An 85,000-nucleotide genomic window follows, 5' to 3' on the forward strand; every position below is an offset into this window, starting at 1 on the left:
TTTGTTAGACTAGCGCGTTAGGAAGACCCTGCAGTAGGGCAGTGCAGACGAGCAGGGGATGGTTCAGGGCCGCTCTAACCATGGGCTCTCTAACCATGGGCCGAGGCGCGTTGCGCGTCACCGCCTCTCCGGGAGCACCTCGTCTCACCCCGCACAAAGGACGCCATGTTGAGGCACGAAAACGCAATCTGGGATGATATCCTCGAGTACGTCCGCGACAAGATCCCCGAGGTCGAGTTTCGCACCTGGTTTAAGCAGGTCCGTCCGCTAGGCATCGAGAACGGCGTCTTTATGATCGGTGTGCCGCACTCGTTCGCGCGCGACTGGCTCAAAAACCACTACAGCCCGGTGCTCGAGCACGCGCTTAAAGACCTCGGTGCCGCCTCCCCGCGCGTCGGCTTTCAGGTCGTCAGCTTCCCGACCACCGAGCAGCCCGACATCTTTCAACCCCAGACGACCGGTGACGACAGCTCTCAGGTCAAGCGGCCGCGACTCAACCCCAAGTACGTTTTTTCCAACTTCGTCGTCGGCCCCAACAACAACCTCGCCTCCGCCGCAGCGCTCGCCGTCGCTGAGGCGCCGGGGCGGGCGTACAACCCGCTTTTCATCTACGGCGACGCTGGACTCGGCAAAACGCATCTGATGCACGCCGTCGGTCACGCCGTCGCCGAGCGCCTCCCGCAGCTCTACATCGAGTACGTCACCACCGAAGCGTTTACCAACGACCTCATCAACGCTATCCGCGAGGATAGGATGACCGCCTTTCGCGACCGCTACCGGAGCGTCGACGTCCTGCTCGTCGACGACGTGCAATTTATCGCCGGCAAAGAGCGGACCCAAGAGGAATTCTTCCACACCTTTAACGCGCTCTACGAGTCGGGCAAACAGATCATCCTCTCCTCCGACCGCCCCCCTAAAGACATCCCGACGCTTGAAAACCGCCTGCGGAGCCGTTTCGAGTGGGGGCTCATCACCGACATCCAGGCGCCGGAGCTAGAGACGCGCATCGCGATCCTTAAGATGAACGCCGAATACCGCGGCGTCAAAATTCCGCCGGACGTCATCGACTACATCGCTCGGCAGGTGACCTCCAACATCCGCGAGCTCGAGGGGGCGCTCGTCAGGGTCATTCTCTACGCCAGCATGAACCAAGTCGAGCTCAACCGCCAGACGGTTGCCGCCGCCCTCTCCGACGTCTATGCTCCTAGCGAGCTCAACTTGAGCATGGAGGAGATTTTGCGGGCGACCGCCTTTCACTTCGAGGCCGACGCCGAGGACCTCCGTTCAAAAGGCCGCCGCCACGAACTCGTCGTACCGCGGCAGGTCGCCATGTACCTCATGCGCGAGCTGACCTCGCACTCGTATCCCGAGATCGGTCAGTTTTTTAGCGGTCGCGACCACTCGACCGTGGTCTACGCGGTGCAGAAGGTCGGGGAGCAGCTCGCCAAGGACCGCGAGCTCGAGATGCGGATCCAAGCGATCAAAAGCGACCTCCTGTAAACTCATCTAAAAGGTCAGTTTTTCATGATTTTAATTTTTTGCTCATTTCGAGTTGTGGATAAGTCTGTGGATAAGCTGTGGATAAGCTGTGGACAACGCTGTGGATAACGCCCCTATCCGCAGGGCTGTGGATAGCTGTGGATAACTTGCGGGGTTATCCACAGCTCAGGGCGAGTTATCCACAGTTTTATCCACAGCGGCTTTACCGTCTGGAGCGGATTAAACCCCAGTTATCCACACTATCCACAGCCCCTACTATAGAGAAAGGGTTCTGTCTTGATGCCTGATGTTCTCCGTCCCCCCTTTTTAAGCTTAGAGGTTGTGCTCTCATGAATGTCGAGGTACCGAGAAAGGCGTTGGGGGAGGTGCTCGCGCACCTCGAGCGCATCGTGCCGAGCCGTAGCAGCAACCCGAGCCTCAGCTTGCTCCGCCTCGAACTTAGCGACGGCCACCTTACCCTGAGCGGGAGCAACCTCGACCTCGACTTGCAGGCTACCCTCGCCGTGAGTAGTAGCGGTGAGCGCGGTGGCCCGTGGGCCCTGCCAGCTCACGTCTTCGGCCAAGTCGCGCGGGCGCTGCCCGGTGAACTCGTCGAGCTGACGTTTGAGAGCGCCGAGCTCGAGGTGCGTTCGGGAAGCTACGCGACGAAGCTCCAACTCATGACCACCGACTTGCCCGACTTGGTGTTCCCCAACGACCTGCCGGGCCGTTTTTCCGCCGAGCGTTTGGGCGCAGCTCTCAGCCACGTCCGTTACGCCGCCGCCGTCGCCGAGTACCAAGCCATCTTCCGCGGCGTCAAGCTCGAGCTCCACGACGGTCGCACCCGCGCCGTAGCGACCGACGGCTTTCGTCTCGCGTACTATCACCTAGGCGCGTCGACCGGGTTGGCGCAAGACATCGTGATCCCCGCCCGCAGCGCCGACGAGCTCGTAAAGCTGCTCGGCGATGGTGAGACCAAGCTCGGCCTCAGTGAGGGACAGCTGTCACTCGAGACCGGCCCGTATCGGCTCAACGTCAAACTCATGGAGGGGACGTTCCCCGACTACGAACGGGTGATCCCATCGCACTTCCCGGTGAGCATCACCCTCGCCGCGCGTACCCTGCTCGAAGGGGTGCAGCGGGTGGCGGTGATGGCCGACCGCACGGCGAACAACCGCGTCGACCTCTTTGTCCGCGACGGCACCCTGCAGATCACCGCCGAAGGGGCCTATGGGCGCGCTCAGGAGGCGCTCGCCGTCGCGCAGGAGGGGAGCGAGTCGGAGATCGCGCTGGCCTACAACGCCGACTACCTCTTAAGCGCGCTGCGGCCCGTGGGCGGTGACGTGCGCTTCTCCTTCTCCGGCCCGACGAGCCCGAGCGTGCTCGTTAGCCTCGCCGACCCGAGCTATCTGGCGATGGTCGTGCCGCTGAGAACGGGGTAGCCCTAGGGCGCGCCAAGGGGGCGACCTGAGGGTGCGCGGCGGTATAAGCTGGTTGGGGCAGCGGTGTAGCGGCGTCGGTGTAGCTGCTCGCCTTAGCGGTGCGAGGGGTGTCGAGGGCTACCGTTTGACGCCGCCGACCCCGACGTGGGACAGACGGCGCTGGTGAGCACCCCAAAGGTGTTGCCTGCAAAGGAGTGTTATGACACAGATTGAGACGGTCTACGCAGCCGAGCTGCTCGACTCGAGGGGGAACCCCACGGTCGGAGCCACGGTGCGCCTGACGAGCGGCGTTGCGGCCTCTGCAGCAGTCCCCTCGGGCGCCTCGACGGGGATGCACGAGGCGGTCGAGCTGCGTGACGGCGGCGAGCGCTACGGCGGCAAAGGGGTGTTAAAGGCGGTCGCGAACGTTAACGAAACGCTCGCGCCGGCGCTCGTAGGGGTCGACGCGGCCGACCAGAGCGGGCTCGACGCGCTGTTGCTCGAGCTCGACGGCACCCCCAACAAGGCCAACCTGGGCGCCAACGCGCTTCTAGCGGTGTCGCTCGCGGCGGCGCGGGCGGTCGCGCAGACCCTGGAGCTGCCCCTCTACCGCTACCTAGGGGGCGTCGCCGCGCGGACGTTGCCGGTGCCCATGATGAACGTGATCAACGGCGGCAAACACGCCGACAACCGCGTGGACATGCAGGAATTCATGCTGGCGCCGATCGGTTTCGAGCGCTTCTCCGAAGCTTTGCGCGCTGGCGTCGAGACCTTTCACGCGCTTAAAAAGGTGCTCACCAAACGCGGTTACAACACCAACGTCGGCGACGAGGGCGGGTTTGCCCCCGATCTCAAGTCGAACCAAGAGGCCATCGAGGTGATCCTCGAGGCGATCGAAGCGGCGGGGTACACCCCCGGCGACGAGATCGCCATCGCGCTCGACCCCGCCTCGACCGAGTTCTATCGCGACGGCCGCTACCACCTCGAGGCCGAAGGGAAGGTGCTGACGAGCGGCGAGATGATCGCCTACTGGAGCGACTGGGTCTCCCGCTACCCCATCGTATCGGTCGAGGACGGGCTCGCCGAAGACGATTGGGAGGGGTGGGCGGAGCTCACACGGGCGCTCGGCGACCGGTGTCAGCTCGTCGGCGACGACCTCTTCGTCACCAACGTAACGCGGCTGCAGCGCGGCATCGACGAGGGGGTCGGTAACGCGATCCTGGTCAAGGTCAACCAGATCGGCACCCTGACGGAGGCACTAGAGGCGATCGAACTCGCCAAACGCGCGGGTTACCGCAACATGATCTCACACCGCAGCGGCGAGACCGAAGACGCCTTTATCGCCGACCTCGCGGTCGCGGTCAACGCCGGGCAGATCAAAACGGGTTCGGCGAGCCGCAGCGATCGGCTCGCCAAGTACAACCGGCTGCTCCTCATCGAGGCGGAGCTCGGCGAAGCGGCGCGCTTTCTCGGGCGACGCGCGTTCTGATGCGCCAGGTTCGCCGAACCAAGATCGTCGCCACCTTGGGGCCGGCGAGCAGCGACCCCGAGGTCATCAAAAACCTCATCCAGGCGGGGGTCAACGTCTTTCGGCTTAACTTCTCGCACGGCAGCCGCGAGACGCACCAAAACAACATCGCACTGATCCGGCAGGAGGCGGCGCGACTCGGCACCCCCATCGGCGTGCTGCAAGACCTTCAAGGCCCGAAGATCCGCACCACCACCTTTGCCGAGGGCAAGGTCATGCTGACCGCCGGGCAGCGTTTTAACCTGACCTGTGACGACACCTCCCCCGGGGACGCTGCGCGCGTGGGCGTCACCTACCCCAACCTGTTTGCCGACGTCAAGGTCGGCGACACGCTGCTTTTAGACGACGGGCGGCTCGCGCTGCGCGTCACGGCGGTGCGCGGCGAGACCATCGAGACCGAGGTCACCCTCGGGGGGGTGCTCTCGAACAACAAGGGGATCAACATCCCTGACGCTGACCTGTCGATCCCCGCGCTGACCGACAAGGACGTCGAGGACCTGCTCTTTGGAGCGGAGCTCGACGTCGACTGGGTGGCGATGAGCTTCGTGCGGAGCCGCGACGACCTGCTGCTCGCTCGGCACTACCTCGCGAGGGCAGGGTCGCGGGCGAAGCTGATGGCCAAGATTGAAAAGCCGTCGGCGGTCGCCCGCTTCGACGAGATCCTCGCCGAGGTCGACGGCATCATGGTCGCGCGCGGCGATCTGGGGGTCGAGCTCCCCCCCGAGCGGGTACCGATCATTCAAAAGCGCCTGATCCGCGCCTGCGTCGAGGCGGGCAAACCGGTCGTGACCGCGACGCAGATGCTCGAGAGCATGATCTCGAGCCCGACGCCGACGCGCGCGGAGGCCTCCGACGTGGCCAACGCCATCTACGACGGCACCGACGCCATTATGCTCTCGGCCGAGACGGCGGTCGGGAGCTATCCGGTCGAAGCGGTGCGGATGATGGCCCGCATCGCCCTATCGGTCGAGGGGGACGCGAGCTACCAGGCCAACTTGCGCGAGCACTACCCGCAACCCGACAGCACCACGGCCGATGCGGTGTCGCTCGCCGCCTGCCAGATGGCGCACTTTCTCTCCGCCAGGATGATCGTGACCTTTACCTCGTCGGGGACGACGGCGCTGCGCGTGGCGCACAACCGCCCCTCGGCGCCCATCTTGGCGCTGACCCCGAGCGAGCGGGCCTACCGGCAGCTCAGCCTCTCGTGGGGGATCCTGCCGGTATTCTCCGAAGAGATCCATTCGACCGACGAGATGGTCGAGGTCGCCAACGCCAAGATCATCGAGCTGATGAAGCGCACGGCGGGTCTTACCGTCGGCGACCGCTACGTGATCACCGCAGGCGTCCCTTTCGGTATGCGCGGCACCACCAACCTCATCCGTGTCGAGGTGATCCGCGAAACCCCCGGATAGCGTTGAGCGCTCGCTACCGGTCCGCGCACGGCAGCGAGGCGCTTGGGGGCGCTGGCAGCGCGACACCCACCCAAACCAAAAGCGGGCGCAGCTGCGCCCGCTTTTGCTGCCCTGTAAACAGTTACGCGTTCTCCGCGACGACCGCGACCTTGAGGTCGATGGGCACTTCGGGGTGGGGTTTGTAGACCACGGTGTACTCGCCGAGGGTTTTGATCGGCTCGTGCAGGTCGAGCTTGCGGCGGTCGATGGTGACCTCGAAGCGCTTTTCAAGCGCCTCGGCGATGTCGCGCGCCGTGACCGAGCCGTAGATGCGGTCTTCACCGGCGCGCACCGGGATCTCGAGCTGCGCCTCGGCGAGCATCTCTTTAAGGCGCTCGGCGTCGGCTTTGCGTTCGGCGAGCTGCTTCGCCCGCTGCGCCAAGCGCGCCTCTAGCTCGCGCTGATTGGCCTGCGTCGCGGGCAGGGCGAGGCCGCGCGGTACCAGAAAGTTGCGCGCAAACCCCGGTTTGACCGAGACCAAGTCCCCCGCTTCGCCGAGTTTTTCAACCGGTTCGAGCAGGATGACGTTCATTTGCGCACCAGCTTCTCGGTGATCGGGACGATGGCGAGAACGCGCGCCTGTTTAATCGTGGTGGCGAGCCTACGCTGGTGCTTCGCGCACACACCGGTCCGCCGCCGTGGCAGGATCTTGGCGGTGTCGGAGATAAAGCGGCGCAGCATCCTACCGTCGCGGTAGTCGGTGACCTCTTGCTCCCCCGTGCAGAAGGGGCAGACCTTCGGGCGGCGCCCGCGGCGTCCGCCGCGGCGGTCATCGCGGTCGCGGCGGCTTTTCGTGTTACGTGCTTGAGCCATCTAAAACGGTAGATCCTCTTCTGGTGGAAATTCCTCGTCAATGTCCAGCGCGGGGCTGGGACGACTCTGCTGACCCCTTTGGGCGCCCACCGCCTGCTGAGCGGGTTGGGGGCGGGTGCTGGCGCCACCACCGCCAGGACCACGGGTCAGGTACTCGACGCGGCTACCTTCGAGTTTGTCCTTGTACTGACGGTTGCCGTCTTTGTCCGTCCAGTTGTCTTTGACGAGCCGTCCGATCACCAGCACCGGATCGCCTTTGGCGAGCTCCGCGCAGCTCTCGGCCAGCTCACGCCAGACGTTGACCTCGACAAAGTGAACGCTCTCCTGGTCCTGCCCGCTGCGGTCGCGGTACTGCTCGTTGACGGCGACGACAAAACGGGTGACCGCGTCGCCCGAGGGGGTGTAGCGCAGCTCGGCGTCCCGGATCAGGTTGCCGATGATGGTGACGTGGTTGAGCGCATTTTTCAGGCGCTCCTGACCGCGCGCGTCGAGCACCGTCGGTTCGCCCTTGCGCGGGCCGTGGGTCAGCACGTCGACGCGCACGGCGTTGATCCCGAGCGCGCTCCGCTTCTGGCCGCTCGCGTCCTCCCAGGCGCGGTAGTTTAGGCGCCCTTCGACGAAGACGGGCGTTCCGGCCGCCAGTTGATCGACCAGGTATTCGGCCTGTTTGCCGAACACCGACACGCGGTGGTACCACGCCAACTCACGCAGCTGGCCGTCGCTCCCGACGACGTGGTCGTTACCGGCTAAGTTGAGCTCCAAAATGGCCAAACCGCCGGCGGTGTACTTCATGTCGGGTGCTTGGGTCAGGGTACCGATGAGCTGGACGCTGTTAAGCCCTCGAGCCATGTTCTCCTCCGGATAAAGTCAACGGTGCGTTACCTCTGCGTGCGAGTCTTAAGCTGAAGCGGCTGGGGCCTCCTGGCCGGCGTCGCGCTCGCTGCTCCTTTGGGTGCGCTGTTCGGGACGGTCGCGCGTGATGAGTACGCGCATGACGTTGTCGCGCAGCCGCAAGTTGGTAGCGAGCTGGCGCGGCGCGGTCTCGGGGAGGCGAAGTCGGTAGATGATGTAGTAGCCCTCGTTCAGCTTGCGGATGGGGTAGGCGAGGCGCTTGTTGCCCCACTCGTCGGTGCTGAGAACCTCCCCCTCGAAGCGCTCGATCTGCGCCGCGATAGCGTCTTTCTCGAGGCCGAGCTGCGCTTCGCTCAGGTTGGGGTCGAGAATGACGTTAAGGTCGTAGTTGTGCATGTCACCTCCTTTACGCGTAGGCTCGCTGCTAAAAAGCAACCACGTACTCTACCACGGCGGGAGCGAAACGTGCTAGGCGCTGGCGACAGCGAAGCGCGCGGGGCATAAAGCGGAGGTCGCGCGGCAGCGGGGGTGCACCGAGGGGCTGTGACATGCTAGCGAGGGAGGTGACCCTATGCCGGAGCCGAAGCGCACCGAGAGAACTCGTCGGCGGCGCAGCGCGGGGGAGGGGGGGCAACGCCGAACCCTGCACACCCTCGTCGTGGTGGCGCTGTGGCTCGGAGGGCTCCTCGCGCTGTGGCTGTTCGCTAGAGCCCAGGGGCAGACCCCGGGGGGGCTCTTGCAGGAGCTTCTCGAGGCGCTCCGCGTGCACCCGCTGGCGCCCTTTTTGCTCTTCGGGCTCTACCTCGTCCGGCCGCTTTTTCTCCTCCCCGTGACCCTACTGACCCTGACCGCCGGGCTGCTCTTCGGCGCGTTCTGGGGGTTTTGGTACGCCGCTGCCGCCACGCTCGCCTCGGCGACGGTGGCCTACATCGTCGGTCGCTTTTTCGCCCAGGACCTCCCCGGGCGCTTCGGGCAGGGTGTCTCGACCCGGCTTCAGCGGTTTCCCTTCGAGACGGTGTTGCTGTGCCGCTTTCTGCTCCTCCCGGGCGACTTGGTCAACTACCTCGCCGGCTTTTTGCGGGTGCGTCTGGGCGCTTTTTTGCTGGCGACCCTTATCGGTGGGGCGCCGGGGCTCCTCGTCGGCGTCCTCGCCGGCGCTTCGCTCGAGGGGTTGCCGGGTGAGGTGCGCCTGAACGCGTGGTACCTCGTCGCCTCGGGGGTGCTCCTCGGCCTCAGCCTAGGGGTCTCTAGGTGGTTGCGGCGCCGCAACCCGCTCGGGCGCAACCCGCTCTAGGGCTCCAAGCCGTAACGCGCCGTTAGGCGACGAGCACGCGGCGTTCGCAACCACTTTCGCGGCGCGGCCAAGGCGTGGTGGACACAAACGGTGGGGATGGGTGTCAAAGTGCGGAGAGGACAAAAAAAGAGCGCTCTTGCGAGCGCTGATAAAAACAGTGTACACCCGTATGCGGCATTCGTCAAGAGGATGCACCCGCCGCACCGGGAACCCGCGTGTAAGGGTCTTGAAATCGCCCGTAACGGTTCCTGAGGGCGCCCTCACGCCTGCTGGGAGGCGCTTAGAGCTCGAGCCCGACCGCGCGTCTAAAGGGGTAGATCTCCAGCTGCTGCCAGACCCCCTCTTTAAAGTAGACGTCGTTTTCGAGCAGCTCCCGCGCCGCCTCGAGCGAGGGCGCCTCGAGCAGCAGCGCGCTGCCGATCATCGTCCCCGCACCGTCTAAAAGCGCGCCGCCGAGCCGCACGCGGCCCGCGTCGACGGCGGGTCGGATCTCGTCGAGGTGCCTTTGGCGCGCCCGCTGCCGCCGCGCGGGGGCGTCGGGATCGGTGCCGTCTTTGGCGATGACAAGAAAGGTCATGACCGTTCTCCTCGGGCTCGCTGTGAGCGCGTTTTCCAGGTCAGCTTACCGCGTTTTGCCCCCGCGCGCGGCGACGGCAGGGAGGATGAAAGCGATGAACTTGATATAAGTAGACTCACATCTGTTGACATAGGTTTTTAGGATTGTTATACTCTGCTTTAGCTTGAGCGCCTTGCGCACAGAAATCTGCACAGCACCGCATCGAAGCAAGGCTTTGCAAACCATCCTGAAGGAGAGAACATGGCACGAGCCGTCGGTATCGACTTAGGCACGACAAACAGCGTGATCGCCATTATGGAGGGGGGGGAGCCGACCGTTTTGGTCAACAGCGAGGGCAACCGCACGACGCCCTCGGTCGTCGCTTTCAAGGGCGACCAGCGCCTCGTCGGTCAGGTCGCTAAACGCCAAGCGGTCCTCAACCCCAAAGGCACCCTTTTCGAGGTCAAACGCTACATGGGCCGCACCTGGGACGAGGTCAAAGAGGAGGCCGAGCGTTCGCCCTACGACGTGGTGCGCGGCAGCGACGGCGGCGTCCGCTTCGTCGTCGAGGGCAAGCAGTACACCCCCGAGGAGATCTCGGCGATGGTGTTGCAAAAGCTCGTGCAAGACGCCTCCGCGACGCTCGGTGAAAAGATCACCAAGGCGGTGATCACGGTGCCGGCGTACTTTAACAACTCGCAGCGTGAGGCGACCCAGAACGCGGGGCGTATCGCTGGGCTCGAGGTCTTGCGCATCGTCAACGAACCGACCGCGGCGGCGCTCGCCTACGGCCTCGACAAAAAGGGCAACGAGACCGTCTTGGTCTTCGACCTAGGGGGTGGGACGTTTGACGTCTCGGTGCTCGAGGTCGGCGACGGCGTCTTCGAGGTGCGCTCGACGAGCGGCGACACCCACCTGGGTGGGTCGGACTTCGACTACGCGGTCGTCAACTGGCTCGCCGACGAGTTCCAGCGCGAGTACAACGTCGACCTGCGCAAAGACAAGCAGGCGTTGCAGCGCCTGTTGGAGGCGGCGGAAAAGGCCAAGATCGAGCTTTCGGGGATCCCCGAGACCACCATCAGCCTGCCCTTTATCGCCATGGATCCCGCGTCGAACGCGCCCTTGTACCTTGAAAAGCGCCTCTCGCGCGCCAAGTTCGAGGAGCTCATCGCGCCGCTCCTAAACCGCGTGCGCGGCCCCGTCGAGACGGCGCTGCGCGACGCCAAGCTCTCGAAAGACGAGATCGACGAGGTCATCTTGGTGGGCGGTTCGACCCGCGTACCGGCTGTTAAAAAGCTCGTCCAGGAGATGCTCGGCAAAGCGCCCAACCAGTCGGTCAACCCCGACGAGGTGGTCGCTTTGGGGGCGGCGGTGCAGGCGGGGGTGCTCACCGGCGACGTCGAAGACATCGTCTTGCTCGACGTGACGCCGCTGTCGTTGGGGGTCGAGACCAAAGGGGGCGTGTTCACCAAGCTCGTCGAACGCAACACCGCCATTCCGGTGCGCAAGACCGAGGTGTTTACGACCGCCGAGAACAACCAGACCGGCGTCGAGGTGCACGTCCTGCAAGGGGAGCGCGCCATGGCCGCCGACAACAAGTCGCTCGGGCGCTTTAAGCTCGACGGTATCCCGCCGATGCCGGCTGGCATGCCGCAGATCGAGATCTCGTACGACATCGACGCCAACGGCGTTTTGAAGGTCACGGCGCGCGAGAAGTCGACGGGCAAAGAGGCGAACATCACCATTCAAAACACCACCACGCTCTCCGAAGCGGAGGTCGAGCGCATGGTGCAAGACGCGGCGGCCAACGCCGAGCGCGACCGCGAGGCGCGCGAGCACGCCGAGGCGAAGAACACGCTCGACTCGCTGCGCGTCCAGGCGCAGCGGGCTGTTGACGAGTCCACCGCTGACGACGACACCAAGCAGCCCGTAAGGCGCCTTATCGCCGAGGCGCAGAGCGCCATCGACTCGGACGCGCCCAAGAGCCGCCTCGAGGAGCTGGGCCGCGAGCTCGCCGAAAAGGTCGCCCAGCTGCAGCAGGCCGCGCCCTCTCAAGGTGGCGATGGCGGCGGCGATCAGACGCCCCCCAAAGCCGACGAGGACGTTGTAGACGCGGACTTCAAACCGGCGGGTTAGGATGCGCGACGACGTTCAGGAACGTCCAACCTTAGACGGGGTCGCTGAGGAGGTAGGGGAGAACCCTACCCCCTCGGAGGGCCCCGAGGCGGCGCAGGGCGCAGCTCCCGAGGCGCCGGTGGCGGACGCGGGTGACGCGGACACCGCGGGCGCCACGGACGCCGCGCCCGAAGGCGCCCCTGCGAGCGACGAGGCCTCCAGCAGCGTGGGGGCGCCGCCCGAAGCGGCCGTGTCGCCCGAAGAGGTCGCGCTGTTGCGCAGCGAGCTCGAGCGGGCGCGCACCGAGGTGAGCGACTTTAAAAACCGCTTTTTGCGGGCGCGCGCCGACCTCGAGAACTACCGCCGCCGCGCCGCTCAGGACGCCGCGCGGGCGCGCGAAGCGGGGCTAGACAGTGCGATTTTAACCGTGCTGGCGGTCTATGACGACCTCGGGCGGGCGCTCAGCGTCGCGAGTGACGACCCCACCAAGCTCCTGCCCAACCTCGAGGCGGTGCGCGAGGGGCTCAAACGCAACCTCGAGAGCTTGGGCTTTAGCGAGGTCGGCAGCGTCGGGGAGGCATTCAACCCCGATCTGCACGAGGCGCTGACGGCGGTGCCGACCGACGACGAGGCGGCGGCGAACACGATCGCCGAGGTGATCCAAACGGGTTTCGTCAAGGGCGAACGCCTCGTCCGGCCTGCGCGCGTGGTCGTCTTTCAGGGCTAGCAGGTTACGGTACGTCAGGTCAAGCTCAGGTCAAGGAGCGTAGATGGCTGCCTACAAAGACTACTACAAGATCCTCGGTGTGCCGAGAAACGCGACGCAAAAGGAGGTGCGTGCGGCCTACCGCAAGCTGGCAGCCAAGCATCACCCCGACCGCAACCCCGGCGACAAATCGGCCGAGGAGCGGTTTAAAGAGATCGGCGAGGCCTACGCGGTGTTGGGCGACAAGGAGAAGCGCGCTTTTTACGACCGCTACGGCGCGGCGGCGGCCCAGCCGGGATTTTCGCCGGGTGGTGGGTTCTCCGGCGGCGGCTTTAGCGGTGGGCGCCCGGGGGGCGTCGAGGGCGACTTCAGCGACTTTTTCCAGACGCTTTTCGGGGGCGGGTTCGGGGGGTTTAGCGCCGGCACACCTCAGGGGGGGCGCTTTACCACGACCTTCTCGACCGGTACCTCGGGGACCTTTCCGTTCGGCTTTCAGGAGCAGCGCCCGCGCCCTACCGACGTCGCGGTCGAGATGCCCGTCTCGCTCGAGGACGCCTATGCGGGCGCGAAAAAGACCATCAACATCGAGGGGCGCCGCCTCGAGGTCACGCTCCCCAAGGGTAGCCGCGACGGGAGCCGGTTGCGCCTGCGCGGTCAGGCGCCCGAGGGTGGTGACCTCTACCTCACGCTGCGGCTCGAGCCGCACCCCCGCTTCCGCCTCGACGGCGACGACGTGCGCGTTACCGTAGACGTCCCCGACTACGTCGCCGCGTTGGGCGGCAAGGTGCGGGTGCCGACCCTAGACGGCGACGTGGAGATGAAGCTCCCCGGCCCGACCCCATCGGGCCGGTCGTTCCGGCTGCGCGGGCGCGGGTGGCCGCGCAAAGACGGCACGCGGGGCGACCAGTACGCCGAGGTGCGCGCGACGGTGCCGGCGACGCTGAGTGACGAGCAGCGCGCCGCCTACGTGCGGCTGCAAGCGCTCGCCGAGATGCGCGCCAAGGGGGCCTCCGACGCGCGTCCAAACGATCCCGTAACGTCCTCCTGACCGTCGCCCCCCGACCGCTCAACCCCGGCACGCCGCGGGCGCCCGTTAATCGGAGCGCCCGCTTTACTTATGGGCAGGCTTTCTCATGGGCCAGGTGCTAAGGTGGAGCGCGTAACGCTACGTCTTGATCACGTTTTGAGACGAGCCGTCTAACTTGCCCTAGGGTGCACCCGCGGGCGCCTCTAGAAAGGAAGCACTGTGGTTTACAAACGATTTGCCCTCCTGGCCGCGCTCGTTCTCCTCGCTGGCGTTCTTTTCGTCGTCGCCCAACCCATGGGGGGGGCGGCCGCTACCGGCGGCGCCGACGGCGCAGCGACGGGAGGTGCGGTGTCGGGGGGCGCGATGACCGGCGGAGCGATGACGAGCGGGGCGGCCGCTGAGGACCCCGACGCGGTCGTGCTCGAGCTCGGCGGCGAACGCGTCTCGGCGGGCGACTTCGAGGGGCGCTTTAACATCGCGCTGCGCAACCTCGCCGCGCAGCAGGGGATCCCCCTCGACCCCGTGACGCTGGCGCAGTTCGGTACGCTTAAACCCGCCTTTTTAGAGCAGTTTGCCACCGAGCGCGCCCTGTTGCAGGAGGCCGAGGCGCGCGGGCTCGCCCCCGCCGACGAGGCGGTCGAGGCGGAGCTCGAGCAGGCGCGCGCGGCCGCGGGGGAGAACTACGAAGCGCTCCTAGCGCAAGGGGGCTTCGAGGACGAGGCGGCGCTCCGCGAACTGATCTACGAGAGTCTCGCGCTCCAGGGGCTCGTGGACGCCCTTGAAGCCGAGGTCGAGGTGGGTGACGAGGCCGTGAGCGCCTACTACGAGGCCAACCAGGCGCAGTTCGAGCGCTCGGAAGAGGTCTGCGCGCGTCACATCCTGGTCGAGGACGAAGCGACCGCCGAGGCGCTGCTGACGCGCCTCGAGGCGGGCGAGGACTTCGGCGAGCTCGCCCGCGACAACTCCACCGACCCCGGCAGCGCCCCCGAGGGCGGCGACCTCGGCTGCTTGCCGCGCGGCGTCACCGTCCCCGAGTTTGAAGAGGCGGCGTTCGCCACCGAGGTCGGCGAGACCACCGGGCCCGTGAGGAGCGACTTCGGCTATCACCTTATCCGCGTCTACGAGCGCAACCCAGCCGAGACGGCGCCGCTCGAGGAGGTGCGTTCGCAGATCGAGGGGCAGCTCCGGAACGAAGGCCTTAACGAGCGCATCGCGTCGCTCGTCGAGGCGTCCGGGGTGCAGACCTACCCCGAAAACCTGCTCTCGGCCGCGCCCGAAGCGCCCACGCCGCTGCCGGGTGAGGCCATGACCGGTGGCGCGATGACGGGTGGTGCGATGACGGGTGGTGCGATGACGGGTGGTGCGATGACCGGTGGGGCGTTGCCCGAGGGGGCCCAGACGGGCGGTGGGCAGTAGCCGCCAGCACCTTATCCGGAGAGGGGAGACGCCGCGTCTCCCCTCCTCTTTGGGCATCTTTGGCTTACGCGGGTGGCAGCGGCGCAAGGTGAGGTCGGTGTGCACCGCCCCCCTCACGCTTTGGGGACCCTTAGGGGGCGAGGCGCTCGAGCCGCCACGTCCCCCCTTCGCGGGTGTAGCGGAAGCGGTCGTGGAGGCGGTCGGGGCGACCCTGCCAGAACTCGAGCGCGTTCGGCGCGACCGCGTAACCCCCCCAAAAGTCCGGGAGCGGCACCTCGCCTGGAAACCGCGCCCGCAGCGCCTCGCGGCGCGCTTCGAGCTCCGCGCGGCTCCCGATCACGCGGCTTTGCGGCGAGACCCACGCGCTCAGTTGGCTGCCGTACGGGCGGCTCTTGTGGTACGCCTCGGCGTCCTCGCGGGGGAGCCTCGCCGCGCGCCCCTCGACGCGCACCTGACGCTCGAGCTCGAGCCAGTTAAAGACGAGCGCGACGAGGGGGTTGTGGGCGATCTCGCGCGCCTTGCGGCTCTCGAAGTTCGTAAAGAAGTGAAACCCGCGTTCGTCGAGCCCCTTGAGGAGCACCGCCCGCGCCGAGGGTTGCCCGCTGGGCCCCACCGTCGCGAGCACCATCGCGTTGGGCTCGGGGAGCTTAGCGGCGCAGGCCTCGTCTAACCAGGCGCGAAACTGCGCCACGGGGTCGGGGTCGAGGTCGGCGCGCCGGAGCGCGCCGCGGGTATAGTCTCTGCGCAGGTCGGCGAGCATAGGGGCATTAAGCCCCGCTAGGGGCGTTCGCGTCTGCCCTATACGTCACAAATCGGGCTCGCCGCGCCTTTTACACTGGGGCAACGTGACCTTAAGGAGGCGGCCGTGGCGGACTACGAGAGGGAGCTAGATGGCGATCTGGGCGGCGACGCAACCCCTTACATGAGCGACGACGACGAGTTCGAGCGCGACGGGACGCACACCATCTTGGGCGACGAAAATGAGAACTTAGCGCGCCGCAACGACCTCGCGCGGCAGCTCGAGGACCTCGTCGCGGCGGCGCTCGACTGGTCTGAGATCAGCGATGACGAGGACGCGCGCGAGATCTACGAGGACCTCGTCGACCTCTACGAGCGCGTGAGCGCGCCCCTCGAAGATACCGACGACGAGGTCGTGTAGCCCCGAGCGCTACAAGCCCCTTCACGGGGCCTTGAGGCCGAAGCGCCGTACCCTACACACCCAGCCCGCACGACCCACGGGGAGCTCCCCGTGGGTCGCTTGTCCTCTGGGGCACGCTTTTTGAGGCCGGGCTACGGGCGCGGCGCGTCGGGCGCGCTAGCCTTGGGCATGAACCGCCTGAGCCGCGAGACGAGCCCCTACCTGCTGCAGCACGCCGAGAACCCCGTCGACTGGTTTCCCTGGGGGGAGGAGGCGTTCGCCAAGGCGCGGGCCGAAGACAAACCGATCCTGCTGTCGGTGGGCTACGCCGCCTGTCACTGGTGCCACGTGATGGCGCACGAGTCGTTTGAAAACCCCGAGATCGCCGACCTGATGAACGCCCACTTCGTCAACGTCAAGGTCGACCGCGAGGAGCGTCCCGACGTCGACGCGGTCTATATGAGCGCGGTGCAGGCGATGACCGGCTCCGGCGGTTGGCCGATGACGGTCGCGCTGACCCCGGACGGCAAACCGTTTTTCGGCGGCACCTACTACCCCCCCGAGGACCGCTTGGGGCACCCCGGGTTTAAACGGGTGCTCCTGAGCCTCGCCGAGGCGTGGCGAAGCCGCCGGGACGAGGTGCTGAGAGCGGCGGAGACGCTCACAAACCACCTCGCCGACCTCAACAAACTCCCCGCCGCGGGCGAGCCGTCGCCGGGCGCGCTAGGGGAGGAGGTGCTGGCGGAGGCGGTGCGCGCCCTGCAGCGCACCTTCGACCCCCAACACGGCGGTTTCGGGGGGGCGCCCAAGTTTCCACCGCACGGCGCGCTCGCCTTTTTGCTGCGGCGTCCCGAACCCGAGGCGCGGGAGATGGCCTACGTGACCCTCGACAAGATGGCCGCCGGCGGCATCTTCGACCAGCTCGGCGGCGGCTTCGCGCGCTACAGCGTCGACGCGCGGTGGCTCGTGCCGCACTTTGAAAAGATGCTCTACGACAACGCGCAACTCGTCGGCGTCTACGCTGAAGCGTACGCGCAGACGCGCCGCGCCCGTTACCGCGAGGTCGTCGAGGCGACGCTGGCGTTCGTGCAGCGCGAGCTCACGAGCCCCGAGGGGTGCTTCTACAGCGCCCTCGACGCCGACTCCGAGGGGGAGGAGGGCAAGTTCTACGTCTGGCGCGCCGATGAGTTCGACGTTCTGGGCGAGGACGCCGCGCTCGCCAAAGTCTACTTCGGGGTGAGCGCAGCGGGCAACTTCGAGGGCCGCAACGTCCTCTTCGTGCCGCACCCGCCCGCTGCGGTCGCCGAGCGCTTCGGCCTGAGCGAGGCGGCGCTAGCGGCGAGGCTGGCGCGCGTGAAGCGCGCCCTTTTCGAGATCCGCTCGAGGCGCACGCGACCCGGGCTCGACGACAAGGTGCTCGCCTCGTGGAACGGGTTGATGATCGGCGCCTTTGCGCGGGCGGGGAGGGTGCTCGCAGAGGACGCTTACCTCGAAGCCGCCCGCCGCGCCGCTAGGGGCGTGCGCTCGGCGCTCCTCCGGGAGGGGAGGCTGTGGCACACCTTTCGGGGGGGGGAAGCCAAGGTCGAGGGGCTCTTGGAGGACTACGCCCTTTTGGGCCTCGGCCTGTTGGAGCTCTACCGCGCGACGTTGGAGGGGCCGTGGTTGCTCTGGGCGCTCGAGCTCGCCGAGGTCATCGCGGCGCGCTTTACCGACCCCGAGGGTGGGTTTTTCAGCACCGCAGCCGACGCCGAAGCGCTCGTCGTGCGCCCCAAAGAGCTCTTCGACGCGGCGTTGCCGGCCAGCAGCGCCGCCGCCGCCCTGCTGCTGGCCTCGCTCGCGCGCTACACCGACCGCCGCGCCTGGGAGACGCTCGCGGCGCGCGCCCTGACGCCGCTACGCGAGGCGCTCGTAAGGCACCCGAACGGTTTCGGCACCTCGCTGCAGGTCTTGGCGCAGCTCCTGGCGCCGCCCCAGGAGGTCGCGCTCGTGGGGCCGCTTGAACACCCCGAGATGCGGGCCATGGAGGCGCTGCTCAGCACCCTCCCCCCTGAGGTGGCCGTCGCGCGCGTCGCGGCGGAGGGCGACCCGCTCGCAGCGCACCTCCCCTTCGTGCGGGGCCGACGGGCGCTGCAGGGGGAGCCGACCGCGTACGTGTGCCAGCGGGGCGCCTGCCAGCTGCCCGTCACGAGCGCCGCGGCGCTGGCGGCGCAGCTCGGTGTCGCGTGACCCACCCGTAACCTGGCGGGCGTTTTCAAGGCACCGTTCCGGCGGCTTTTGAAAAGCAGCGCGGCGCTTACGGGTACAATCACGCCATGACGGCCTCCTTTAGGCTCCTGCTCGGGCCCCCCGGGTCGGGGAGGACGACGCGCCTTTTGGCGCGCGCGCGCGCGGCCACGGCGGCGGGGCAGCGCGTGTGGTGGGTCGGACTGCCGGGGCAACGCACCGACCTCTACCGGCGGGCGGCGGCGACGGGGGGCGTGATGGGCCTTGAATTTTTGAGCGCGCAGCAGGTCTTCTACCGCCTGCTGGCGCGCGCGCTCACGCTCAAGCCGCTCGTCGTCGGCACGGCGCGCGTCGCGCTCGTCGGCGAGGCCTTAAAGCAGGTCGCGGGCGAACTGCCCGCCCCCGGCGAAGCGCGCCTGTTTACCCGCGCGGTCGCCGAGGCCAAACGCTTCGGCGTCGCCTGGTCCGACCTGCCTGCTGCTGACCGCGAGGCGGAGCGCTTTCGGGCGGTCTACCGCGCGTATGAGGCGATCAAGGGGGAGCGCTGGGACTACGACGACTTCCGCCGCGAGGCCCTTGGGCTCGCCCGCGCGGGGCGGGCGCAACCCGAGGCGCAGCTCATCGTGGTCGACGGTTTTCGGGAGCTGGGGCCCTTGGAGCTGGAGCTCTACCGGGCGCTCGCGCAGCGCTGCGCCGACCCGCCTGAGGTCTGGCTGAGCTTGCCGGAGGCGGTTCCTGGCCTCACGCCCGAGGAGTTGGGGGGCGCCGAGCGCCTGCCGCGGCGGCCCAACGCCGTAGCGGTCTACGCCGCCCCCAACCCGGTCGCCGAGGCGCGTTGGGTGCTGCGCGCGCTGAAGCGCGATCTGGCTGCGGGCGCCGAACCGCGTTCGCTCGCCGTGGTGCTCCCTGAGCGCGAGGTGCGCGCCTTTCGGGCGCTCGCCGACGAGTACGGGGTGCCGCTCGCCGACGAGACGCCCAAGTCGCTCGCCGAGCTGCCGGGGGGGCAGCTGCTCGTCAATCTCCTCGAGCTCCCCGACTACCCGACCCCCGCGCGGCTCCTCGCCCTCCCCGAGCTCGAGGCGCTCGCCAAAGCCGCCTTGGCAGCGCGCGTAGCGGGGCGCGAGGCCCTGGAAGCGCTCGCCCACGAGCAGGGGCTCGCCGGCCCCCTGAGGGCTTGGCTAACGCGCCTGGAGGCGCCCACGAGCGAGCTCGAGTGGGCGCGCGACCTTCTGTACAGCCTCCCCGAACTGGGCGGGGGGGTGGCGCCGCGCTTCGTGGACGCCGCCATGGAGCGCGCCAAGGAGGCCGCGAGCCTCGCCAAGGGGGCGCAGTTTCGCGCCTGGTGGGCCGCGCTGCTACGCGAGACGCGCCTCAAACCCCCCGCGGGTGGGGGGGTACCGCTCCTCAGCGCCACGCTCGCTTCGGGGCGGCGTTTTCGGCGCGTCTACCTCATGCGGGCGCTCGAGGGCGCCTACGGCACCGGCGAAGCCGAAGACTACTTCTTCCCCGAGGAGCTGCGGCGCCCGCTCGGCGAGCGGGCGCCGCAGCTCCCCAAACGCTTCGGGGGGCGCGACGCGGCGCTGTTTGCCGAGCTGCTCACGCGCGGCGACGAGGTCGTCGTGACGTTCCCCGAGGCCGATCAGGGGGGGCCGCGCGTCGCCGAACCGGCGCTCACGCCGTGCGCCGCCCAACCGCTCCCCCAACTGCCCGCAGGGAGCGCGGTCGAGCTCGGGGTGCGCCACACCTTCACCCCGTGCGAGGCGCGCGCGGAGCGGCCGCTGCGCGTAGGGCGGACCGACGTGCAGGCGCTCGTGCGCTTCGAGCGCTGCGCCTTTCGCTTCTGGGCGGAGCGCTTCGTGGTCCGCGAGGACCCGCCCTGGTGGCGCGCGCTCGTCGCCGAGCTGCGCGCCTTGGGGCGGCTTAGCGAGGTGCGGCTGAAGCTGCTCCAGACCCGCTTCCCAGCCGCTGCGCCGTGGCTGGCGGCGCACGGTGAGCGGCTCTACGAGCTCACCTTCGGGGTCGTGCTCCCCACGGGGGGCGTCGGTCCCGTCGCGCGCCTCGACGCGGCCGGCCGCACGGGCCGCGAGGTGCAGCTCTACACCTTTACCGAACCGGGGCGCCCGTGGGGGGCGGCCGAAGCGCGCGCCTGGGTCGAGGCGCGCGACCGCCTGCGCGAGCTGTGGGCGGCGGCGCACCTCTTTGAAGCGCACGGGGTGACGCGCGTGCACCTCTTTCTCTGGCCGGTGCTCGGTCAGCCGGTCGCCGTCTACGAGGGGGGGATCGCGGCGCCGACCCGCGCCATGCGCGCGCGGCAGGCGCGGGTGGCGCAGCTCTACGCCCGCCTGAGTAGCGGCGACCGCTCGGCGAAGCCGGGTTACGGCTGCCGCGACTGCGAGGTCTTCGACCTCTGCCGCGAGGGGACGCGGTGAAGCTGCGGGTCGCTTCGGCCGGGACCGGCAAAACCACCTCGCTCGTGCGGCGCTACCTCGAGCTCATCGGCGCCGGCACCCCGTTGCGGCGCCTCGCGGGGGTGACCTTTACGGGGGTCGGGGCCGCCGAACTGCGCACGCGGGTGCGCGCCGGCGTGGCGGAGGTGGGGGCCACGGGGCGCTTTCTCGACCTCGCCTTCCCCCCCGAGCACCGGCCCCGCTTCGAGGAGGCGGCGCTCGAGCTGAGCGGGGCGACGCTCACCACCATCCACGGCTTTATGGCCGCCGCGCTGCGCCTGAACGCCCCGCTCCTGGGGCTCGACCCGGACTTCGGTGCGCTCGGCGAGTGGGAGGCGCGGGCGCTCTTCGAGGAGGAGCTCGCCACGCTGCGCTTTCTCGCCCGCGCCCCGGAGCACGCCCTGCACGCCCCGCTGCAGCGCCTCGCGGGGGGGGCGGAGGCGCTCTGCACGCAGCTCTTCGCGGCGCGGGCGCTCGCCGAGCGCTTTCGCCTCGCCGCGGCTGCCAGCGAGCGCGAGCGCGACCTCCTCGCGCTCTTCGAAGCGGCCTACGCGCGCTACCGGACGCGGCTCGGGGCGCTGCTGTTGCCCCCCCCCGAGATCGAGCGGCGCGCCCTCGAGCTGACCCGGCACCCGGAGGCGATGGCGCGTCTGCGGGCGCGCTACCAGCTGCTGCTCGTCGACGAGTTTCAGGACGTCAACCCCGTGCAGGGGCGCTTTTTCGAGGCGCTCGAGGCGTCCGGGCTCACCCTGGAGGTGGTCGGTGACCCCAAGCAGGCGATCTACGGCTTTCGCCACGCCGACGTCGAGGTGTTTCGGGGGGCGCTGCGGCGCGCGCGCGCGCGCGGCGAGCTGGCGCCCCCGCTCACCGAGACCCGTCGCCACGCGCAGGTCGTAACGCGTTTTCTCAACCACCTCACGCGCGCCTTTGCCGAGCGGGGTTGGGGCTTTTCCGCCGCCGAGGCGCCCGAGGTGACCTGCGCGGGTCCGCAAGCGGCCGAGCGGGGGCGCGTCGAGATCCACTGGGTGACGGGGGAGGCCGCCATGGGCGAGCTGCGGGCTTACGAAGCGCGCGTCTTAGCGGGGCGCGTCGCGGCCCTTTTGGAGCGCTACGCCCCCCGTGAGGTGGCCGTGTTGGCGCGCTCTTACGCGGGGCTCGCGCAGATGGAGGGGGCGCTGCGCGCGCTCGGGGTGCCCGCGACCATGCTGCAGGGGCGCGGCTACTTCGAGCGGCTCGAGATCCGCGACCTCTACCACGCGCTCAAAGTCGGCCTCGACCCGCAGGGGTTGTCGCTGGCGGCGTGGCTGCGGGGACCGTTCGCGGGGCTCTCGCTCGGCGACGTCGAGCGCGTCGTCCTCGCCGAAGCGCCCCTGGCGACCCTCGAGCGCCTCGCCCCCGAGGTCTCTCGGCGCCTCGAGCGGCTGCGCGAGGTGGTGCGGCGCGGCCCCGTCGAGGCGCTTAAGCTGCTCGTACGCGCGCCGCTCATCGGCGAGAGGCGCTACGTCGACTTTTTGGAGCCGCGCGCGCGCGAAAACGTCGACGCGCTGCTTTTCGCCGTGGCGGCCCACCCGCCCCCGGACGTCGGGGCGCTGCTCGAGAACCTGAGGCGCCTCAGCCGCCAAGAGGACGCGGGCGACGTGCCGCAGAGCGGCGACGGGGTCTCGCTCCTGACGGTGCACCGCGCCAAGGGGCTCGAGTGGCCCGTGGTCGCGCTTTTCGACCTCGGCCGCTTCGACACGCCGCGCGCCGCAGCCCTCTACGTCGCGCCGGGAAGCGGCGAGGTCGCGCTTGAGGGGAGCGGGGCGTTCGCCGAGCTCGAGGCGGCCGCGCGCGCCCGTGACGCCGAGGAGAGCTACCGGCTGCTCTACGTCGCGGCGTCGCGGGCGCGCGACGTGCTCCTCGTAAGCGGTAGCGTCAAAGGGGGGCGCCCCAGGGGGTGGGCGGCGGCGCTCGCGGCGCTCGGCTTCGGGCCCGAAGCGCGCCCCTGGGCGCGCGGCGACTTCGTGCTGCAGCGCTGGCCGGCGCAGAGGGTAGCGCCAGCGGCAGCGGCGGTTGCGGACGAAAGGGCGCTCCCCGCCGCCCCCTGGACCACGCGGCGCTTTCTCGAACCGCCGCAACCGCCCCTCTGCTCGCCTTCGGCGGCCGCTACCCTTGGCGACGAGGGCGATGAGAGCTGCGAACCGCTCCCGATCACCGATCCCGACGAGGGGGAGCCGCTACCGGGGCGCGCGCGCGCGGTCGGCACGCTCGTCCACTACGCGGTGTCGCAAAACTGGTCGGCGAGGAGCGCGACGCACCTGCGCAACCTAGAGGCGCAGGAGGTGATGTTCGCGTTTAGCGCGGCCGAACGGGCGGAGATCCTCGCCGAGGTCGCCGAGCTGCTCGGCCGCTACGAGGCGCTCCTCGGAGCCGCGCTGCCGGCGCTCGAGGCGCGCGAGGCCGACTTCGCCGAGCTCCCCTTCGCGCTGCCCTTCGCGGGTACCGTGTGGCAAGGGGTGATCGACCGGCTTTACTGCGCGGGGGGGCGTTGGTACCTCGACGACTACAAAACCGACCGCACCGTTCGGCCCGAGAGCTACTACCGCCAGCTCGGGCTCTACGCCCGTGCGGCGTGGGCGGTGCGCGGTTTGCGGCCCGAGGTGCGGCTCGTGTACCTGCGGGCGCAGCAGGTCGTCCGGGTACCTGAAGAGGCGCTCGAGGGGGCGCTAGAGGCGCTGTTGGCGCGCGCCCCACCTGACTTGAGGTCTGCCTAGGGGTCGCTTAAGGTTCGACGATGACGTAGCCGCGGATGGGCCGGTTGGCGCTGTTGCCGAGGTTGTCGGTGACCCGCACCCGAAAGACGTAGGCGAACTCGTCGCCCGCCCCGGGGAGGGCGTCGATGTTCTGCGCGTCCTCGGCGACGCGAATCTCGAAGACGCAGCGGACCTCGGTCGGCAGGGCGAGGAGGTTGCACGCCCCTTGCGGTTCACCCTCGAGGGTAAACGGGCCGCGCGTCGGGGCGAGGTTACCCGCGAGCCCCTCGGGGGAGCTGTTGACAAGGTTGATGACGACCTCGGCGATCCCGTCGGGGTCGCGAAAGCTCGCCTGCGCGTAGAAGCTCTCGCCGGGGGCGACGCGGACGATGCGTTCGTCGTCGGGCGCCGCGATGCCGCCCGCACGGTCGTTGAGAAAGGGTCCCTCGGCGCGCGCGCTGACGCCGAAGGTGCCGCTCGGGGCCTCGTCGCGCTCTTGCTCGCTACCTTCCCGGGGCGCCACGTCGGCACCCCCCGTCACCGGCGCGCCCGGCGCCGCACCCTGAGGGGCGCTTTGGACCTCGACGCGCACGTCGCGTTGCACGCTGCTCCCCTGCCGTTGGGCGAGCAACGTGTAGGTCGTCGAGAGGCGTGGCCGCACGGTCGCCGCCGTCTCGCTGGTCGGGCCGACGCCGGGCAAGAGGGCCGTGCGCCACCCCGCGCCGGAGCGCAGCGACCACGTCAGCGTCACGGCTTCGCCGGGGCGCACGACCTCCTCCGAGGCGCCTAGGGTGAGCTCGGGGGGGCTGGGCGGACGCTGCAAGGGGCGTGCGTAGGCGGCGAGCGCGGCGAGCGGACAGAGGAGCACGTACCAGTAACGTCGTCTCATGAGGGCCTCCGAGTCCCTTGAATTGTAGCGTCTTTACGCGCTAGAATTGCAAGGTTGTGCCCAGACGGGGCGTAGGAGGAACGATGAAGTACAACAAAGGCGCTATCTTGCGCGCCATCGAGCAGCCGTTTTTAAAGAGTGACCTCCCCGAGTTCGACACCGGCGACACGGTGCGCGTCGACTACCGCGTCTCGGAAGGCAACCGCACCCGCATTCAGGCCTTTGAGGGCGTGGTGATCGCCCGTCAGAACGGGAAAAAGGGCGCCCGCGCCACCTTCACCGTGCGCAAGATGAGCTTCGGGACCGGCGTCGAGCGCGTGTTCCCGCTGCACTCGCCCCTGATCAGCGCGATCACGGTCGTGCGCCGCGGGAAAACGCGCCGCGCCAAGCTCTACTACCTGCGCGACCTGCGCGGCAAAGCGGCGCGCCTAAAAACCGACGTCAGCCGCCAAGAGGTCGACCGCGCCGCCGCGCGTGCGGAGCGCGAAGCGGCCCAGAGCGCCGAGTAGGCGCGCGCCCCGTCGTCGGCCCGTTTGGGGCGCGCGGCTTGACAGCGCCCCAAAGGTGCCGGTAGACTAGCTAGGTTGAGTCAAAGGCTCAACGCTCTCATGGGGCCGTGGCGCAGTTGGGAGCGCGTCTGAATGGCATTCAGAAGGTCAGGGGTTCGAATCCCCTCGGCTCCACCACCACTGCACGCGAGCTCTGGGCGCCCCCCAGAGCTTGTTTTGTGCTGTCCCATCCAGGCGGGGGCGAGCCGCCGCCCCGACGCTGGGGTCGCCTCGCGACGGTTTGTCTGAGGGGTTCTCGTCTGAGCAGTTCTCGGAGGTCTAGACGTGTTTGCAATTATCCAGAGTGGCGGAAAACAGTACCGCGTCGCTGAGGGCGACGTCGTGCGCCTCGAGGCGCTCGCCGCCGAACCCGGTGAGACGGTCGAGCTGCCGGTGATGATGGTAGCGGGCGACGAGATCAAAGTCGGCGCGCCGCTCGTCGACGGGGCTAGCGTGCGCGCCGAGGTGCTCGGCCACGGGCGCGGCAAAAAGCTCTACATCTACAAGTTCAAAGCGAAGTCCAACTACCGCCGTAAAACCGGCCACCGGCAGAACTACACCGAGGTTCGTATCACGCACATCGCCGGCTAACGACCGCGCAGGAGGTTTGTATGGCACACAAAAAAGGCGTCGGTAGCTCGAAAAACGGGCGCGACAGCGAATCGAAGCGCCTAGGCGTCAAGCGTTTTGACGGCCAGGTCGTCGCGGCCGGCAACATCTTGGTCCGCCAGCGTGGCAGCAAGTTCAAACCCGGCCCCAACGTCGGTCAGGGCAAGGACTTTACCCTCTTCGCGCTGCGCGAGGGCGTCGTGCGCTTTCACAACAAGGGTAGCAAGGGGCGTTTTATCAGCGTTGAGGAGCGCACCGAGGCGATCGCCGCGGACTAGTCCCGCGGTGGCAAGCGGCGTGCGGGCGTAGCCCGCACGTTTTGCTTTGACGTTTACGAGAGCCGCCGGTGCCACCTGGCGAGCTGGCGTCCCCGCATAAGGGCAGGGGCCCGTGGCAGGCGCGCCCCGCCGCGACCTGGGGCGGTGAAGACGCGCTGCGTTACGGCTAAACTAGAGGCCACCCCTTACCCCCCGGGGCGGTACGGGGGGGGCGAGGGTCGGAAAAGAGGCGACATGGCGCTTAGAGACATTCTCGACATCACCGTACAGGGGGGTAAGGGCGGCGACGGCGGGTTGTCGTTTTTGCGCCTTAAGTACCTGCCAAAGGGGGGACCGGACGGCGGTCACGGCGGTGACGGCGGGGACGTCGTGCTCGAGGCGATCGACGACGTCACCTCGCTCGAGCGCCTGGTCAGCCGGCGCCTCTACCGCGCGGGGACGGGCGGCCAAGGGGAGGGGCGCAACCGCACGGGGGCGCGCGGCGAGGACGTCGTGCTCAAGGTACCCGTCGGCACCGTGGCGACGGACCTCGACACGGGGGAGCGGCTCGCTGACCTGACCGAGGTCGGCCAGCGGGCGCTGGTGGCGCGCGGCGGGCTCGGGGGGCGCGGGAACGCCTCGTTCGCCTCGTCGCGGCGGCGCACCCCGCGCTTCGCCGAGCGGGGGACGCCGGGGGAGACGCGGCGGTTGCGGCTCGAGCTGCGCACGATCGCCGACGCCGGGTTGGTGGGCTACCCCAACGCGGGGAAGTCGAGCCTGCTAGCGGCGCTGTCGAACGCGCGGCCGCAGATCGCCTCCTATCCCTTTACCACCCTGAGCCCCAACCTCGGGGTTGTCGAGCGCGGTCTGGAGCGCTTTACCCTGGCCGATATTCCCGGCATCATCGAGGGGGCGAGCGAGGGCAAGGGGTTGGGGCTCGAGTTTCTCCGCCACATCTCGCGCACCCGCTTGCTGGTGTTTGTTCTCGACGTCGCCGAAGCCCCGGCGCAGACCCTAGAGGCGCTCCGCCACGAGCTGCGCGCGTACGACCCTTCGCTGCTGACGCTGCCGGCGCTTATCGCGCTCAACAAGGTCGACCTCGCCGCGCCCAGCGAGGTCGCGGCGGCAGTTGCCGAGCTCACCCCCTTCGGGCTGCCGGTGCTGCCCGTCTCGGCGCTCGAGGGTGCGGGGTTAGAGGCCCTCAAGGGGACCCTGTTCGACCTCCTGCCGCAGCGACCGCAGCGCCCCGCACCGGCGCCGGCGCCGCGGCGCGTCGTGGTCGACCCCGTACGGGTCGAGCGCCACGAGCGCGGCGGTTGGCGCGTCCTCGGCCGCGACGTCACCGAGCTCGTCGCGCGTTTTGACGCCAGCAACCGCGAGGCGGTCGCCTATCTGCAGGGCCACTTTATCGCCTTGGGAGTCTACAAGCTCCTCAAGCGCGCGGGCGCCGAGGCGGGCGACGACGTGTGGATCGGCGACGCGGTCTTCGAGTACTTCGACGAGGCGGGCGAAGCGGACGCGGAGGACAGCGCCCCCGAAGCGGACGCCGCCGCCGACGATGATGATGCGCCGGCCCCCCTCGCCGCCGAGGGTGACGGCGCGCCCGAGCCGGTCGGCGCCGCGGGCGGCGACGGCGTCGCGGAGGGAGACGGGTAGGCGCGTGGCCGGGAGCCCGGGGTGAGGTTGGGGCTTTTCGGCGGGCGTTTCGACCCGCCGCACATCGGCCACCTGCTCGCGGCGCAGGGCGCTCTGGAGGCGCTGGCGCTCGACGAGCTGTGGTTTGTACCGGCCAAAGCGCCGCCGCACAAACCCACCTGCGCGGGCGCCGAAGACCGCTACCAGATGCTCGTGCTCGCGACGCTTACGCACCCGCAGCTGCGCGTGAGCCGGCTCGAGCTCGAGCGCCGCGGGGTGTCGTACACCTTCGACACCGCGGTGCAGGTGCGCGCGCAGCACCCGGACGCGCGCCTCTTTTTTATCACCGGCGCCGACGCCTACGCCGAGATCGCCTCGTGGCACCGCGCCGCGGAGCTCGTACGGTTAGTAAACATGGTCGCCATCCCCCGTCCGGGGTATACTCTAAGTAACGTCGCGTCTCCTTTTAAGGAGGCCGTCTACCCCCTCGCCCTCAGGGCGTGCGACGTCTCGAGCACCGAGATCCGCAACCGGCTCGCGCAGGGCCGTTCGGTTCGCTACCTCGTCCCAGAGCTTGTGGAGACCTACCTTGAGAAACACGCTCTTTACCGTTAACAGCCCCTGTACGCGCCCCAGCATCCTGCCCTACTGCGAGCGCGTCAAAGAGCGGGTGACGCCGAAGCGCTTCGAGCACATCGTGCGCGTCGCGATCCTCACCGAGACGATCGCCCAGGCCAACCGCTTCGACCGCGGTGAGCTGCGCGCGGCCTGTTTGGCGGCGGTTCTCCACGACGTCGCGCGCGACCTGAGCGCCGAGGAGCTCTTTGCGCTCGCGCCGCCGGAGACCGAGCTCGAGCGCGAACACCCGCTCGCGGTGCACGGCCGCGCGGGGCGGCGCATCGCCGAGAGCTGGGGGGTCAGCGACGAACGGGTGCTCGCGGCCATCGAGGGGCACGTGTTCGGGGTCGCCCACGACAACCGCATCGGCATGGCGCTCTACGTCGCCGACGTCTCCGAGCCGGGGCGCGGCGTCAACCACGACATCCGCGAGCTCGCCATGCACAACCTGTTCCGCGCCTATCAGCGTGCGGTGAACACCAAAGTCGCCTACTTGCGCTCCCGTGGCAAAACCGTGCATCCGGTGACGCTGCGCGTCTACCGCGAAATCTGTGGTGCCCTCTAGCCGCACCCGCGCCAGCCGCCCCCCTCACGGGCCGTGAGACGCCGCCGTCTCAGCCGTGGGGTGCAGCTGCTGGGGCTTCTTATCGCGGTGCTCGGGCTCTGCGGTTACTGGCTCACCCGCGACGTGCAGCGCACCGTGTTGAGCCCCGAGGAGGCGCGGCTCCTTAACCCCGAGGGCGCCGCGTTCCAGGCGAGCTTCGTCGTCGCGGGGCGCGACTACGACTACGACCCCGCGGGGCCGCTGGTGTGGCAGGACGGCGAGTGGGTGCGCAGCTTTACCACCGAGCCCCGCCTGGGCTACCGGACCGACACCATCTTGTACGTCAACTTCGTCGGCAACCGCATCTACATGGTCTCGGTGCCGCGCGACATCTTTTTGCCGCGGTTTCAGATCCCCATCAACGAGGTCTACGCCTACCCCGAGACCTATGGTTCGGCGAGCCGCGCCGACAACCTCAGGCGCGCGGTCAGCGAGCTTTTGGGGGTCCCTATCGACTACTACGCGGTGATCAACATCGATATCTTCGAGCGGCTCGTCGACGCCATCGGCGGGGTCGAGCTCGAGGTGCCCCGCGCGATGGTCTACCGCGACCAAGCAGCGGGGCTCGAGATCGATCTGCAGCCGGGGTTTCAACGCCTCTCCGGCGCCGAGGCGGCGGGCTTTGTGCGCTACCGCGAGCTGCTGCGCGGCGACATCGACCGCATCGACAACGTTAAAACGCTCGCGTACGCGGTGCTCGGCCGTCTGCAAGAGCTCAACGTCCGCGCCGCCCTCAAACTCCCCGAACTCATCGACACCTACTTCGATGAGGTCGATACGAACGCGAGCCCCGCGCTCTTTTCGCAGCTCCTGCCGCGCCTCGGGGAGATGACGCTCGAGGCGGCGACGCTGCCGACCTCCGACATGGAGGGGAGCGGCCGCTTTTTGGAGACCGACCCCGAAGCGGTCGAGGCGTTTTTGGCGACCCTTTTTGGCGGCACCGCCCGCACGGTGACGCGCACCCCCGAGGGGCGGGTGCTGCTGACCGACCGCAGCGGGGTGCCGGGGGCCGGCGACAGGGTGCGCGAGCTGCTGCTCGCCGCCGGGGTGGCGCCCGAGCAGCTGCGCGTGCGCCGCGGCGCGCCGGACGCGATCACGCGGGTGATCGTCACCCGCGAGAGCCTCGCGGCCGCCCCCTTCTACGCCGACCTGCTCGGGGTAGGCTGGCAGCAGATCGACCGCTTTGCGGTCGACGCCGACATCGAGGTGATCTTGGGGCAAGACGCGGCCCGCTTCGACCTCTTTAGGCGCGCCCAGGCGCCCACGCCACAGATGTCCACACCCCCATCAAGTCCACACGTTTCCACAGGAGGTTAGCACGATTACCCACAAACTGTCCGCAACCGACGTGCCCGACGTCGTCCAACGCATCGTCGACGCCCTCGACGATCGGCGCGCCAAAGACATCGCCGTGCTCGACTTGCGGCGCGCTTCGGAGACGCTCGACTACTTTATCGTCGCGACCGGTGAGTCGAGCCTGCAGCTGCGCGCCCTCGAGGAGAGCGTACGCGATAAGCTCGAAGCCGTCGGGGTGCGCCCCAAAGGGGTCGAGGGCCCTTCGACCCGTTGGGTGCTGCTCGACTACGGGTTTGTCGTGGTGCACATCATGAGCCCCGAAGCGCGCGACTTCTACGACCTCGAGGGCCTGTGGGCTGACGCCGAACGGCTCGAGGTGACGCCGACGCCGCCGGCCGCCACCCCGCCCGCTTAAGGCGCGTGCGGCACTGGGCCGAGGAGGTCGCTAAGGCGCACCTGCAGCGCTTGGGCTACCGCGTCGTGGCCGAGAACTACCGCGTGCGCGGGGCCGAGATCGACCTCATCGCCGAAGCCGAAGGGGTGCTCGTCATCGTCGAGGTCAAGCAGCGCCGCCGCGACCGCTTCGGCACCCCCGCGGAGCAGCTGACGCCCCAAAAGCTCAGGCGGCTCCAGCAGGCCGCGCTCCTCTACCTCGCGGAGCGCTACGGCCGCGACGATCTGCCGCTGCGCTTCGACGCCGTACTGGTCTCCGGGAGCCGCGAGCGCTACCGGCTCGAGCACCTGCAAAGAATTCTCTAGCCCTCTTGGACGGTGCCACGTTGGACACCCCACACCGCAACTCCACGCCCCTCCCGCTCGGGCGCCTCCCTGGCCCGGGGTGTCGGCGTGCGCTCAAGGGGGGGCGTTAGTGGGGGCGGTGCGCGTCAAGATCTGCGGCGTCACCCGCACCGAGGACGCGCTCCTCGCCGAAGCCGCGGGGGCGGACGCGGTGGGGTTTATCTTCGCCGAACGCTCCAAGCGCCACGTGACCCTCGAAGCGGCCAGGGAGATGAGCGCGGCCTTGGGACCCTTTATCGCTCGCGTCGGCGTCTTTGTCGACGCCCCCTTCGAGGAGGTCGTGGCGTGCGTCAGGGCGCTTCGCCTCGACGCCGTGCAGCTGCACGGGGGCGAAGACGCCCCCTATGCGGCGGCGCTACAGCGGCACGTCCGGGTCGTGCGCGCCGTGGGGTTCTCCCCCGAGCTCGACCCCGCGGCGCTGAGCGGCTACCCCGCCGACGCGCTGCTCCTCGACGGGCTCACCCCCGGCAGCGGGGAGCGCTTCTCGTGGGCGGCGGCGGCGGCCTTTCGGGGGTGGCCGCGCCTCCTCCTCGCCGGCGGGCTCACCCCCGACAACGTCGCCGCCGGTATCGCGGCGCTCCGCCCCTACGGGGTCGACGTAGCCTCGGGGGTCGAGCTCCGCCCGGGGGTCAAAGACCCCCGCAAAGTACAAGATTTTGTACGCGCCGCGAAGTCGCTTTAAGCGGGTGGTGCCTCAACGTTATCCACAGCTTCGCCCGGGGTTGTGGATAACGCGCTTTGCGCCGTGCAGCACCCCACTTTTCTTCGGTGGTCGGGAGAACGCTCGTGCTGGACGCGCTTTTTGCGGTTTTCGTAAAGCGCGGGCTGCCTAGCAGAACTGTCACCCTTTTGTCAAGGGCGAAACTTATCCACAGCTCGAGCGGGGTTTATCCACAGCGTTTCGCGTACACTAACCTGCGTACCCTGCGCTAACACCCCAACGCCGTGCCGAGGAGGTTGAGCGACGAAGTCACAGAGGTGCTCGAGGGTCAGGGGGCGGTCGTGGGCTGACCACCCCCTCGTTGGCGCGTGTGAGGGGCACCTCGTGACCACGTCGGTTACCTATGGACGAACTCAAAAGCAGCCTAACGCTAACGGAACGCCGCGAGGGACCCTTTCACGCCCACCGCAAAGCCTGGAAGGCGCTCGCTGCCCAGCTCGCCGCCGACCGCGCGCGGCTCGCCGCCGGCGGGGGGGAGGGGGCGGTAGCGCGGCAGCACGCCAAGGGCCGCTTAACGGCGCGCGAGCGCGTCGCGGCGCTTGTCGACCCCGGTACGCCCTTCGACGAGCTGATGACCTTCGCCGGCGACGGGCTCTATCCAGAAGTCGGCGGTGCGCCCTCTGGTGGCGTGGTCACGGGGATCGGGCGGGTGGCCGGGCGCAACTGGCTGATCATCGCCAACGACGCGACTGTCAAGGCCGGGGCGTTTTTCCCGATCACCGCCAAAAAGGTCATCCGGGCGCAGACGATCGCGCTCGAAAACCACCTGCCGGTCATCTACCTGGTCGACTCGGCGGGGGTCTATCTGCCCATGCAAGATGAGATCTTCCCCGACCAGGACGACTTCGGGAGGGTGTTTTACCTCAACGCGCGCCTCAGCGCCGCCGGCGTGCCGCAGCTCGCAGCGATCATGGGCAACTGCGTGGCGGGCGGGGCCTACCTGCCGGTCATGTGCGACACGCTGGTGATGACGGAGGGGTCGGGGCTCTACCTGGCAGGTCCGGCGCTCGTCAAAGCGGCGATCGGTCAGAACGTCTCGAGCGAGGAGCTGGGCGGCGGCCGTCTCCACGCCGAGGTCTCCGGCACCGCCGACTACCTCGAGCGGAGCGACGCGGACGCTCTGCAGCGCCTGCGGACGCTCGCCGGCAGCTACGCCCCCGCCGCTCAAGCCCCGTGGGCTTTGGGGCGCACTGAGAGCCGCGAGCCGAAGCTGCCGGCAGACGACCTCTATGGCCTGGTGCCGGCCGACGGCGGCACCGCCCCCTACGATGTCCGCGAGGTCATCGGTCGGCTCGTCGACGCCTCGCAGTTTAGCGAGTACCGGGCGCGCTACGGCCGCACCATCGTCTGCGGCACCGCGCGGCTCGGCGGTTTCTCGGTCGGCATCGTTGCCAACCAGCGCCTGGTGGTGCGCAACAAGGGGCGGCTCGAGGTCGGCGGGGTGATCTACGCCGAGGCGGCGGACAAGGCCGCCCGGTTTGTCCTCAACTGCAACCAAGCGGGCATTCCCATCCTCTTTTTGCACGACGTCACGGGTTTCATGGTGGGGCGGGAGAGCGAAGCCGAGGGGATCATCCGGCGCGGCGCCAAGCTCGTCAACGCGGTCTCCAACAGCGTCGTGCCGCGCCTCAGCGTGATCTTGGGGGGCTCTTATGGCGCGGGGCACTACGCGATGTGCGGCAAGGCCTACGGCCCCCGCTTTCTCTACGCGTGGCCCTCGGCGCGCTACAGCGTGATGGGGGGGCAGCAGGCGGCCAAGACGATCCTGGACATCCAGGTCGCGCAGCTTAAGCGGCGCGGGGTGACGCCCGACGACGCGGCCCTCGCGGAGCTCTACGAGCGCATCAAGGCCGACTACGACCGCGCGCTCGACATCCGCTACGCCGCCGCGCGGCTCTGGGTCGACGAGGTGATCTTGCCCTTGGAGACCCGCGAACGCCTCATCCGCGCGCTCGAGGTCTGCGCGCTTAACCCGCAGCAAGAGGCGCTCAAGCTAGGGGTGTTTCAGGTCTAGCGCGCCGTGAGTCTTTGGGTCTAGCTGCGCGAACGGCGCTTCGGCGGCCAGTCGCCCAGCATCCGCCGCAAGTCGACGATCTGCCCCGCGTGGTAGGCGGTGTGGTCGGCCGCGAGCAGAACCTGCCGCAAGGGGGTGTGCTCGGGGTGGTGGGGGAGCGGGGCAACGAGGTCGCACGTCGGGTCGCGAACGAGGGCGACAAAGGCCTCGAGGTCGCGCGCGTAGCCCTCCAGAGCGGCCTGCCAGGCGCTCTCGGGGAGGTCGCTGCGGTTTTCGGGCCAGTAGCCCCCCGGCCACTCGGGCGAACGCCACGCGGGGTCGACGGTGTAGTGGAGCAGGTCGTGCTGCGCGATGCGGACGTGCTCGAGGAGCTGCCAGATGGAGTGCAACCCGGGTGGGCGGTGGGTGCGCCACTCGGGGGGGAGCCCTTCGAGGGCGCCCAGAAGGCTGACGTGCGCGCCCTCGCCGCGAAGCAGCTTTTCGAGGGTCTGGCGCAGGGTGGTGTCGCGTAGGTTCATCGGATGCCATCCCGCCACGGCCGGCTCTGCGCGCCCGAAGGCGTCGGGCGACCGCTAAGTGGGGTCGTGGCGTGGCTCGCAGACCGGGTGTTCAACCTCGCCTCCTGACACCGTTATACCGAGTTTGGGGGGGCGGCTTTCAGCGTAGAGCACACCTTTAGCCACATCCCCCGTCACCTTACGAAAGTAGCGGCAGGGCGAGGGGGTGAGGCCGCCCCCACCCTCGGGTCGAGGGTGGGGGCGGCGCTCAGCTTGGTGGCGCAGAGCGACCTCAGGAGGTAGCAGGAGGTAGGGTTGGGGGCTGACCGCGCAGCGTCGCAGCGGTATGCTAAAGCATCATGCTCGTTCGTGCTTTGCCCCGAGGCGCGCGGCCGCGCCGACCCCTGCGGCGTGCGACCGATGCGCGTGCCTGTCGCCGCGGGGTCCGTCGCCCCAGGGGAGGAGCGCGTTGAGCTTCGCGCAACCGCTCTTTCTGGGGTTGCTCGCGGCGCTGCCACTCATCGTGTGGCTCCACTTTTTAAGGGCGCGCCGGCGCACCGAGCGGGTCTCGGCCCTGTTCTTGTGGGTGCAGGCGCGCGAGGCGGCCGCGCAGCGCCGGCGCCTCTCACCGACGTGGCTGCTCGTCGCGCAGCTGCTTTTCGTGACGCTTTTAGCGCTCGCTCTGGCGCAACCGCAGTTCGGGCGCCCCGCCGTCCCGCCCCGCATCCTCATCCTCGACGCTTCGGCCAGCATGGCCGCCGAGGAGCCGCAGGGGACGCGCCTCGCGCAGGCGGTAGCGCTCGCCGAGGGGTTGCTTGGCGGCGCCGGTGAGGTCGCGGTGGTGCGCGCGGGTCTCGCCGCGACCGTGGTGCAACCCCTGACCAGCGACCACGCCGCCGTGCGCGCGGCGCTCTCGGGGCTCGAGGCCGCCGACGCAAGCGCCGCACTCGGGGAGGCGCTCGAGCTCGCCCGCACGCTCGCCCCCGACGCGGAGCTGCACGTGATCGGCGACCAGGCCCCGCCCCCCGGATGGCAGGTCTACGTGCACCCCGTCGGGACAGAGGTTCCGAACGTGGGGATCAGCGCGCTCGAAGCGGCGTTTGGTCGGCTCTTCGCCTCGGTGGTGTCGAATACCCCCTACCCGCAGACGCTCGAACTCGTCTTCGAGCGCGGTGATGAGAGCGTCCGCACCACGGTGCTCGTCCCGGCGCGCGGCCAGGCCAACGTCTCGGTGCCGGTCGATGACACCGGCGGCGTCTACCGCGCGCGGCTCGAGGGTTTGGGCGAGGACGCGCTCGCGCTCGACAACGAAGCCTGGATCGGCAGCCGCGAGCTGCGCGCGCTCGTGAGCCCGCCGAGCACCCCCGTGGAGCGCGCCCTCGGGGCGATGCCGGGGGTCGCCGTGCAGAGCCTGCTCCTGCGCGAGGGGGACAGCTTGCCCGAGGCTGAGCTCACCGTCTGGCTCGGTTTGCCGCCCGACCCGCTCCCCGCGGGCGATGTGATCCTCTTTGCGCCCCCGCAGGAAGCGCCGACCTACGGGCGCGTCGCCGACTGGGTGCGGAGCGACCCGCTCCTGCGCTTTGTCGACCTCGCCGGGGTGGTGCTGCCCCTGGCGAGCGCCGAGCAGCTGCGGGCGTGGTCGCCGCTCCCTCTGGCGGAGGCCGAGGTGCTCGCGCAGACGAGCGCGCTCACCCCGGCGCTGCTGCGTTGGCGCGCGGACGGGCGCACGGTGCTCTTCTTCCCCTTCTACCCGTCGCAGACCGACCTCGTCCGCCGCCCCGCTTTTCCCGTGCTGCTCGCGAACGCGGTCGCCGAGGGGCGCACCGACGCGCCCCTGCCGCTCGGCACCCCGCTAGGCGGCGGGGCGCGCGCGCTAGCGCCGGGGCTCTTCGAGGTGGGTGAGCGCACCGTGGCGGCGAGCCTGCTGAGCGCTGCGGAGTCGCGCCTCGAGGTCACCGCACAGCCGCGCGTTCCGCCGGAGGCCGCGCGCCCTGCCGCGTCCCCCCCCCAGGGGCGCACCGGCGCGCGCTTGCCGTTCTGGCTGCTTGTGGTAGCGGTAGCGCTGCTGCTCGCCGAGTGGCTGCTCTGGTCGCGCGGGCGCGGTTTGGGCTACCGTCTGCGGCGCGGCGCGTAGCGCGGCCTCGGGCGCGCCTCACACGACGCTCGCTTTGGGAAGCGCATCTGCTAGGCTGAGGCCATGAGCGAACTGCCGAGCAAAGAGGCGCTCCTCGAGGCGCTCAAGGTCGTCAAAGACCCCGAGATCCCGGTGAACGTCGTCGACCTGGGGCTCATCTACCGCCTCGAGGTCAAAGAGGGTGGCGAGGTCGACATCGACATGACCCTGACCAGCATGGGCTGCCCCGTTCAGGACATGATCCAAGCGGACGCGGAGCTGGCCTGCGTGCAGGTCGAGGGGGTTAAAAAGGTCAACGTCGAGTTCGTCTGGTCCCCCCCCTGGTCGCCCGCGAAGATGTCCGAGGACGGCAAAAAGCAGATGCGCATGTTTGGCTTTAACTTCTAGGAGCTCTAAACGCCGCGCCGCGCGGCGACGAGCGCTACGCCCGGTGGTAAGGGTGACCGGCGCGGATCGTCTCGAGGCGGTAGAGCTGCTCTAACAGGACGAGCCGCGCGAGCTCGTGCGGGAGCGTCAGCGCGGAGAGGCTCCAGAGCTCCCCAGCGGCCTCCCGCACGAGCTCGCTCAGCCCAGCCGCACCACCGATCAGCAGGCTGACCTGGCTGACCCCGCGCGTCTCAAGCGCCGTGACGCGTTCGGCCAAAGCCTCGGACCGCCGCTGCTGAGCGCGTTCGTCGAGCGCGATGAGGTAGCCCCTAGCCGCCCCCAAGAGCGCCTCCCCCTCCTGCTGTTTGACGCTCTCGAGGTCCTGACCGCGCCCCTCTTTGAGCTCGAGCAGCTCTAGCGGCGCGTAAGCCTTGAGGCGCGCGGCGTAGTGCGCGCACCCCTCGGCGTAGAAGCCGCGCTTGAGTCGGCCGATGGCGACGACGCGGTACTTCACGGGGTGCGCGGCGGGTTGCTAGGCCAACCTTTGCGCGTCGGCAAAGCCCAGCTTCTCCAGCAGCTCACGCCGACGTGACGCGCGCAAGTCGCTCGTCTCCAGGGCTGCTTGGAGTGCGCCGCTGTCAATAGCCGCGCGCAAGAGCTCGAGCTCACCCCTGGAGAACGTCTTGGCGCATAGCACGTGCTCTTCAAACGCCGCGCACGCGACCGGCGCGACCCCTTTGGCAAACGCTAGAAGCGCCTCGGCGTACATGCGGATTTCACGTTGCGCGTGAGGGTCTAAGCGCAGCTTGAGAAAGTGAAAGAGGTTGTGCAGGTCAATCTGCCAGTAGAACTCGGTGTAGAGTGACAGCGGCAGGTTGATGCGGGCGAGTTCGCGCGCCACGCCCGCCTCCAGCAGGGCCTCGTAGGTGTCGTAGGCGCGCGCCTGAGAGGCGACGAGCTCCGCTAGGAGCTGCGCGTTGGCCTCCTCGCCGAGCGCCCCCGCCGAGCCCTGCTTGTTGCTCTCGTCCTGGCCCCTTAGCGCTTCGGGGACGTAGAACTCGTCACGCAGCACGCTGTAGCGCCCGGAGAGCTCGTTCACGCGGGCGGTGCGGTGCCTAAGCCACTGCCGGGCGACAAAGAGGGGCATCTTGAGGTGAAAGGTCATGACCACCTGTTCGAAGGGGCTGGTGTGACCCTGGCGCATGAGGTAGTCAATGAGTTGGGCGTCCTCGCGGGTGCTCTTGGTGCCCGCGCCATAAGAGACGCGCGCGGCTTGCACGATGCGCGCGTCCCCCCCCATGTGGTCCACCAGGCGGACGAAGCCCTTGTCGAGCACGCGGTATTCGCGGTCTAAAAGCGGCTCGGTCTGGGGGTCGTCGGCGGCGTGGGGGGGGGGTGTCATAAGCGTATCTTATCAACCCGTCCTCGCGATGTGCACCCCTTCGCTGCCACACGCTCAAGTGTTGTACTGTATACTTTTTGCTCAACTCACTCTCAGGTTGCGTATCATGCTGTGAGCATGGTAGGTCAACCTCGCTCAACGCCTCGTCAGTAAGGTCCGCAGAAGGTTCTGGCTCTCCCGGAGCCGCTGAGAGTAGCGCCATCAGAAAGTGGCCGAAGCGCGAAAAACCCCGTGTGGTGCGTGAACGCGAGCGATGAGAGGTTGATGTGAAATGCTGGGTCGTCGTTCATGTCCTGCGCGGAGCTAGATCCCGCCGCAGTGCAAAAGCGACCTTGGGAAGCGCTTCGGGGGCGCGTTGAGCGGAACGCGAAGTGTCTCATAAGCGCTTCATATCGTTTGACACCTTTGCGGGCCTGTGGAATACTTGCCGTGACTTGTTTCTCCAAAGGGTCGCTGCGAAAGGAGGTGTGATGCCACTTGAACCGGCTCTTGTGCGAGGACAAGCTCTCAGCGGATCCGACGTCTTTGACGCGTCAGAGGAAACTCGGACACTCGGCGCGGCACCTTGCAACCCCCGCTGACTGTTTACGACACACCACGTTCAAGGGGTTTAGTCACATGAAAAAGCTTCTTCTTGCCACCCTAGCTCTGCTCATCGTGAGCGGCGCTGCGGCGCAGTCCTTCCCGGACGTTCCGGAAGGGTCTTACGCCGAAGAGGCCGTTGCGCGGCTGGCCGATCTAGGCATCATTATCGGCTTCCCGGACGGAACCTTCCGCGGTAACGAACCCTTTAACCGTTACCAAGCGGCGCTCGTCGTCTCCCGTTTGCTCGACCTCATCGACAGCGAATTCCTCTCTGCCGAGGACCTCGACACGGTGCGCAACGCGCTGCAGGAGCTCGCTTCGGACGTCGCTGCCAACGAAGAGGCGATTGCCGCGCTCGAGGAGGCGCTTGCGGGCGCCGCGGGCGCCGACGCCGACGCCGTCGCGCAGCTGCAGACGCAGCTCGACGCGCTGCGCGTGGAGCTCGACACCGCGATCGCCGCCTCGCAGGGGCTCGCCGCGCTCGAGCAGCAGGTCGCCAGCAACACCTCGCAGATCCAGCAGCTCACCGACCTCGTCACCATCCTCAACGAGGACATCGCGGCGCTCGCGACTGGCGGTGAGGTCGACCCCGGTTTCTTGGAGCAGATCGAACAGAACACCGGCGACATCGCCAACCTGCGCGAGTTCGTGGTGCTGCTGCGCCGCGACCAGGTTGCGACGACCGAGCGCGTCGCCGCGCTTGAAGCCAGCGACGCCGAGCAGAGCGCGCGCTTAGACGACCTCGAAACGCGCGTCACCGAGCTCGAAGCGACCGCCGTCGCCTTTAGCGGCTCCATCGGCCTCGAGTACGACGTGCGGCGTTTGAGCGGTGCGGAGATCCCCTTCGACACCGACCGCATCTTCGGCGTCGGCCTAGAGCGCGAGGAAGCGCCCTCGTTCTTCACCACAGGCGCCGCTGACCTCAACGACGACGGCGACCAGACCGACATGGGTGAGCGCGCCGAGGACCGCCAGGACATCTTCCAGCAGCGCGGCCGCTTCCGCCCCGTGCTCGAACTCAACGTCGACTTCTCCGCCGAGCGCGGCCTCGCGCCCGCGTCGGGGCTCAACCAGTTCGAGTCGACCGTGGCGCTCAGGCTCCGCGAAGCGCGCGTGCTGCAGAGCGGCGCGGATATCACCGACCCCACCTTCGACTTCACGAACCCCGACAACTACTTCACCGGCTACGTCTTCGAGTTCACCGGGATCACCGCCACCTTGGGCCCCATCGGCGCCGACCCGATCAACTTCTTTTTCGGTCAGGAGCCCGGTGCGGACTTCTCCGCCTACGTCTTCGAGAGCCTAGGCCCCGGCTTCCGCGTCGAGATCGGCTCGCCCGACTTCTTGGCCTTCTTGCAGCCCACCCTCGAGCTCGCCTACGGTGTCTACGAGCAGGGCGGCGACGCGCAGAACGACCCGGTCGAACTCCCCGACCACCGCGCGCCGCAGCTCTCGTTGGGTGGCGCGCCGCAGCCCAACCCCTGGACCGACGCCTACTACCGCGGGGTCCGCGGTACGCTCACGCCCTTCTCGGGTCCGGACTTCTCGATGACCGGGGGCTTCTCGGTCGGTCAGATCGCGGGTAACGCCGGCGACAACGCCGACGCCGCGAACGACAACATCGAGGTGACCGCTTGGAGCTTGGACGGTCAAGTCAACCTGAGCGTCTTTAACCTCGAGTTCGAGTACGCCGCCAACGACATCCCGCAGGGCGCCCTCTTCCAGCAGGGCAACCAGGTGCTGCGCGACGAGGAGGGCAACCTCGTCGACTTCGAAGGCAACCCCCTCGAAGAGGGCGCCGCTGGTATCCCCGTCGTCCAGGAGATCGACAGCACCTCGCTCGTCTACGCCGAGCTGACCGTAGACACCGAAGCCGCCGGCTTGCCGCTCCTGCGCAGCCTCTCGGCCAACTACCGCTCGATCCCGCAGTTCTGGTACGGCCTCAAGTACGACACCGACACCTTCCCCTGGAGCCTCGACCAAGTCGGTTACGGCGCCGAGGCGACGGTCGGCCTGTCGATCTTTAACCTCACCGGTTTCGTCGACACCTACACCATCACCAACCCCGCGACCGAAACGGGCGTCGATGGCGCGCCGGTGACCGGTACGGAGGTCTTCGCCTACGGTGCGCGCTTGGGCGTCGAGGTCTTCCGCGCGATCGAAGTGTACGGCTTCTACAACGTCGTGACCTTAGACGGCCAGCAGGTCGAGGCGCTTGACCCCGCGAGGCGCAACGAGGCGTACGTCGCCGGCGTCGGCCTCGGCGTCGAGCACGACGGTGCGGCCGCCAACGCGCTCGTCCCGGGCCTTAACTTCAACGTGGCTTACGACCTGCTGAGCGGTAGCATCGCCGCCGCGACGGTCGACACCGAAGTGACCGTCGGCCCCTTTGCGCTCTCGCCCTACGTCGGCTTCGACCGCAGCTTTAGCGCGGGCCAGTTCACCGACGACACCATCGAGCTGCGCGCGGGTACGGGCCTCGCCACCGAGCCCCTCGACCTCCCGCTCGCCCCGAGCTTCTTGGCCAACGTCAACTTCCGCAACACCGACCACTTCGACGTCGCCGCGGATGTGGACGACTACACCGCGACCGTGCTGCAGTACTCGGTCGGCATCCAGTTCACCGAGTTCCTCCTGCCGGAGAGCAGCCTGGGCGTCCGCTACGGTTCGTTCACGGGCGAGAACATCGTCGTCGAACCCAACACCATCGGTTCGGGTGACTTCGCCAGCGACATCTCGGGTGGCGGCAACGCGGCCCGTCGCGACGTGCCGGGGACGGGGACGCAGTCGACCGAAGGGTACGAGGTCGTCTGGAACTACTACGGCCTCGAGCTCGCCTACGGTGCCTACACCAACACCAACCCCCCGGCAAGCCCCAACCCGGGCCTCACCGGTGGTCAAGCCTTCGCCATCCGCTACACCGTCGAGTTCTAAACCCCGCGTTTAGACCAGACGGCCTGACGGATACGAACCCCGCTTCGGCGGGGTTCTTGCTTTGGTCCCCGAGCTCGTCCTGGCGTTCTCGTGGTGGTGGACGTTTGCGAGCGCTCGGCGCCGGAGCGTACAGTAAACTCCCTTATGCTGACCTGCTATGACCTCTTCGACCTCTCGCGCGTCTCACCGAACTTGCGGCCCCTGCTCGAGGTAACGCGCCCCTGGGAGGTGCTCGCCAAGCTCGACGCCTTTTGTACCGAGATCCCCGACCAGCGCCTCGGCGAGGTGCACCCGACGGCGGTGCTCGTCGGCAACGTGTACCTCGAAGCGGGGGCGAAGGTCGGACCCCACGCCCTGATCGAGGGCCCAGCGTGGATCGCCGCGGGCGCCGAGGTCGGGCACGGCGCCTACCTCCGCGGGGGGGTGGTCCTGGCGGCAGGGGCGAAGGTCGGTCACGCCACCGAGGTCAAACGCGCGCTCTTTTTGGAGGGGGCCAAAGCGCCGCACTTCAACTACGTCGGCGACACCGTGCTCGGCCGCGGGGTCAACTTGGGCGCGGGGGTCAAGCTCGCCAACCTCAAGACCTTCGGCGACACCATCGAGGTCGCGGGGGAGAGCACGGGGCTGCGCAAGTTCGGCGCCGCCCTGGGCGATGGGGTGTCGATCGGCTGCAACGCGGTGACCGCCCCGGGGACCATCGTCGGGCCGCGGACGATCATCTATCACGGGGCAACGGTGCGCGGTGTGGTACCGGCCGACGTCGTCGTCAAGCTCAAGCAGCCGCTTCAGACGGTACCGCGCCGCGACCCTTAGGGGCCGCGCGCCCGCTCTGCTAGGCTAAACCATGTTCCCGCTTCACGACGCCAACCCTCGCCACGGCCCCTCGTTCGTCAACTGGGCGCTGATCGCCCTTAACGTCGCCGTCTTTTTCTACAGCCTCGGGGTGTCGCCGTTTGAGGCGCGGACGCTCGTGTTGACCTACGCCTTTATCCCGCAGTTTTTCTTTTTCGACCCGCTCGGCAACGCCTACCGCCTCCTCAGCAGCCTCTTCCTGCACGGCGGGCTCGCCCACATCCTCGGCAACATGTTTTTCCTGTACGTCTTCGGGGACAACGTCGAAGACCGCCTGGGCCACGGGCGCTACCTGCTGTTTTACCTCCTGGGGGGCGTCGTGGCGACGCTCGCGCACGGCGTGTTCGTACCGGGGTCGCCGGTGCCGATGATCGGCGCTTCGGGGGCGGTGAGCGCGGTGCTCGGCGCCTACATCGTGCTGTTTCCGCGCCAGCGCATCCTCACCTTCGTCCCCCCCTTGTTCCTCTTCTGGCTTCCCGCTTGGCTCTACCTCGGGTACTGGGCGCTGATCCAGCTGCTCGAGGCCTTCGGCGGTCTCGTGGTGATGGGGACGGGGGGCGGGATCGCGTGGTGGGCGCACGTGGGCGGCTTTTTCTTCGGGGTGTTCGCGGTGCGCTCGTTCGCGCGCCCCCGCGGCCTCTAGCGCGTCCCCTTCACGGCCCTTTTCATGTCGGCCTCGTGACGACCTCGTAGACTACCGTCATGCGTCGCTCTCTCACCCCCCTTGTCGCCACCCTCCTCGTCGCTGCGCTCACCTTCGGGGGGGCGCAGGGTGAGGTCGAAACGTACCTGAGCGCCAACGGCAGCGACCCCGAGACGACGCGGGGCGCCTCCAGGCTGCTGCGCTACCAGCTCGAGGATTTCCCCGTCCCCGTCTACGTCCCCCTCCCCCCCGTGGCGCCGCCGGAAACCGCTACCGGAGGGGTTCAGACGGGTGGGGCGAGCGCCCCGGGGAGCGCCGCCTGGCGTCGCCAGGAGGTGATCCGGGCCTTTGACGCCTGGGCGGAGGCGGTGCCGGAGATCGTCTCCTGGACCTTCGTCGAGACGCCGGGAGAGGAGACCCTCGTGGTGAGCTGGGAGGATCTGCCCCCCAACCTCGCGGGGTCGTACCGCTACGCCTTCTCGGTGACGCCGAGCAACGAGTACCGCTTCCGAGCGACGCGGATCCTGCTGGACCCCAACACGCCCGAGGGCGACCTCTACCGTTTCGCGCTGCTGCAGGTCGGCCACGCCCTCGGGCTGTTGGGGCGCAGCCCCTTCGAGGGCGACGCGCTGAGCGCCGTACCGAGCGGCGTGGTGAGTGAGCGCGACGTCGCCACCCTGCGCGCGCTCTACGCGCTTCCGAGCGGCACGGTGCTGCACGGCGATTGAGGGAGCGACGCCTAAGCGGGTCGGCTGACGCAACGACGGGCGGTGCCGGAAGACGCCTCACGCGTGGCGCGGTGGGCCCGACGGCGACACCGCGAGGGGACGCCCTCGCGGTGTCGGCTGCGGTACCTGTTTGCGCCGCGCTGTTCGTTGTTGGCCGTCAGTTGTTGGCCGGCTCGATGAGGCCGTAGTCGCCGTCGTGGCGCCGGTAGAGCACGCTGATGGTGTCGGTCTCCATGTTGTGAAAGACGAAAAACGCGTGGCCGAGCGCCTCCATCTGCAGCGCCGCATCCTCGGGCGACATGGGGCGCATCACGTGGCGTTTGACGCGGACGATGGCGGGTTCGCGTTCCTGGCTCTCGTCCGCCGCCACCCCCGCCCCCTCCATGGGGGCGACGTCGAGGTCGCTGGGGGGCGGCTCCTGGTTGCGTTTGGCGAGCCGCCGCTCCTTAAAGCGCCGCAGCTGACGCTCGAGCTTCTCGACCACCAAGTCGGTCGCGGCGTAGGTGTCGGGGCCGCTCTCCTCGGCGCGCACGATGCCGTTGGGGACGTTGAGCTGCACCTCGACCTTGGCGGGCATCGCGGGGTTGCCGTCGGTGGCGTAGCTCATCACCACCTTGGCGTCGACGATGTGATCGGAAAAGCGCTCGAGCTTCTCGAGCTTCTCCTCGGCGTAGGCGCGCATGGCGTCGGTGACTTCGATGTTGCGGCCGATCATCTGATAGATATCCATAGAACTCCTTTCGCGGGTCCGAAGTGCTTGCTGCAGGTTTCATCTGGTTCGCGACGCGCTCAGCTAAGGAGACATCGTCTGGCACGTACGTCCTTAGGATGAGACCTGCTGAACTACGTAGCAACCTCTCAAGCAACTGCTGCTAGGGCTACCTTATGAGGCTAGTTTACACCTACGCTGAGCCGCTAAAGCCGCGCTGTGCCCACAAAAAATGCGCCCCGCTAGGGGACACTGTTGGTAAAGTCTTTCGAGTTCTGGCTGCGAAAAATCGATTAGCAGTTGGGTGCTGCCCTGCAAACGCCTGTGCCTGCCCTGCATTGTTGATGCAACCGTATTGCTAGAAGCGTTACGTTAGCCTTGGCTTGCAGCCCGACAGATTGACACATGTTCATGTATGGGTTTAACGTAACCGCATGGAAACGCTGTCGTCTCGACTGAAAGCGCTCGCCGACCCGGTGCGGCTGGCGATGCTAGATTTCCTGCTGAATCCGGTGCAAGCCTGCTTGACGCAAGCGGATGGCGTGTGCGCCTGTGATTTCGAGGCCGGACTAGGCATGACGCAATCAGCCGTCAGCCACCACATGAAAATTCTCGTGCAGGCGGGTTTCGTCCACGCCGAAAAGCACGGGCGCTGGGTGCGCTACAGCGTCAACCCGACGGTGTTCGCCTCGGTTTGTGAAGCGCTGCGGCCGTATGTCGAGGCTTCCCCTGTGCCGGAGGCCGCGCCACGCCTGGCAGTCGCAGGAGGTCGGAGCTGAACCGTGGACAGGTCGCTGTTTCAGGTTCCCAAGATGGACTGCGCCGCTGAGGAAAACCTGGTGCGGATGCAGCTCGACGGCATGGCGGCGGTGAAGTCGCTCGACTTCGACCTGTCAGCCCGCAAGGTGACCGTCTATCACGAGGGCGGGCTAGGTGAGATCGAAAACGCCCTCGTGCAGCTCGGCCTCGGCTCCAAGCTGGTCGAGACTGGCGAGACGGACGAGGCCGCGCCGGAAACCGCGCAGCAACGGCGGTTGCTGTGGGTGGTGCTGCTGATTAACTTCTCGTTCTTCGTCCTGGAAATGACCACCGGCTTTATCTCCGGTTCGATGGGGCTGGTGGCGGATTCGCTCGATATGCTGGCCGATGCGCTGGTGTACGGCCTAAGCCTGCTGGCGGTCGGCGCGACGGTCGCCCGGAAAAAGAACGTCGCCCGCTACAGCGGCTATTTTCAGGCGACGCTCGCCGTGCTCGGCTTTGTCGAGGTGCTGCGCCGCTTCTTCGGCGTCGAGGCGCTGCCGGACTTCCGCACGATGATTGTTGTTTCGGTGCTGGCGCTCATCGCTAACGGCGTATGCCTCTACCTGTTGCAGCGCTCGAAAGATAGAGAGGCGCACATGCAGGCTAGCATGATTTTTACCAGCAATGACGTGATTATCAATCTCGGAGTCATCACCGCCGGGGTGCTGGGGCTGTGGCTCGGGTCGGGAATTCCTGACCTGGTAATCGGCGCAATCGTCTTTGTGATTGTGACGCTCGGCGCGGTGCGGATTCTGCGGCTGGCGCGGTAGCCACTTCAATGCTCTTCAAACTCGCGCTCTATGTCTTAGCGGCCATCAAGCACCCGCATACGTCGATACCATCATCGAGCAGGAAATAGAAAATCACGTAATGGTTGGAAACAAAACTGCGAAGGCGTCGTACGTCTCACGCGGCCTTACAGCCCCATAAACGCATAAGCCAGCTTGCCTTCCCATTACACGCGTGCGTACGGCAAAGCCTTTAACCCTTCATACTGAGCCATGTTGAAACCACAGCCGGTACCGCCTGTCCCCGAAATGACCGCCCGAGCTGCCCACGCCGCCTTTCCCAAGGGTCATTGTTACCTCACCCTCCGCGATGAGCTGGGAACGATCTTCACGGATGACATGTTTGCCGACCTCTTTCCCACCGTTGGACGGCCAGCGGAAGCGCCGTGGCGGCTAGCTTTGGTGACCATCGTACAGTTCGCCGAAGGCTTGTCCGACCGAGATGTGGCCGATGCGGTGCGAGACCGCATCACCCTAAAGTATCTGTTGGGACTCGAGTACGACGACTCCGGTTTCGACTACTCTATCTTGTCGCGCTTTCGTGACCGACTGGTCGAGGGCAATTCGGTAGCCATCCTTCTTGACGCCCTAGTCGAAGCCAGCCGCAAGGCGGGGCTCATCAAACACCGCGGCAAAGTGAGAACCGATGCGACCCATATTCTTGCGAAGATTCGTGAACTCAGTCGCCTCGAGCTGGTCGGCGAAACGCTTCGGCACGCCTTGAACGAGATCGCCAAGGCCGCGCCGGAGTGGTTGAGGGCACTGGCACCAGATGACTGGTACAAAAGGTATGCAAAACGCTTTGAAGAGGAGTCTTACCGGAGCCGATATAAGCAAGGACCAGGCTACAGTGCCCAGGTCGGTAGAGACGGCTTTCTCTTGATGACCGCGGTCTATAGTGCCGATGCTCCTACTGGGCTAGGGAACCTGAAGGCGGTTGAACTGTTACGTCGCTGCTGGCTCGAGCAGTTCATGGTCGAGGGTGATGAGGTCAAGATGCGTAAGGGCGGAAACATGCCTCCAAGTGCTGCACGGCTCGAGTCTCCTTACGACGCCGAAGCGCATTACGGCGTTAACGGTGGGCTGTCCTGGGTGGGGTACAAGGTGCATTACACCGAATCGTGTGATGAAGACGCACCCCATCTTGTCGTTCACGTCGATACGACTGAAGCAGCAATGGCTGACCTCGTGCGCGTCACACCTATCCACGAGCAGCTCAAGCAAAGGCAACTACTTCCTGCTGAGCATTTTGTGGACAATCAGTATGTAACCTCGAAACTTCTGGTTGACAGCAAGAAACACTACAGCGTGGAACTGGTGGGTCCTATCAAACCCCACTACGAAGCTAAGGGCTTTGGCATCGGGGAGTTCAAAATCGACTGGGAGCACAAAGTCGTTACCTGCCCTGGGGGCGAGCAGAGTACGCGGTGGCGACCCGAGGTACCCAAATCGGGTCGAGCGCAAATTACGGTGCGTTTTGCCCCTTCCGACTGTCGGGCGTGCTCCCTGAACGACCGCTGTGCCAAGAACACGACGCGTGTGGGCCGTACTCTGGCGCTCCTACCCCGTGAGCAGTACGAGGCGCGTGAAGCGGTTAAACAAAAACAGCACACTCAAGAATGGCTCGCGCGTTACCAGATCCGTACAGGCAGTGAAGGAACGTTCTCACAGGCGGTTAGTGCGGGCCTTCGCCAGAGTCGGTATTATGGCTTGAACAAAAACCACCTTCAGAACGTTGCCATAGCCGCTGGGATGAACTTCCAACGCCTCTCGGACTGGTTCGAGGAGATACCCCGAGCTCAGACGCGAACATCGAGGTTTGCAGCGCTAAGAGCATAGAACAGGTTTCAACCTAGTTCTCTAACCGTAGTGGTGCTGAGTGAGAGGGTACTGCTGCAAAGCCTTAGTGTCATTAGGGCTTAAACGAGGGCTTAAGTAAAGGTTCGCACGGCTGCTTAGGCAGCCGTGCAGCTTTTTTGCAGAAGGGAGGAGGTGGTTACTTGTCCAAATTTGAAATCTTGTTCGAGTTCGCCAACAGCATCCCCGCTAGGGGCGCGGAGCGCAAAGAGGGTTAGGGCTACGCGCCCTCTACGCGGAGGGTTTGGCCGGGAGGTTGGCGACCAAGACCATCCGGTCGCCCTGCTGCTCCAAAGACACGTCGTAGTTGGTCTCGTCGGCGGGGAAGTACTTGCTGATCACCTCTAGGAGCTCGTTTTTGAGCGCGTCCATCTTCCCCGGTGAGAGCCGCGCGCGGTCGTAGGACAAGACGAGTTTGAGGCGCTCTTTGACCGTGTCCTTGCTTCTGTTGCGGCCGAAAAGTCCGAACATCAGCCCATTCCAAATAGACGGCGCAAGTAGCCCAGAAAGTTGCCGCGGCTCTCGAGCGCGCGGTGGGGGATCTCTTCGCCCTGGATGCGTTTGGCGATGCTCCTAAAGGCGTCACCCGCCCCCGTCTTGCCGTTTTCCAGACTGATGGGGCTACCGACGTTCGTCGAGACGATGATCTTCTCGTCCTCGGGGACGATGCCGATGAGCTTGATGCCCAAGATCTCGAGGATGTCGTCGACCTCCAACATGTCGCCGCGCTTGACCATCTCGGGGCGGAGCCGGTTGATGATGCACTTGACCTCGGTGATCTCGCGCGCTTCTAACAGCCCGATGATGCGGTCGGCGTCCCGGACGCTGCTGACCTCCGGGTTGACGACCACCAGCGCCCCCTGCGCGGCGCTCGCGGCGGTCTGAAAACCCGACTCGATGCCCGCTGGTGAGTCGATGAGGATGCGGTCAAAACCCTCTTCGCCCAGGAGCAGCTCGACGGTCTCTTTCATCCGCGCTTCGGACAGGGCGCTCTTGTCGCGCGTCTGCGAAGCGGCCAGGAGGTAGAGGTTGTCGACCCGTTTGTCGCGAATAAGCGCCTGCTTGAGCTTGCAGCGCCCCTCGAAGACGTCGATGAGGTCGTAGACCACGCGGCCCTCGAGGCCCATGACGACGTCTAGGTTGCGCAGCCCGACGTCGGTGTCGATGACCGCGACCTTCTCCCCGAGGAGCGCGAGCGCCGCTCCAACGTTCGCGGTGGTGGTGGTTTTGCCGACCCCCCCCTTGCCCGAGGTGACAACGATGGCTTTAGCGTTCAATGCGTTCTCCTTCTGGTCTGCTGTGGTCTCTGCCCCGCGTGCACGTGGTCCAACCGTTGCGGTCCCGGGGGGCCCGCCCGCGGTGATGCGAAGCGTAGGGGGTGCGCTAGGAGGAAAGTAGGGAAGACGGCCCTAGCGGCCCAGCGAGCGGGTGTCGCGTCCCGCCTGCGGTTGGGTCGTAGCGCCCCCGGTCACACGTCCCGAGAATTGTAACAGAAGCCAGCGCGGGGTTGGCGGGGTTTGGCCGGGGCTAGGCGCGCGTGAGGTTGGCGTACTTGAAAAGGAGCCGTTTGGGTCCCGCCTCCTGAAAGACCACCGTCACCTCCGCGCGCGCCCCCTCGCCCGAAACGCCGACGACGGTGCCGAGGCCGAACTTGGGGTGCTTGACCCGTTCGCCGCCGCGAAAGCTCACGCCGCCCCCGTCCTCGGCGCTCGCCGGCGCCGAGGCGCCGGTGGCGCCCAGCTTCGGCGGCGCCCAGACCGCGCGGCTATACTTGCTGAGGCGCTCGGCGTGCAGCTCTTGCCCGAACACGTCGATCTCCTGGAGCATGCCCTTGGGAATGTCCTCGAGAAAGCGGCTCGGGCGGGCGAACTCGGTGCGGCCGAAGCTCATCCGTGACTCGCAGTGGACCAGAAAGAGCAGCTCCTGCGCGCGGGTCACGCCGACGTAGAGGAGCCGGCGCTCCTCCTCGATCTCCTGCAGCGAAGCGAGCGACGAGCGGTGCGGGATGAGGTTCTCCTCGAGCCCGACCAAGAAGACCACCGGAAACTCGAGCCCCTTGGCGTTGTGCAGGGTCATCAAGGTCACCGCCTCCTCGGGCGCCTGCCCTTGGTTGACCGCCTTGACTGCGCGGTCGTCGACGCTCGCTAAAAGGGCCGCTTCGTCCAGAAACTCGCCGATGCTTCCCCCCGTCTCCTCCTGCCACTCGGCGACGGCGTTGACGAGCTCGTCTAGGTTCTCGATCCGTCCTTGCGCCTCGAAAGACTTCTCGTCTTTAAGGGCCTGCAAGTAACCCGACTGGTCGATGGCCGCCTGTAGAAACTGCGCGGCGGGGAGCGTCTCGGCGGCCTCGCGGAGGTCGTCCATGAGCGCGACGAACTCCCCGATGCGCTTAAGCGCCGGGGTGCCCCGCAGCGGCTCCTCCGCCCGCCGCAGCGCCTCGGAGAAGCGGATGCCCCGTTTGGCGGCAAAGGCCACCAAGGTCTCCTCGCTCGTCTTACCGATTCCCCGTTTGGGCCGGTTGAGAACGCGCCGCCACGCCACGTCGTCGGCGGGGTTTAGAGCGGCGCGGGCGTAGCTCAAGATGTCTTTGACCTCGCGGCGCTCGTAAAAGCCGACGCCGCCGACGATCTTGGCCGGGATCCCCGCGCGCCGCAGCGCCTCCTCCAACACCCGCGACTGCGAGTTCGTGCGGTAGAGCACCGTAAAGTCTTTTGCAGAGAGGCCCCGCTCGGCCTGGAGCCGCTCGATCTGCCGGGCGACGAAGTCGGCTTCGGCGCGGTGGTCGGCGGCGCGGTAGAGCCGGACCTTGTCGCCCGCCCCTTTAACCGGGCGTAAGCGCTTCTCGAGCCGCCCCTCGTTGGGGGCGATCACCGCGTTGGCGAGCTCCAAAACGCTCGCCACCGAGCGGTAGTTGAGCTCCAAGCGGTAGACGGCGGCGTCGGGAAAGTCCTCGCGGAAGTCTAAGATGTTGCGCACGTCGGCGCCCCGGAAGGCGTAGATGCTGTTGTGAACGAGCATGCCGTTGGCAAGGTAGGTGTGTGTCGGGGTCACCTCCAGGTCGAAAACCGGGCCATCGTAGGCGACTTGCGAGACGGTCTCGACGACGGCCTCCTCGAGGCTTTGCTCGCGTTTGACGAGCACTCGCATACCCGGGTGGAGGTGCGCGAGGGGGGTAACGTGGTACATCCGCCCGTCGATGTAGGCTTTGCGCTGGAGCTCTAACCCGCCCGCCTCGGCGAACCCTCGGGCGAAGGCGAGCGCGTCGCGGTAGCTTTTGCGACAGATCTCGGTGCGGTAGCCCCCCCGCCCGTTGCTGCGTACGGGGTAACCCGCCGCCAAAAGGCGCGCTGCGAGATCGGCGCGGATGGACGACCACTGCACGCGGTGGTAGCCTACCCCGCCGTGGCGAAAGTCCTGGAACATCACCAGATTCACGCTTTGGCGGCGAAGACCGTTTTGCGGGCGGTAGTGGGGGAAGTCGGGGTGAAGGTGAAGCTGCGCCATCAACCGCGCTGCAGAGGCGGTCGTATCGACGTCCTGGTAGAGGCGCGCGATCCAACCTTCGTCCATCTTGAGCCGCCGGCCGACGCCGTGGAAGACGAGCGTGGGGAGGCCGTACTCGGCGGCGAAGCGCGCCTCCCAGTAACGCGCTTCGGCATAGGTCTGGCAGACGCGTAGCACCCAGAGCTTGTCGCCGTTTTCCTGCGCGAGGCGAACCCGAAAGCCGACCTCGTCCTGGCCGAAGTCGTTCGCGCGCAAGCTCTTCGTGAGACCGAGGCGGTAGCCGCGGTCTTCACGGTACATGAGGTAGACGTAGTAAAAACCCGCTTCGGGATCGAGGCGCGCCAGAACGAGGTGATGCGGGGTGCCGCGCACCACCCGCCCCCCTACACGGACCTCCCACATCGGGCCGCGGTAGCGCCCTCGCTTGACCGTCGTCACATGGCCCCAGGTGGGTTGAAGGCCTCCACCAGTTCCCAAGACCTCGTCACCTTCTTGAACGCACGCGATGGGCAAACAGCCGCGCCGCGTTGGGATGCGCGTCTCCGGCGGTAGACATTGGTCGGGGTCGCCGACGACCATCAGGTTGGCGTACTTGTTCGCCAAGAGCCTCGTGAGGCGGTACTGCGCGGTGTTGGTGTCCTGGTACTCGTCGACGTGGATAAAGACCGCGCGCTGCTGCACCTTCTCCAACACCTCGGGGAAGCGCTCGAAGAGTTCGACGGTGCGCCCCAGGATGTCGTTAAAGTCGACCGCGTTGACGCTCCGCAGCCTCGAGCTGTAGCGCTCGTACACCTCCGCGACGAGCTCCAAGGGGAGCCCCGCGACCATCCCCCCGAAGACCCGCTCGCCCTCGCGGGCGAGCTCGGCGGGCGTCCAGAGGTTCGACTTGGCGCGGTCGATGAGCGCGCGCAGCACGCGCGGGTTGGCGTCGCCGAGCCCCGTGACGCGTTCCAAGATCTCCTTGAGCACCTCCAGTTGGTCCGTGTCGTCGTAGATGGCGAAGCCGGGCTCGAGGCCGATGAGCCCGCCGTACGCGCGCAGGATGCGCAGGCACGCCGAGTGAAAGGTGCTCACCCAGAGGTCTTTGGCCGCCTCGCCCATAAGGTGCGCGACGCGCTCTTTGAGTTCGCCGGCCGCTTTGTTGGTAAACGTCACGGCGAGGATCTCGGTCGGGTAGACCTCGTGGGCGTCCATGAGGTAGGCGATGCGGTGCACCACGGTGCGCGTCTTGCCCGAGCCCGCGCCCGCGAGCACCAGCGCGGGCCCCTGGAAGTGTTCGGCGGCGGCGCGCTGCTCCTCATTCAAGACAGCGAGCAGGGGGTGGTCTGAAACGGTCTCCGGCACAGTCAGGCCATCATAACGCGCAGCGGTGACCGCCGCCGATGCCGAGGTTTAGGGCGGCCCCTCAGCGAGAGCCCCGTACGCCGCCGTCTTGACGTAGTGCGCCCACAGCCCCGCGTACCACCCGTAGCGCTCGGCAATCTCGCGGGCGCTGCCCGCGCTGATAGGCAGCCCCTTGGTGTAGACCTTCGAGATGGCCGCCAGCAGCCCCGTGTCGGTCCAGGGGACGCGCTCGTAACGCCCCAGACCGCGCAGGGCGATGAAGTCGACCGACCACGCGCCCAGGCCCTTGATGCGCCCGAGCCAGCGCGCCACCTCGTCAAAGGGGGCGGCGCGCAAAAACGCCTCGTCGGCGAGCGCGAAAGCGCGTACGAGGTGGAGCATCCGTTCGGTTTTGCGGGTGTTGTTGGTCGCCGCCAGGATGCGCGCGTGGGGGTCGTCGAGCAGCTGCTGCGCTTCGGGAAAGGCGACGTAGCGGCGGCCGCCGTGCTCGAGGCGCGGCCCGAAGCTCTCGGCAAGGCGCGCCATCGTCTTGTGGGCGAAGCCGTTCGGCGTCCGCTGCTGCACGAGCGCCCAACAGGCCGCCTCAAAGGGCGTCAGGACCTTTACCGGATGGTAGCCGTAGAGCCGCGCGACGACCTCCGCGAAGAGGGGGTCGCAGCGGGCGTAGAGGGGCGTGAGGTCGTCGTCCAGGCTGAGGTAGAAGCGCACCCGGTCGGTGGCCGCGCGCGTCAGCGCGTCGTCCAGCATCTTGGCGTAGAGGGTGAGCTCGAGCCGCTCGGGCTGCGCCGTCGGCCACACCTCGAAGAGCACCGCCTGGCCGCGCACGCTCACCACGCGCCGCAGCCCCTGGACGCGCTCGTCCCCGACCGTTTTGCACGCGATCTGCTCGGCTGCCGGGACGCGCTCGTAGGGGCGCCCGTAGAAGGCGCGGATGTAGTCCAGGCTCCTCTGCAGCGAAAAGGGCGGGGTGGCCGTCACGGTCAGCGTCGTCTGCTCCACACCCCATCAAACCACCGCGCCGCGTACGAAACTGCGCGCCAGGAGCTGTTAGCATGCCCTATGGCGAGCGGCCGCACCCACGAGGCGATCAACTTGGGCGTCTTCGCCGCGCTCGCCGGGGGCTACGCCTACGCGCGGGCGCGGTCGCTCGCGGATCCCACGAACCTCCTGTTTGCCCCCGAGACGCTCTGGGCGTTTGTCCTGAGCTACCTCATCGGCACCTTTTTTATCACCCCCGACCTCGACCTCGCCGAGAACCGGATGCGCGCGCGCAACAACTGGGGGCTGCTGGGCCTGTTGTGGGTGCCTTACGGGGCGCTCTTTAGCCACCGCGGGCTGTCGCACACCTGGTTTGTGGGCCCCCTTACGAGGCTTCTATACCTGGTGCTGCTGGCGCTGGCTCTGGGGTGGGCGGCCTCGGAGATCGCGCCCCACTTTGGCTACCGCGTCGGTTTCGAGGCCGAGGTAGGGGAGAGCTGGCCGCAGCTCCTCGTGGGGTCGCTCGCGGGCTACTACTTGTCGCAGTGGCTGCACCTGATCGCCGACGGTATCCAACCCGACCACGCCTGGAGGCGCAAGGGGGCGCGCACAAGGGGGCGCAAACGGCGGCGGCGCTCACCCTCTTAAGCTTTTGCTATGCTTGGCGTAACCGCGCTCGACAAGCCCCACCCGCGCCGCAGCGAGGGCGCTCACAAGGTGGCTCGAGCAGAGGGAGAGTAGCGATGCACCTAAAGAGAGCCGTGGCCCTTGGCCTGTTTGCCGTCTGCGCGTCCGCCGCCGCCCAGGAGGGTTGGACCTGCCCCGAGGGTTTCGCGGGGCAGCGCCTAAACGTCTACAACTGGACGACCTATATCGCCGAGGACACCATCGCTAACTTCGAGGCGCTCTGCGACGTCAGCGTGACCTACGACACCTACCCGACTGAGGACGACATGTTGGCGCGCATCCGCCAGGGCAACCCCGGTTACGACATTGTGGTGCCGAGCGGGACCATCATGGTGCTGATGATCAACGAGGGGCTACTAGAACCCCTCAACCTCGAGAACATCCCCAACGTCGCCAACCTAGACGACACCTTTCTCGACCTCCCCTTCGACCCCGGCAACCAGTACTCGCTGCCGTACCAGTGGGGCACGGTGGGGATCGGCTACAACCGCACGCGCGTGGGCGGCGAGATCACCTCGTGGCGGGAGATGTTCGCCTACGAGGGGCCGGTGTCGTGGCTCGAGGACGTGCGCGGCATTATGGGGGTCGCGCTCCTCCTGGCCGGCTTTGACCCGAACAGCACCGACCCCGATGAGATCGCCGCCGCCAGGGATTTCTTGATCGACAACGGGTCGAACGTGGTCTACATCAACCAAGACGACGGCCAAGAGGTCCTGTTGCGCGGCGAGGCGGACATCGTGATGGAGTACTCCGGCGACATCTTCCAGATCATCGAGGAGTGCGACTGCGACGACTTCGCCTACGTCATCCCCGAGGAGGGGACGTACTTCTGGGTCGACAACGTCGCCATCCCGGTAGGTGCCCAGAACAGGGCGCTCGCAGAGGTCTTTATCGACTACCTGCTCGATCCGCAGGTGGGCGCCGACATCTCCAACTTCACCGCCTACGGCTCCCCCAACCGCGCGGCGATCGAGGCGGGGCTCATCGACGAAGCGCTCCTTAACAACCCCGGTATCTACCCCTCCGAAGAGGTCGAGGAGCGGCTCTTTACCATCATCAACGACCCCGAAGCCGAAGGGCTCTACAACGACGCCTGGGACGAGGTCAAGATCTTTGTCGGGGGCTAGGCGGTTGAGCGCAGCGTTTCGTGATCCAGGCGTGATATGAGGGTCTATGCAGCCAGCCGTCGAGCTTAGAGAGGTCACCAAAGCCTACGCCGACCCGCGCGGCGCGGGGACGGTGCGGGCGATGGACGCGGTGTCGCTCCGCATCGACGAGGGGGGCTTTTTCGCCCTCCTAGGTCCCTCGGGGTGCGGCAAGACGACGACGCTGCGTTCGATCGCCGGCTTTGAACAGCCCGACAGCGGCGCGGTGCTGATTCGGGGGCGCCCCGTGCAGGGCATCCCCCCCTTCCACCGCCCCGTCAACACGGTGTTTCAGGACTACGCGCTCTTCCCGCACATGAGCGTCCTGCAAAACGTCATGTTCGGCCTCAAGATGGCCAAGGTGCCCGCGCGGGAGGCGCGGCGGCGTGCGGAGGAGGCCTTGGAGCTCGTGCACCTGCCCCACGTCGGGGCGCGCCGGCCCTCGCAGCTCTCCGGCGGGCAGCGGCAGCGGGTCGCTCTGGCGCGCGCGCTCGTCAACCGCCCGGCGGTCTTGCTCCTCGACGAACCCTTGGGCGCTCTGGACCTCAAGCTGCGCAAAGCGATGCAGTTCGAGCTCAAAAGGATGCAGCAGCAAGTCGGCATCACCTTCGTCTTCGTCACCCACGACCAGGAGGAGGCGATGGCGATGGCTGATCACATCGCCGTGATGGACCGCGGCCGCGTCTTGCAGGTCGGGACGCCCGCCGAGATCTACGAACACCCCGTTAACCGCTTCGTCGCCGACTTTATCGGCGAGACCAACTTTTTGGAGGGGACGCTCGAGGCTTCCGGGCCGGTCGGGCACTTTCGCCTAGCGGACGGTCGCACTCTCCCGGTCGTGCTCGGCGCCGCCGCCCCGACCTCCGGCCCCGCGACCCTCGCGGTGCGCCCCGAGCGCATCCGCTTGACGCGCGCCACCCACGGAACCGGCGCGGGCGGCGTGCGCCTCGCCGCAAGGGTCACCGAGGTGCACTACCTCGGCACCGACACCCGCTACCACCTCGTCAGCGGCAGCGCGACCCTGAGCGTGCGGCAGCCCAACACTGGCGGTCAGCTGGGCGCCGAGGGGCGCTTTGCCCCCGGCGACGAGGTCGTCGCGTGGTGGCAGCCGGACGGGGCGGCGGTGCTGCGGCCCGAGTGACGGCGAGTTGCCCGAGACCCTCAGGTGCGCATGCCTATCTCACCGCAACACCCGTGAGTGCAGCGTTTCACACCGGGTGCTGCGGTTGGACCTGCGCTACCCCAAGTCTCCCCTCACGCTTAGCCTTGAGGAAGTTGACGGCGAACACCACGAGGAGCGCCGCGAAGCCGCCGATTTCGACCCAGATGTTTGGCCAGAAGATGGCGACCGTCCCCGCAGCCGCCAGAAGGCGTAAAAGAGGATTTAGGGGGGCGAACAAAAAGCCCTCGAGCGCCCCGGCAAAGGCGCCGAGCGCGGCGAATGCGGTAAGCACACTCCACGCCACCCCCTGCGGCGTACCCCCCAGGATGATCTCGGGGTTAAAGACCATAAAGAGCGGGATGAGGTAGAGCCCCTTGGCGAACTTCCAGGCGGCGAGACCTGTGCGCATGGGATCAGAACCGGCGATACCGGCGCCCGCGAAGGCCGCTAATGCTACAGGCGGTGTGACGTTTGAGTCTTGCGAATACCAGAAGATCAGCAGGTGGGCGATCACCAGGGGGATGCCGAACTCGCTCTGCAGTGCCGGAGCGGTCAGCACCGCCAGCACGATGTAAGAGGCGGTCACCGGCAGCCCGAGACCCAGCACCAAGCTGGCGAGCGCGACGAGCGCGATGGCGAGGACCAGGTTGCCGCCCGAAAAGGAGAGCATCAGTGCGGAAAACTTGAGTCCCAAGCCGGTCAAGCTGATGATGCCGACGACGATACCGGCCACGGCGCAGGCGACGCTCACGGGAACGGCATTTTTAGCGCCGGCGGCGAGCGCCGTGAAGAGTCCTTGCGCCCCGCTACGTCCCAGTTGGGCCGCACCCGATGTCGCCGCTTCGGAGCGGCGTAGCGCAAGCTGCAGAAGGGCGCGCACAAACGCCACGACGACGATGGAGACGACCGCGATAAAGCCGACGCGGTTGGGTGAAACGTTGCGCACCAAGAAGTAGACGAGCAGCCCCAGGGGCAAAAGAAAGTGCCAACCGCTTCGCAACACCTCGCGAATGCGCGGCAGCTCGGCGCGCGCTATCCCGGTCATGCCGCGCTTGGCCGCGATGATGTCGACGAACAGGTAGACGGTGGCAAAGTACATGAGCGCGGGAAGGACGCTCAGCTTGACGATTTCGGCGTAGGGTAACCCGGTGTATTCGGCGATGATAAAGGCGCCCGCTCCCATGATCGGCGGCATGATCTGACCACCAGTGCTCGCCGCCGCCTCGACGCCCCCCGCCTCCTCGGCTTTGTAACCGAGTCGTTTCATCAAGGGGATCGTAAAGGCGCCGCTCGTGACCACGTTGGCGATCGCGCTGCCCGAAATCGAACCCATAAAGGCCGAGGCCACGACCGCCGCCTTAGCGGGACCCCCCCGCTGTCGTCCCGCTGCGGCGTAGGCGAGGTCGATGAAGAACTTTCCGGCACCCGTGACCTCCAAAAAGGCGCCGAAGAGGATAAAGATAAAGACGAAGGTGGCCGCTACCCCTAGAGGCGTGCCGTAGATGCCCCCTTGACCCAGGTAGAGCGTCGAAACGATGCGCTCCACGGTGTAGCCGCGGTGCGCCAAGATGCCGGGCAGGAGGTCGGCTAGAAAGGGTAGTGCGCCCCGCTCGCCCGCCATGGCGTAGACGATAAACGCTAGGCCGATGAGGGTGATCGGCAGCCCGATGACCCGGCGACTCGCTTCTAAGAGCGTGACGATGGTCACGACGCCGACCGCGATGTCGGTTGGGGTCCAGAACCCCGTGCGGCCGATGATGGCGTCTAGGTTGTACGACAGGTAGAAGCCAGAGAGCGCGCTGCCGGCGATGAAGACGCTGTCAAAAGCCCAACCTAGGGCACCGCGGCGACGCCCTCGTCGCGCCGGATAGAGCAAAAAGGCGAGCACCAAGATGAGCGACAGGTGGATCGAGCGCTGGTAGAAGAGCCCGAGAGGGACGAGGCCTGCTGTGACAAGCTGAAAAAGCGACAGTGCAACGGCGACCAGGGAGCTCAGGACCAGCGCCGCTCGGGCTGTAGGGGCGCGGGCCGTAGGGGAGTTGTCGCTGAAGGTCGGGGTGACGTCGCTCGCGGGTTGGGAACCTGGGGGTTGAGAGTTCATGGTGTGACGTCAGCAGCCGGAGATTGGGCTGCTGGCACGACCGCCAGGGTGACGCGCTCCCCGGCGGCGAGGGCGCTCAGTGAGATGCTCCGGCCCGCGTGGACGAGGCGGTGATCGACCCGCGCCGAGCCGACGCGCAGCGCGTAGCGGTTGTTGGGTACGGGCTCATCGATCTCGCGGAGCCAGTAGCCCCCATTGGGGTCTGACTCGAGCCGCCCGCGCCCCGGAATGTGGCCGAGACCGGCGGCAAAGTCGGGAGCGTAGCTGTCTTGCAGGAGCATCTGCCCCCCTTTTAAGCGGTAGCGGTCGCGCACCTCAAAGCCGGCGACCGAGTGGTACCAGCGCACCTCCCAGGTGGGTACTGCGCTCAGCTCGAGGCGGAGCAGCACCGCGCCGTCGTCGCGCATGACGACGAGCTGCTGGGCGTGGGCGGCCGCTACGCCCAGCAGCAAGGCGCCGACGAGCCAACGGTGCCTTCTCCGCACCCGTTACTCCCCAGCGATGAGGTGTTCGGGGACGTCGGCGCCGACCTCCTGGTAGTAGCGCACCGCGCCGGGGTGCAGCGGAATGGGGGTCGACGCGAGGCTAAACGCGACGGTGGTGTCGTTGGCTGCGGGGTGGATGGCGATAAGGTCGTCGACGTGCTCGAAGATCGTCTTGGTGACCTCGTAAACGAGGGTCTCGTCGAGGCTCTCATCCACGATCAAAAGGTTCGGGGTGCTCAGCGCTAGTACCTCCTCGTCTTGTCCCGGGTAGGTCCCGGCGCTCATGGTGTAGGGCGCGTACGAGGGGTCGAGCTCCTGTGCAGCGGCGATCTGCGCTTCGGTAAGGGAGACGAGGCGCACGTCACGCGTGGTAGCGAGGTCTAAAATCGAGGCGGTGGGTGGCCCCGCACTCCAGAAGCCCGCATCAATCTGGCCGTCGCGCAGCGCCGCAGCCGTTTCGTTAAAGTCGAGGCGCTGCACGCTAAGTTCATCCAACGAGATGCCGTTGGCGCTGAGGAGCGCCTCGGCGGAGATCGCCGTACCGCTGCCGGGAGCGCCGATGGAGACGCGCGCGCTGCGCAGGTCCTCCAAGGTCTCGATGCCTGAGCCGGCGAGCGTAACGAGGTGGAGCGCATTTGGGTACACGGCGCCGAGCGCGCGTAGTGAAGGGATGGGGCGACCCTCGAAGTTGCCGCTCCCCGAATACGCTTGAAATGCGGTGTCGGCGAGCGCAAAGGCGATGTCCGACTCCCCCTGGAAAACAAGCGCGACGTTCTCTTCGGACGCCCCCGTGGCCTCGGCGACCGCTTGGTATCCCTCGACGTGGGTATTGATGAGCTCGGCGATGCCCCCACCCAAGGGGTAATAGGTGCCTCCGGTACCCCCTGTGGCGATCGACAGGTTGCTCTGGGCTGTCGCCTCTAGGGGGACGAGCATGACCAGCAGACCGACAAAGAGCCTTAACGTACGCATCGGTGCCTCCCATGGTTCAGCTAGCTGTTGCGCTAGATGAAGTATAAACGCCCGAAAGTCTTGGGGCGATGGGTGTGTACATCAAGGTGGTGTACCAAAGAGTACGTCAGCCCTCCTGGGACTCCGGGAGCGTACGGAGCGCCCCCTCCCGCTCGAGCCTCCCGACCTCCTCCGCGCTGAGCCCCAGTACCTCCTGGAGCACCTCCGCGGTGTGCTCGCCCAAGCGGGGCGGGGCCGCGCCGAGGCGGGCGGGGGTGCGGCTGAGGTGTTTTAAGGGGCTGCCGACGACCTCGAGGGGGCCCAGAGCGGGGTGGAGGACGCTCCCTGTCATCCCCCGCGCGGCGAGCTGCGGTTCGGCGAAGACCTCCGCGAGGTTCTGGACGGGGGTCGCGGGGACGTTCGCGGCGCGCAACCGCGCCAACCACACCGCGCGCGGCTGCGCCTTTAGGCGCTCGGCGAGGCGCCCGACGACCTCCTCGCGCGCGGCCACGCGCCCCGCGTTGGTCTCGAAGCGCGGGTCGGCGGCCAGCTCGGGGAGCCCGAGCGCCAGACACGCCCGCACGAACTGCGCGTCGTTGCCGACCGCCAGCACGAGAAACCCGTCGGCCGCCCGAAAGGCGCCGTAGGGGACGATCTGCGGGTGCTCGCTCCCGAGGCGGCGCGGCGGGGTGCCGGTCAGCAAAAAGCCCTGCGCCTGGTTGATGAGCGAGGCAACCGCCACGTCGAAGAGCGCCACGTCCAGGTGCTGCCCGCGGCCGCTGCGGGTGCGCTCGAAGAGCGCGGCCAAGATGCCGACGGCGAGGTGCAACCCCGCGAGCACGTCGACGACCGCCACGCCGACCTTGACGGGCGGCCCGTCCGGGGTGCCGGTGAGGCTCATGAGCCCGCCGAAGGCCTGCATGGCGGCGTCGTACCCGGGTTCGGCGCGGCGCGGCCCCGTCTGACCGAAGCCGGTGACCGAGGCGTAGATGAGCCCCGGGTGGGCTGCGGCGAGGCTTGCGTAGTCCAGGCCGTAGCGCGCGAGGTCGCCTACCTTGAAGTTTTCCACCAGCACGTCGGCTTCGAGCGCGAGCCGCCACGCCACCTCGCGCCCCTCGGGGTGTTTGAGGTCGATACAGAGGCCCTTTTTGCCGCGGTTGACCGACAGGAAGTAGGCGCTCTCCCCCTCGGCGAAGGGCGGCCCCCAGCGGCGGGTGTCGTCGCCGGTGAGAGCCTCGAGCTTCCACACCGTCGCGCCCAGATCGGCAAACAGCTGCGTGCAGTAGGGGCCGGCCAGCACGCGCGAGAGGTCCAAGACGCGCACGCCGGCAAGCGCGCCCGGGTGGGGTGTCGCGTTTGTCTGTGGCACGCTTCCAGCTTTACCACGGCGGCGGTGGGGACCTGCCGGCAAGGGGGGTGCAGAGGTGGGGGGTAACGTCCGCGACCGACCCCCTTGCTCGTTGTGGATACTTTAGCTAAACTAACTAGTGTGTGCAGCGCTTGACGCTCGGGGCTGGTCGAGGGGAGCTCGCGTCCCTCTAGACCGTTTGCGACGTGTCTTCACCGCGTGGGAGGTCGCCGTGACCTTGACAGCCGCCCAAACCCTACGCCGCTCCGCGTTGATCACGCTCTATCTCCTCGCACTCTCCCTGCTGCCGTGGGCCGCAGCGCAGCTCACCGTTCGTTACGACGGCGGGCCTACGGGCGGTTTCGAAGCGTTCATTGTGCTGCAAGAGGCGATCGCGTTTGAACTAGACGGGGAGGCCGCCGGCCTCTACGTCGTCGCGCGGCGCGGCGACGAGGTGCTGCTCGACACCAGCGTCGCGCTCGAGCCGGTCGTCTCGGGGCGCGTCGCCGTGGGGATGATCACGGTGCCCATCTTCGGTATGTGCGAAGGGGGGCCGACGCTCTTTATCCAGGTGCAGACCACCAAAGTGGAGGGTTCGGGCAGCCGCTCGCTCACCGGCTGTTTGGAGACGTCCGGCGGGTACCTCGAGCGGACCGTCGCGAGCGGCCCCGGGACCTTTGTGGCGACCGCGCCGCTCGACCGCTGGATCGCCCTGCAGGCGCTGCTGACGCCAGAGGCCTACACCGACACCGTCCTCGGCGAGGACGCCGTGACGTTTTTCGCCTTTTTCGGTCGCGAAGACCCGGCGCGTCTGGGGGCGCCCTACCCGCCGCTGCCCGACGTGAGGACGTTCGACGAGCTGCAGGCTCTGGCGCTCTTCCCCGCCCCTTAGCGGAGCCTCACGGCTCCCCCGTTGCTGCGCCTAGACCATCTAGACTACCGAAGCGCTCGCTCTGGAGGCGGTCGCTGTAAGATAGGGCATCAGCCATAGGCGCAGGACGAGTAAAGGAGCCTTTCGTGACCCGCACCGCACAGAAGACCGATGTTGGCGCGCGCTCGAGCGTCGCCCTGGACGACTTTTACGGCCTCGAACCCCTCTACACCGCCGAGGAGCGCCGCTTGCGCGACACCATGCGCGCGTTCGTGGCCGCGGAGATCCTGCCGCACATCGGCGACTGGTGGCAGCGCGAACACTTCCCGCCGCACCTGCCGCGCGCCTTGGGTGAGCTCGGGCTCCTCGGGGTGAGCCTGCCCAAGGCCTACGGCGGCCAAGGGGCCTCGCACACCGCCTACGGGCTCGTCTGCCAGGCGCTCGAGTACGGCGACTCGGGGTTGCGCTCGTTTTTGAGCGTGCAGTCGAGCCTGGTCATGTACCCCCTCTACAAGTACGCCTCCGAAACGCTTCAAAAGCGCTGGCTGCCGCCCCTGGCAACCGGCGAGGCGGTCGGCTGCTTTGCCCTGACTGAACCCCACGGCGGCTCCGACCCGAGCCGCATGAAGGTCACGGCGCGTCGGGTCGGGGGCGAGTACGTGCTGAGCGGCCACAAGCGCTGGTCGACAAACGGGCTCATCGCCGACCTCGCCATCGTCTGGGCCAAAGAGGAGGGGAGCGACCAGGTCGTCGGTTTCGCCGTCGAGACCCGTTCGGAGGGGTTCGAGGCGCGCGGCATCCCCGGCCGGGCGTCGCTGCGGGCGTCGGTCTCGTCGGAAGTGTTCTTGCACGAGGTGCGGGTGCCCGCCGAGAACAAGCTGGCGGTCGAGGGGTTGCGCGGGCCGCTCTCATGCCTCAACGCGGCGCGCTTTGGCATCGCTTTCGGAGCGCTCGGGGCGGGGTACGCCTGCTTCGACGAGGCGCGGCGCTACGTGGCGGAGCGCGAGCTGTTCGGCGAGAGCTTGGCGCACAAGCAGCTCGTGCAGGCGGGACTTGCCGACATGCTCGCCGAACTCACCAAGGGGAGCCTGCTCGCCTACCACTTGGGCCGCCTCAAGGAGGCCGGTCAGGACACCCCCGCGCGCGTCTCCCTGGCCAAACGCGACAACGTGCGCGCGGCGCAGCGGGTCGCGCGCACGGCCCGCGACCTCTTGGGCGGCAACGGCATCCTGACGGAGCACGCCAGCATCCGGCACCTGCTCAACCTCGAGTCCGTCGCGACCTATGAGGGGACCGACGCGGTCCACACGCTCGTGTTGGGCCGCGAGATCACGGGGCATAATGCGTTTTAAACCCCTGGCGCGTAGCTTGTGGCCCGTGGTGCTCCCCATGAGCCACGGGCCACACCCCACGCGCCGCCACCAGGAGTTGCGATGACCCCACGCCGCATCCGCGTTCAAGAGCTCTCCGGCACGCCCTACCAGATGGGGGTGCAGCACGGGCGGGCCCACCGCGACACCATCCGCGCCTTTGCCGAGGAGCGCGTCCGCCTCGCCGGCGAGAGCGCCTGGGCGGGCCGCGACGTCCCCCGCGAGGAGGTCTTGGCGCTCGCCGAAGCGTGCGTCTCGGCGCACCGCCGCTACAGCCCGGCGCTCACCGAGGAGCTTGCGGGGATGGCCGCGGCGACCGGGTTGACGCTCGCCGAGCTGGTCGTAGTGGGCGGCTTTACCGATTTTATCGATACCGTCTACGGCGCGGCCAAGGGGGCCGCAGCGCCGAGCGCGGCGGACAACTGCACCGCCTTTTTGGTGCCGAACGCGCGCGCGGCGCTCGGGTCGGGCTTTCTCGGTCAGACCTGGGACATGCACGCGGGCGCGACGCCGCACGTGATCTTGCTGCGCGGCGCCCCCGCGGGGGCGCCCCCCTTTCTCGCCTTCTCGACCGTCGGTTGTCTAGGGATGATCGGCATGAACGCGCTCGGCGTGGCGGTCGGCATCAACAACCTCTTGGGCGCCGACGGGCGCGTCGGCGTCACCTGGCCCTTCGTGGTGCGGCAGATGCTCACCTGCAGCGAGGCCGACGAGGCTCTGGAGGTGCTGCTGGAGGCGCCTTTGGCGGGGGCGCACAACTACCTCATCTTAGACGCTGCGGGGCGCGGCTTTAACGTCGAGGCGACCTCGACCACCCACCACGTCACCCCCTTGGCGGGCGAAGCGCTCGTGCACACCAACCACTGCCTGGCGGGGGTGACGCGCGCCGCCGAGCGGGTGCGCGACCCCCTCTCGCAGGCCTCCTCGGAGCGGCGGCTGGCAGACGCGCAGGCGCTCTTAAGCGGCGACGGCATCACGGCCGAGGACCTGCAGGCGCTCACCCGCGACGAGCGCGCGATCTGCCTGCGGCCCGCGCCGCCCAAGTTCGTCGAGACCTGCGGCGCGGCCATCATGCGCCCCGCGACCGGCGACTTCTGGGCGGTGTGGGGGTTGCCGTCGGAGAACGCCTACGAGCACTTCCGGGTGTAGCGCACAGGTGCCGCTGTGGAGCGAGACGTCCTCATCACCACCTTAAGACCCGAGCACGCCGAGGGGCTCGAGCAGCTCCAGATCGACTGCTACCCCACCCTGGCGCCGCACGAACGGATGCGACGCGAGCACTTTTTAAGCCACGCGCGGCTCTTCCCCGAGGGCAACTTCGTAGCGCTCTTGGGCGACCGGATCGTCGGGCTCGGTTCGGGGTTTCTCACCGACTTCGACCTGCAGCACCCCGACCACACCTTTCAGGAGATCATCGCCGGGGGCTTCTACACCCACCACGACCCGCAGGGTGCGTGGTACTACGGCGGCGACATCAGCGTGCACCCGGACGTGCGCGGCCGCGGCATCGGGCGCCGGCTCTACGAGGCGCGCAAGGAGGTCGTGCGGCGCCTCGGGCGGCGCGGCATCGTGGCCGGGGGATTGCTGCCCGGTTACCGCGCCTACAAGGGGCGGCTGAGCGTGCACGACTATGTGGCGAAGGTCGTGGCGGGCGAGCTCACCGACCCGACCTTGAGCTTTCAGCTCCGCAACGGCTTCGAGGTGCGGGGGCTGCTGCCGGGCTACCTCGAGGACAGCGCGTCGGACAACTGGGCGACCTTGATCGTCTGGGAGAACCCCGCGTGGCGGCCCGAGTAGTGGCCGCGACGACGGCCGACGCGCTCGTCCTGGGGGCGGGTATCATCGGCGCGGCGTGCGCCTTTCGCCTCGCCGAACGGGGGCTGCGGGTGCGGGTGCTCGAGCGCGCGTCCGCGCTCGGTGAGGGGTCGACGGGGCGCAGCGGGGCGGGGGTGCGGGTTCAGTTTAGCGAGGCGGTCAACGTGCGGCTCTCGTGGGAGAGCATCCAGGAGTACCGCACCTTCGGGGAGCGCTACGGCGCCGAGAGCGGCTACGTCCCCAACGGCTACCTCTTCTTGGTGCCAGCGCACGCCTGGGAGGCGCACCTCGCGGGGGTGGCGGTGCAGCGGCGGGTGGGGGCGCCCGTCGAGGTGCTGAGCCCCGAGGCGGCGCAATCACACGTCCCCTTCGTCCCCGAGGGGATCGCGGGGTGCACCTACGGCCCCGCCGACGGCTACATCGACCCCGTGAGGGTGCTGCGCGTGTACCTCGAGGAGGCCGCGCGGCGCGGCGCGCAGCTCCACCTCGGGGCGGCCGCGCAGCGGGTTGCGCGTACCGCTAGCGGGTGGCGCGTCACGACCCCCGTTGGGACCTTCGAGGCGCCTGTGCTCGTCAACGCGACCGGCGCGTGGGCGGGCGCCGTGGCGCACCTCGCGGGCCTCGAGGTCCCCGTGACGCCCCTTAAGCGCTGCGTCTACCGCACGCGCGGCGGCAACGGCGGGCGCGGGGGGGCGCCGTCGTACCCGCTCACCGTCGACACGGCGAGCAACTTCTGGCTGCGCGGTCACGGCGAGACGCTCATCTTTACGATCAGCAACCCCCACCAGGCGCCGGGGTTTCACGAGGGGATGGACTGGGGGTGGCTGGCGACCGTCCGGCGGGTCGGCGAGGCGCGCTTCCCGTGGCTCTCGGCGCTGCGAGTCGACCCCGCGGGCTCCTTCTGGGGCTTTTACGAGATGACCCCCGACGGCTCACCCATCCTCGGGGAGATGGCGGAGGCGCCGGGGTGGCTCAACGCCTGCGGGTTCTCCGGCCATGGGGTGCAGCAGGCGGCGGCGGTCGGGCGGATTATCGCGGCGGAGGCCGTCGGGGAGAGGCCCTTTATCCCCGTGGACGCGCTGCGCTTGGAACGGTTTGCGCAGCCGTCTACGCTGCTCGAGCGGCACATCGTCTAGGGGGCTAGGGGGAGGGTGATGCGACTTTACACCGCTGCGGAGACCGCGCGGAGGCTGCCCTACCCGGCGCTCGCCGAGCGCCTCCGCGAGGCGCTCCTGGAGCGGGCGCGCGCCCAGGTGCCGGAGCGCCTCGCGGTACCCTTGGCAGCACGGGGCGTGCTCCTAGCGATGCCCGCCGCCGACCCCGAGCTGGCGATGACGAAGCTCGTCACCGTGCACCCCGACAACGCCGCGCAGGGGTTGCCGACCATCCAGGGGGAGGTCGTGGCGCTGGACGCGCGCACGGGGGTGCGGCTCGGCGTCCTCGACGGCGCTACCGTGACGGGGCGGCGCACGGCGGCGCTCTCGCTGCTGGCCGCGCAGACGCTCGCGCCGGAGCCCGATGGGGCGCTCCTCGTCGTCGGGGCGGGGGTGCAGGCGCGCGCGCACCTAGAGGCGTTTCGGGCGGGGTTGGGGACAGAGCGGGTGCTCGTCGCCTCGAGGACGCAGGAACGCGCCGAAGCGCTCGCGGCGCACGCGCGCAGCTTAGGCATGGCAGCAGAAGTTATTCGCGACCCCCACGACGCGCTCGGCCGCGTCTCGCTCATCGTCACCGCGACCACCAGCGCACGCCCCGTGCTGCGCGCGCCGCTGCCCGAACGGGCGATGGTCTGCGCGGTCGGCGCCTTTCGGCCCGAGATGGCCGAGCTGTCACCCGAGCTGATCGCGGGGGCGAGCGTCGTGGTGGACACGCTGGAGGGGGCGCGGAGCGAGGCGGGCGACCTCATCCAAGCGGCTGCGGCGGGCCTCTGGGGGTGGGAGCGGGCGACGCCTTTAGAGGCACTGCTCGCCGGGGAGGCGCATCCCTTACCGGGACCCCTCGTCTTTAAGAGCGTCGGCCACGCCCTGTTTGACCTCGCGGCGTGCCACCTGGCGTTCGGGCGCTGACGCCTCGGCGCTCGGTCTGGCCGCAGCGCGCTAGGTGTGGTAGTCCGCGTTGATCGTGACGTACTCGGCTGAGAGGTCGCACCCCCACGCCTCGCCCGTGCCGCTGCCCGCGGCGAGGTCGAGCTCGAGCACGAGCTCCTCGGCGTCCATCTTGCGCGACACCGCGGCGGCGTCGAAGGGCGCGGGAGCCCCCGCGTAGACGCTCACGCCCTGCACGCGGAGGCTGAGGCGCGGCAGCGCAAGCGGCACCCCCGAGGCCCCGACCGCGCTCAGGACGCGCCCCCAGTTGGGGTCGCAGCCGTGCGCGGCAGCTTTGACGAGCGGGCTCACGACGACCGCCCGCGCCGCGCGGCGCGCCTCGGCGTCGCTGCTGGCGCCCGTGACCCGCACGCAGAGCAGCTTCGTCGCCCCCTCGCCGTCGCGCGCGATGCGTTTGGCGAGCTCCCGCGCGACCCGCCTCAGCGCCTCGGCGAAGGCGGCCTCACGCACCGCGACGCGGGGGTTGGCCAGCAAAAAGGCCATGTCGTTGGGGGAGGTGTCGCCGTCGACGCTGATCTGGTTAAAGCTCTGTGCGACGACCTCCGGCCAGAGCGCCCGCAGCGCCCCCTGGGGGAGGTCGGCGTCGGTCATCACGAAGGCGAACATGGTCGCCATGTTCGGGTGGATCATCCCCGAACCCTTGGCGACCCCCACGATGCGCGCGCCACCCTCGAGGCGCGCTTCGGCGACCTTGGGCACCAGGTCGGTCGTCAGGATGGCCTGCGCGAGGCCCGCCGCGTCGTCCGTGAGCGCTGCGGCCAACCGGGGGAGGGCCGCAGTCAACTTGTCGACCGGCAGCGGCTCCCCGATGACGCCCGTGCTGGCCGTGAGCACCTCGTCGGGCGCGACCCCGAGCGCCGCCGCGGCAGCCGCGGCGAAGGCGCCGTTGGCGCGCGCCCCCGCCTCGCCGGTCGCGCAGTTGGCGTTGCCGCTATTGATGGCGACGGCGCGCACCGCCCGCTCGCCGGTGAAGAGCGCGCGGTTGCGCACCACGCAGGCGGCTTGGAGGGTGTTGGTGGTGGCCGCGAGCGCCCACCGCAGGGGCGCGTCGGCGGCGATGAGCGCGCAGTCTGGGCGGCCCGAGGCCTTGATCCCCGCCGCGAGCGCGGCGGTGCGAAAGCCCCGGGGCAGCTTTAGGGTCGCGTTCACGGCCACACCCCCTGGGTAAAGAGCCCGAGCGTCTCGCCGAACCCGTGGGCGGCGTTAAACGCCTGAACCGCCCCGCCGGCCGCCCCCTTGCCGAGGTTGTCGAGCGCGGCGAACGCCGTCACGGTGCCGCTGCGCTTATCGTAGCGGACGCTCACGAGGGTGCGGTCGCTCCCCGACACGGCCTTTGTCTGCGGCAAGTCCTCCTGCACCGTGACGAGCGGTTCGCCGCGGTAAAAGTCCTCGTAGCGCTCGAGCAGCGCCGCGGTGCTGAGCCCCGCGGCCTCCGGGTGCTCCGGGTCGGGGCGCACCGTGCAGGTCGCCAGGATGCCGCGCGTCATCGGCACCAGGTGCGGGGTAAAGCTCACGGTGGGTCTGGCAAAATCCCCGCGCGTCTTCACCTGCCGGCCAAACGCGGCGACGCGCCCGAGGGTGTCCTCGAGCTCGGCGGTGTGGCGGTGCGTCCCCCCGGCCTTGTAGGGCCGGGCGTTCTCGTTGAGTTCGGGGAAGTGAAACCCTAAAGCGGCGCTCCGGCCCGCCCCCGAGACCCCCGTGAGGACGTTTACGGTGACGTGCTCGCCCAAGAGCCCGTGCAGCGCCAGTGGGGCCAGGGCCAGGTTGCCGGCCGTGCAGTTGCACCCCGGCACGGCGACCAGCTCGGCCCCCCGGAGCTCCTCGCGGTGGAGTTCGGTCAGCCCGTAGACCGCGCGCGCGCACCCCTCGGGGTAGGGGTGCGGGCCGTACCACGCCGCGTAGTCTTTGGGCGCTAGGCGAAAGTCGGCGGAGAGGTCGACGACGCGCTTGCCCGCCGCCAGCGCCCGTTGGACGAAAGGCGCGGTCTCGCCGTGCGGGGTCGCGCAGAAGAGCACGTCGCACCCCGCGATGACCGCCTCGGCGTCCTCGAAAGCGGGCAGCGCCGCCCCGGCGAGCTGCGGCCAGCAGGCCGCGACCGCTTGGCCCGCGAACTGCCGGCTGGCGAGCCCGGAGACCGTGACGAAAGGGTGGGTCACGAGGCGCCGCAGCAGCTCCGCCCCGCCGTAGCCGCTGGCACCCAACACCCCGACCTTGAGCCGCGTCATCCGTCCCGCATAAGCTGGAACAAGATGGCTTTGTGCGCGTGGAGGCGGTTCTCGGCCTGGTCGAAGACGCGGCTGCGGGGGCTATAGACGACCTCCTCGGTGACCTCCTCGCCGTAGTGCGCGGGCAGGTCGTGCATAAAGATGCCCCGCTCCGAGAGCCCGTCTAACCACTCGAGCGTCACCGTGTAGCCCCGAAACGCCTCGCGGCGGCGCACCGCCTCCTCCTCCTGACCCATCGAGATCCACACGTCGGTGTACAGCACGTCGGCGCCCTCGGCCGCCTCGCGCGGGTCGCGGACGAGGGTGATGTCGGCGCCTCTAGCGCGCGCTGCGGCGAGCACCTCCGCGTCCGGCTCGAACCCCTCGGGGCAGGCGACCGTGAGGCTCGTACCGGTGAGCGCGGCGGCGTTTAGGTGCGAGTTGCAGACGTTGTTGCCGTCGCCCACGAAGGCGATCTTGAGGCCCTCGAGGTCGCCGAAGGTCTCCTTGAGGGTGAGGTAGTCGGCGGTGAGCTGGCAGGGGTGCAGGAGGTCGGAGAGCCCGTTGATGACGGGCACGCCGGCGTGTTCGGCGAGCTCTAAAAGCGTCCCGTGCCCGTAGGTGCGCGCCATGATGCCCTGGGTCCAGCGCTCTAGGTTGTGCGCGACGTCCTTGATGGTCTCGCGCACGCCCCAACCGATATAGTTCTGGCTCAAGAGCACCGAGTGCCCGCCGAGCTGATACATGGCGATGTCAAACGTCGAGCGCGTCCGCAGGGACTGCTTCTCGAAGATCATGGCGAGCGTCTGGTGCTTTAAGAGGGCGGGGCGCTCGCCCGCCTGCCAACCCCTTTTCAGCTCTAAAGCGCTCGTTAAGAGCCCCGTGAACTCGTCGCGGGTGAGGTCGCTGAGCGCGAGCAGGTCGCGCCCCCGTAAGCTCTCGATGATGGTGGGTGAAGACATAAGCACGTCCTACGGTGTGGGGTGGGGCTCGCGGCAGGGCTTGTGAGATGGAGGTGCTACCCGCGGCGCCCTCGGCCTTCTGGACTCGAGCCCGGAGCGATACTATATGCAACAGCCTGTATAGCGCAAGCGCTACAGCCCCAGCAGACCGAGGTACCACGCCGCGAGCGCGTCCCCGAAGAGGAGCGCCGCGAGCGTCCCGAGCACCAGGTAGGGGCCGAAGGGGACGACGCGCGCGCCGCCGAAAGCGCGCCCCGCCGCGCCGCCCACCGCCCCCAGCACGAACGCAAGGAGCAGGCCGACGAGGAGGTTCTGAGGTCCTAAAAGCGCCCCCAAGACGGCGGCGAGCTTGACGTCGCCGAAGCCCATCGCGACGGGTTCGTCGGGGCCTTCGGCGGTGTTCTCGGCGGCGCCTTCGGTGGTGCCTTCGGTGGCGGTGTCACCGACGATGGCTCTGGCGACGTTGGGGGCGTCCCCAGCCGTCTCGGCGCCGGGATGCGCCGCGCGCACGGGCGCCTCGCGCCCCCCCCAGTCGTGCAGCCACCAGTAGAGGGCGCCCAAGATGGCGACGGCCCCGGCCGCACCGAGCGTACCGACGGCGGCCCCCAGGGGGGAGATGATCGGCGAGAGGGGCGAGGCGAGCAGCGCCGCCGCCCACAGCGCGTAAAGGGGGCCCTCCGAGAGCCGCAGGGTGCGGCGCAGCGCGAGGTTGAGCGCGAGCGACAGCGCCGCCGCCGCGAGCCCGGCAGCGAGCCCCCCGACCGCGCCCCCGAGGGCCGCGACGTTCACCTGGTCCATCCCGAGCGCCCCAAGCGGTTGAGCAGGGCGAGCCCCCCGGCGCCCAGCACGCTGCCCAAGAGCGCCCCGCGCGGGTCCGGTAGGCCGCTCCCCGGCGCGTACGCGAAGCTGCCCACGAGGGCGACGGCGAGCGCGGGCAGCGTCAGCGCGTCGGGCAGGGTGTGCGTGTCGAGGTCGATGAGCGACAGGATGACGAGGAGCGCAAAGAGGGCCAACAGCGGCAGGGCGGTAAGGCCGTAGCGCTCCGGCGGGTAGCGGGCGGCGAGGCCGGCGAAACCGAGCGCCATGAGGAGCTCGACGAGTGGGTAGCGCGCGGAGACCGCCCCGCGGCAACCGCGGCAGCGGCCGCTCAGGAGCGCCCACGACACCACCGGGACGAGCTCGAGCGCCCCTAAGGCGCGGCCACAGTGCGGGCAGTGCGACCCCGGCCAGACCACCGACGCACCCCGCGGCAGCCGGTAGACGACGACGTTGGCGAACGAGCCGATAAGCGCCCCCAAAAGGCCCGCGCTAAGGGTCCACAGCATCACGGGGGGAGTATACGGGGCCCCTAAGGGGCAGCGCGTGCGATTTTCGGCAGCGTGCGTTTGGTGAAAGGAGGCTAGCGACGCCGCGGATGACTTCTCATAGCGGCCTTGGTAGACTGCCGGTCATGACAGGTCTTTTCCCCCGCCCCCGCAGGGTCGCCGCCGCGCTCCTCGTCGCCCTCGCGCTCGCGCCCTTCGGGATGGCGCAGCAGCCCCTTAGCATCGCCTTTATCCGCACCGCCGAGGTGCTCGCCGCGCACCCCGCGGGCCAACAGGCCGCGCAGCTCACCGAGCGGGCGCGCGCCGAACTCGAGGAGATCGCTGCGACCTTGCAGCCCCTCTTGGCGCGCTTTAACGCGGGCGAACAGCTCACCGCCGAGGAGCGCGACACCCTCGAGCTCTCGCAGCGCACCTACCAGGAGACCCAAGCGCGCTACCAAGAGGAGATCCAGGCGGCGGCGCGGCCCGCCGAGGAGGCCATCGACGCCATTATCCGGCAGATCGCCGAGGAGAACGGTTACACCTTGGTCTTTAACCGCGAGGTCGCGGCGGCGTCGCAGCTCATCGTCTACGGTGCTGAGAGCGTCCCCGACATCACCGAAGAGGTCATCGCGCGCATTCGGGCCGAAACGGGCGGCGCAGCGCCGGCGGGGGAGAACTGACCTAAACGACCTAAAGGCGCGGGCGTCACCTCGCGTCACACGACGCACTGCGAGCCTCGGGCCGGTCCACCGGTTTACCAGAGGCCAGGCCGCCTCGCTAGCTTTCAGGGGCGTCCGTTTCGCGCCCGAGCTCCCTTAAAAACGCCCTGTCGGCCTCTGTCAGCGCCGCCCGTTCCAGCAGCTCCGGGCGGCGCTTTAGCGTGCGCTCCAAAGCCCTCTCGCGGCGCCAGCGCGCGACGTTAGCGTGGTGGCCACTTAGCAGCACCTCGGGGACGCGCTGGCCCTCCCACTCGAGCGGCCGCGTGTACTCGGGGTAGTCGAGAAGCCCCGTGGTAAACGAGTCCTGCGCGAAGCTCTCGGCGTCGCCCAAGACGCCGGGTAAGAGCCTGGCGGTCGCCTCGATGAGGGCGAGCGCGGCGACCTCGCCCCCCATCATGACGAAGTCGCCCACGCTGACCTCGCGCGTCACGAGCGTCTCGACGCGCGCGTCGAAGCCCTCGTAGCGGCCCGACAGCAAGCAGAGGTGTCCCTTGGCGGCGAGCGTCTCGGCGAGCGGTTGCGTCAGGGGTTCACCCGCCGGTGTGAGCAGGATGACCTCGTCTGGGGCGCTCACCTCGCGCACCGCGGCGAGCGCCCGCGCGGCGACGTCGACGCGGATGACCATCCCCGCGCCGCCCCCGTAGGGGGTGTCGTCGACGCGGCGGTGCTTGTTCCCCGCGTGCTCGCGCAGGTCGCGGATGTCGAAGGAGATGCGCCCGGATCTCACCGCGCGGCCGAGGAGCGCCTCCTCGGTCCAGGGGCGGATGAGCTGCGGGAAGAGGGTGAGGACCGTGTAGTGCATCGTTGCGCGTGGTGCTATGGGTGTACGCGGAGCGGCGTAGGGGGAGGTCCGTGCGCTCTAAGGCTCCAACAGCCCCTCGGGGGGATTGGTGAGCTGCACGTGCGTCTCATGGAGGTGCACGTAGTCGGCCTGGAGCGGGATGAGGTGCTCGCTCTCCCCGGTGTCGACGACGAGAAGGTCTTGCCCGAGGGCCGTGGCCTTCGGGATCACCTCGACGACCTCGCCGATGACCTCGCCGCCGAGCCGTACGGGAAGCCCCAGAAGGAGGTCGACATAAAACCCCGTCTCGAGCTCCGGCAAGGCCGCCCTGGGGGCGTAGACGTCGGCGTTGACGAGCGCCTTGGCGGCTTGGGGGGTGTCGACGCCCACGAAGTAGACGATCTGCTGCGCACCTACCGGCCGCACCCGCGCGAGCGCGCGCTCCCCGAACCCCGCGACGAAAACGCGCTGCAACGCCGCTATGGCGGCGGCTTCGGCCTCGCCGAGGGCGTAGAAGCGGAGTCCCCCCTGAAGCTGGAAGGTTTTACCCAGGGTGCCGAGCAGCACCGACCCTTCGGGTGGCGCGAGGGCCATGCTCTAAGCGTCGACGAGCTGGACTTCGACGCGTTCGTGACCCTCGGCGGCGGCTCGGGCGAGCGTGCGGATGCTGTTAATCGTGCGACCGCCGCGGCCGATGATGCGCCCCGCGTCCCCTTTGGCGCAGCGGATGTTGATGGTGAGCCCGCGGCCCCCCTCGCGCGCCTCAACCTCGAGCCGGTCGGGGTCGGCGACCAAGTTTTGGGCGATATAGGTGACCAGTTCGACGACCATACGACCTCACAGAGCGCCCCCGCGTGCCCCACGGGCTTGCCGCTAGAGCCTGCTGCGCGGGCCTAGAAGCCCCTTACGCCTGGGCTTGGGCGGCTTGGGTGCGAGCAGCGTAGGCCTTGCCGCGTTTGACGTCGACGTTACCGGCGTCGACCCCGGCGCGCTCGAGCAGCTTGAGGGCGGTGTCGGTCGGCTGCGCACCCTGCGAAAGCCAGTACTGCGCGCGCTCGGCGTTGACCTTAAGGGGCTCGGCGACCGTCTCGCGCGGGTCGTAGTACCCTAGCGACTCGATGTAGGCGCTGTTGCGACGTTTGCGGGCGTCGACGACCACGATGCGGTAGTGGGGGTTTTTCTTCGCGCCGAGGCGCATCAGGCGGATTTTAACCATCATCACTCTCTCTCTGTTAGCTGGTACTAACCTAGGCATCAGCCCAGCTTCGCTAGGCAACCTTTTCATCCTACACGATGCTGGCCGTTGCTGACTAGTGTGGGCGCACGTGAGGTTAGCGCCCGAGCCCGCGGCCCGGCAGCCCGCGCCCCGGCGGGCGCCGACCGAGCTGCTTCATGACCTTTTTCATCTGCTCGTAGTTTTTCATCAAGCGGTTGACGTCTTGCACGCTGGTGCCCGAGCCCGCCGCGATGCGTTTGCGGCGGCTGGCGTTGAGCAGCTTCGGTTGGCGGCGCTCGCGCTCGGTCATCGAGGAGATGATCGCCTCGATGCGGGCGATTTCGCGTTCGTCGATCTCCGCGCCGGGGGGGAGGAGCCGGCTGGCGCCGGGGATCATCTTCAGGATCTCGGTAAACGACCCCATCCGCTTGATCTTCTGCATCTGCGTGAGCATGTCCTGCAGCGAGAAGTCTTTGAGGGTCGCGGCTGCGTCCGCTTCGTCGTCACCCTCTAGGGCCTTGGCCTTTTCGATCAGCGTCAGCACGTCGCCCATGCCGAGGATGCGGCCGGCGATGCGGTCGGGGTGAAACGCCTCCAGACCGTCGATCTTTTCGCTCATCCCGGCGAAGTAGATCGGTTTGCCGGTGACGTGCCGCGCCGACAGCGCCGCCCCGCCACGCGCGTCCCCGTCGAGCTTGGTCATGATCAAACCGGTGACGCCGACGCGCTCGTCGAAGGTCTTGGCCACGGGGAGCGACTGCTGGCCGGTCATGGCGTCGATGACGAGCATCGTCTCGCTGGGTGAGAGCTCCGCTTTAAGCTCGGCGACGGCGTCCATCAGGGCTTCGTCGATCTGCAGCCGCCCCGCCGTGTCGACGATCACGAGGTCGTGGTAGGTGGTGCGCAACACCTCCTGCAACCGCGCCCGGGTACGTGCGGGCGTCTCGTGGTCCTCGACCTCCAAGACGGGGACGCCGATCTGCTTGCCGAGCACGCGCAGCTGCTCGCGCGCCGCGGGGCGTTGGGTGTCGGCAGCGACCAGCAGCGGTCTGCGCCCCTGCGCTTTGTACTTGTAGGCGAGTTTGCCCGCGGTGGTCGTCTTCCCGGCCCCTTGCAAGCCGAGGAGCAGCCACACGTTGGCGTCGTTTTTAAGGCTGGGTTGCGCGGTTTTGCCCCCCAGCAGCTCGACGAGTTCGTCGTGCACGATGGCGATCACCCGCTGATCGGGTTGCAGCGACATGAGCGTCTCGGAGCCGACCGCTTTTTCCTGCACGCGTTTGGTAAAGTCGCGGGCGACCTCCAACGAGACGTCGGCCTCGAGGAGGGCGACGCGCACCTCGCGCAGCGCCGCGCGCACCTCGTCTTCGGTCAACCTGCCGCGCCCGCGTAGGGAATCGAACACTCCCTGTAATCTGTCGCCTAAGCTTTCAAACATCGTCGCGCCTCCAAAGCTTCACGCTATCCCACGCGCTAGGGCGGGTCAAGGGAAGAGGATGCAGCGGCCCGGCTTTCATCGCTTTCAGCACCTACAAACCTAACGGTTTCGGGGCTGCGCTACACTGGGTCTATGGGGAACGCGAAACGGGTCCGAAGCGGTGTCGTCGCGCTCGCGCTCGCCCTCGCGCCGGTGGGGTGGGGGCAGGAGGTGAGCGCCGCGGCGCAGGCGCTCGCTGCGGCGCAGCGGGCGGTCGCCGAGGCGCGGGCGACCTACCAGGGCGCGCCGACCTTCGACCGCCCGCTGTGGCGCGAGGCGGTGCGCCAGGGGGAGGCGGCGCGCGCGCTCGAGCCGCACAACCCGGAGGTGCTTCGCTTCCTCGCCGAGACCTACAGCACGCTGTCGTGGGACGTGCGCGCGTGGGACGCTTGGGAAGCGCTGCTGCAAGCTGGCGGTGAGCTCAGCGCCGACGACCTCGCGCAGATGTTCGCCGCCGGGCGCGAGCTCGGTTACGCCCGCTACACCGCCGGGGAGCTCGCGGCGGCCGAGACGGTCTTTAGCCGTATGGTGCAGCTCGACCCCGAAAACGTCGACGCGCTCACCTGGCTCGGTCGCATCGCCCTAGAGCGCGGCGACTCGGTCGCGGCGCGGGCGCACTGGGCGCGCGTGCTCGAGCTGCGGCCGAACGACCCCACGGCGCGCTACTACCTCGGGCGCAGCGAGCAGCAGCTCGCTTTCGGCGCGGAGGCGAGCGGCGCCTTTCACGAGGGGCTGGCGGCCTACGACGGGGGCGACCTCGAGGGGGCGCTCGCGGCCTTTACGCGCGCCGCCGAGGCCAACGCCGACTTTGAAGAGGCGTTCGTCTGGGCGGCGCGCACGGCGCTCGAGGCGGGCCAGCCGGAGGTCGCTCAACGCTACGCCGAGGCGCTGCTAGCGCGCGACCCCGAGCACGAGCGGGCGGGGTTTTTCATGCAGCAGATCGCGCTGCAAAGGACGTGGGGGGCGGAGGCGGGGAGCGCCTTTTTGGAGGGCCAAGGGCTCTACAGCCAAGGGCGCGTCGCGGAGGCCGCCGAGCGCTTTGCCGCTGCCAGCGACGCTAACACGCAGTTTTTGGAGGCCGCGACCTGGGCCGCTCGCAGCTACCAGGAGACGGGTCAGGCGGCGCGCGCCGCGACCTACTGGGAGCGCGTCGTGGCGCTCTCGCCCGACGACGCGCGCGCGCGCTTTTTCCTCGAGGAGGCGCGGGCGCAGAGCGGGGTGGCGCCGGCGGCGGTGAGCGCCTTTAACCGCGGGTTGCGCGCCTACGCAGACGCCGACCTAGCGGCCGCCGAGGCCGCCTTCGCCGAGGCGACCCGCGAGGACCCCGCCTACGCCGAGGCGTGGGGGTGGCTCGGACGGCTCGCCTTCGAGGGGGGGCGTTACGCCGAAGCGGCGGCGGCGTACGCGCAGGCCTCAGCGCTCGAGCCCGCCGACGAGACCTACGCCTTTTTCGCCGCCGAAGCGCGGCGGCTCGCCGAACGGTAAGGGCGCAGCGCCCCGCCGATGACGCCGACGGCGCGGCCACGACGTCGTTGGGGGCTCCGCGTGGCGGCCTATGTGATCGTGGGGGTGGCGCTCGGGTGGGTGGGGTGGTCGACGCTCCGGCCCGAACGGCCGTCGCCCGCGGCCGGTACCTTCCGCACCTACCGCGTCTACTTTGTGCGCGACGCTGGGACGTACTTGACGCTCGAGCCCGTTAGGCGGAGCGCGCCGCTAAGCGCAGCGGATGACGAGGCCGTGCTGGGGGCTGCGCTCTTAGCGCTACGCGACGGGCCGACCGGGGCCGAGCGCGCGCGGGGGCTGAGCAGCGCCTTTCCACCCGACGCGCGCGTGCGCGCGCTGCGGGTGACGGGGGACGAGGTCGCGGTCGACCTCAGCGCCGCCTTCGCGGCGGGCGGCGGCACCGCCCTCATGCAGGGGCGGCTTTTTCAGCTGCTCTACACGCTGAGTGACCCTGCAACGGTGACGCGCGTCCGGGTGGCTATCGAGGGGGAGCCCGTGCGCAGCTTTAGCGGCGAGGGCATCTTGCTCGAGCAGCCCTGGCGGCGGCCTGCGGGCGGGCTGCCGCGCTGGTAAGGGGGGCGCGAGCGCGCTGTGAAGGGCGTGAGAGAGCCTTTAACGCGCCTTGGCTGACTCCCCAAAAAGCCTTTACACGCACCCCCAAGGGTGCGTGTTAGACTTCCTAGCGGTTTTGGTGGCTGGTCTCGTCAGGATGGTGCGCCCGACAGGATTCGAACCTGTGACCTTTCGCTCCGGAGGCGAACGCTCTATCCGGCTGAGCTACGGGCGCGTGAGCGTAGGGCGTGGCCCTGGCGCCCACTATACCGCGAAACCCCGCGAGATGCTAGCGCTGCCCGACATCGTCGGCTGACATCGTTAGCTGGCGTCGCTCGCCGACCTCGTTAGCCGTCACCGCGAGCTGACGTGGCGGCGCGCGGGCGCTCGCGGCAGCGCTCTGCGGCGCGCGTTTTACGGGCGCTGCGCCGATGTTGCCAAGTGTTTGGCCACGACGTCAGGGAGCATCCGAGCCCCTGGCGCAGGAGGTTATCAAGAGGATGAGGCTTAGCAAACAGACGAACACGGTTATCCTGTGGCTCATCGCCATCGCGCTCCTGGTCAGCATGGTGATCGCCTTTACCCCCGGGACGCTCTTCGGGGGGGCGCAGCCGCAGCAGGCGGAGGCGGCCCTGCTCGTCAACGGCCAACCGATCCGCACGGTCGACGTCGCCCGCTTCGAGGCGACCCCGCCCTTTAACGCCGTTCAGGAGGGCCCTGCGGCCGAGGACCTCGAGCAGGTGCTGCTCGACGAGCTCATCGACCAGGAGCTCTTGAGGCAAGCCGCCTCGCGCGTCAACGTCTCGAATGCCGAGGTGCGCGCGCGCGTCAACGCGTTTCGCGAGGAGCAGGGGGTCGCCGGCAGCGCCAACGACCGCGCCTACCTCGACCTCATCGGCAGCGCCGGTTACACCGACGAGAGCTTTCGCGCCCTGATGCGCGAGCAGCTCCAGCGCGAGCGCTACTTAGAGAGCGTTGCGGGCGACCTCGAGGTCACCGACGAGGAGGTGCGGGCCCACTTCGAGGCGAACCGGGACGTCTACCAGAGCGAACCGCGCATCGTCGCGCGCCAGCTCGTCGTCACCGACGAGGGGCTCGCCAACGACCTCTACGCGCGCGCGCTCGCCGGCGAGGACTTCGCGGCGCTCGCTCGCGAACACTCGACCGAACGTGCCGAGCAGGGGGGCGCTCTCGGGGCGGCCGAAGGGGAGAGCGACCCGCGACCCGTGACCCGCGTCGCTCTGCCGACGGCTGTGGCCGACGCGGCTTTCGCCCTTCAGGGAACCGGTCTCACGGAGCCCATCGAGGCCGCCGGGGCGTTCTACATCGTTTCGGTCGAGGCGTATGAACCGCCCCAACCCCGCCCCTTTGAAGAGGTGCAGGAGCAGGTGCGCGAGGACGCCCTCGCCGCCAAGGAGACCGGTGCGCAGGAGGCGGCGCTGCGCACGCTGCGCGAAGAAGCGACCATCGAGACCCCTGCGGGGAGCCCTTATGTCTACGAGAATCCGGTCGTGGCGCGCGTGGGTGACCACGAGATCCGCGCCGCCGAACTCAACCGCAACACCTACCTGAGCCCGCAGCTGCAGGGGCTCATCAGCCCGGGGTTCGCCGACGTCATCGCCGAGTCGATCAAACCGGGGGTGCTCGAGCAGCTCATCGACCGCGAGCTCGCCTACCAGGGCGCCGACGCGCTCGGGGTGCCCTTCGTGGGGTCGCGGGCGCAGGTCGCGCAGAGCGTGCTCGGTTACGTGAGCCGCGAGGCCGAGGCGAGCGACGACGAGGTGGCCCGCTACTACGAGGAGAACCAGGCGTTCTTTACGCAGCCCGCCGAGGCCGCCGTGACGCGCTTTACGTTCACCGGCGAAGCCGCGGCGGCGGCCTTTCGTGAGGCGGTCTTGGCGGAGGGGATCACGGCGGGGGAGGCGCTGCGCGAGGAGGCCGAGGCCGCTGGCGGCAGCGCCGAAAGGCTCGGCACGCTCACGCCGGGGGGGCAACCCGAAGCGATCGAGGCCGCCCTCTTCGACTTTGAGGGGGGTATGACCCCCATTGCCGGCGACGGCGGGTTGGAGATCTCCGAGGTGCTGAGCGTCGAGGTGCCGGTCGACCCCGACACGATGACGGGTGGCGCAATGACGGGTGGCGCGCTGACCGGTGGCGAGGGGGCAACTGAAAGGCAGTTCGTCGTGCTCGTCGCCGCCCGCACCCCCGAGCGCGTCCGGCCGTTAGAGGAGGTGCGCGCGCTCGTCGAACAGGCGGTTCTCAACCAGAACCGCCGGGAGCTGCAAGAGGCGTGGCTCGAGGAGCGCCGCCAGGAGACGCCGGTGGAGAACCTGCTCGTGGCCGAAGCGCCGGAGAGCGTGCAAACGGGCGGCGCGATGACGGGTGGCGAACCCCTGCAAGCGCCGCAGACGGGCGGCGCGCAGTAGAGCGAAGCCAGCGCTGAGTAGCGAGCCATGGGGGATCACCCGTGGCTCGTTGCTCGTGGCTCACAACTGCCCCTGTTCCGCCGCCCTCCTCGACCCGCCGGTTGTGTACATTGGGCTTATGCGAGCCCTTCTCAGCGTTTCCGATAAGACCGGCCTCGAGCCCTTCGCGCGCGCCCTGCAGGAATTAGGGTGCGAGCTGCTCTCGACGGGGGGGACCTACGAGCAGCTACGGGGGGCCGGGCTCAGCGTCCGGAGGGTCGCCGACGAGACCGGTTTCCCGGAGATCTTAGACGGGCGCGTAAAAACGCTGCACCCCAAGCTGCACGGTGCGCTCCTCGCGACCTCGGCGCCCGACCACGAGGCGGCGCTGCGCGCTCACGGCATCACCCCCATCGACGTGCTCGTGGTCAACCTCTACCCCTTTCGCGAGACGGTCGCCCGGGGTGCCCCCTTCGCCGAGGTGGTCGAAAACATCGATATCGGCGGCCCGGCGATGCTGCGCGCGGCGGCGAAAAACCACGCCCGCGTCTTTGCCGTGTGCGACCCCGCCGATTATCCGCGCGTGCTAGCGGCGCTGCGTTCGGGGGGGGGCGCCGGGTTGCGCCTCGAGCTCGCGCACAAGGCGTTCGCGCACACCGCCGCTTACGACGCCGCCATCGAGCGCTACCTGGCGGCGCAGCTCACCCCCCCCGACGCCCAGCCCGAAGGCCACGCGCCCGAAGCGGACGCCGCGCTGCCGCCGACCCTGACGCTGCGGCTCGAGCGCGCCCAGAGCCTGCGCTACGGCGAGAACCCGCACCAACGCGGCGCACGCTACCGCGAGGTGGGTCGGCGCGGGTGTTGGGACGAGGCGGTGCAGCGCAGCGGGGTAGCGCTCTCCTACCTCAACCTCTTCGACGCCGAGGCCGCGTGGCGCCTCGTGCACGCGTTGGGCGAGGCGCCAGCCGCTGTCATCGTCAAGCACGCCAACCCCTGCGGTGTGGCGCTGGGCGAGAGCATCGAGAGGGCGTACAGGCGGGCCTTCGAAGCCGACCCCAAGTCCGCTTTTGGCGGCGTGGTGGCGCTTAACCGCCCCGTCTCCGAGGCCCTCGCCGACGAGCTGCTGGCCAACCCCAAGGCGGACGTGCTCATCGCCCCTGCCTTCGTGCCGGGCGTCGCCGAACGTCTCGCGGCGAAGCGCAAAAACCTGCGCGTGTTGGAGGCGCCGCCCCCCAACCGCCCAGCGCGGGAGCTGCGCCCCATCGACGGCGGCTTTTTGGTGCAGGAGCCCGACACGGTGCTGCCCGAGCGCGCGGCGTGGCGCGTCGTCACCGAGCGCCAGCCGACGGACGCCGAGTGGCGCGACCTCGAGCTCGCCTGGGTGGTGTGCGCCTACACCAAAAGCAACGCCATCGTGCTCGTCAAGGATGGTCAAGCGCTCGGCATTGGCGCGGGGCAGCAGAGCCGTGTGGACGCCTCACGCATCGCCGCCCAGAAGGCCGCTGGGCGGGCCCGCGGGGGCGCCTGCGCGAGCGATGCCTTCTACCCCTTTCGCGACGGGCTCGAGGTGGCCGCGGAGGCCGGCGTCGCCGCGGTGATTCAACCCGGGGGGTCGGTGAAAGACGGCGAGCTCATCGAAGCGGCCAACGAGCTAGGCCTCGCGATGGTCATGACGGGGCGGCGGCACTTCCTACACTAGGCACTAAGCGTCCGTACCGATCCGCCGCCCGTCACCCCCTGCGCCGCGCCGACGATGGGCGCCGACCCCGGAGTGACCTTTTTCACATCCTCGGCGCGGCGCGCGCCAGCGCCGTCGGGGGCGGCCTGCTGAGCTGCCCCCCCGAGACGGGCCGGAAACTTCAGGGTATAGTGCTCTGGTCGCGCAGCGACTGCGGGGCGAACCCTCAACATCTAGCCGTGAAAAGGTGCTAACCTACAGCATATGGTACGGTATGCGGCGGTCACGGGTGCTCTGACGCGGGGCCTAGGGGTTGACGCGCCGGCGCCGCATTCCCTAAAGTGTGATGTGTAAATGTAGCAAAATGCGCAGCTTGATGGTGGCTGTACCACATCCGTAGATGAGGGGTTAGCGGGATCGAGGCCCCCAGCGCTCGCTCGGAGGTTGCTATGACCAACTTGAAAGCCGCTTCGCCCGAGGTGCTCGCCCGTTTCGACGAGCACGCGGTAGCGATCGCCAAACGCCAGTACTTCCAGCCCGGCGACGAGGACGTGCTGGGGATGTTTCGGCGCGTCGCCGCGTGGGTGGCCTCGCCGGAGGCGGAAGGGGAGCGCTCGCGCTACGAGGCGCGCTTCTATGACCTCATGGTCTCCAAGCGCTTCTGCCCCGGTGGGCGGGTGTTGGCGGGTGCCGCGACGGGTCACGGCAACGTGCTCAACTGCTTTGTTCAGGACGGCTCCCCAGAGGTCGTCGGGACGGACGCGTGGGTCATCCGGTTAGCGACCAAGCTGGCGCTCGTGACCAAAGTCGGCGGCGGCAACGGCCTCTGCCTCGACCCCCTGCCGCCCAAACGTCCCTTTACGCGGCCCGTCGGGAAGCTTTACCTGACGATCTCCCCGGCGCACCCCGACTACGCGAAGGTCAAGACCGGCACCTATATGGACCTCGTGCACGGCAAGTACACCACCAAGGGCTACCGCTGCGCGCAGTTTCTCGAGCCCGACGAGGTACCCTCGGCGCTGCACGTCACGGCGGTCGGCGACTCCGTCGAGAGCATCTGGCAGAGCGCGGGGGAGAGCGTCACCAAGCTGCTAGCGGGCGAGGACGTCCTGCTCGACCTCTCCAAGCTGCGCGCCGAAGGGACGCCCGTCAAAGGCTCGGGGGGTAACAGCAGCGGCCCATCGTCGTTTGCGGTTGAGGTGTTCGACAACTTCGCCCTCTGGGCCTCGTTGGGTGGCGCGGCGCACGCGGGGCCGGTCGCGACGCTGCGCTACATCTTCGCGCCGACGCTGCGGGTGATCCGTCAGGGTGGGACGCGGCGCGGCGCCGGGATGGCGACCCTGTCGGTCACGCACCCCGACATCGAGGACTTCATCACCTGCAAAGACCTCTCCCGCGAGCAGACAGAGGGCGACATCAGCACCTTCAATATCTCCGTGCTCGTCAGCGACGCCTTTATGGAGAGGGCCAAACGCACGCTCTCTTCGGGGGTGCTGCAAGACATCGCCGACCACGCCTGGCAGACGGGCGAACCGGGGCTCATCTTCATCGACCGCATCAACGCGTTTAACCCGATGCGGGAGAGCCTGGGGGAGATCAAGGCGACCAACCCTTGTGTGACGGCCGACACGTGGGTGCTAACGCAGCTCGGCGCCAGGAGAGTGGGCGACCTCGTCGGCAAAAAGTTCTGCGCTGTCGTCGACGGCAAAGCCTACGGTCTGACGTCGCAAGGTTTCTGGTCAACAGGTGTAAAGCCGGTGTTTAAACTTCGCACCAAGCGAGGCTTTGAACTGCGCCTTACCGGCAACCATAAGCTCAAAAAGGTGCTTCGGCAGACGCGCTACGTGCAGGACGCGGTATGGGCCGAGCTCGAGTCGCTCAAGGTGGGCGATCGCATCCTCCTAAGCAACCACCGCGGCGTAGCCCCGTGGGCGGGACCGGGTACTTTTGCCGAAGGGTGGCTCTTGGGCGCTCTTATCGGCGACGGCACCTTTGCCGAGGATAAAAGGCGCGCTTGCTTGGACTTCTGGGGCGAAAGCCGCGCCACGATGACGGAGCTTGCCACGGCGATGCTGAGGCACCTCTTTGGCGCAAACACGTCACTCTGGGTAACACAGACAGCCGAAAAAACGCGCATCGCCTCCGATGACCTCTACGAGCTCGCCGCGCGTTATGGCCTCCGGCCGGGTTACAAAACGCTCACCGATGCGCTCGAGGAGGGGAGCTTCGACCTCATCTGCGGGCTTTTGTGCGGGCTCTTCGACACCGATGGTTCGGTGCAGGGGAATCAGGACAAGGGGTTCTCGGTGCGGTTGGCACAATCGGACGCCGAGCTGCTCGTGAGGGCCCAAAGGATGCTGGCGAGGCTCGGCATCGTGAGCACGCGCTACGAAAACCGGCGCCCCGAGGGATGGCGCACCCTGCCAGACGGCAACGGGGGCAGCCGCGCGTACAGGTGTCGCGCCGAGCACGAGTTGGTGATCTCGTGCGATAACCTCGCCGTCTTTGCGGCGCTCGTGGGGTTTGAGGAACCCGCCAAACGCCAGCGGCTCACCGCGCACCTAAACGGTGAGCACAAGGCGTTAGACCGCGAGCGCTTCTCGGACGAGATCGTGTCCATCTCCCCCGACGGCGAGGAGGAGGTGTTTGATGTCACGGTCGAACACGTCCACGCCTTTGACGCCAACGGTCTGCTGGCGCACAACTGCGGCGAAATCCCCCTCTTCCCCGGCGAGCCCTGCGACCTGGGCGCGATCAACCTCGCGGCGTACGTCACCGGCGAAGGGTTGGAGAACTTCGCCTGGGACGCGTTTCGCGAGGACGTCCGCACCTGCGTGCGCTTCCTTGACAACG

Annotated in this window: 77 protein-coding genes and 2 tRNA genes (1 of these 79 cut by a window edge); 49 read left to right on the forward strand and 30 right to left on the reverse strand. The window is 68.3% G+C overall.

Translation table 11 applies throughout. The features are described 5' to 3' along the window. The first annotated feature begins 168 nt into the window (after window positions 1-168). From dnaA to pyk, 4 genes are all read left to right on the forward strand, one after another. A complete protein-coding gene (gene dnaA, locus TRAD_RS00005; protein ID WP_185095212.1) occupies window positions 169-1,500 on the forward strand; it encodes a chromosomal replication initiator protein DnaA in 1,332 nt (443 codons plus the stop codon). Window positions 1,501-1,829: 329 nt separating this feature from the next. Next, complete coding sequence (gene dnaN / locus TRAD_RS00010; protein ID WP_013176525.1) at window positions 1,830-2,921, forward strand: DNA polymerase III subunit beta; 1,092 nt, start codon at window positions 1,830-1,832, stop codon at window positions 2,919-2,921. A 199-nt stretch (window positions 2,922-3,120) separates the two neighbouring features. Next, window positions 3,121-4,389 carry a phosphopyruvate hydratase gene (gene eno / locus TRAD_RS00015; RefSeq protein ID WP_013176526.1) on the forward strand — a complete coding sequence of 423 codons (1,269 nt, stop codon included), beginning with the start codon at window positions 3,121-3,123 and terminating at the stop codon, window positions 4,387-4,389. Beyond that, window positions 4,389-5,840 carry a pyruvate kinase gene (gene pyk, locus TRAD_RS00020; RefSeq protein WP_013176527.1) on the forward strand — a complete coding sequence of 484 codons (1,452 nt, stop codon included), beginning with the start codon at window positions 4,389-4,391 and terminating at the stop codon, window positions 5,838-5,840. The genes eno and pyk overlap by 1 nt, the downstream gene beginning before the upstream one ends. A 121-nt stretch (window positions 5,841-5,961) precedes the next feature. Here pyk and rplI read toward each other — a convergent pair whose 3' ends face one another. Genes rplI through rpsF form a run of 4 tightly spaced genes read right to left on the reverse strand, consistent with a single transcriptional unit; the run spans window position 5,962 to window position 7,940 of the window. Then, window positions 5,962-6,411, reverse strand: coding sequence for a 50S ribosomal protein L9 (rplI, locus tag TRAD_RS00025; protein WP_013176528.1), 450 nt, complete (start codon window positions 6,409-6,411; stop codon window positions 5,962-5,964). Beyond that, the gene (gene rpsR, locus TRAD_RS00030; RefSeq protein WP_013176529.1) at window positions 6,408-6,692 is read right to left on the reverse strand and encodes a 30S ribosomal protein S18; all 285 of its coding nucleotides are present in this window, start codon (window positions 6,690-6,692) and stop codon (window positions 6,408-6,410) included. The genes rplI and rpsR overlap by 4 nt, the downstream gene beginning before the upstream one ends. Next, window positions 6,693-7,541 (reverse strand): single-stranded DNA-binding protein, encoded by an 849-nt coding sequence (locus TRAD_RS00035; RefSeq protein WP_013176530.1) that lies wholly within the window; start codon window positions 7,539-7,541, stop codon window positions 6,693-6,695. It lies immediately after the preceding gene. Window positions 7,542-7,589: 48 nt separating this feature from the next. After that, window positions 7,590-7,940, reverse strand: a complete 351-nt coding sequence (gene rpsF, locus TRAD_RS00040) for a 30S ribosomal protein S6 (protein WP_013176531.1) — start codon at window positions 7,938-7,940, stop codon at window positions 7,590-7,592. Between the two features lie 175 nt (window positions 7,941-8,115). On the opposite strand from rpsF, the gene TRAD_RS00045 reads away from it, so the two are divergent. Then, entirely contained in the window at window positions 8,116-8,838 is a 723-nt protein-coding gene (locus tag TRAD_RS00045; protein ID WP_013176532.1) for a TVP38/TMEM64 family protein, read from the forward strand. Between the two features lie 280 nt (window positions 8,839-9,118). Here the strand turns inward: TRAD_RS00045 and TRAD_RS00050 are convergent, their stop codons facing one another. Then, window positions 9,119-9,415, reverse strand: coding sequence for a YciI family protein (locus TRAD_RS00050; protein WP_013176533.1), 297 nt, complete (start codon window positions 9,413-9,415; stop codon window positions 9,119-9,121). A gap of 240 nt (window positions 9,416-9,655) precedes the next feature. Here TRAD_RS00050 and dnaK point away from each other — a divergent pair, with 240 nt between their 5' ends. The 4 genes from dnaK to TRAD_RS14890 all read left to right on the forward strand — a co-directional run bounded on the left by dnaK (window position 9,656) and on the right by TRAD_RS14890 (window position 14,658). Next, on the forward strand, window positions 9,656-11,530 hold the full coding sequence (gene dnaK / locus TRAD_RS00055; RefSeq protein WP_013176534.1) for a molecular chaperone DnaK: 1,875 nt from the start codon (window positions 9,656-9,658) through the stop codon (window positions 11,528-11,530). A gap of 1 nt (window position 11,531) precedes the next feature. Further along, window positions 11,532-12,236: a nucleotide exchange factor GrpE gene (locus TRAD_RS00060; protein WP_013176535.1), complete on the forward strand. Its 705-nt coding sequence runs from the start codon at window positions 11,532-11,534 to the stop codon at window positions 12,234-12,236. 43 nt (window positions 12,237-12,279) lie between these two features. Further along, window positions 12,280-13,263 carry a DnaJ C-terminal domain-containing protein gene (locus tag TRAD_RS00065; protein ID WP_013176536.1) on the forward strand — a complete coding sequence of 328 codons (984 nt, stop codon included), beginning with the start codon at window positions 12,280-12,282 and terminating at the stop codon, window positions 13,261-13,263. 198 nt (window positions 13,264-13,461) lie between these two features. Continuing rightward, window positions 13,462-14,658, forward strand: a complete 1,197-nt coding sequence (locus TRAD_RS14890) for a peptidylprolyl isomerase (RefSeq protein WP_013176537.1) — start codon at window positions 13,462-13,464, stop codon at window positions 14,656-14,658. Between the two features lie 130 nt (window positions 14,659-14,788). Here the strand turns inward: TRAD_RS14890 and pdxH are convergent, their stop codons facing one another. Further along, on the reverse strand, window positions 14,789-15,418 hold the full coding sequence (pdxH, locus tag TRAD_RS00075) for a pyridoxamine 5'-phosphate oxidase (protein ID WP_013176538.1): 630 nt from the start codon (window positions 15,416-15,418) through the stop codon (window positions 14,789-14,791). 105 nt (window positions 15,419-15,523) lie between these two features. Between pdxH and TRAD_RS00080 the strand changes: the two genes are divergently transcribed. The 4 genes from TRAD_RS00080 to TRAD_RS00095 all read left to right on the forward strand — a co-directional run bounded on the left by TRAD_RS00080 (window position 15,524) and on the right by TRAD_RS00095 (window position 23,219). Further along, window positions 15,524-15,817: a hypothetical protein gene (locus TRAD_RS00080; protein WP_013176539.1), complete on the forward strand. Its 294-nt coding sequence runs from the start codon at window positions 15,524-15,526 to the stop codon at window positions 15,815-15,817. A 168-nt stretch (window positions 15,818-15,985) separates the two neighbouring features. Continuing rightward, complete coding sequence (locus tag TRAD_RS00085) at window positions 15,986-18,022, forward strand: thioredoxin domain-containing protein (protein ID WP_041947069.1); 2,037 nt, start codon at window positions 15,986-15,988, stop codon at window positions 18,020-18,022. Between the two features lie 86 nt (window positions 18,023-18,108). Continuing rightward, window positions 18,109-20,448 (forward strand): PD-(D/E)XK nuclease family protein, encoded by a 2,340-nt coding sequence (locus TRAD_RS00090; protein WP_013176541.1) that lies wholly within the window; start codon window positions 18,109-18,111, stop codon window positions 20,446-20,448. Then, complete coding sequence (locus tag TRAD_RS00095; RefSeq protein WP_013176542.1) at window positions 20,445-23,219, forward strand: UvrD-helicase domain-containing protein; 2,775 nt, start codon at window positions 20,445-20,447, stop codon at window positions 23,217-23,219. The genes TRAD_RS00090 and TRAD_RS00095 overlap by 4 nt, the downstream gene beginning before the upstream one ends. A 7-nt stretch (window positions 23,220-23,226) precedes the next feature. Here the strand turns inward: TRAD_RS00095 and TRAD_RS00100 are convergent, their stop codons facing one another. Continuing rightward, complete coding sequence (locus TRAD_RS00100; RefSeq protein WP_013176543.1) at window positions 23,227-24,087, reverse strand: hypothetical protein; 861 nt, start codon at window positions 24,085-24,087, stop codon at window positions 23,227-23,229. Between the two features lie 83 nt (window positions 24,088-24,170). Here TRAD_RS00100 and rplS point away from each other — a divergent pair, with 83 nt between their 5' ends. The 12 genes from rplS to TRAD_RS00160 all read left to right on the forward strand — a co-directional run bounded on the left by rplS (window position 24,171) and on the right by TRAD_RS00160 (window position 33,187). Beyond that, window positions 24,171-24,596, forward strand: a complete 426-nt coding sequence (gene rplS / locus TRAD_RS00105) for a 50S ribosomal protein L19 (protein WP_013176544.1) — start codon at window positions 24,171-24,173, stop codon at window positions 24,594-24,596. Window positions 24,597-24,697: 101 nt separating this feature from the next. Continuing rightward, window positions 24,698-24,773 (forward strand) — tRNA-Ala (locus tag TRAD_RS00110). Between the two features lie 147 nt (window positions 24,774-24,920). Then, window positions 24,921-25,226, forward strand: a complete 306-nt coding sequence (rplU, locus tag TRAD_RS00115; RefSeq protein WP_013176545.1) for a 50S ribosomal protein L21 — start codon at window positions 24,921-24,923, stop codon at window positions 25,224-25,226. A gap of 20 nt (window positions 25,227-25,246) precedes the next feature. Continuing rightward, window positions 25,247-25,522, forward strand: a complete 276-nt coding sequence (gene rpmA / locus TRAD_RS00120) for a 50S ribosomal protein L27 (RefSeq protein WP_013176546.1) — start codon at window positions 25,247-25,249, stop codon at window positions 25,520-25,522. Window positions 25,523-25,756: 234 nt separating this feature from the next. Next, entirely contained in the window at window positions 25,757-27,157 is a 1,401-nt protein-coding gene (gene obgE / locus TRAD_RS00125; RefSeq protein ID WP_013176547.1) for a GTPase ObgE, read from the forward strand. A 21-nt stretch (window positions 27,158-27,178) separates the two neighbouring features. Then, window positions 27,179-27,751, forward strand: coding sequence for a nicotinate-nucleotide adenylyltransferase (nadD, locus tag TRAD_RS00130; RefSeq protein ID WP_013176548.1), 573 nt, complete (start codon window positions 27,179-27,181; stop codon window positions 27,749-27,751). Continuing rightward, window positions 27,726-28,319 carry a bis(5'-nucleosyl)-tetraphosphatase (symmetrical) YqeK gene (yqeK, locus tag TRAD_RS00135; RefSeq protein ID WP_013176549.1) on the forward strand — a complete coding sequence of 198 codons (594 nt, stop codon included), beginning with the start codon at window positions 27,726-27,728 and terminating at the stop codon, window positions 28,317-28,319. The genes nadD and yqeK overlap by 26 nt, the downstream gene beginning before the upstream one ends. Window positions 28,320-28,352: 33 nt before the next feature. Further along, window positions 28,353-29,675, forward strand: coding sequence for an LCP family protein (locus TRAD_RS00140; protein WP_083770691.1), 1,323 nt, complete (start codon window positions 28,353-28,355; stop codon window positions 29,673-29,675). Between the two features lie 31 nt (window positions 29,676-29,706). After that, window positions 29,707-30,069 (forward strand): ribosome silencing factor, encoded by a 363-nt coding sequence (gene rsfS / locus TRAD_RS00145; RefSeq protein ID WP_013176551.1) that lies wholly within the window; start codon window positions 29,707-29,709, stop codon window positions 30,067-30,069. A 5-nt stretch (window positions 30,070-30,074) separates the two neighbouring features. Continuing rightward, complete coding sequence (locus TRAD_RS00150) at window positions 30,075-30,413, forward strand: YraN family protein (protein WP_013176552.1); 339 nt, start codon at window positions 30,075-30,077, stop codon at window positions 30,411-30,413. A 118-nt stretch (window positions 30,414-30,531) separates the two neighbouring features. Beyond that, window positions 30,532-31,134 (forward strand): phosphoribosylanthranilate isomerase, encoded by a 603-nt coding sequence (locus TRAD_RS00155; protein WP_041947345.1) that lies wholly within the window; start codon window positions 30,532-30,534, stop codon window positions 31,132-31,134. Window positions 31,135-31,516: 382 nt separating this feature from the next. Further along, complete coding sequence (locus TRAD_RS00160; RefSeq protein ID WP_013176554.1) at window positions 31,517-33,187, forward strand: acyl-CoA carboxylase subunit beta; 1,671 nt, start codon at window positions 31,517-31,519, stop codon at window positions 33,185-33,187. 20 nt (window positions 33,188-33,207) lie between these two features. On the opposite strand, the gene TRAD_RS00165 is transcribed toward TRAD_RS00160, so the two are convergent. Beyond that, entirely contained in the window at window positions 33,208-33,705 is a 498-nt protein-coding gene (locus TRAD_RS00165; protein ID WP_013176555.1) for a DinB family protein, read from the reverse strand. Between the two features lie 448 nt (window positions 33,706-34,153). On the opposite strand from TRAD_RS00165, the gene TRAD_RS00170 reads away from it, so the two are divergent. Together TRAD_RS00170 and TRAD_RS00175 are read left to right on the forward strand one after the other, a co-directional pair. Next, a complete protein-coding gene (locus TRAD_RS00170; protein WP_013176556.1) occupies window positions 34,154-35,818 on the forward strand; it encodes a vWA domain-containing protein in 1,665 nt (554 codons plus the stop codon). A gap of 63 nt (window positions 35,819-35,881) precedes the next feature. Then, complete coding sequence (locus TRAD_RS00175) at window positions 35,882-36,205, forward strand: metal-sulfur cluster assembly factor (protein WP_013176557.1); 324 nt, start codon at window positions 35,882-35,884, stop codon at window positions 36,203-36,205. 34 nt (window positions 36,206-36,239) lie between these two features. Here TRAD_RS00175 and TRAD_RS00180 read toward each other — a convergent pair whose 3' ends face one another. Together TRAD_RS00180 and thyX are read right to left on the reverse strand one after the other, a co-directional pair. Next, window positions 36,240-36,698 (reverse strand): 23S rRNA (pseudouridine(1915)-N(3))-methyltransferase RlmH, encoded by a 459-nt coding sequence (locus tag TRAD_RS00180; RefSeq protein ID WP_013176558.1) that lies wholly within the window; start codon window positions 36,696-36,698, stop codon window positions 36,240-36,242. 18 nt (window positions 36,699-36,716) lie between these two features. Further along, window positions 36,717-37,586 (reverse strand): FAD-dependent thymidylate synthase, encoded by an 870-nt coding sequence (thyX, locus tag TRAD_RS00185; protein ID WP_013176559.1) that lies wholly within the window; start codon window positions 37,584-37,586, stop codon window positions 36,717-36,719. Between the two features lie 618 nt (window positions 37,587-38,204). Between thyX and TRAD_RS00190 the strand changes: the two genes are divergently transcribed. From TRAD_RS00190 to TRAD_RS00205, 4 genes are all read left to right on the forward strand, one after another. Next, complete coding sequence (locus tag TRAD_RS00190) at window positions 38,205-41,105, forward strand: S-layer homology domain-containing protein (protein WP_013176560.1); 2,901 nt, start codon at window positions 38,205-38,207, stop codon at window positions 41,103-41,105. A gap of 144 nt (window positions 41,106-41,249) precedes the next feature. Then, window positions 41,250-41,918: an LbetaH domain-containing protein gene (locus TRAD_RS00195; RefSeq protein WP_013176561.1), complete on the forward strand. Its 669-nt coding sequence runs from the start codon at window positions 41,250-41,252 to the stop codon at window positions 41,916-41,918. A 31-nt stretch (window positions 41,919-41,949) separates the two neighbouring features. Beyond that, the gene (locus tag TRAD_RS00200) at window positions 41,950-42,600 is read left to right on the forward strand and encodes a rhomboid family intramembrane serine protease (protein WP_013176562.1); all 651 of its coding nucleotides are present in this window, start codon (window positions 41,950-41,952) and stop codon (window positions 42,598-42,600) included. A gap of 59 nt (window positions 42,601-42,659) precedes the next feature. Next, window positions 42,660-43,328 (forward strand): zinc metalloprotease, encoded by a 669-nt coding sequence (locus TRAD_RS00205; RefSeq protein ID WP_013176563.1) that lies wholly within the window; start codon window positions 42,660-42,662, stop codon window positions 43,326-43,328. 157 nt (window positions 43,329-43,485) lie between these two features. Here the strand turns inward: TRAD_RS00205 and hpf are convergent, their stop codons facing one another. Continuing rightward, entirely contained in the window at window positions 43,486-44,058 is a 573-nt protein-coding gene (gene hpf, locus TRAD_RS00210; protein WP_013176564.1) for a ribosome hibernation-promoting factor, HPF/YfiA family, read from the reverse strand. A gap of 413 nt (window positions 44,059-44,471) precedes the next feature. Between hpf and TRAD_RS00215 the strand changes: the two genes are divergently transcribed. The 3 genes from TRAD_RS00215 to TRAD_RS00225 all read left to right on the forward strand — a co-directional run bounded on the left by TRAD_RS00215 (window position 44,472) and on the right by TRAD_RS00225 (window position 47,465). Further along, complete coding sequence (locus TRAD_RS00215) at window positions 44,472-44,816, forward strand: ArsR/SmtB family transcription factor (protein ID WP_013176565.1); 345 nt, start codon at window positions 44,472-44,474, stop codon at window positions 44,814-44,816. A gap of 3 nt (window positions 44,817-44,819) precedes the next feature. Continuing rightward, window positions 44,820-45,608, forward strand: coding sequence for a cation efflux transmembrane domain-containing protein (locus TRAD_RS00220; RefSeq protein WP_013176566.1), 789 nt, complete (start codon window positions 44,820-44,822; stop codon window positions 45,606-45,608). Between the two features lie 231 nt (window positions 45,609-45,839). Then, entirely contained in the window at window positions 45,840-47,465 is a 1,626-nt protein-coding gene (locus tag TRAD_RS00225; protein WP_013176567.1) for an IS1182 family transposase, read from the forward strand. Between the two features lie 249 nt (window positions 47,466-47,714). Here TRAD_RS00225 and minE read toward each other — a convergent pair whose 3' ends face one another. The 4 genes from minE to TRAD_RS00245 form a co-directional block, all read right to left on the reverse strand. Continuing rightward, a complete protein-coding gene (gene minE / locus TRAD_RS00230) occupies window positions 47,715-47,954 on the reverse strand; it encodes a cell division topological specificity factor MinE (protein ID WP_013176568.1) in 240 nt (79 codons plus the stop codon). Further along, window positions 47,954-48,760: a septum site-determining protein MinD gene (gene minD, locus TRAD_RS00235; protein WP_013176569.1), complete on the reverse strand. Its 807-nt coding sequence runs from the start codon at window positions 48,758-48,760 to the stop codon at window positions 47,954-47,956. Before minD ends, minE begins: the two co-directional genes overlap by 1 nt. 250 nt (window positions 48,761-49,010) lie before the next feature. Then, entirely contained in the window at window positions 49,011-52,331 is a 3,321-nt protein-coding gene (locus tag TRAD_RS00240) for a UvrD-helicase domain-containing protein (RefSeq protein ID WP_013176570.1), read from the reverse strand. A 48-nt stretch (window positions 52,332-52,379) separates the two neighbouring features. Further along, window positions 52,380-53,330, reverse strand: coding sequence for a DNA-3-methyladenine glycosylase family protein (locus TRAD_RS00245; protein ID WP_013176571.1), 951 nt, complete (start codon window positions 53,328-53,330; stop codon window positions 52,380-52,382). Between the two features lie 60 nt (window positions 53,331-53,390). Between TRAD_RS00245 and TRAD_RS00250 the strand changes: the two genes are divergently transcribed. The 3 genes from TRAD_RS00250 (at window position 53,391) to TRAD_RS00260 (ending at window position 56,282) form a co-directional block, all read left to right on the forward strand. Beyond that, complete coding sequence (locus TRAD_RS00250) at window positions 53,391-53,957, forward strand: metal-binding protein (protein WP_013176572.1); 567 nt, start codon at window positions 53,391-53,393, stop codon at window positions 53,955-53,957. A gap of 113 nt (window positions 53,958-54,070) precedes the next feature. Beyond that, window positions 54,071-55,123 (forward strand): polyamine ABC transporter substrate-binding protein, encoded by a 1,053-nt coding sequence (locus TRAD_RS00255; protein WP_049772882.1) that lies wholly within the window; start codon window positions 54,071-54,073, stop codon window positions 55,121-55,123. Between the two features lie 46 nt (window positions 55,124-55,169). Further along, window positions 55,170-56,282: an ABC transporter ATP-binding protein gene (locus TRAD_RS00260; protein ID WP_013176574.1), complete on the forward strand. Its 1,113-nt coding sequence runs from the start codon at window positions 55,170-55,172 to the stop codon at window positions 56,280-56,282. A gap of 67 nt (window positions 56,283-56,349) precedes the next feature. On the opposite strand, the gene TRAD_RS00265 is transcribed toward TRAD_RS00260, so the two are convergent. The 4 genes from TRAD_RS00265 to TRAD_RS00280 form a co-directional block, all read right to left on the reverse strand. Continuing rightward, window positions 56,350-58,404 carry a TRAP transporter permease gene (locus TRAD_RS00265; RefSeq protein WP_013176575.1) on the reverse strand — a complete coding sequence of 685 codons (2,055 nt, stop codon included), beginning with the start codon at window positions 58,402-58,404 and terminating at the stop codon, window positions 56,350-56,352. After that, window positions 58,401-58,889: a DUF1850 domain-containing protein gene (locus tag TRAD_RS00270; protein ID WP_013176576.1), complete on the reverse strand. Its 489-nt coding sequence runs from the start codon at window positions 58,887-58,889 to the stop codon at window positions 58,401-58,403. Before TRAD_RS00270 ends, TRAD_RS00265 begins: the two co-directional genes overlap by 4 nt. Before the next feature lie 3 nt (window positions 58,890-58,892). Further along, window positions 58,893-59,861, reverse strand: coding sequence for a TAXI family TRAP transporter solute-binding subunit (locus TRAD_RS00275; protein WP_013176577.1), 969 nt, complete (start codon window positions 59,859-59,861; stop codon window positions 58,893-58,895). 106 nt (window positions 59,862-59,967) lie between these two features. Further along, a complete protein-coding gene (locus TRAD_RS00280) occupies window positions 59,968-61,209 on the reverse strand; it encodes a CaiB/BaiF CoA transferase family protein (RefSeq protein ID WP_013176578.1) in 1,242 nt (413 codons plus the stop codon). Window positions 61,210-61,459: 250 nt separating this feature from the next. Between TRAD_RS00280 and TRAD_RS00285 the strand changes: the two genes are divergently transcribed. From TRAD_RS00285 to TRAD_RS00310, 6 genes are all read left to right on the forward strand, one after another. Next, the gene (locus tag TRAD_RS00285; RefSeq protein ID WP_185095182.1) at window positions 61,460-62,080 is read left to right on the forward strand and encodes a hypothetical protein; all 621 of its coding nucleotides are present in this window, start codon (window positions 61,460-61,462) and stop codon (window positions 62,078-62,080) included. A gap of 176 nt (window positions 62,081-62,256) precedes the next feature. Beyond that, the gene (locus tag TRAD_RS00290; protein ID WP_041947349.1) at window positions 62,257-63,411 is read left to right on the forward strand and encodes an acyl-CoA dehydrogenase family protein; all 1,155 of its coding nucleotides are present in this window, start codon (window positions 62,257-62,259) and stop codon (window positions 63,409-63,411) included. 81 nt (window positions 63,412-63,492) lie between these two features. Continuing rightward, complete coding sequence (locus TRAD_RS00295; RefSeq protein WP_013176581.1) at window positions 63,493-64,578, forward strand: C45 family autoproteolytic acyltransferase/hydrolase; 1,086 nt, start codon at window positions 63,493-63,495, stop codon at window positions 64,576-64,578. A 15-nt stretch (window positions 64,579-64,593) separates the two neighbouring features. Next, entirely contained in the window at window positions 64,594-65,226 is a 633-nt protein-coding gene (locus tag TRAD_RS00300; RefSeq protein ID WP_013176582.1) for a GNAT family N-acetyltransferase, read from the forward strand. Beyond that, on the forward strand, window positions 65,211-66,380 hold the full coding sequence (locus TRAD_RS00305; RefSeq protein ID WP_013176583.1) for an NAD(P)/FAD-dependent oxidoreductase: 1,170 nt from the start codon (window positions 65,211-65,213) through the stop codon (window positions 66,378-66,380). The genes TRAD_RS00300 and TRAD_RS00305 overlap by 16 nt, the downstream gene beginning before the upstream one ends. Before the next feature lie 18 nt (window positions 66,381-66,398). After that, window positions 66,399-67,307 (forward strand): delta(1)-pyrroline-2-carboxylate reductase family protein, encoded by a 909-nt coding sequence (locus TRAD_RS00310; protein WP_013176584.1) that lies wholly within the window; start codon window positions 66,399-66,401, stop codon window positions 67,305-67,307. 30 nt (window positions 67,308-67,337) lie between these two features. On the opposite strand, the gene argJ is transcribed toward TRAD_RS00310, so the two are convergent. From argJ to TRAD_RS14900, 5 genes are all read right to left on the reverse strand, one after another. Beyond that, window positions 67,338-68,495: a bifunctional glutamate N-acetyltransferase/amino-acid acetyltransferase ArgJ gene (gene argJ, locus TRAD_RS00315; protein WP_013176585.1), complete on the reverse strand. Its 1,158-nt coding sequence runs from the start codon at window positions 68,493-68,495 to the stop codon at window positions 67,338-67,340. Then, entirely contained in the window at window positions 68,492-69,571 is a 1,080-nt protein-coding gene (argC, locus tag TRAD_RS00320; protein ID WP_013176586.1) for an N-acetyl-gamma-glutamyl-phosphate reductase, read from the reverse strand. The genes argJ and argC overlap by 4 nt, the downstream gene beginning before the upstream one ends. Next, window positions 69,568-70,512 carry an ornithine carbamoyltransferase gene (gene argF / locus TRAD_RS00325; protein WP_013176587.1) on the reverse strand — a complete coding sequence of 315 codons (945 nt, stop codon included), beginning with the start codon at window positions 70,510-70,512 and terminating at the stop codon, window positions 69,568-69,570. Before argF ends, argC begins: the two co-directional genes overlap by 4 nt. Before the next feature lie 132 nt (window positions 70,513-70,644). Beyond that, a complete protein-coding gene (locus tag TRAD_RS14895; protein ID WP_013176588.1) occupies window positions 70,645-71,310 on the reverse strand; it encodes a prepilin peptidase in 666 nt (221 codons plus the stop codon). Further along, a complete protein-coding gene (locus TRAD_RS14900; RefSeq protein ID WP_013176589.1) occupies window positions 71,298-71,837 on the reverse strand; it encodes a prepilin peptidase in 540 nt (179 codons plus the stop codon). The genes TRAD_RS14895 and TRAD_RS14900 overlap by 13 nt, the downstream gene beginning before the upstream one ends. A gap of 125 nt (window positions 71,838-71,962) precedes the next feature. On the opposite strand from TRAD_RS14900, the gene TRAD_RS00335 reads away from it, so the two are divergent. Then, the gene (locus tag TRAD_RS00335) at window positions 71,963-72,499 is read left to right on the forward strand and encodes an OmpH/Skp family outer membrane protein (protein ID WP_013176590.1); all 537 of its coding nucleotides are present in this window, start codon (window positions 71,963-71,965) and stop codon (window positions 72,497-72,499) included. A 97-nt stretch (window positions 72,500-72,596) separates the two neighbouring features. Here TRAD_RS00335 and trmD read toward each other — a convergent pair whose 3' ends face one another. The 5 genes from trmD to ffh all read right to left on the reverse strand — a co-directional run bounded on the left by trmD (window position 72,597) and on the right by ffh (window position 75,970). Beyond that, on the reverse strand, window positions 72,597-73,340 hold the full coding sequence (gene trmD, locus TRAD_RS00340) for a tRNA (guanosine(37)-N1)-methyltransferase TrmD (RefSeq protein ID WP_013176591.1): 744 nt from the start codon (window positions 73,338-73,340) through the stop codon (window positions 72,597-72,599). A 57-nt stretch (window positions 73,341-73,397) separates the two neighbouring features. Next, complete coding sequence (gene rimM / locus TRAD_RS00345; protein ID WP_013176592.1) at window positions 73,398-73,913, reverse strand: ribosome maturation factor RimM; 516 nt, start codon at window positions 73,911-73,913, stop codon at window positions 73,398-73,400. 3 nt (window positions 73,914-73,916) lie between these two features. Next, window positions 73,917-74,150: a KH domain-containing protein gene (locus TRAD_RS00350; RefSeq protein ID WP_013176593.1), complete on the reverse strand. Its 234-nt coding sequence runs from the start codon at window positions 74,148-74,150 to the stop codon at window positions 73,917-73,919. 73 nt (window positions 74,151-74,223) lie between these two features. Beyond that, the gene (rpsP, locus tag TRAD_RS00355) at window positions 74,224-74,535 is read right to left on the reverse strand and encodes a 30S ribosomal protein S16 (RefSeq protein WP_083770893.1); all 312 of its coding nucleotides are present in this window, start codon (window positions 74,533-74,535) and stop codon (window positions 74,224-74,226) included. Window positions 74,536-74,650: 115 nt separating this feature from the next. Continuing rightward, window positions 74,651-75,970, reverse strand: coding sequence for a signal recognition particle protein (gene ffh, locus TRAD_RS00360; RefSeq protein WP_013176595.1), 1,320 nt, complete (start codon window positions 75,968-75,970; stop codon window positions 74,651-74,653). A gap of 132 nt (window positions 75,971-76,102) precedes the next feature. Between ffh and TRAD_RS00365 the strand changes: the two genes are divergently transcribed. Together TRAD_RS00365 and TRAD_RS14905 are read left to right on the forward strand one after the other, a co-directional pair. Further along, on the forward strand, window positions 76,103-77,494 hold the full coding sequence (locus TRAD_RS00365) for a tetratricopeptide repeat protein (RefSeq protein ID WP_013176596.1): 1,392 nt from the start codon (window positions 76,103-76,105) through the stop codon (window positions 77,492-77,494). A gap of 60 nt (window positions 77,495-77,554) precedes the next feature. Further along, window positions 77,555-78,085, forward strand: coding sequence for a GerMN domain-containing protein (locus TRAD_RS14905; RefSeq protein ID WP_013176597.1), 531 nt, complete (start codon window positions 77,555-77,557; stop codon window positions 78,083-78,085). A 137-nt stretch (window positions 78,086-78,222) separates the two neighbouring features. Here TRAD_RS14905 and TRAD_RS00375 read toward each other — a convergent pair. Beyond that, window positions 78,223-78,299, reverse strand: a tRNA-Arg gene (locus tag TRAD_RS00375). 265 nt (window positions 78,300-78,564) lie between these two features. Here TRAD_RS00375 and TRAD_RS00380 point away from each other — a divergent pair. The 3 genes from TRAD_RS00380 to TRAD_RS00390 form a co-directional block, all read left to right on the forward strand. Further along, window positions 78,565-80,490 (forward strand): peptidyl-prolyl cis-trans isomerase, encoded by a 1,926-nt coding sequence (locus TRAD_RS00380; RefSeq protein WP_013176598.1) that lies wholly within the window; start codon window positions 78,565-78,567, stop codon window positions 80,488-80,490. 118 nt (window positions 80,491-80,608) lie between these two features. Then, window positions 80,609-82,168, forward strand: coding sequence for a bifunctional phosphoribosylaminoimidazolecarboxamide formyltransferase/IMP cyclohydrolase (purH, locus tag TRAD_RS00385; RefSeq protein ID WP_013176599.1), 1,560 nt, complete (start codon window positions 80,609-80,611; stop codon window positions 82,166-82,168). A 428-nt stretch (window positions 82,169-82,596) separates the two neighbouring features. Beyond that, window positions 82,597-85,000, forward strand: partial view of an intein-containing adenosylcobalamin-dependent ribonucleoside-diphosphate reductase gene (locus TRAD_RS00390; protein WP_013176600.1) — the 5' portion only. 1,307 nt of this gene lie beyond the right edge of the window; the window shows 2,404 of its 3,711 coding nt (coding positions 1-2,404); the start codon lies at window positions 82,597-82,599; its stop codon lies beyond the right edge, outside the window.

The sequence above is a fragment of the Truepera radiovictrix DSM 17093 genome (genome assembly GCF_000092425.1).
Classification (GTDB): Bacteria; Deinococcota; Deinococci; order Deinococcales; family Trueperaceae; genus Truepera; species Truepera radiovictrix.

Bases quoted from the DNA above. Each gene is read 5' to 3' on its own strand.
- dnaN (WP_013176525.1), top strand. From the start codon at position 1,830: ATGAATGTCGAGGTACCGAGAAAGGCGTTGGGGGAGGTGCTCGCGCAC.
- eno (WP_013176526.1), top strand. From the start codon at position 3,121: ATGACACAGATTGAGACGGTCTACGCAGCCGAGCTGCTCGACTCGAGG.
- pyk (WP_013176527.1), top strand. From the start codon at position 4,389: ATGCGCCAGGTTCGCCGAACCAAGATCGTCGCCACCTTGGGGCCGGCG.
- rplI (WP_013176528.1), bottom strand. From the start codon at position 6,411: ATGAACGTCATCCTGCTCGAACCGGTTGAAAAACTCGGCGAAGCGGGG.
- rpsR (WP_013176529.1), bottom strand. From the start codon at position 6,692: ATGGCTCAAGCACGTAACACGAAAAGCCGCCGCGACCGCGATGACCGC.
- TRAD_RS00035 (WP_013176530.1), bottom strand. From the start codon at position 7,541: ATGGCTCGAGGGCTTAACAGCGTCCAGCTCATCGGTACCCTGACCCAA.
- rpsF (WP_013176531.1), bottom strand. From the start codon at position 7,940: ATGCACAACTACGACCTTAACGTCATTCTCGACCCCAACCTGAGCGAA.
- TRAD_RS00045 (WP_013176532.1), top strand. From the start codon at position 8,116: ATGCCGGAGCCGAAGCGCACCGAGAGAACTCGTCGGCGGCGCAGCGCG.
- TRAD_RS00050 (WP_013176533.1), bottom strand. From the start codon at position 9,415: ATGACCTTTCTTGTCATCGCCAAAGACGGCACCGATCCCGACGCCCCC.
- dnaK (WP_013176534.1), top strand. From the start codon at position 9,656: ATGGCACGAGCCGTCGGTATCGACTTAGGCACGACAAACAGCGTGATC.
- TRAD_RS00060 (WP_013176535.1), top strand. From the start codon at position 11,532: ATGCGCGACGACGTTCAGGAACGTCCAACCTTAGACGGGGTCGCTGAG.
- TRAD_RS00065 (WP_013176536.1), top strand. From the start codon at position 12,280: ATGGCTGCCTACAAAGACTACTACAAGATCCTCGGTGTGCCGAGAAAC.
- pdxH (WP_013176538.1), bottom strand. From the start codon at position 15,418: ATGCTCGCCGACCTGCGCAGAGACTATACCCGCGGCGCGCTCCGGCGC.
- TRAD_RS00085 (WP_041947069.1), top strand. From the start codon at position 15,986: ATGAACCGCCTGAGCCGCGAGACGAGCCCCTACCTGCTGCAGCACGCC.
- TRAD_RS00090 (WP_013176541.1), top strand. From the start codon at position 18,109: ATGACGGCCTCCTTTAGGCTCCTGCTCGGGCCCCCCGGGTCGGGGAGG.
- TRAD_RS00100 (WP_013176543.1), bottom strand. From the start codon at position 24,087: ATGAGACGACGTTACTGGTACGTGCTCCTCTGTCCGCTCGCCGCGCTC.
- rplS (WP_013176544.1), top strand. From the start codon at position 24,171: ATGAAGTACAACAAAGGCGCTATCTTGCGCGCCATCGAGCAGCCGTTT.
- rpmA (WP_013176546.1), top strand. From the start codon at position 25,247: ATGGCACACAAAAAAGGCGTCGGTAGCTCGAAAAACGGGCGCGACAGC.
- obgE (WP_013176547.1), top strand. From the start codon at position 25,757: ATGGCGCTTAGAGACATTCTCGACATCACCGTACAGGGGGGTAAGGGC.
- TRAD_RS00160 (WP_013176554.1), top strand. From the start codon at position 31,517: ATGGACGAACTCAAAAGCAGCCTAACGCTAACGGAACGCCGCGAGGGA.
- TRAD_RS00165 (WP_013176555.1), bottom strand. From the start codon at position 33,705: ATGAACCTACGCGACACCACCCTGCGCCAGACCCTCGAAAAGCTGCTT.
- TRAD_RS00175 (WP_013176557.1), top strand. From the start codon at position 35,882: ATGAGCGAACTGCCGAGCAAAGAGGCGCTCCTCGAGGCGCTCAAGGTC.
- thyX (WP_013176559.1), bottom strand. From the start codon at position 37,586: ATGACACCCCCCCCCCACGCCGCCGACGACCCCCAGACCGAGCCGCTT.
- TRAD_RS00190 (WP_013176560.1), top strand. From the start codon at position 38,205: ATGAAAAAGCTTCTTCTTGCCACCCTAGCTCTGCTCATCGTGAGCGGC.
- TRAD_RS00195 (WP_013176561.1), top strand. From the start codon at position 41,250: ATGCTGACCTGCTATGACCTCTTCGACCTCTCGCGCGTCTCACCGAAC.
- TRAD_RS00200 (WP_013176562.1), top strand. From the start codon at position 41,950: ATGTTCCCGCTTCACGACGCCAACCCTCGCCACGGCCCCTCGTTCGTC.
- TRAD_RS00205 (WP_013176563.1), top strand. From the start codon at position 42,660: ATGCGTCGCTCTCTCACCCCCCTTGTCGCCACCCTCCTCGTCGCTGCG.
- hpf (WP_013176564.1), bottom strand. From the start codon at position 44,058: ATGGATATCTATCAGATGATCGGCCGCAACATCGAAGTCACCGACGCC.
- TRAD_RS00215 (WP_013176565.1), top strand. From the start codon at position 44,472: ATGGAAACGCTGTCGTCTCGACTGAAAGCGCTCGCCGACCCGGTGCGG.
- TRAD_RS00225 (WP_013176567.1), top strand. From the start codon at position 45,840: ATGTTGAAACCACAGCCGGTACCGCCTGTCCCCGAAATGACCGCCCGA.
- minE (WP_013176568.1), bottom strand. From the start codon at position 47,954: ATGTTCGGACTTTTCGGCCGCAACAGAAGCAAGGACACGGTCAAAGAG.
- TRAD_RS00250 (WP_013176572.1), top strand. From the start codon at position 53,391: ATGGCGAGCGGCCGCACCCACGAGGCGATCAACTTGGGCGTCTTCGCC.
- TRAD_RS00260 (WP_013176574.1), top strand. From the start codon at position 55,170: ATGCAGCCAGCCGTCGAGCTTAGAGAGGTCACCAAAGCCTACGCCGAC.
- TRAD_RS00265 (WP_013176575.1), bottom strand. From the start codon at position 58,404: ATGAACTCTCAACCCCCAGGTTCCCAACCCGCGAGCGACGTCACCCCG.
- TRAD_RS00275 (WP_013176577.1), bottom strand. From the start codon at position 59,861: ATGCGTACGTTAAGGCTCTTTGTCGGTCTGCTGGTCATGCTCGTCCCC.
- TRAD_RS00295 (WP_013176581.1), top strand. From the start codon at position 63,493: ATGACCCCACGCCGCATCCGCGTTCAAGAGCTCTCCGGCACGCCCTAC.
- TRAD_RS00310 (WP_013176584.1), top strand. From the start codon at position 66,399: ATGCGACTTTACACCGCTGCGGAGACCGCGCGGAGGCTGCCCTACCCG.
- argC (WP_013176586.1), bottom strand. From the start codon at position 69,571: ATGACGCGGCTCAAGGTCGGGGTGTTGGGTGCCAGCGGCTACGGCGGG.
- argF (WP_013176587.1), bottom strand. From the start codon at position 70,512: ATGTCTTCACCCACCATCATCGAGAGCTTACGGGGGCGCGACCTGCTC.
- TRAD_RS14895 (WP_013176588.1), bottom strand. From the start codon at position 71,310: ATGGACCAGGTGAACGTCGCGGCCCTCGGGGGCGCGGTCGGGGGGCTC.
- TRAD_RS14900 (WP_013176589.1), bottom strand. From the start codon at position 71,837: ATGCTGTGGACCCTTAGCGCGGGCCTTTTGGGGGCGCTTATCGGCTCG.
- TRAD_RS00335 (WP_013176590.1), top strand. From the start codon at position 71,963: ATGACAGGTCTTTTCCCCCGCCCCCGCAGGGTCGCCGCCGCGCTCCTC.
- trmD (WP_013176591.1), bottom strand. From the start codon at position 73,340: ATGCACTACACGGTCCTCACCCTCTTCCCGCAGCTCATCCGCCCCTGG.
- rimM (WP_013176592.1), bottom strand. From the start codon at position 73,913: ATGGCCCTCGCGCCACCCGAAGGGTCGGTGCTGCTCGGCACCCTGGGT.
- TRAD_RS00350 (WP_013176593.1), bottom strand. From the start codon at position 74,150: ATGGTCGTCGAACTGGTCACCTATATCGCCCAAAACTTGGTCGCCGAC.
- rpsP (WP_083770893.1), bottom strand. From the start codon at position 74,535: ATGGTTAAAATCCGCCTGATGCGCCTCGGCGCGAAGAAAAACCCCCAC.
- ffh (WP_013176595.1), bottom strand. From the start codon at position 75,970: ATGTTTGAAAGCTTAGGCGACAGATTACAGGGAGTGTTCGATTCCCTA.
- TRAD_RS00365 (WP_013176596.1), top strand. From the start codon at position 76,103: ATGGGGAACGCGAAACGGGTCCGAAGCGGTGTCGTCGCGCTCGCGCTC.
- TRAD_RS00380 (WP_013176598.1), top strand. From the start codon at position 78,565: ATGAGGCTTAGCAAACAGACGAACACGGTTATCCTGTGGCTCATCGCC.
- purH (WP_013176599.1), top strand. From the start codon at position 80,609: ATGCGAGCCCTTCTCAGCGTTTCCGATAAGACCGGCCTCGAGCCCTTC.